The organism is Streptomyces showdoensis, assembly GCF_039535475.1.
Classification (GTDB): Bacteria; Actinomycetota; Actinomycetes; order Streptomycetales; family Streptomycetaceae; genus Streptomyces; species Streptomyces showdoensis.
This window is the reverse complement of the sequence record NZ_BAAAXG010000026.1, coordinates 115,344-230,686: the sequence shown is the minus strand read 5'-3', so window position 1 is coordinate 230,686 and position 115,343 is coordinate 115,344. Positions and strand designations below refer to the sequence as shown.

At 72.2% G+C, this 115,343-nt stretch carries 96 protein-coding genes and 1 pseudogene (2 of these 97 cut by a window edge); 59 read left to right on the top strand and 38 right to left on the bottom strand.

Annotation, left to right across the window (positions count from 1 at the left end; all coding sequences use genetic code 11):
* Positions 1 to 3,178 carry the 3' portion of a phosphorylase family protein gene (locus ABD981_RS13545; protein WP_345529280.1) on the top strand. The gene continues 149 nt to the left of window position 1, outside the view, so only the last 3,178 of its 3,327 coding nucleotides appear in the window; its start codon lies off the left edge, out of view; the stop codon is at positions 3,176 to 3,178.
* Positions 3,179 to 3,321: 143 nt separating this feature from the next.
* Here the strand turns inward: ABD981_RS13545 and ABD981_RS13540 are convergent, their stop codons facing one another.
* Both ABD981_RS13540 and sodN read right to left on the bottom strand, forming a co-directional pair.
* A complete protein-coding gene (locus ABD981_RS13540; protein WP_240495177.1) occupies positions 3,322 to 3,861 on the bottom strand; it encodes a hypothetical protein in 540 nt (179 codons plus the stop codon).
* A gap of 176 nt (positions 3,862 to 4,037) precedes the next feature.
* Positions 4,038 to 4,433 (bottom strand): superoxide dismutase, Ni, encoded by a 396-nt coding sequence (gene sodN / locus ABD981_RS13535; protein ID WP_046907284.1) that lies wholly within the window; start codon positions 4,431 to 4,433, stop codon positions 4,038 to 4,040.
* 142 nt (positions 4,434 to 4,575) lie between these two features.
* Here sodN and sodX point away from each other — a divergent pair, with 142 nt between their 5' ends.
* Positions 4,576 to 4,998: a nickel-type superoxide dismutase maturation protease gene (sodX, locus tag ABD981_RS13530; RefSeq protein ID WP_123954388.1), complete on the top strand. Its 423-nt coding sequence runs from the start codon at positions 4,576 to 4,578 to the stop codon at positions 4,996 to 4,998.
* On the opposite strand, the gene ABD981_RS13525 is transcribed toward sodX, so the two are convergent.
* Positions 4,902 to 5,531: a CGNR zinc finger domain-containing protein gene (locus ABD981_RS13525; protein WP_046907283.1), complete on the bottom strand. Its 630-nt coding sequence runs from the start codon at positions 5,529 to 5,531 to the stop codon at positions 4,902 to 4,904. The genes sodX and ABD981_RS13525 overlap by 97 nt on opposite strands.
* A 95-nt stretch (positions 5,532 to 5,626) precedes the next feature.
* Between ABD981_RS13525 and ABD981_RS13520 the strand changes: the two genes are divergently transcribed.
* Entirely contained in the window at positions 5,627 to 6,391 is a 765-nt protein-coding gene (locus tag ABD981_RS13520) for a class I SAM-dependent methyltransferase (RefSeq protein WP_046907282.1), read from the top strand.
* 400 nt (positions 6,392 to 6,791) lie between these two features.
* Here the strand turns inward: ABD981_RS13520 and ABD981_RS13515 are convergent, their stop codons facing one another.
* The 3 genes from ABD981_RS13515 to ABD981_RS13505 are packed head-to-tail and all read right to left on the bottom strand — an operon-like array spanning position 6,792 to position 9,501.
* Positions 6,792 to 7,559 (bottom strand): amino acid ABC transporter ATP-binding protein, encoded by a 768-nt coding sequence (locus tag ABD981_RS13515; RefSeq protein ID WP_046907281.1) that lies wholly within the window; start codon positions 7,557 to 7,559, stop codon positions 6,792 to 6,794.
* A complete protein-coding gene (locus ABD981_RS13510) occupies positions 7,556 to 8,506 on the bottom strand; it encodes an amino acid ABC transporter permease (RefSeq protein ID WP_046907280.1) in 951 nt (316 codons plus the stop codon). Before ABD981_RS13510 ends, ABD981_RS13515 begins: the two co-directional genes overlap by 4 nt.
* Before the next feature lie 29 nt (positions 8,507 to 8,535).
* Positions 8,536 to 9,501 (bottom strand): ABC transporter substrate-binding protein, encoded by a 966-nt coding sequence (locus tag ABD981_RS13505; protein ID WP_046907279.1) that lies wholly within the window; start codon positions 9,499 to 9,501, stop codon positions 8,536 to 8,538.
* Positions 9,502 to 10,037: 536 nt separating this feature from the next.
* Between ABD981_RS13505 and ABD981_RS13500 the strand changes: the two genes are divergently transcribed.
* The 3 genes from ABD981_RS13500 to ABD981_RS13490 all read left to right on the top strand — a co-directional run bounded on the left by ABD981_RS13500 (position 10,038) and on the right by ABD981_RS13490 (position 13,941).
* The gene (locus ABD981_RS13500; protein ID WP_046907278.1) at positions 10,038 to 11,249 is read left to right on the top strand and encodes an NAD(P)-dependent malic enzyme; all 1,212 of its coding nucleotides are present in this window, start codon (positions 10,038 to 10,040) and stop codon (positions 11,247 to 11,249) included.
* Between the two features lie 252 nt (positions 11,250 to 11,501).
* On the top strand, positions 11,502 to 12,467 hold the full coding sequence (locus ABD981_RS13495) for a zinc-binding dehydrogenase (protein ID WP_046907277.1): 966 nt from the start codon (positions 11,502 to 11,504) through the stop codon (positions 12,465 to 12,467).
* A gap of 49 nt (positions 12,468 to 12,516) precedes the next feature.
* On the top strand, positions 12,517 to 13,941 hold the full coding sequence (locus tag ABD981_RS13490; RefSeq protein WP_046907276.1) for a cellulase family glycosylhydrolase: 1,425 nt from the start codon (positions 12,517 to 12,519) through the stop codon (positions 13,939 to 13,941).
* Positions 13,942 to 14,032: 91 nt separating this feature from the next.
* On the opposite strand, the gene ABD981_RS13485 is transcribed toward ABD981_RS13490, so the two are convergent.
* Positions 14,033 to 15,064 carry a PadR family transcriptional regulator gene (locus tag ABD981_RS13485; RefSeq protein ID WP_046907275.1) on the bottom strand — a complete coding sequence of 344 codons (1,032 nt, stop codon included), beginning with the start codon at positions 15,062 to 15,064 and terminating at the stop codon, positions 14,033 to 14,035.
* Between the two features lies 1 nt (position 15,065).
* Entirely contained in the window at positions 15,066 to 15,941 is an 876-nt protein-coding gene (locus ABD981_RS13480; RefSeq protein ID WP_046907274.1) for a DUF4097 family beta strand repeat-containing protein, read from the bottom strand.
* A gap of 207 nt (positions 15,942 to 16,148) precedes the next feature.
* Here ABD981_RS13480 and ABD981_RS13475 point away from each other — a divergent pair, with 207 nt between their 5' ends.
* Complete coding sequence (locus ABD981_RS13475) at positions 16,149 to 16,970, top strand: hypothetical protein (RefSeq protein WP_046907273.1); 822 nt, start codon at positions 16,149 to 16,151, stop codon at positions 16,968 to 16,970.
* A 44-nt stretch (positions 16,971 to 17,014) separates the two neighbouring features.
* On the opposite strand, the gene ABD981_RS13470 is transcribed toward ABD981_RS13475, so the two are convergent.
* Positions 17,015 to 17,200: a DUF6104 family protein gene (locus tag ABD981_RS13470; RefSeq protein WP_046907272.1), complete on the bottom strand. Its 186-nt coding sequence runs from the start codon at positions 17,198 to 17,200 to the stop codon at positions 17,015 to 17,017.
* A 105-nt stretch (positions 17,201 to 17,305) separates the two neighbouring features.
* Between ABD981_RS13470 and ABD981_RS13465 the strand changes: the two genes are divergently transcribed.
* The 7 genes from ABD981_RS13465 (at position 17,306) to fxsT (ending at position 29,313) form a co-directional block, all read left to right on the top strand.
* Positions 17,306 to 17,848, top strand: coding sequence for a CU044_2847 family protein (locus ABD981_RS13465; protein WP_240495176.1), 543 nt, complete (start codon positions 17,306 to 17,308; stop codon positions 17,846 to 17,848).
* A complete protein-coding gene (locus ABD981_RS13460) occupies positions 17,845 to 19,980 on the top strand; it encodes a VMAP-C domain-containing protein (protein ID WP_046907271.1) in 2,136 nt (711 codons plus the stop codon). The genes ABD981_RS13465 and ABD981_RS13460 overlap by 4 nt, the downstream gene beginning before the upstream one ends.
* A 406-nt stretch (positions 19,981 to 20,386) precedes the next feature.
* The gene (locus ABD981_RS13455; RefSeq protein ID WP_046907270.1) at positions 20,387 to 21,403 is read left to right on the top strand and encodes an AAA family ATPase; all 1,017 of its coding nucleotides are present in this window, start codon (positions 20,387 to 20,389) and stop codon (positions 21,401 to 21,403) included.
* A 7-nt stretch (positions 21,404 to 21,410) separates the two neighbouring features.
* Positions 21,411 to 24,545, top strand: a complete 3,135-nt coding sequence (locus ABD981_RS13450) for an SAV_2336 N-terminal domain-related protein (protein ID WP_131723849.1) — start codon at positions 21,411 to 21,413, stop codon at positions 24,543 to 24,545.
* A gap of 159 nt (positions 24,546 to 24,704) precedes the next feature.
* The gene (locus ABD981_RS13445; protein WP_131723848.1) at positions 24,705 to 24,905 is read left to right on the top strand and encodes a hypothetical protein; all 201 of its coding nucleotides are present in this window, start codon (positions 24,705 to 24,707) and stop codon (positions 24,903 to 24,905) included.
* A 72-nt stretch (positions 24,906 to 24,977) separates the two neighbouring features.
* A complete protein-coding gene (locus tag ABD981_RS13440; RefSeq protein ID WP_046907268.1) occupies positions 24,978 to 26,255 on the top strand; it encodes an HEXXH motif domain-containing protein in 1,278 nt (425 codons plus the stop codon).
* 58 nt (positions 26,256 to 26,313) lie between these two features.
* On the top strand, positions 26,314 to 29,313 hold the full coding sequence (fxsT, locus tag ABD981_RS13435) for an FxSxx-COOH system tetratricopeptide repeat protein (protein WP_046907267.1): 3,000 nt from the start codon (positions 26,314 to 26,316) through the stop codon (positions 29,311 to 29,313).
* A gap of 103 nt (positions 29,314 to 29,416) precedes the next feature.
* Here the strand turns inward: fxsT and ABD981_RS13430 are convergent, their stop codons facing one another.
* The 6 genes from ABD981_RS13430 to ABD981_RS13405 all read right to left on the bottom strand — a co-directional run bounded on the left by ABD981_RS13430 (position 29,417) and on the right by ABD981_RS13405 (position 39,186).
* On the bottom strand, positions 29,417 to 33,208 hold the full coding sequence (locus ABD981_RS13430) for a multifunctional oxoglutarate decarboxylase/oxoglutarate dehydrogenase thiamine pyrophosphate-binding subunit/dihydrolipoyllysine-residue succinyltransferase subunit (protein ID WP_345529264.1): 3,792 nt from the start codon (positions 33,206 to 33,208) through the stop codon (positions 29,417 to 29,419).
* 304 nt (positions 33,209 to 33,512) lie between these two features.
* Complete coding sequence (locus tag ABD981_RS13425; protein ID WP_205628280.1) at positions 33,513 to 34,565, bottom strand: HAMP domain-containing sensor histidine kinase; 1,053 nt, start codon at positions 34,563 to 34,565, stop codon at positions 33,513 to 33,515.
* Positions 34,566 to 34,615: 50 nt separating this feature from the next.
* On the bottom strand, positions 34,616 to 35,350 hold the full coding sequence (locus ABD981_RS13420; RefSeq protein WP_046910908.1) for a response regulator transcription factor: 735 nt from the start codon (positions 35,348 to 35,350) through the stop codon (positions 34,616 to 34,618).
* Positions 35,351 to 35,410: 60 nt separating this feature from the next.
* A complete protein-coding gene (locus ABD981_RS13415) occupies positions 35,411 to 36,094 on the bottom strand; it encodes a spermidine synthase family protein (protein ID WP_205628279.1) in 684 nt (227 codons plus the stop codon).
* Positions 36,095 to 36,215: 121 nt separating this feature from the next.
* Positions 36,216 to 37,304 (bottom strand): 5'/3'-nucleotidase SurE, encoded by a 1,089-nt coding sequence (gene surE, locus ABD981_RS13410; protein ID WP_165591012.1) that lies wholly within the window; start codon positions 37,302 to 37,304, stop codon positions 36,216 to 36,218.
* Positions 37,305 to 37,440: 136 nt separating this feature from the next.
* Positions 37,441 to 39,186, bottom strand: a complete 1,746-nt coding sequence (locus ABD981_RS13405; RefSeq protein ID WP_046910905.1) for a glycoside hydrolase family 3 protein — start codon at positions 39,184 to 39,186, stop codon at positions 37,441 to 37,443.
* Positions 39,187 to 39,320: 134 nt separating this feature from the next.
* On the opposite strand from ABD981_RS13405, the gene ABD981_RS13400 reads away from it, so the two are divergent.
* Positions 39,321 to 39,953, top strand: coding sequence for a TetR/AcrR family transcriptional regulator (locus ABD981_RS13400; RefSeq protein WP_046910904.1), 633 nt, complete (start codon positions 39,321 to 39,323; stop codon positions 39,951 to 39,953).
* A 40-nt stretch (positions 39,954 to 39,993) separates the two neighbouring features.
* On the opposite strand, the gene ABD981_RS13395 is transcribed toward ABD981_RS13400, so the two are convergent.
* Both ABD981_RS13395 and ABD981_RS13390 read right to left on the bottom strand, forming a co-directional pair.
* Positions 39,994 to 40,476, bottom strand: coding sequence for a hypothetical protein (locus tag ABD981_RS13395; protein WP_046910903.1), 483 nt, complete (start codon positions 40,474 to 40,476; stop codon positions 39,994 to 39,996).
* 45 nt (positions 40,477 to 40,521) lie between these two features.
* The gene (locus ABD981_RS13390) at positions 40,522 to 41,157 is read right to left on the bottom strand and encodes a GNAT family N-acetyltransferase (RefSeq protein ID WP_046910902.1); all 636 of its coding nucleotides are present in this window, start codon (positions 41,155 to 41,157) and stop codon (positions 40,522 to 40,524) included.
* A gap of 130 nt (positions 41,158 to 41,287) precedes the next feature.
* Here ABD981_RS13390 and lon point away from each other — a divergent pair, with 130 nt between their 5' ends.
* Positions 41,288 to 43,714 carry an endopeptidase La gene (gene lon / locus ABD981_RS13385; RefSeq protein WP_046910901.1) on the top strand — a complete coding sequence of 809 codons (2,427 nt, stop codon included), beginning with the start codon at positions 41,288 to 41,290 and terminating at the stop codon, positions 43,712 to 43,714.
* Positions 43,715 to 43,803: 89 nt separating this feature from the next.
* Positions 43,804 to 44,385 (top strand): DUF4240 domain-containing protein, encoded by a 582-nt coding sequence (locus tag ABD981_RS13380; protein WP_046910900.1) that lies wholly within the window; start codon positions 43,804 to 43,806, stop codon positions 44,383 to 44,385.
* Between the two features lie 71 nt (positions 44,386 to 44,456).
* Here the strand turns inward: ABD981_RS13380 and ABD981_RS13375 are convergent, their stop codons facing one another.
* Entirely contained in the window at positions 44,457 to 45,344 is an 888-nt protein-coding gene (locus tag ABD981_RS13375; RefSeq protein ID WP_046910899.1) for a lytic polysaccharide monooxygenase auxiliary activity family 9 protein, read from the bottom strand.
* Positions 45,345 to 45,565: 221 nt separating this feature from the next.
* Positions 45,566 to 46,411 (bottom strand): lysozyme, encoded by an 846-nt coding sequence (locus ABD981_RS13370; RefSeq protein ID WP_046910897.1) that lies wholly within the window; start codon positions 46,409 to 46,411, stop codon positions 45,566 to 45,568.
* Between the two features lie 225 nt (positions 46,412 to 46,636).
* On the opposite strand from ABD981_RS13370, the gene ABD981_RS13365 reads away from it, so the two are divergent.
* The gene (locus ABD981_RS13365) at positions 46,637 to 47,119 is read left to right on the top strand and encodes a MarR family winged helix-turn-helix transcriptional regulator (protein WP_046910896.1); all 483 of its coding nucleotides are present in this window, start codon (positions 46,637 to 46,639) and stop codon (positions 47,117 to 47,119) included.
* Between the two features lie 4 nt (positions 47,120 to 47,123).
* Here ABD981_RS13365 and ABD981_RS13360 read toward each other — a convergent pair whose 3' ends face one another.
* Entirely contained in the window at positions 47,124 to 47,906 is a 783-nt protein-coding gene (locus ABD981_RS13360; RefSeq protein WP_046910915.1) for a protein phosphatase 2C domain-containing protein, read from the bottom strand.
* 385 nt (positions 47,907 to 48,291) lie between these two features.
* Between ABD981_RS13360 and ABD981_RS13355 the strand changes: the two genes are divergently transcribed.
* From ABD981_RS13355 to ABD981_RS13335, 5 genes are read left to right on the top strand one after another with little or no spacing between them, the layout of a single operon-like run.
* Complete coding sequence (locus ABD981_RS13355; protein ID WP_046910895.1) at positions 48,292 to 51,171, top strand: sensor histidine kinase; 2,880 nt, start codon at positions 48,292 to 48,294, stop codon at positions 51,169 to 51,171.
* Positions 51,168 to 51,650 carry a roadblock/LC7 domain-containing protein gene (locus ABD981_RS13350; protein ID WP_046910894.1) on the top strand — a complete coding sequence of 161 codons (483 nt, stop codon included), beginning with the start codon at positions 51,168 to 51,170 and terminating at the stop codon, positions 51,648 to 51,650. The genes ABD981_RS13355 and ABD981_RS13350 overlap by 4 nt, the downstream gene beginning before the upstream one ends.
* A complete protein-coding gene (locus ABD981_RS13345) occupies positions 51,647 to 52,069 on the top strand; it encodes a DUF742 domain-containing protein (protein WP_046910893.1) in 423 nt (140 codons plus the stop codon). Before ABD981_RS13350 ends, ABD981_RS13345 begins: the two co-directional genes overlap by 4 nt.
* A 22-nt stretch (positions 52,070 to 52,091) precedes the next feature.
* Positions 52,092 to 52,739 (top strand): GTP-binding protein, encoded by a 648-nt coding sequence (locus ABD981_RS13340; protein WP_046910914.1) that lies wholly within the window; start codon positions 52,092 to 52,094, stop codon positions 52,737 to 52,739.
* A 28-nt stretch (positions 52,740 to 52,767) separates the two neighbouring features.
* Positions 52,768 to 54,003 carry a styrene monooxygenase/indole monooxygenase family protein gene (locus tag ABD981_RS13335; protein ID WP_046910892.1) on the top strand — a complete coding sequence of 412 codons (1,236 nt, stop codon included), beginning with the start codon at positions 52,768 to 52,770 and terminating at the stop codon, positions 54,001 to 54,003.
* Here the strand turns inward: ABD981_RS13335 and ABD981_RS13330 are convergent.
* The 4 genes from ABD981_RS13330 to ABD981_RS13315 form a co-directional block, all read right to left on the bottom strand.
* The gene (locus ABD981_RS13330; RefSeq protein WP_123955031.1) at positions 53,976 to 55,382 is read right to left on the bottom strand and encodes a C40 family peptidase; all 1,407 of its coding nucleotides are present in this window, start codon (positions 55,380 to 55,382) and stop codon (positions 53,976 to 53,978) included. The genes ABD981_RS13335 and ABD981_RS13330 overlap by 28 nt on opposite strands.
* A 74-nt stretch (positions 55,383 to 55,456) precedes the next feature.
* Positions 55,457 to 55,744: a hypothetical protein gene (locus ABD981_RS13325; RefSeq protein ID WP_046910891.1), complete on the bottom strand. Its 288-nt coding sequence runs from the start codon at positions 55,742 to 55,744 to the stop codon at positions 55,457 to 55,459.
* A 25-nt stretch (positions 55,745 to 55,769) separates the two neighbouring features.
* On the bottom strand, positions 55,770 to 56,492 hold the full coding sequence (locus ABD981_RS13320; RefSeq protein ID WP_046910890.1) for a TetR/AcrR family transcriptional regulator: 723 nt from the start codon (positions 56,490 to 56,492) through the stop codon (positions 55,770 to 55,772).
* 80 nt (positions 56,493 to 56,572) lie between these two features.
* The gene (locus ABD981_RS13315; protein WP_046910889.1) at positions 56,573 to 57,508 is read right to left on the bottom strand and encodes an AurF N-oxygenase family protein; all 936 of its coding nucleotides are present in this window, start codon (positions 57,506 to 57,508) and stop codon (positions 56,573 to 56,575) included.
* A 111-nt stretch (positions 57,509 to 57,619) separates the two neighbouring features.
* Here ABD981_RS13315 and ABD981_RS13310 point away from each other — a divergent pair, with 111 nt between their 5' ends.
* Complete coding sequence (locus tag ABD981_RS13310; protein WP_046910888.1) at positions 57,620 to 58,729, top strand: ferritin-like domain-containing protein; 1,110 nt, start codon at positions 57,620 to 57,622, stop codon at positions 58,727 to 58,729.
* Positions 58,730 to 58,824: 95 nt separating this feature from the next.
* Here the strand turns inward: ABD981_RS13310 and ABD981_RS13305 are convergent, their stop codons facing one another.
* Positions 58,825 to 62,007 carry a DNRLRE domain-containing protein gene (locus tag ABD981_RS13305; RefSeq protein ID WP_240495423.1) on the bottom strand — a complete coding sequence of 1,061 codons (3,183 nt, stop codon included), beginning with the start codon at positions 62,005 to 62,007 and terminating at the stop codon, positions 58,825 to 58,827.
* 598 nt (positions 62,008 to 62,605) lie between these two features.
* Between ABD981_RS13305 and ABD981_RS13300 the strand changes: the two genes are divergently transcribed.
* Complete coding sequence (locus ABD981_RS13300) at positions 62,606 to 70,594, top strand: ricin-type beta-trefoil lectin domain protein (protein ID WP_240495422.1); 7,989 nt, start codon at positions 62,606 to 62,608, stop codon at positions 70,592 to 70,594.
* A gap of 105 nt (positions 70,595 to 70,699) precedes the next feature.
* Positions 70,700 to 71,263 carry a hypothetical protein gene (locus tag ABD981_RS13295; protein WP_046910886.1) on the top strand — a complete coding sequence of 188 codons (564 nt, stop codon included), beginning with the start codon at positions 70,700 to 70,702 and terminating at the stop codon, positions 71,261 to 71,263.
* 51 nt (positions 71,264 to 71,314) lie between these two features.
* On the opposite strand, the gene ABD981_RS13290 is transcribed toward ABD981_RS13295, so the two are convergent.
* The 8 genes from ABD981_RS13290 to ligD all read right to left on the bottom strand — a co-directional run bounded on the left by ABD981_RS13290 (position 71,315) and on the right by ligD (position 81,715).
* Entirely contained in the window at positions 71,315 to 72,793 is a 1,479-nt protein-coding gene (locus ABD981_RS13290) for a penicillin-binding transpeptidase domain-containing protein (protein ID WP_046910885.1), read from the bottom strand.
* On the bottom strand, positions 72,790 to 74,190 hold the full coding sequence (locus ABD981_RS13285; protein ID WP_046910884.1) for an FtsW/RodA/SpoVE family cell cycle protein: 1,401 nt from the start codon (positions 74,188 to 74,190) through the stop codon (positions 72,790 to 72,792). The genes ABD981_RS13290 and ABD981_RS13285 overlap by 4 nt, the downstream gene beginning before the upstream one ends.
* Positions 74,191 to 74,259: 69 nt before the next feature.
* The gene (locus ABD981_RS13280; RefSeq protein WP_046910883.1) at positions 74,260 to 75,621 is read right to left on the bottom strand and encodes a sensor histidine kinase; all 1,362 of its coding nucleotides are present in this window, start codon (positions 75,619 to 75,621) and stop codon (positions 74,260 to 74,262) included.
* A complete protein-coding gene (locus tag ABD981_RS13275; RefSeq protein ID WP_046910882.1) occupies positions 75,618 to 76,427 on the bottom strand; it encodes a hypothetical protein in 810 nt (269 codons plus the stop codon). Before ABD981_RS13275 ends, ABD981_RS13280 begins: the two co-directional genes overlap by 4 nt.
* Before the next feature lie 33 nt (positions 76,428 to 76,460).
* Positions 76,461 to 77,153: a class F sortase gene (locus ABD981_RS13270; RefSeq protein ID WP_240495421.1), complete on the bottom strand. Its 693-nt coding sequence runs from the start codon at positions 77,151 to 77,153 to the stop codon at positions 76,461 to 76,463.
* A 100-nt stretch (positions 77,154 to 77,253) separates the two neighbouring features.
* Positions 77,254 to 79,344: a hypothetical protein gene (locus ABD981_RS13265; RefSeq protein ID WP_046910881.1), complete on the bottom strand. Its 2,091-nt coding sequence runs from the start codon at positions 79,342 to 79,344 to the stop codon at positions 77,254 to 77,256.
* 56 nt (positions 79,345 to 79,400) lie between these two features.
* A complete protein-coding gene (locus ABD981_RS13260; RefSeq protein ID WP_345529244.1) occupies positions 79,401 to 80,834 on the bottom strand; it encodes an ATP-dependent DNA ligase in 1,434 nt (477 codons plus the stop codon).
* The gene (ligD, locus tag ABD981_RS13255; RefSeq protein ID WP_046912468.1) at positions 80,831 to 81,715 is read right to left on the bottom strand and encodes a non-homologous end-joining DNA ligase; all 885 of its coding nucleotides are present in this window, start codon (positions 81,713 to 81,715) and stop codon (positions 80,831 to 80,833) included. The genes ABD981_RS13260 and ligD overlap by 4 nt, the downstream gene beginning before the upstream one ends.
* A 96-nt stretch (positions 81,716 to 81,811) precedes the next feature.
* Here ligD and ku point away from each other — a divergent pair, with 96 nt between their 5' ends.
* From ku to ABD981_RS13195, 12 genes are all read left to right on the top strand, one after another.
* On the top strand, positions 81,812 to 83,005 hold the full coding sequence (gene ku, locus ABD981_RS13250; protein ID WP_046912471.1) for a non-homologous end joining protein Ku: 1,194 nt from the start codon (positions 81,812 to 81,814) through the stop codon (positions 83,003 to 83,005).
* Positions 83,006 to 83,449: 444 nt separating this feature from the next.
* Positions 83,450 to 84,184, top strand: a complete 735-nt coding sequence (locus ABD981_RS13245; protein ID WP_046912469.1) for a response regulator transcription factor — start codon at positions 83,450 to 83,452, stop codon at positions 84,182 to 84,184.
* A gap of 44 nt (positions 84,185 to 84,228) precedes the next feature.
* Positions 84,229 to 85,224, top strand: coding sequence for a hypothetical protein (locus tag ABD981_RS13240; protein ID WP_165591042.1), 996 nt, complete (start codon positions 84,229 to 84,231; stop codon positions 85,222 to 85,224).
* 337 nt (positions 85,225 to 85,561) lie between these two features.
* Entirely contained in the window at positions 85,562 to 86,239 is a 678-nt protein-coding gene (locus tag ABD981_RS13235) for a 4'-phosphopantetheinyl transferase family protein (RefSeq protein WP_046912463.1), read from the top strand.
* 287 nt (positions 86,240 to 86,526) lie between these two features.
* Positions 86,527 to 89,289 (top strand): non-ribosomal peptide synthetase, encoded by a 2,763-nt coding sequence (locus ABD981_RS13230; protein ID WP_046912462.1) that lies wholly within the window; start codon positions 86,527 to 86,529, stop codon positions 89,287 to 89,289.
* 25 nt (positions 89,290 to 89,314) lie between these two features.
* A complete protein-coding gene (locus tag ABD981_RS13225; protein WP_046912461.1) occupies positions 89,315 to 90,241 on the top strand; it encodes an NAD-dependent epimerase/dehydratase family protein in 927 nt (308 codons plus the stop codon).
* A 13-nt stretch (positions 90,242 to 90,254) separates the two neighbouring features.
* A complete protein-coding gene (locus ABD981_RS13220) occupies positions 90,255 to 90,659 on the top strand; it encodes a nuclear transport factor 2 family protein (protein ID WP_046912460.1) in 405 nt (134 codons plus the stop codon).
* Between the two features lie 15 nt (positions 90,660 to 90,674).
* Positions 90,675 to 91,682: a prephenate dehydratase gene (pheA, locus tag ABD981_RS13215; RefSeq protein ID WP_345529237.1), complete on the top strand. Its 1,008-nt coding sequence runs from the start codon at positions 90,675 to 90,677 to the stop codon at positions 91,680 to 91,682.
* A 106-nt stretch (positions 91,683 to 91,788) separates the two neighbouring features.
* Positions 91,789 to 92,469, top strand: a complete 681-nt coding sequence (locus tag ABD981_RS13210; protein WP_046909105.1) for an FMN-dependent NADH-azoreductase — start codon at positions 91,789 to 91,791, stop codon at positions 92,467 to 92,469.
* A gap of 45 nt (positions 92,470 to 92,514) precedes the next feature.
* Complete coding sequence (locus tag ABD981_RS13205) at positions 92,515 to 93,882, top strand: class II 3-deoxy-7-phosphoheptulonate synthase (RefSeq protein WP_046909106.1); 1,368 nt, start codon at positions 92,515 to 92,517, stop codon at positions 93,880 to 93,882.
* A 151-nt stretch (positions 93,883 to 94,033) separates the two neighbouring features.
* On the top strand, positions 94,034 to 94,387 hold the full coding sequence (locus ABD981_RS13200; protein WP_046909107.1) for a chorismate mutase: 354 nt from the start codon (positions 94,034 to 94,036) through the stop codon (positions 94,385 to 94,387).
* Between the two features lie 205 nt (positions 94,388 to 94,592).
* The gene (locus ABD981_RS13195) at positions 94,593 to 96,050 is read left to right on the top strand and encodes a multicopper oxidase domain-containing protein (protein WP_046909193.1); all 1,458 of its coding nucleotides are present in this window, start codon (positions 94,593 to 94,595) and stop codon (positions 96,048 to 96,050) included.
* 183 nt (positions 96,051 to 96,233) lie between these two features.
* Here ABD981_RS13195 and ABD981_RS13190 read toward each other — a convergent pair whose 3' ends face one another.
* Entirely contained in the window at positions 96,234 to 96,599 is a 366-nt protein-coding gene (locus ABD981_RS13190; protein ID WP_046909108.1) for a winged helix-turn-helix transcriptional regulator, read from the bottom strand.
* A 130-nt stretch (positions 96,600 to 96,729) separates the two neighbouring features.
* Here ABD981_RS13190 and ABD981_RS13185 point away from each other — a divergent pair, with 130 nt between their 5' ends.
* The 6 genes from ABD981_RS13185 (at position 96,730) to ABD981_RS13160 (ending at position 102,616) form a co-directional block, all read left to right on the top strand.
* Positions 96,730 to 97,197: a luciferase domain-containing protein gene (locus ABD981_RS13185; RefSeq protein WP_046909109.1), complete on the top strand. Its 468-nt coding sequence runs from the start codon at positions 96,730 to 96,732 to the stop codon at positions 97,195 to 97,197.
* 89 nt (positions 97,198 to 97,286) lie between these two features.
* On the top strand, positions 97,287 to 98,216 hold the full coding sequence (locus tag ABD981_RS13180; RefSeq protein ID WP_046909110.1) for an NADP-dependent oxidoreductase: 930 nt from the start codon (positions 97,287 to 97,289) through the stop codon (positions 98,214 to 98,216).
* A gap of 171 nt (positions 98,217 to 98,387) precedes the next feature.
* On the top strand, positions 98,388 to 99,428 hold the full coding sequence (locus ABD981_RS13175; RefSeq protein ID WP_046909111.1) for a methyltransferase: 1,041 nt from the start codon (positions 98,388 to 98,390) through the stop codon (positions 99,426 to 99,428).
* Positions 99,429 to 99,584: 156 nt separating this feature from the next.
* Complete coding sequence (locus ABD981_RS13170; RefSeq protein ID WP_046909112.1) at positions 99,585 to 99,935, top strand: DoxX family protein; 351 nt, start codon at positions 99,585 to 99,587, stop codon at positions 99,933 to 99,935.
* A 139-nt stretch (positions 99,936 to 100,074) separates the two neighbouring features.
* Entirely contained in the window at positions 100,075 to 100,731 is a 657-nt protein-coding gene (locus ABD981_RS13165) for a mycothiol-dependent nitroreductase Rv2466c family protein (RefSeq protein WP_046909113.1), read from the top strand.
* A gap of 274 nt (positions 100,732 to 101,005) precedes the next feature.
* Positions 101,006 to 102,616 carry a M4 family metallopeptidase gene (locus ABD981_RS13160; protein WP_046909114.1) on the top strand — a complete coding sequence of 537 codons (1,611 nt, stop codon included), beginning with the start codon at positions 101,006 to 101,008 and terminating at the stop codon, positions 102,614 to 102,616.
* A 71-nt stretch (positions 102,617 to 102,687) separates the two neighbouring features.
* Here ABD981_RS13160 and ABD981_RS13155 read toward each other — a convergent pair whose 3' ends face one another.
* On the bottom strand, positions 102,688 to 103,704 hold the full coding sequence (locus ABD981_RS13155; protein ID WP_345529230.1) for a DUF5954 family protein: 1,017 nt from the start codon (positions 103,702 to 103,704) through the stop codon (positions 102,688 to 102,690).
* A gap of 147 nt (positions 103,705 to 103,851) precedes the next feature.
* On the opposite strand from ABD981_RS13155, the gene ABD981_RS13150 reads away from it, so the two are divergent.
* The gene (locus tag ABD981_RS13150; protein WP_046909116.1) at positions 103,852 to 104,187 is read left to right on the top strand and encodes a hypothetical protein; all 336 of its coding nucleotides are present in this window, start codon (positions 103,852 to 103,854) and stop codon (positions 104,185 to 104,187) included.
* A 318-nt stretch (positions 104,188 to 104,505) separates the two neighbouring features.
* Here ABD981_RS13150 and ABD981_RS13145 read toward each other — a convergent pair whose 3' ends face one another.
* Positions 104,506 to 105,444, bottom strand: a complete 939-nt coding sequence (locus tag ABD981_RS13145) for an SRA domain-containing endonuclease (RefSeq protein ID WP_046909117.1) — start codon at positions 105,442 to 105,444, stop codon at positions 104,506 to 104,508.
* Positions 105,445 to 106,270: 826 nt separating this feature from the next.
* On the opposite strand from ABD981_RS13145, the gene ABD981_RS13140 reads away from it, so the two are divergent.
* Positions 106,271 to 106,723, top strand: a complete 453-nt coding sequence (locus ABD981_RS13140; protein WP_046909118.1) for a hypothetical protein — start codon at positions 106,271 to 106,273, stop codon at positions 106,721 to 106,723.
* 1,053 nt (positions 106,724 to 107,776) lie between these two features.
* Here ABD981_RS13140 and ABD981_RS13135 read toward each other — a convergent pair.
* Together ABD981_RS13135 and ABD981_RS13130 are read right to left on the bottom strand one after the other, a co-directional pair.
* Positions 107,777 to 108,526: pseudogene (locus ABD981_RS13135) on the bottom strand (protein phosphatase 2C domain-containing protein); the annotation flags it as partial.
* Positions 108,527 to 108,591: 65 nt separating this feature from the next.
* On the bottom strand, positions 108,592 to 109,437 hold the full coding sequence (locus ABD981_RS13130; RefSeq protein ID WP_123954683.1) for a sigma-70 family RNA polymerase sigma factor: 846 nt from the start codon (positions 109,435 to 109,437) through the stop codon (positions 108,592 to 108,594).
* A gap of 157 nt (positions 109,438 to 109,594) precedes the next feature.
* On the opposite strand from ABD981_RS13130, the gene ABD981_RS13125 reads away from it, so the two are divergent.
* The 13 genes from ABD981_RS13125 to repSA form a co-directional block, all read left to right on the top strand.
* Positions 109,595 to 109,924, top strand: coding sequence for an SCO3933 family regulatory protein (locus ABD981_RS13125; RefSeq protein WP_046909120.1), 330 nt, complete (start codon positions 109,595 to 109,597; stop codon positions 109,922 to 109,924).
* 2 nt (positions 109,925 to 109,926) lie between these two features.
* Positions 109,927 to 111,279: an FtsK/SpoIIIE domain-containing protein gene (locus ABD981_RS13120; protein WP_046909121.1), complete on the top strand. Its 1,353-nt coding sequence runs from the start codon at positions 109,927 to 109,929 to the stop codon at positions 111,277 to 111,279.
* An 85-nt stretch (positions 111,280 to 111,364) separates the two neighbouring features.
* Positions 111,365 to 111,556: a hypothetical protein gene (locus tag ABD981_RS13115; RefSeq protein WP_046909122.1), complete on the top strand. Its 192-nt coding sequence runs from the start codon at positions 111,365 to 111,367 to the stop codon at positions 111,554 to 111,556.
* 19 nt (positions 111,557 to 111,575) lie between these two features.
* Complete coding sequence (locus tag ABD981_RS13110; protein WP_046909123.1) at positions 111,576 to 112,283, top strand: DUF2637 domain-containing protein; 708 nt, start codon at positions 111,576 to 111,578, stop codon at positions 112,281 to 112,283.
* 20 nt (positions 112,284 to 112,303) lie between these two features.
* Entirely contained in the window at positions 112,304 to 112,495 is a 192-nt protein-coding gene (locus ABD981_RS13105; protein ID WP_046909124.1) for a mobile element transfer protein, read from the top strand.
* 19 nt (positions 112,496 to 112,514) lie between these two features.
* On the top strand, positions 112,515 to 112,670 hold the full coding sequence (locus tag ABD981_RS13100) for a hypothetical protein (RefSeq protein ID WP_165590964.1): 156 nt from the start codon (positions 112,515 to 112,517) through the stop codon (positions 112,668 to 112,670).
* An 11-nt stretch (positions 112,671 to 112,681) separates the two neighbouring features.
* On the top strand, positions 112,682 to 113,035 hold the full coding sequence (locus ABD981_RS13095; protein WP_046909125.1) for a hypothetical protein: 354 nt from the start codon (positions 112,682 to 112,684) through the stop codon (positions 113,033 to 113,035).
* Between the two features lies 1 nt (position 113,036).
* Positions 113,037 to 113,276 (top strand): hypothetical protein, encoded by a 240-nt coding sequence (locus ABD981_RS13090; protein ID WP_046909126.1) that lies wholly within the window; start codon positions 113,037 to 113,039, stop codon positions 113,274 to 113,276.
* Positions 113,277 to 113,281: 5 nt separating this feature from the next.
* The gene (locus ABD981_RS13085; protein WP_046909195.1) at positions 113,282 to 113,830 is read left to right on the top strand and encodes a GGDEF domain-containing protein; all 549 of its coding nucleotides are present in this window, start codon (positions 113,282 to 113,284) and stop codon (positions 113,828 to 113,830) included.
* Positions 113,831 to 113,876: 46 nt separating this feature from the next.
* On the top strand, positions 113,877 to 114,062 hold the full coding sequence (locus ABD981_RS13080) for a hypothetical protein (protein ID WP_046909127.1): 186 nt from the start codon (positions 113,877 to 113,879) through the stop codon (positions 114,060 to 114,062).
* A gap of 93 nt (positions 114,063 to 114,155) precedes the next feature.
* Positions 114,156 to 114,335, top strand: a complete 180-nt coding sequence (locus tag ABD981_RS13075) for a hypothetical protein (RefSeq protein ID WP_046909128.1) — start codon at positions 114,156 to 114,158, stop codon at positions 114,333 to 114,335.
* Between the two features lie 5 nt (positions 114,336 to 114,340).
* Positions 114,341 to 114,526: a hypothetical protein gene (locus ABD981_RS13070; protein ID WP_046909196.1), complete on the top strand. Its 186-nt coding sequence runs from the start codon at positions 114,341 to 114,343 to the stop codon at positions 114,524 to 114,526.
* 4 nt (positions 114,527 to 114,530) lie between these two features.
* Positions 114,531 to 115,343 carry the 5' portion of a replication initiator protein RepSA gene (gene repSA, locus ABD981_RS13065; protein ID WP_046909129.1) on the top strand. 591 nt of this gene lie beyond the right edge of the window, so only the first 813 of its 1,404 coding nucleotides appear in the window; the start codon lies at positions 114,531 to 114,533; the stop codon falls past the right edge of the window.

The window sequence follows — 115,343 nt, the reverse complement described above, 5'->3', positions numbered from 1 at the left end:
GGTGGAGATGGAGGCGGCCACCGTCGCCACGGTGGCGCACCAGCATCGGGTGCCGTACTGCCTGATCGCCAAGGGCGTCATGGATCACGCCGACAGCGACAAGGACGATCGGCACAAGCGGTTCGCGGCCCGCGCCTCGGCCGAGGTGTTGTACGCCTTGCTCGCCCGGTTACTGCCCCCTGCCGAAGCGGAAGGCACGGACCCCGTCCCGTCGATCGCGCCCTTCGTCCGGATCGACGATGCCGATGTCTACGGCGACGGCGACCCGGCGACCATCGCCTTGCAGCGTGACGAGTACGGCGCCGCCACGACCGCCCCGCTGCCCGAGTTGCACGAGGTCGTCGATCACCTGAGCACGCGCCGCATCGCCCGCGTCTCCGGAGAGTCGGGCACGGGGAAGACCACGCTGGCGGCCATGGTCGGACGGGACGCCGAGCGGGCGGACACGGCCTTCTACGTCGACCTGGCGAGTCTCAACACGCCGTTCAGCGCCACCGACACGACGTTGCTGCTCGACCGCCTCAGCACCCTCGACGAGCCGGGCAGACTGCTCATCGTCGACAACACACACCTCGATGCCCGTCTGGAACGGAACCTCGTCAATCACTGGCTGGCCACCTGCGGTCGCGGTTTCATGCTGCTGCTCTCCCGGCGCGACGAGCACGACAACCGCGTGCCGACCGTGAGGCTCACCGTCAGCGACAGGTCGCTGCTCGCCGTGTGGCGCCGGACGGATGCCTTCGCCCATGCCGCCCTGGCCCTGCCGTCGGGCGGCGCCCTCATGAGTTGGAAGGAGACGTTCCCCGACCTGGTGACGTTCGCGCTGGCGATGCGCGGAAGCATCGGCCGGCTGGCGGCCGGCGCCACCGCGCTCTCCCAGCAGGACGCCGTCGCCTTCATCCGGTCGCGGTATCTCACCGGTCGCAGCGCCGAAGAGGAAGAGAACCTGCGCCGCCTGGCCACGGCCGGACGGTACGAGTTCGGCCTGAGCGCCGGCTCGCTCGTCTCCAACGGCCTGTCGACGCTCGTCATGGAAGGTCTCGTCCACTCCCGCGAGCGCTACTACACCCTGGGGCATCCGGCGGTGGCGCGGCTGCTGCTGCGCGCGCTGGGCGTATCGACCGACTCCGCGGAGCTGAAGCAGATCGCGGTCACCGAGCCCTATGTCGCCTGCGGGATCGCCTCGCGACTCGTCCAGGCCGGACGCCGCACCGACGCCGTGCGGCTCCTCGCGCACCTGGTCGTGGACGGCGTCATCCGCGAGGACGTCCTCGCGGGGGCCAATCTGTCCAACCTGTCGCGGACGACCCGCCAGCTCGACTCCCTCGGTGTCGCGCGGCTCCCGGACATCGACCACCAGCTCTCCCTGGAGCAGGAACTCCTGGCCGCCAAGGTCCAGCAGTCTTCACCGCCGGAGGTCATGCACTTCCTGCAGTTCCTCAAGCTGCTCCCACGAACTGCCGCCTTCTTCAGCACCCTGCTCAAGCAGCCCGTGGTACGGCAGGAGTTCATCGCCTGGTCCTACGACGCGCCGGTCTGGTCCTTGCTGAACGTCGGGCTGGCCGCCCGCCAGTTCGACGACGAGCTGGGCAGGAGGCTGTTCGCCATCCTCTTCGACGTCCGGGCCGCCGACGTGGCGGAGGAAATGAGCCGGGCCAGCTCGTCCGACCTGGGCAGCTGCTTCCGGGCCGGCGAGATCGCGGAGCGGAGCGCCGAGTTCGTCGCCGTCATGGCGGAGCGGGTCGGCGCGTCGATCCCCGAGGTGGTGCGTCACTGCATGCGCCGGGGACCTGACGAGGTGATCCAGTACCACGCCTTCCTGCAGCGGAGGCGTCCGGAGCTGGCGACGGCGTTCCGGGACCGGCTCGCGAGCGCCGAAGCCTGGCCCGAACTCCGCGACGCGCTCGCCAACCGACACGTCGGGCACCTGGTTCGCCTGATGGCGTGGGCGGACACCCACGGGGAGGCCGAGCTGAGCGGGCGCCTGGAGGAGGTCATCGGCGACCGCCTGAGAGGCGACACGCTCGCCTGGGACCTGCCCCTGCTCACCGCGGACGAGTTCACCGCCCTCTTCTCGACGGTCGGCGACTCCCGGACGCTCGGAGGAGCGCTCCCGGCGGTGCGCCGGTGTCTGGGCGAGCACCTGGACGTCGTGGCTCGGAACACCCTCGCGCGCGGGCTGGAGCAGTACGTGCTCCTGTCCCACGTCCTCGCCTCCCACGCGGCGGAGCTGGCGCCGGACTTCCGTCGTCAGCTGCTGGGCGCCGAGCTCCGCGATCTCGCCGTGGCGCAGGAGCGGCGCGCGCCCGTGCACGTGGCCGAGTCCGTCCGCGGGTGGACCGAGCTCGAGCCCTCCGCCCTGGAGGAATTCCTCCGGGGCAGAGAGCGCACCGCGGCCTCCACCGACCGACGGGAGATCGTGCGCGACGACATCGGTGCGGCCTGTCGCACCTCGGACGCCCTCTTCGAGCTGCACGGCTTCGCCGGCAGCGAGGAATGCCGGGCCGCCCTGTCACCGGTCGGCCTCACCGCCCCGGCCGTCATCGGGCGGTACCTCGTCCTCGCCTCACGTCCGGCCTTCGCCGACCGGTCGGAGGTGCTCGCCGCGTTCGCCGGGCTGTCCCGGTATGAGCGTCACGTCGCGCTGGGCGGTGCGATCCGGATGGTCGGTGCCCGGCCAGCGGACGAAAGGGCGTTCTGGGGCGCGCTGCTCTCCTCCCCGGACGCCGTGCTCACGCCGCCGGTCCAGCGTTCGCTGCTCGCGGCGAGCGCGGGTCGCGCGCTCGCCATCGCGAGAGGACTGGGCGAGGACGAGCCCGGGGCGAAGGAATCCGTACCGCAGCTGTGCGCGACCATCGTCCGCGACTGGTACGGCGCGAGCGCGGTGAACCTGGCGACCCCGCACTTCGAGGGCATGCTGTACGCCTACGCGCGTGACCCGGGCAGCACGTCGCCACGGCTGCTGCCGTACCAGGCGGTCTCCATGGCGCACACGCTCCGAGCGATGGGCCGCCTGAACGCCGAGCTGGAGTCGAAGCTGGTCACGGCGCTGCGGCGCGAGGTCATGCAGAACACGAGCGCCCTCCACCGCCAACGCTTCGAGGCTTGGGCCGACTACTCCGACATCGCCGCGGCCACGCTGGCCCCAACGGGGCCGGGGGCTGGCACGACGGGCTGAGACGGCTCCGTTTTCCAGCTCCTGCACGTGCCCTTCGACGCGACCATCGACCGAGCCCGCACGCTGGTGGCCGACCACATCGCCCGGCACGGGGCGTACGGGATCACCTGCCGTGGCGGCGTCCTCGTCTGTCGCCGGTGATATCACTCCCGCGGCGGCCAGGGCCCGGCGAGCAGGTGGCCGGCCTCCTCGACGATCGAGTCCGCCAGGGGTTTCCGGTCGTCGCCGAGTCGGATCGCGGCCCAGTCGTTGTACGCCTCGGTCCTGTCGACCAGCGGCCTGAGCGTGTGAGGCCGGGCCAGGGCGCCCCACCCTTCGTACGTGATCAGGTCACCGCCGGCGCCGGGGGCCAGGCTGCCGTTCACGATCAGCTGGAGCCACCAGCGGACGAGCTCCCAGCGGGCCGCCTCCCAGGGGAGGTCGGTGATGTCGGCGGGGAGGGTCTGGAGGAGACCGAGTTCGGCCAGCACCTGGTCGAACAGGGTGTCGGCCTGCTCGTGCTCGGCGCGGAACAGGCCGGCCGAGAGGAAGACGCGGTGGTCGACCGCGAAGGTGAAGCCGAACCGCGCCTCGACCGCGTCGAGCTCCCGCTCGGTGAGCCCCGGCCCGATCTGTGTCCGGATCATGCCCTGGAGGGCCCGGGCGGCTTCCGGGGTCAGGTGTGGGGGTGAAGGCATGGTCATGCCCGTGAGCGTAGTGAGCGGCGGCCGGGGCCGGTGGGACGTAGCGGAAGGGCCGGCGCCTGAACGCAGACCGCACCCGTCCCCCAGGGGCGCCGTGTGCGGCGGCCTGCGGGGCGGGTGCGGCGAGGAGGACCCGGCGGTCACGGGGACCGCGGGCCGGAAGGGATGACCGGAGGTCAGGCCTTCTTCGTCTCCCAGAAGATGCGGTCGATCTCGGCGATGAGCTCCAGCGCCTTCTCGCCCGTCTTCGGGTCCGTCGAGGCCTTGGCCGCCGACAGGGCCTTCAGGGTGTCGTTGATGAGCGTGTGCAGCTCGGGGTACTTCTCGAAGTGCGGGGGCTTGAAGTAGTCGCTCCACAGCACCGACACGTGGTGCTTCGCGAGCTCCGCGCGCTGCTCCTTGATGACCGTGGCGCGGGCGCGGAAGTGCGGGTCCTCGTTGGCCTGGTACTTCTCCTGTACGGCCTTGACCGACTCGGCCTCGATGCGGGCCTGGGCCGGGTCGTACACGCCGCAGGGGAGGTCGCAGTGGGCGCTGACCTTCACCTTGGGGGCAAACAGGCGGGAGAGCATGCTGCTGTCCTTCCTCGTGATCGTCTTCTCAGGTGGGACATTACTCGGTGAGAAGCACGTTTTCGCGAGCGCCCCCTAGGGCTTAGGACAAAAGTCCAGGGGTGGTGTGGGACTCGTGGACGATCGGACCGGGAGGTAATCGATGGTGGGATCGGGGCGGGAGCCCGGGGCCCCGTTCGGGATCGCCGAGGTGACGGGGGTGTCGATGGTGCCCACCCTGCTCCACGGCGATCAGCTGTTCGTGCAGTACGGGGCGCGGTTGCGGCCCGGGAACGTGGCCGTGCTGCGGCATCCGCTGCAGCAGGATCTGCTGATCGTGAAGCGGCTGGTCGAGCGCCGGGACGGCGGGTGGTGGGTGCTGGGGGACAACCCGGACGCCGAGGGGGACAGCCGGGTCTTCGGCGTCGTACCGGCGCAGCTGGTGCTCGGGCGGGTGCGGGCGCGGTACCGGCCCGTCACCCCCGGGCGTCAGCGGTCGATCGGGGTGGTGCTCGCCTGGCTGGTCTCCGCGGTGCGGCCGGTCGGCTCGGCGCGCTCGGCCTCCAGGCGCTTGCGGGCGCGGTAGGCGGCCACGTTGGCGCGGGTGGCGCAGCGGTCGGAGCAGTAGCGGCGGGAGCGGTTGGTCGAGGTGTCGAGGTAGGCGTTGCGGCAGGGCGCGGCCTGGCACAGGCCGAGGCGGTCGGCGCCGAACTCGGTGAGGTGGAAGGCGAGGCCCATCGCCGCGATGGCGGCGTAGCCCGCGGTCGCGTTCGACGGGTGGTCGGCGAGGTGCATGTGCCACCGCGGCCGGCCGTCCTCGTCCAGGTAGTCGTGGCCGGAGATCTGGGGGCTGACCGGGAACTCCAGGAGGAGGGAGTTCAGCAGGTCCACGGCCTGGGTGTGGTCGCCCTCGTCGGCCGCCGTGAAGACCGCGCGCAGCCGGGCGCGCACGCCGCGGAAGCGGGTCACGTCGGTGTCCGTCACCCGCCGGGCCATCTGGGAGGCGGCGCCGAAGAGCTCCCGGACCGCCTCGACCGAGGTCAGGGAGTCCTTGGAGCGGGCCGGCTCCTCGGTGTTGACCAGGCGGACGGCGTAATCCGAGTAATAGGCCAGTTCCACTTGTAGTCCTTACTCCGGCGGTCTAGGGTCGATGCGGGGGAGCGTAAGTGACACGTTCACTTTGAGGGTATTACGTTGAGGATGAGGGTGGAGCGATGACGGACGCGGCGGTGACCGGAACCGACTGGGCGGCCTGGCAGCAGAGCTGGGACCGTCAGCAGGAGTGGTACATGCCGGACCGCGAGGAGCGGTTCCGCGTGATGCTCGACATGGTCGAGGCGCTCGTCGGGCCGGAGCCCCGCGTGCTCGACCTCGCCTGCGGTACGGGAAGTATTACGGACCGGCTGCTCCGTCGGTTCCCGAAGGCCACCAGCACGGGCGTCGACCTCGACCCCGCCCTGCTCGCCATCGCCGAGGGGTACTTCGCCGGCGACGAGCGGGTGGGCTTCGTGACCGCCGACCTCAAGGACCCCCGCTGGGCCGAGGCGCTGCCGTACGACTCGTACGACGCCGTCCTCACGGCCACCGCCCTCCACTGGCTGCACAGCGAGCCGCTGGCCGCGCTCTACGGGCAGCTGGCCGGGATCGTGCGGGAGGGCGGGGTGTTCATGAACGCCGACCACATGATCGACCAGGGCACCCCGCGCATCAACGCCGCCGAGCGGGCCCAGCGCCACGCGCGGATGGACGAGGCGAAGGCCGCGGGCGCGCTCGACTGGGCCGACTGGTGGGCCCTCGCCGCCGCGGACCCGGTCCTCGCCGGGCCCACCGCCCGCCGCTTCGAGATCTACGGCGAGCACGCCGACGGCGACATGCCCGCGCCTCGCTGGCACGCCGACACCCTGCGCGCCGCCGGCTTCGGCGAGGCCCGCACGGTCTGGGCCTCGCCGTCGGACACGATCGTGCTGGCGGTCAAGTAGGGAACCGGGTGGAACGGAAAAAGGGGGGCGAAGCCCTTCGCGGTAATGGCTCCCGACGGGCAGGCGTGTGTCTTCTGCGACACCACCCTCGAACCACCCGTCCGGACCGCCCGAATGGCTATCTCGCCGGCGGGGTGACCGGAACAACGAAGGGCCGTGCGGTCGTCTGCGGGAAGCGGTTCACATGAAACCCCCCCTTTCGTGCCCTGACCGGAGATTCGGCAGGACGGTCGCCGTGGACGTTATGGCGATGCCCCGGCCCGGTCCGGCGATTTCGCATTCCTTGAGGGTTTCCTGAGCTTCCCTGTAGAGGGGGCGTAAACGGGAACGGGACGGGCCGGGGCCCTGCCGCGAGAAACGGCGGGGCCCCAGCCCGATGGGTCGTTCCGGATGCCGTCGGTCAGAGGACCTTGGACAGGAACGCCTTCGTCCGGTCGTGCTGCGGGTTGGTCAGGACGTCCCTCGGGTTGCCCGACTCGACCACCACGCCGCCGTCCATGAAGACCAGCGAGTCGCCCACCTCGCGGGCGAAGCCCATCTCGTGCGTGACGACGATCATCGTCATGCCCGACTCGGCGAGGTCGCGCATGACGTCGAGGACGTCACCCACGAGCTCCGGGTCGAGCGCCGAGGTCGGCTCGTCGAAGAGCATCAGCTTCGGCTCCATCGCCAGCGCGCGCGCGATGGCGACGCGCTGCTGCTGGCCGCCGGAGAGCTGCGAGGGGTAGTTGCCCGTCTTGTCGCCGAGGCCGACGCGGTCGAGCAGGCGCTCGGCGCGCTCGCGCGCCACCGCCTTGGACTCGCCCTTCACCTGGATGGGCGCCTCCATGACGTTGGCCAGGGCCGTCATGTGGGGGAACAGGTTGAAGCGCTGGAAGACCATGCCGATGTCCCGGCGCTGGGCCGCGACCTCGCTGTCCTTCAGCTCGTAGAGCTTGTCGCCCTTCTGGCGGTAGCCCACCAGCTCGCCGTCGACCGAGAGCCGGCCGCCGTCGATGCGCTCCAGGTGGTTGATGCAGCGCAGGAAGGTCGACTTGCCGGAGCCGGACGGGCCGACCAGGCAGAAGACCTCGCCGTTCTGGACCTCCAGGTCGATGCCCCGGAGGATGTGTGCCGCGCCGTAGGACTTGTGGACGCCTTCGGCCTTGACCATGGGCTGACCGGTCATCGGGTCGCCTCCGGGGAACGCTTGAACGTGACGATGTTCTTCTTGACGCGCTGCCACGGGGTGGGCGGCAGGCTGCGCAGGGAGCCGCGGGCGAAACGACGCTCCAGGTAGTACTGCCCGACGCTGAACACGCTGGTCAGGGCCAGGTACCAGATGGAGGCCACGAACAGCATCTCCATCACGGCGCCGGCCGTGGTGCCGATGTTCGAGGAGGCGCGCAGGAGCTCGGTGTACTGCACGGCCGAGACCAGCGACGAGGTCTTCAGCATGTTGATGAACTCGTTGCCCGTCGGGGGCACGATGACGCGCATGGCCTGCGGCAGCACGACCCGCCACATGGTCTTCGTCTGGGACATGCCCAGCGCGTGGGAGGCCTCGGTCTGGCCCTCGTCGACCGACTGGATGCCGGCGCGGACGATCTCCGCCATGTACGCGCCCTCGTTGAGGCCGAGGCCGAGCAGGGCGACCATGAACGGCGTCATGACGTCCACGGTCTCGTTCTTGTAGATCGGCCCGAGGTTGATGTACTCGAAGATCAGCGACAGGTTGAACCAGACCAGCAGCTGCACGTACACCGGGGTGCCGCGGAAGAACCAGATGTACAGCCAGGCGACCGCGCCGGTGACCGGGTTCTTCGACAGGCGCATGACGGCGAAGAGGATGCCGAGCACCAGGCCGAGCGCCATCGAGGCGACGCTGATGATGATCGTGTTCTTCAGTCCGTCGAGGACGGAAGAGTCGAACAGCTTGTCCCACACCGTGTCCCAGATGATGTTGCCCTGGGAGAAGGCGTAGACGAGCCAGCCGAGGAGCGCTACCACCACGACGGCGCTGACCCAGCGGCCGTAGTGCCGTACGGGGATGGCCTTGATGGCCTCGTACGGCTTACCCGAGGGGCCGGGCCCGGCCGGAGCGGCGGCCGGGTCCTTGGAGATCTTGTCAGTCATGACGACTGCCCTTCAGTGGAGCGAGGAGGTCACTTGCCGGCGTTGATCGTGGCCTGCTTCACGGCGCTGTCCTCGACGTTCCACTTCTTCAGGGCGGCGGCGTAGGAGCCGTCCTTGATGCTCGCGTCGAGCGCTTCCTTGACGGCGTCGCGCAGCTGGGTCTTCTCCTTGGAGACGCCGATGCCGAAGAGGCCGACGTCGCTCTGGCTGCCGACGACCTCGAAGTCGTTGCCGCCGCCGGAGGTCTTCGCGATGTACGCGGCCACCGGGTAGTCGTTCAGGTCGGCGACGGCGCCGCCGGCCTTCACGCGGGTCTGCGCCTCGGCGTCGGTGTCGAAGGCCTGGATGGTCAGCTTCTTGTCACCGCACTTGGTGGCCTGGGCCTTGAAGGTGTCCTCGTAGATCGTGCCGCGCTGGACGGCGACGGTCTTGCCGCACAGGTCGTCGAGGGAGTTGATGCCCTGCGGGTTGCCCTTCTTGACGAGCAGGGAGACGCCGGAGGAGAAGTAGTCGACGAAGTCGATGCCCTTGCCGATCTTCTTCCCGTTGTCGTCCAGGCCCTCCTGGCGCTTCTTGTTGTCCGTCATCGCGGACATGATCAGGTCCTGGCGGCCGGTGTAGATCGAGGTGATCAGGCCGTCGAAGGTGCCCGAGGTGAACTCGAACCTCACACCGAGCTGCTTGCTGAGCGCGTCCGCGATGTCGGGGTCGATGCCGACGATCTTGCCGCCCTCGGTGAACTCCATCGGGGCGTACGAGGCGTCCGTGCCGACCTTGATGACGCCGGACTTCTGGATGTCGGCCGGGAGCTTCGAGAAGAGCGGGGCCTTGTTCGCACCGGCGGAGGAGGAGCCGCCGTCCTTGGTCGATCCGCTGTTGGTCTGGTCGCCACAGGCGGTCAGCAGCATGGAGCCGGCGACCGCGATGGCGGCGACCGCGGCAAGACGGGACGTGCGGGTCTTGGCGGTCGTACAGCGCGTGGAGCGTGCGGTCATGGTCGGGTTCCTCCGGCGTGTCGGGAGTTGCCAATAGGCCGCGCACGCACCTTCGAGTGCCGCGACCTCGTGTGATTACGGCATCTTGCCATTCGGACCACCTCATTCCGACGGCCATGGATGTCAAAATCGGGTAACGGGTCGCTTCTGATACCCGGTGGCCGGGCCCCCCTAGGCGGAACCTTCTGCGGGAAGTCGCTGTCCCTACCGAAAATTATCCCGCTGATCTCGACATTCGGACGATACGAAGGCCGCTATTCGGGTGGGGAATACATCTTTCCGGACATCGCGTGACGTGTCGTTCTCCGTCCGTGCCCGGTAGCGCTCGGTATGAGTCGCGTCACCGAGGAGGTATGGACTCGTCTCCGGACCCGTCCGTCCGGTAAGAAGGATCCTTACACCCCTCATCCGGGGCTCAGGGCGCGTTGTGCGGCGCGCCCGCGCGGCTGCCAGACACGGCGGCTGCGGGACCCACCCACCCCTCCTCATCCAGGAGCGGCCACCCTCAAATGAAGAAGACTTAAGGGGTCAACCCAATGGCAGCGGAGATCGTCAATCCTCGCAGCGACAGCGGTACCGAAGGGGCTCCCGGCGAGCCCTTCGATCCGGCCTTCGCGCTGCACCGCGGCGGCAAGATGGCCATCACGGCCACCGTGCCGCTGCGCGACAAGGACGACCTGTCCCTCGCGTACACGCCCGGCGTCGCCAAGGTGTGCACCGCGATCGCAGAGAACCCCGAGCTGGTCAACGACTACACCTGGAAGTCCCAGGTCGTCGCGGTCGTGACCGACGGCACGGCGGTGCTCGGACTCGGCGACATCGGCCCGGAGGCCTCGCTTCCGGTCATGGAGGGGAAGGCAATCCTCTTCAAGCAGTTCGGAGGCGTGGACGCGGTGCCGATCGCGCTCGCCACCACCGACACCGACGAGATCGTGGAGACCGTCGTCCGGCTCGCCCCCTCCTTCGGCGGCGTGAACCTGGAGGACATCTCGGCGCCCCGGTGCTTCGAGATCGAGCGCAGGCTCCAGGAGCGGCTGGACATCCCGGTCTTCCACGACGACCAGCACGGCACCGCCATCGTCACCCTCGCCGCCCTCCGCAACGCGGCGAAGCTGACCGGCCGGACCCTCGGCGAGCTGCGTGCGGTCATCTCGGGCGCGGGCGCGGCCGGTGTGGCCATCGCCAAGTTCCTGCTGGAGGCCGGCCTCGGCGACGTCTGCGTGACGGACCGCAAGGGCATCGTCAGCAGCGACCGCGGCGACCTCACCGACGTCAAGCGCGAGATCGCCGGGCTCACCAACAAGGCCGGTCTGACCGGCTCCCTGGAGGACGCGCTGGCCGGCGCGGACGTCTTCATCGGCGTCTCCGGCGGTACGGTCCCCGAGGCCGCGGTCGCGTCCATGGCGCCCGACGCCTTCGTGTTCGCCATGGCCAACCCGAACCCCGAGGTCCACCCGGACGTCGCGCACAAGTACGCGGCGGTCGTGGCCACCGGCCGTTCGGACTACCCGAACCAGATCAACAACGTCCTCGCGTTCCCGGGCATCTTCGCCGGCGCGCTCCAGGTCCGGGCCTCCCGGATCACCGAGGGCATGAAGATCGCCGCCGCGAACGCGATCGCGGACGTCGTGGGCGACGCGCTCGCCGCCGACTGCGTGATCCCGTCGCCGTTCGACGAGCGGGTCGCCCCCGCCGTCGCGGCCGCGGTGGCCGCCGCCGCCCGCGCGGAGGGCGTCGCCCGCCGCTGACGCGTCACGGCGCGTCCGCTGGTACCTGAAAGGGCCCCGTACGGGTGTACGGGGCCCTTTCGCGTGCGGCGGGGCCGCGGGCGCGCGGGTGGCGGGGGGGCCTTCGGGTGCGGCGAGGGGGGTGCGTGCGGCCCGCGGCCGGGGGCGTGCGCCGGCGTGGCGGGCACGCTCGTGCGGGAGCGGTGCCGAGGGACGCGCGTCACACCCGTGCGTGGTTCCGCGGGCTCCCCGTCGGCCCCTAGTGTCAGGCGCATGTTCGCCGCCTACGCTGCCCGAATCGACCGCGACCAGCCCCTGAACGGCCTCGAATTGGGGGAACGCCCCGAGCCCGAGGTGCGGCCCGGCTGGACCACCGTCACCGTCAAGGCCGCCTCGCTCAACCACCACGACCTGTGGTCGCTGCGCGGGGTGGGACTGCCCGAGGAGAAGCTGCCGATGATCCTCGGCTGCGACGCCGCCGGGATCGACGAGCACGGCAACGAGGTCGTCCTGCACTCCGTCATCGGCCAGACCGGCCACGGCGTCGGCCCGGACGAGCCCCGCTCGATCCTGACCGAGCGCTACCAGGGCACCTTCGCCGAGCGGGTGACCGTGCCCAGCTGGAACGTGCTGCCCAAGCCCAAGGAGCTGTCCTTCGAGGAGGCCGCCTGCCTCCCGACCGCCTGGCTCACCGCGTACCGCATGCTCTTCACCAACGCCGGGGTACGGCCCGGCGACTCGGTCCTCGTCCAGGGAGCGGGCGGTGGCGTCGCCACCGCCGCCATCGCGCTCGGCAAGGCGGCCGGCCTGCGGGTGTACGCGACCAGCCGGGACGAGGCCAAGCGCAAGCGGGCCGTCGAGCTCGGCGCCGTCGAGGCGTACGAGCCCGGGGCGCGGCTGCCCCGGCGGGTGGACGCGGTCATCGAGACGGTCGGCGCCGCCACCTGGTCGCACTCGGTCAAGTCGCTGCGTCCGGGCGGCACGCTCGTCATCTCCGGCGCCACCAGCGGCGACCGGCCCTCGCACGCCGAGCTGACCCGGATCTTCTTCCTGGAGCTGAAGGTGGTCGGCTCGACCATGGGCTCCAAGGACGAGCTGGAGGACCTGCTCTCCTTCTGCGCGGCCACCGGTCTGCGCCCGGTGATCGACGAGGTGCTGCCGCTGGACCGGGCCCGCGAGGGCTTCGAGAAGATGGCCTCGGGCGAACTCTTCGGAAAGATCGTGCTGACGACCTCTTGATGACTCACCGGTAGTGCTGATGGGATCTCCGGCACGCGAAACGTGAACAATGCTCACTTCCACGTGCCGGAGGTCCTCCTTGTTGCGTACCACCCTCGTGGCGACCGCCGTCGTCACCGCGCTCCTCGCCCCGACGGCCGCACAGGCCGCCCCGCCCTCCGAGAAGGGCGCCGGGACGGCCGGGGACGGGATCCCCGCCCTCACCGACTCCCGCGGCCGCGCCCTCACCCTGCGCGGCTGGAACCTGGCGGACAAGTCGCACAGCGGCGACCAGGCCCTGAGCGGCATCACCGAGCGCCACTTCCGCGACATGCGCGCCAAGGGCTTCAACTTCGCCCGCCTGCTGGTCTTCTGGGACGACCTGGAGCCGCGGCCCGGTCAGTACAGCCAGGCGTACCTGCGGAAGATCGACCGGGTCCTCGGCTGGGCGCGGAAGTACGACGTGAAGGTCGTCCTCGACGCCCACCAGGACGTCTTCGGGCCCGCGTTCGGCTCCCGTGGCATCCCCGCCTGGGCCACCAGGACCGACGGACTGCCCTTCACCCCGCACCCCGACGACTGGTTCTCCGAGTACTTCGAGCCCGCCGTGCAGCGCGCCTTCACCCATCTCTACGAGGACGCCGACCTGCGCCGCGCCCAGGCCCGGATGTGGGGGGTGCTGGCCGAGCGCTTCCGCGACCACCCGGCCGTCCTCGGCTACGACCCGATCAACGAGCCCATGGGCGAACTCCGGGAGGGCGAGGACCTGCCGACCGCCGCCCGCCGGATCGAGCGGGAGCAGCTGACCCCGATGTACAACCGGATCGCGGACGCGATCCGCGCGGTCGACCGCGACGGCTGGATCTTCGTCGAGCCCACCCCGATCGTGGGCGAGGGCGTGCCGACCGGGCTCGGGCGGATCGACGACCCGAAGATCGTCTACGCGCCGCACTTCTACAACGGCACCATGGAGGCGGGCGGCGACTACGACCCCTCCGCCCGCTGGATCGAGAACTACGAGCAGGCCGTCACCCTCTACCCCAAGCAGTACAAGGTCCCGGTGGTGGTGGGGGAGTGGGGCCCGCTCAACAACTCCCGGCCGAACATGAACCGCTTCTACCGCGAGGCCATGGCCTCGCTCGGCCGCTACAGCTCCGGCTGGGCGGGCTGGGAGTGGTGCTACGGCGGCGGCTACTGCGCGGTGGACGGCACCGGAGCCTTCCGCACGAACAAGGAGCTCACCGCCGAGCCGTACGCGGAGGCCGTCGCCGGCGCGGTCCGCTCCTCCTCGTACGACGCGGCCGCCGGCGTCTTCCGGCTCACCTACGACTCCCCGAGCCGGCACGGCTCCCGGATCACCGAGCTCTCCCTGCCCCCGGGCGCGTGGCAGGTCGCGGCCCGGGGGAGGGCGTTCGTGCTGCGCAAGGCCGAGGGCCGCGCCTGGGTGCTCGCCGCCCCCGGCGCCCGGGTGACGGTCACGGTCACCCGGGGCTGACGGGCGCCGGCGAGGGGCCGGCCCCGGGCGGGCGCGACCAGGGGCGGGGCTGGGGCGGCTCCGGGCCCGGGCCCGGGGCGGGCCCCGGGCGTCAGCTCCTCGTGCCGGGGCGCAGCAGGGCGGTGAGCTCCGTGGCCGCGCTCGCCAGGTGGCGGCGCGCCTCGGCCAGCTGCTCGCGGCGCACGCCGTGGTCGCGGGCCGCGTCGCGCACCTCGTCGCGGAAGCGGTCCAGGAGCCGGTCCAGCTCGCGGGCCGGCTCGCCCCCGGCCTCTATGTCCGCGGCCCAGTCGGCGACGGCGTGCGCCCGGCCGCCGGCCCGGCCCGGGGCGTACTCCGGGGTCAGGGCCTGGTCCCGGGCCGGGGTGTGCTCCGGCGCGAGGCGCTTCGAGGCCGGGGAGTCCTCCGGGCCCGGGGCTTCCGGCGCGGGCGCCGCCGTCCGGTCCGTGGAGCGGCCGGCGGTCCGGTCGTGGGACGCGCCCGTCACCAGGTCGCCGAGCTGGGCCGTGATGTCCGAGATGCCCTTCCAGACGTCCTTCGGCCACTCGCCGCGCGAGACCTGCTCCTGGACCTGCTCCTGCACCTGTTCCTGTACCTGGCGGGCGATCCGCTGGAACTCCTTGGCCTGGCGCTTGGCCGACTGCGCCTCCGCGCGGGCCTGGCGGGTCTGCTCCCGCCACTCCTGCCGGGCCCTGCGCAGCTCCTCCCTGGCGTCGGCGAAGGAGGAGGACTCCTTGGAGCGGGAGGCCGTCGCCGCCTCCCGCATCTCGCTGCGCAGCTTGCCCGCGGCGCCGCGGACGTCGTCGCGGATCTCGGCGGCCAGCTCGGAGACGGACTCGCGGATCTCCACCTCCAGGTCGGCCAGCTCACCGCCCCGGCCGGCCAGCTCGGCCCGGCCCGCGTCGGTGATCGAGTAGACCTTGCGGCCGCCCTCGGTGGCGTGCGTGACCAGGCCCTCGGCCTCCAGCTTGGCGAGCCGCGGGTAGACCGTGCCCGCCGAGGGCGCGTACAGGCCCTGGAACCGCTCCTCCAGGAGGCGGATCACCTCGTACCCGTGGCGGGGGGCCTCGTCGAGCAGCTTGAGCAGGTAGAGGCGGAGTCGACCGTGGGCGAAGACGGGCGGCATGTCAGAGGGCCTTTCCGGACGCGGAGGGGGTGGCGGTCCAGCCGTCGCCGTCGGGCTCGGGCTCGGGGCGGCGCAGCAGGGCGATGGAGCCGGAGACCGTGGTGGCCCGGACCGTGCCCCGGCCGGCGCCGAGGGTGCCGGTGATGGACTTGGCGCCCCACTGGCCGCCCACCCGCAGGTCCTCGAACGCGTTGGAGACGCCGCCGCTGGTGGTGCTGGCCTCGACCGTGGCGTCGGCCGGGTGCGGCAGCCGGATGGCGACCTCGCCGGAGACGCTGGTGAGGCGGATGTCGGCGGGCGGACCGTCCAGGCCCGCGGCCGGGTCCAGGTCGACGACCATGTCCCCGCTGACCGTATCGGCCTTCACCGCCGTGCCGGCGCCCTCGAACACGGTCACGTCCCCGGTCACCGAGTTGACCCGGAGCGAGCCCGTGACGGACTGGGCCTCCAGGTTGCCCGAGACGGTCTCGGCGCGGACCGGCCCCGAGAGCTTGACCAGGGTGGTGTCCCCGGTGACGCCGCGGACCTCCGTGCGCCCCCTGATGCCGGAGATCACGGCCTCGGCGCCGACCACCCCGACCTCGACGTCGGCCCCGGCGGGGACGGCGACCGAGACGACCGCACGGCGCCGGTGGCCCTTGGGGTCGAGCCACTTGAGGAGGCCCTTCCAGTGCAGGTCCTCGTAGCTCACGGTCAGGGTGGAGCCGTCCTGGCTCACGATGAGCGGGGGGCCCTCGATCTCGGAGATCTCCAGGCGGGCGGAACCCTCGTCGGTGCCCACGACGTTGACCGTGCCGTTGACGACGCGGATGCGGAGCCGGGTCACGGGGTCGGTCAGCGGGAGCTTCTGCGGTTCGGTGACGGACCACTCGGTCATGGTGCTGGCCTCCCGTGTGCGGACTGGCGGCTCCGGACGAGCCGCGAGACGACGCAACATATCGCGTCTCTCGATAGACACGATATATCGCGGTCGGGTCACGTCAACCCCGAATCACCCCTGACAGGGGTCGTCGGGGGACCCGAGGGCGGGGCAGGGGTGGGCATGTGGCGCGATACTTGGACAAATTGGCCTAGCGTAGGGGCCATGAACGCCACTTCGGGACCCCGCCCCGCCGGAGCGCTGCTGCTCTGCCGTGCCGAGCCCCCGGCGGTCCGCCCGCCGGCCCAGCTGCTGAGGGAGCGGCTGCTCCTCGCCCCCGCGGGACCCGAGTGGAGCGTCCTCGTACCGGAGGGCAAGCCCTGGCTCGACGACGGCGAGCCCGTCGAACGCGTCGTCACCGGCTGGGCCACCGCCCTCGCCGTCTCCGCCGCCACCTGGCCCGTCCTCGCCCTGTGGTGGGACGCGGAACGCGCCGGGATCACCCTCGCGGCCGGATTCCGGCGCACCGTCGGCTACACCTGGCTCGCCGACGGGACCCCCGTCGGCGAGGACGAGGCCATGCGCACCTTCGCCGCCCGCCTCGGCCTCGACCCGGTCCTCGACGTCCAGGCCCTCGAACCGCTCACCCGGCCCGACCCGGACGCCGACGCCGACACCCGGCTCGTCGGCATCACCGCCGTCCTCGCGCGCGTCGGACTCGCCCTGCCCACCGGCCTCGCCCCCGGCGAGAGCGCCGACCGGCTCCGCTCCGTCGCCCGCGTCCAGGGCGCGGAAGCCCTCGAATGGCACGGCTGGCGCGACGCCGTGCGCGCCGAGCTCGACGCCGTGGAGGGCGGCCGCCTCGGCCCGTACCTGCGCGGCCCGAAGGCCCGCCTCCTGGGCGCGGCCCAGCTCGCGGCCGGAGTGCCGCTGCTCGCCTGGGGGATCGGCCGCCGCAGCGGCGGCTGGACGACGGCCGGTGTGCTCCTGGTCGCCCACGGAGCCCTCGGGCTCGCCTACGACCGGCTGCGCGGCGACGCCGCCTGACCGGCGGGCCCGCCGACCGGTCCCTCATTCCTCGTCGGTCGGCGTCAGTCTTCGTCGTCGTCTTCGTCGTCGAGACGGGCCAGCCAGGTCGCGAGGCGCTCGACGGGCACCTCGAAGTCGGGGTTCAGGTCGACGAAGGTCCGCAGCTGCTCGGCGAGCCACTCGAAAGTGACCTCTTCCTCGCCTCGCCGCTTCTCCAGTTCCTCGATGCCACGGTCGGTGAAGTACATGCGATCAGAATAGGCCGTGCCCGGACGGCTCCATGGCGTCCCCTGTTCCTCCTCCGCACCACGCACTAGCCTTCTTCATCATCGTTTCGGGGAGCGGGGGCCGCTGTGACGCATGGAATCGCTCGCATTCGACTGGACGACGGGACGCCCGTCTGGGCCCGGATCAGCGCCGCGGAGGAACTGGACCGGGGCACCGGCTTCCAGGACACCGGCATCGGGAGCATCGGCGACCGGGTCGTGTCCATGGCGGGCGGCCTCACCGACGTGGTGCGCGGGGTGGTCGGCTCGCTGCGCGCGGGCATCGACCCGCAGTCGCCCGTCGAGGTCGCCGTCAGCTTCGGCATCGAACTCTCCGCGCAGGCGGGCAAGGTGATCGGGGTCCTCGCCGACGGCGGCGGCAAGGCCTCCGTCAACGTCTCCCTCACCTGGACCGAACCCGGCCCCGCGCCCGCCGGATCCGTGCCCCCGCCCGCCGCCTCCCCGGAGAACGCCTCGGGGAGCGTCCCAGGGGACTCTTCGGGGAACGCCTCGGGGAACGCTCCGGGGAACGCTCCGGAGAGCGGCCCGCGGACCGCCCCGCAACACGCTCCGCAACACGCCCCCGACACCGGCCCCCTGCGGCCCACGGCGGCCGATGGCGCGGCATGAGCTCCTTCGACGCTCTCGTGCGCCCCGCACTCGTACGCATCGCCGCTCCCGGTGGCGGGTATGACCCGCACGGCGACCCGTACTGGGGCACGGGCTTCTTCATCGCCCCCGGCTGGGTGCTGACCTGCGCCCACGTCGTGGCGAAAGGGGGGAGCGCGGTGTGGAGGGACGAGCCGGCCGTCGGCATCACCTGGGAGGGCGGCGAGACCACGGGCCGCGTCGTGCTGGCCAAGCCCCGCCCCGCCACGCCCGAAGAGGTCCCGGCCCGCTGGGACTTCCCCGACCTCGCCCTCGTCCACGTCCCCGACGCCCAGGCCGCCGCCTGCGTCCGGCTCAGTGAGCGCCCGCCCACCACCCCGACCCCGATCAGCCTGCACGGCTGGTCCCGGCAGACCGGCGAGGTCCGGATCCGGCACGCCGAGGGAGAGGCCCACGCCGTCGACGGCGGCGCCCTCCTGCTGCGCTGGAGCCTCCCCGTGGAAGGCGTCTCCGGGGGCCCCGTCGTCGACCTGCGCCGCGGCGCGGTCATCGGGGTCAACAAGGGCCGCGGCCGCGACGAGGGCGCCGCCGTTCCGCTCACCGCCCTGCGCGAGCTCCACGACGTGCCCGGCGGCGAGATCCTCCACGAGGTGCTGCGCGCCCACGACCGCCACCACCTCGCCCGTTTCCGCTCCCCGCGCGGGGGCCGCACCTGGACCGCCGCCCAGATGGAGCTGTGGCCCGCCACCGCGCGGGGCGTCAGCCCCGTCCGCCGCGCCCAGCTCTACGGCCGCTTCGCCGAACTCCCGCCGCCCACCGGCCCCGGCGAGGTCATGGCGCTCGTCGACGCGGTCAAGCGCCGGGTCCTGCACCCGGACTACCAGGCCGTCCTGGAGGCCGACGCCCGCACCTGGCGCGACGGCGTGGGCCTGCTGCACGAACTCCACGCCACCCAGCAGGAGAACCGGCCCGGCACCACCGACCTCGGGCTCGACGCCGTCCTCCTCTACGCCGCGCAGATCGTCCGGCACCTCACCGACCGGTACGGCTCCGGGCCGGGCATGGAGGGCCTCCAGCGGCTGGAGGACTGGATCGCCGACGAGTCCGGCGGCGCCCACGGGGCCGTCCAGGAGGAGATCGCCGGCCTCCTCGACCCCGAGGCGCCCCGGACGGGCGGCGCCGACGCGGACGACGCGACGCACACGGACCATGCGGGACCCACCGGTTCCACGGAGCCCGTCGGCCGCCCCGCGCGGGAGGCCGGGGCCCGTGCCGACGTGCGCATCGAGGTCGACGCCGTCCCGTGGTCCGTCCCGCAGCGCTACACCTGGCGCATGATGCTCCTCTTCGACGGGCACACGGTCAGCCCGCTGAGCGGCAAGGACGACGGGGTGACCCGCGACCACCTCCAGGACACCCTGCGCGCCCCGCTCGTGGACGCCCTCCGGCGCGGCGACAGCGGGGACCATCTGGCCGCCGTCGAAGTGGTGCTGCCGCGCGAGCTGTTCGACCTGCCGCTCGACACCTGGCGGCTCACGCCCGAGGAGGAGCACTTCGGCGAGCGCTCCCTCCCGCTCGGCCAGCGCCGGATCGTCGTCCTGAGGGACCGGCAGCGCAGCCACCACCCGCCCTCGCCCGAGTGGCGGCAGCGCTGGCGCGGCAGCGAGGGCGGGCCCCTGCGGGCCGTGCCGCTGCGCGCCGAGGTCCTCGCCGCGGGCAGCGAGGCACACGCCCCGCACGTCCGCAGGGAGAGCCGGATGGGGGCCTACGAGCGGCTCGGCGGGGTCGTCGACGGCAGCGTGCCCGTCTACTGCGGCCGGGTCGGCGGCGGCGACGGCCACCGCGCGATGGACGTGGCGCTCGCCGCCGGACACCCCATCGCCCTCTGGCGGCACGGAGCGCGCGACCACGGCGACTGCGCCGAGTTCCACACCAAGGTCGGCGAACTGCTGGCGAAGGCCGACTCCGCCGAGGGCCTGCACCAGCCGGTGCGCACCCTGCGGATGCGGGTCGCCGACGCGGAGGCCGACCCGGCCGAGCGGTCCGAGCACGCCTGGGCCGAGGACCTGGCCGTGCTCTACGACCCCCCGGACCGGCCGCCCTTCGACGATCTCCTCCAGGGGCCGCCGCTGCTCGGCGAGGGCGACCGGTGAGCGCCGCCGCGCTCCGGACGGGCCGGCGGGGCCTGACGCCCCCGATGGGCCTGACGGGCGTGACGGGCCGGATGGACCAGCCGGGCCTGACGCGTCTGACGGGCCGGACGGGCCGACGAGGTCTGACGGGCCGGACAGGCCGGAAGAGTCCCACAGGTCCCACGGGTCTGACGGGTCCCACAGGTCTGACGGGTCCCACAGGTCTGACGGATCTGAAGGGCCCGAAGGGCCGGACCCGGAACCCGGCGCACCGGAGCACGCGCCCCGCGCGCGGGATCTCACGCCCGCCCCCGCGCTCCGCCCCAACTCGCCCATCACCGGACTGGATTGAACGTCGGCAGACCAGCCGGTCGAACGGTACCTTCGAGGAGGCCGGCGACATCACCACTGCCAGGAGGAGTCAGGCGTGAACGATTGGCGGATCTACCGTGGTGCCGGCCATCCGCACGACGAGATACGGCGGCTGCCCGCCCCGCCGCCCTGGCGCGACTTCTCCGCCGGAGGCGCCGACGACACCCTGGCCGGCTCCGACCGGCGGCTCGGCGTGCGCCGCAGGCTGGTCCAGAACCACCACCCCCGGCCCGCCGAGACCGACGCCGTCAACGCCGCCCTCTACCTGCGCCGCCCGCTCCTGGTCACCGGCAACCCCGGCACCGGCAAGTCCACCCTCGCCCACGCCGTCGCCCACGAGCTCGGCCTCGGCCGGGTCCTGCGCTGGCCCATCGTCAGCCGCACCACCCTCCAGGACGGGCTCTACCGCTACGACGCCATCGGCCGCCTCCAGGACGTCCAGCTGGAGCGCGCCCGCGCCGACGCGGGGGACGCCGCCCCCGCCGCCGCGAGTCCGGCCGGCATCGGCTCGTACCTCCGGCTCGGCCCGCTCGGCACCGCGCTGCTCCCCTCCGAGCTGCCCCGCGTGCTGCTCATCGACGAGCTCGACAAGAGCGACCTCGACCTGCCCAACGACCTGCTGAACGCCCTGGAGGAGGGCGAGTTCGCCATCCCCGAGCTGGAGCGGCTCGCCGACCGCGAACCGGTCGTGGAGGTGCTCACCGACGACGGACGCAAGGTGCCCGTGTACGGCGGCCGGGTCCGCTGCACCACCTTCCCGTTCATCGTCCTCACCTCCAACGGCGAACGGGACTTCCCCGCCGCCCTGTTGCGCCGCTGCATCCGGCTGGAGCTCGAAGCCCCCGGCGAGGAGCAGCTCGGCGCCATGATCGAGGCCCACCTCGGCCCCGACGCCGCCGCGGCCGAACCCGGCCTCGTCGACCGCTTCCTCGACCGGGAGCCCGGCGAGGTCATCGCCACCGACCAGCTGCTCAACGCCCTCTACCTGACCCAGCACGCCCCCCGCACCGAGCGGGTGACCCGGGAACGCATCGCGGACATGCTCATGCAGCCGCTCGATCAGCCGAGGTGATGGCCGGATGCACCGGACGAGCCGGATGCACCTGGAAGAACTCACCCGCAGAATGCGGGCCGGCGGCCAGGACCCGACCGCCGAGGAGGTCGCGGACGCCGTCTGGCTCGCCCAGTGGCTGCCGCGGGCCGACCCGGAGGAGCGGCCGGAGGGCCGGCCGCCCGGCCCCGCGCTGCCCGGACACCCCGAGGACCATACGGATCAGGCCACCGGCGAGGACACCGCCACCGTCCCGCGGACACCACCCGTCCCCACCGACCCGCCGGCCCGCGCCACCGAGACCGTCGACCTGCGGATGCGCTACGACAGCACGGGCCGCGGCGGCACCGGCGGGGCCGCCGTGCGCTCCGGCGCCGCCCTCCCCGTCCGCGCCCCCGGGGCGAACGCGCTGCCCGGACTCCTCGGCCTGCAGAAGGCGCTGCGCCCGCTGCGCCACTACGCCGCCCTCTTCCCGACCCGGCCCGGCGAGGGACGGCTGGACGAGGACGCCACCGCCGAGCACAGCGCAGCCTCCGGCATCCTCACGCCGGTGCTCCGCCCCGCCGCGGGCCGGCGCCCCGACATCCAGCTCCTCATGGACACCGGCCCCGCCATGGTCGTGTGGACCCGGATGGTCGAGGAACTGCGCCAGGCCTGCCAGCAGTCCGGCGCCTTCCGGGACGTCCAGGTGCACCGCCTCCACGACACCGGCGAGGGCCCGCCGCTCGTCACCACCACCTCCGACCCCGACGGCCGGCCGCGGCTGCGCCCCGGAGACCAGCTGCACGACCCGACCGGCCGCCGCCTCACCCTCATCGTCAGCGACTGCGTGGGCCCCCTCTGGCAGCGCGGCGCCGCCCAGCGGCTCATCCACCAGTGGCCCCGCCAGTCCCCGCTCGCCCTCGTCCAGCCGCTGCCGCCCCGCCTCTGGTCCCGCACCGCCCTGCCCGTCGAACCAGGCACCCTGCTGCGCCCCGCCGCCCCCGGCGGGCAGCCGCGCTTCGAGCCCGACGAGGCCCCCTGGGAGCCGGTCGCCCCCGACCTGCGGGCCGTGCCCGTGCTCACCCCCACCCCCGAGGCCTTCGCCTCCTGGGCCCGGCTGCTCACCGGACACGGCGGCGGCCCGGTCCGCGGCTGGGCCGCCCGGATGGGCCCCGAGCCCGCGCGCCCCCCGGGCGCCGGCGCGGCCAGGACCGCCCGGCGCGGCGACGAGGAGCTCCTGCGCGCCTTCCGCGCGGGCGCCTCCCCGGGCGCGGTACGGCTCGCGGTCCACCTCGCCGCCGCCCCGCTCGCCCTGCCCGTGATGCAGCTCGTGCAGCGCGCCATGCTCCCCGACACCGGCCCCATGGAGCTGGCGGAGGTGCTGCTCAGCGGATTGCTGCGACGGCTGCCCGGGCCCACCCCGTACCCCTGCTTCAGCTACCCCCGGACCGTCCAGGAGCATCTGCTCGGCTCGCTCGACCGGGGCGCCGCCGCGCTCGTCCTGAAGCACGTCTCCGAGTTCGTCGAGCGCAACTTCGGCCAGGGCATGCGCAACTTCCCGGCCCTCGCCGCCGCCCGCCTCGCCGGACACGGCACCGAGGAGGAGCCGGCCGGCACCGTCGGACCGGGGGAGGAGGCCGAGGAACCGGCCGACGCCGGGACGGAGCTCTTCGCCCGCATCCCCGCGCGCGTGCTGCGCTTCTATCAGCCCGACCTCGTCACCCCCGACCCGCTCGTCCGCGCCCGCCGCCTGCTCGACCAGTGGCGCGCCCAGTCCGACCCCTCGCTGCTCGCCGCCGCCCGCGAGCTGGCCGAGGCCGCCCTGGGCGGCGAGGACCCGGCCGACCGGGCCGGCGCCTCCGAGGACACCGCCGGCGCCCTCCTCGTCCTCGGCCAGACGCTGTACGCGCAGGCCGGCACCCTCGCCGCACGGGACGCGGGACAGCGCCGGGAGCTGCTCACCCGGGCCGTGGCCGAGCTCGTACGGGCCGGAGAGCTGACCCCGCCCGGCGGTGCCCCCTGGGCGGAGGCCCGCCTCGAACAGGCCGCCGCCCACCACGCCCTGTGGCGGCACACGGGCGAGGCCGCCCACCTGGACGCGGCCCTCGCCGCGCTCGGCACGGAGCCGGGGGCCGCCCCGGACGCGACCGGCTGGCCGGACGGTCACCGCCCCGCCCTCCTCGTGCGCCGGGGACGGCTGCTGCTCGCCCGCGGCGACGGGACGGCCGCCGCGGCCGCGTTCACCGCCGCGCTGGCCCTCCAGGAGAGCGGCCCGGTCCTGCTCGACCTGGCCGACGCCCTCCACCTCGCCGCCTCGCCGCCCGGGGCGGTCGCCGACGCGCTCGACCGGGCCGAGCCGCTGCTGGGCGACTCCCTCGCGCTGCGGCTGCGCTGGACCACCGCCAGGGCCCGGCTGTACGAGGCCACCGGCGACGGCCCGGCCGCCGACCAGGCGTACGAACAGGCCACCCTGCTCACCCCCGCCGAGGGCGAACAGCGCGGCCGGCTCCTGATGACCTGGGGCGAGTCCCTGATGCGCCGCGCCGCCGCCGGGACCGGCACCGAACCCGTCGACCGGGCCGAGTCCGTGCTCCGCGAGGCCCTCACCTGCCTGCCCGCCGCCGATCCCGCCCGTTCCCGGGCGCGGGTCCTCATCGGCAGCGTGCTCGCCCTGCGCTTCGACCGCGCGGGCTTCCTGCCCGACCTGTACGAGAGCCGCCACCTCCTCGACCAGGCCGTCCGCGGCGCGCGCGAACCCGGCCCCCGCGCGGAGGTGTGGCTGCAACTGGGCTGGGTCCGGCTCCAGATGAGCGAGGCCTCCCGGGACGGCCAGCTCGCCGACGCGCTCACCGCCTACCAGCGCGCCGCCGAGGACGCCCGCACCGCCCGCGGCGAGGTCCCCGGCACGGTCACCGCGGCCCGCGCGCTGCACGCCCAGGGCGCCGTCCTCTACCTGATGGGCCGGACCGGCCGTGCCACCACCGTGCTGCGCTCCGCGGCCGGACAGTGGCGCCGGCTCGACGCCGCCCTGACACCCCTCGACTGGGCGGACGTGGAACGCACCAGGACCCTCCTCGCCGAGGTCGAGGCGAACCCGCGGCAGCGGCCCGACCGGCTCTCCCGGGCGGACCGGCGCCGGATCGCGCCGCCGTGGTGGGCGTGGAGCGGGACGGAGGGGTAGCCGGAGGGCCGGGGAGAGACGGCGGAAACGGAACGGCTTGATAACGGGGGCGTGAATGGGCGCAGTTGAGTCGAACGGGTTTCTGAGTTCTTGGCGTCGGGAAGAACCGCTGCGCCGCTACGACCGTGGGGGACAAGGGTCGGTGAGGAGGAGCAGAGGGTGTTGGAGCACACGCAGTGGCCGACGACCGGTGCCGGCCGGGAGGCCGGATCGCCGCCCGCACCCCCGCCCGACCTCGCCGCCGTCGACCTGCGTACCCTGCGGGTCCTCGACCATCCCGAGGTCGTGGCCGAGGCCGAGCGGGTCCTCGGCCGGCCCCTGGAGCTCGGGGAGTCCTGGGTCAGTGAGGGCAATCCCTGAAGCACCCCTCGCCGACCGGCGGTTTCCGGTCAGTTTCCGGCCCGGGCGGCCCCTCGCCGGAGAGGGCGCGCGGTGACGACCGCCCCCCTGACCGAAGCCGAGTTCGCCGAACTGGCCAGGACCGGGCCCGCCGTCGTCGGCATGTCCGCGCTCCACGCCGGTCTGCGCGGCCGCCGGCAGCTGCTGCTGAAGGCCCTGCTCATCCGGGTGCAGCGCGAGCGGGACCAGATCGACCCGGGCGCGGTACGCGGCTTCGACGACGCCTGGCGGCTGCTCGAACGGGCCGAGCGGGCCCACCCCGTGGTGGTCCGCGACGTGCTCGACTATCCGACCACCGGCGCCTGGCTGGCCGCCGCCCTCGGGGCCGCCACGGGCGCGGAGCTGGGCCGGCGGCTGGGCCGCTTCGAGTCCATCGCCGTCACCGCCGCACTGCGGGCCGGCTGCGCCCTCGACCTCCGGGTCCTCGCGCCGCAGGGCGTCCTCTCCCTGGCCGGCGTCGGCCGCTTCCGCATCGGCGCCGAACGGGCCCGGATCCGGTCCCGCGCCCGGGTGGCCTGGATCGCCCCCGACGGCGCCCGGACCGCGCACGGCGCGCTCCTCCTCGCCCACCCCGGCACCGGACGGCTCGCCGGGCTCGGCCCCACCTGGAGCGGTCTGCGCGTGCTGCCCGGTGCCACCGCGCTGCTCGACGACCTCGACCCGTACCGGGTGCCGCCCGGCGGGATCGGCGCTCCGCCGCGTACCGCCACCGACCGGGCCGTCACCGACGCCCAGGCCTGGACGCGCCACTGGCGCGGCGCCCAGCAGCTGCTCGTCCGCGTCGACCCGGTCCGCGCGGCCGAGGTCCGTCGGACCGTCCGGGCGGTCGTCCCGCTCAGCGCCGGCGGCCCGCCCGCGGTGCCGATGAGCGCCACGCTGCGGGCGGCTCCCGGCGCCGTCCTCGCCTCGATGCCCACGAGCGCGCGGACGATGGCCGAGACCCTCGTCCACGAGATCCACCACAGCAAACTGGCCGCCCTGCACGAGCTCGTACCGCTGCACCGGTCCGGCCGGGCGGCCGTGCACCGGGTGGGCTGGCGCTCGGACCCGCGGCCCGTCGCCGGGGTCCTGCAAGGGGCTTACGCCCATCTCGCCCTCACCGACCTGTGGTGGCGCGCGGTGGAGTCCGACGGCGCTCCGAGGGCGTGGCGGGCGCGCGCGGGACAGCGGTTCGAGCGCTTCCACGTTCAGGTGGGCGGAGCCTTGGAGATCCTGCTTGAATCCGATGAACTGACCATCGCGGGGCGGGAGTTCGTGAACCAAATGCGGAGGCATCATGCGAGCCTCGGCGGAGTCCGAAGATCTCTTTGATAACACGGTGTAGCAGAATGCCGACAGACCGTGGCACGGGAGCGGATAGGGAGACGCGATGACGGAACAAGGGCGGACGGGCGCCGCGACGGCGCCGGAACATGTCCTGGTGGTCTTTCCGGGCTATCACCGCCCCTGGGCCGCCTGGATCGCACAGCGACTCGACCTCCAGGGCATCCGGAACACCCTGCAACGCTGGGACCCGCCCCGCGAGGTCCCCCTGGAGGACTCCCTCGGCGACTTGCTGCTCGCCCGGGGCCAGGTCCTCCTCGTCCTCAACGACTGGTTCTTCGAACTCGGCCCGCGCCCCGCCGGCGAATGGAACGACGTCCTGCGCGGCTTCGTGGCCGGCCACGCCGACCGCTTCGCCGCCGTCAACCTCACCAACCGGCCACTGCTGCCCGCCACCGCCGTCCTCGAACCCGTCAGCCTGTGGGGCATCGGCGAGGAGGAGGCCGAGGCCCGGCTGCTCAGCAGGCTCGGCATCGAGCCGCGCCGCTCCGCCTCCCGCCGCGTGCAGCACGGCTCCCTGGTCCGCTACCCCGACACGCCCCCCGAGATCTGGGGCGACGTCCCCCGCCGGAATCCGCGGTTCACCGGCCGGGACGACCTCCTCACCGAGCTCCAGCAGCGGCTCATGGACGCCGAGCGCGGCAACGCCGCCTGCACGCTCCTCGGCATGTCCGGAATCGGCAAGACCCAGATCGCCGCCGAGTACGCCCACCGCTTCAGCCCCGACTACGACGTCGTCTGGTGGGTCAGCTCGGACGACCGCAACGTCCAGCGCGACCGCTTCGGCGAACTCTCCGCCGTCCTCGGCCTCCCCGCCGGATCCGAACCCGGCGAACGCATCCGCGCCGTCCGCGAGGCCCTGCGCCGCGGCGACCCGCACGGCAAGTGGCTCGTCGTCTTCGACGGCTGGGACGACACCAAGGACGCCGAGGTCCTGCTGCCGCACGGCCCCGGCCACGTCCTCGTCACCTCGCGCAACCGCGGCTGGGGCGAGTACACCGACATCCTCCAGGTGCCCAGCTTCGACCGGGCCGAGTCCACCGGCTACCTGATGCGCCGCGCCCCGCACGTCACCGCCCCCGAGGCCGACGAGGTGGCCGCCGAGTTCGGCGACGTGCCCCTGCCGCTCGTCCAGGCCGCCGCCTGGCTCGGCGAGTCCCGCATGGAGGTCCCCGAGTACCTGCGGATGGTCCGTGAGGGCCGGCTGTCCACCGTCGACGAGCCCGCCGCCGTCGACGGCTTCCCGCACGCCTCCCTCACCTCCTGGTCGATACTGATCAACCGGCTCCGACGCTCCCAGCCGCAGGCCGTCGAGATCCTCAGCCTGTGCGCCTCCTTCGCCCCCGGCCGCATCCCCCTCGGCATCGTCCGCGCCTACCCGCAGGCCGAACTTCCCGAGGACCTGCGCTGGATGACCACGGACCTGCCCTCCTGGAGCCGGGCCCTCGACACCCTGGTCAACTTCTCCGTCCTCACCCGCGACGCGCGCGGACCCGCCAACGAGCTCGGCCCGCACCAGGAGTCGGTGCACATGCACCGGCTCGTCCACGACATCGTGTCCCGGCTCACCGACGGCCCGCACCGGGCCGCCCACCGCAAGGCCATCCGCACGCTGCTCGCCGAGGCCGACCCCGGCAACCCGATGGACAGCCGCCACTGGCCCCGCTACGCCGAACTCCTGCCCCACCTGGAGCCCTCCGGCGCCCTCGAAAGCCACAACCCGCGCGTCCAGACCGCCGTCCTCAACTGCCTGCGCTACTGCTACCGCAGCGGCGAGTACACGGCCGGCGCCCGGCTCGCCGAGAAGATCCGGGCCTGCTGGAGCGCGTTCATGCCGCCGCTCGCCCAGCCCATGCTCGACCTGACCACCCAGGAGGGCAACGTCCTGCGCTCCAGCGGCCGGTTCCGCGAGGCGCACCAGCTGGACCACGCCCTGCGGGAACGGCTCACCCAGGACGCCCCCGTCAACGAGCTCGGCGTCATGCTCTGCGGCGGCGCCATCGCCAGCGACCTGCGCCACCTCGGCCAGTACGGCGAGGCGGAGACCCTCCAGCGCGAAGTCCTGGACGAGTCCAGGAGGCTGCTCGGCGACACCGAGTTCGTCACCCTCGTCGCCCGCTTCAACCTCGGCCTCGGGCTGCGGCTCCTCGGGCGCTACCAGGAGGCGTACGACCTCGACGTCGAGACCCTCGCCACCCGCGAGACCGTCCTGCGCCCCCGCCACGCCAACACCCTCAACTCCGGCATCGCCCTCGCCCAGGACCTGCGTCTGCTCGGCCGCTACCGGGACGCCCTGGCCCGCCAGGAGTCCAACCTGAAGATGCACGTCCAGGTCCTCGGGCCGCTGCACCCGCAGACGCTCAAGGCCCGCGCGCAGCTGACCCTGTGCCGGCGCCGGGAGGGCGGCTTCCAGCGGGACATCGGCGCCATGATGGCCACCGCCCTCGACCAGCTGGAACAGGTCCACGGCCGGGGCCACTACGTCACGCTCGCGTTCATCAACGACTACGGCAGCTTCCTGCGCGAGCACGGCGACCTCGCCCAGGCCAGGGACCTCATCAACGAGGCCGAGGCCGGCTACCGCTCGCTCCTCGGCCCGGCCCATCCCTTCGCCACCGGCATGCTGTCCAGCACGGGGCTGGTCATGCAGGCGGCCGGCGAGCGGGCCGACGCGCTCGCGATGCTGGAGGCGTCCCTCGCCGGGCTGACCGCCTCCCTCGGCCCCGACCACCCGTGGGTCCTCGGCTGCGCCCTCAACGCCGGCGCGGCCCGCAACTTCAACGGCCGGGTCGCCGACGCCGCCGAGCTCAGCCGCGACGCCCTGCGCCGGGCCCGGCACACCCTCGGCGGCGAGCATCCGCTCACCCTGTCCTGCCAGATCGCGCTCGCCACCGACCTGCGCGGCCTGCGCGAGACCGAGGAGGCCGGGAAGCTGGAGGAGGACGCCCTGCTGACCCTCACCCGCACCCTCGGCGCCCAGCACCCGCACACCCTGTCGGCCCGTCAGCGGATCCGCCCGTACTGGGACTTCGAGGCCTTCCTCTGAGTCCGTGCGGGGGCTCCCGCGCGAGCCCGTGAGCGGTCGCGGACACGCCGGAGGCCCGGCACCCCGAGGGGGTGCCGGGCCTCCGTGGTGCTCGGGCTCCGACTCAGGCGTCGAAGACCTCCGAGACCAGCTGCGCCTGCTCGGCCTGGTGGCGCTTGGCCGAGCCGACCGCCGGGGACGAGGAGTGCGGGCGGGAGATCCGGCGCAGGCGCTCGCCCGCCGGGATGTCCGCGCCGACCGCCAGGTCCAGGTGGTCGATCAGGTTGAGCGCGATGAACGGCCAGGCACCCTGGTTCGCCGGCTCCTCCTGGGCCCAGATGTACTTCGCCGCGTTCGGGTACTTGGCGATCTCGGCCTGGAGCTCGGCACCCGGCAGCGGGTACAGGCGCTCGAGGCGGATGATCGCGGTCTCCGTGTCGCCGCGCTTCTGACGCTCGGCCTCCAGGTCGTAGTAGACCTTGCCCGCGCAGAAGACGACCTTGCGGACGTCCGCCGGGTTGACCGTCTCGTCGCCGATCACCGGGCGGAAGCCGCCGGTGGTGAACTCCTCGACCTTCGACGCCGCGGCCTTCAGACGCAGCATCGACTTCGGGGTGAAGACGATGAGCGGCTTGTGGTGCGGGTTGTGCACCTGCCAGCGCAGGAGGTGGAAGTAGTTCGACGGCAGCGTCGGCATGGCGACCGTCATGTTGTCCTGGGCGCACATCTGGAGGAAGCGCTCCGGGCGCGCGGACGAGTGGTCCGGGCCCTGGCCCTCGTAGCCGTGCGGCAGGAGCAGCGTGACGCCGGAGGTCTGGCCCCACTTCTGCTCGGCCGAGGAGATGAACTCGTCGACGACGGTCTGCGCGCCGTTGACGAAGTCACCGAACTGGGCCTCCCAGATGACCAGGGAGTCCGGGCGCTCCAGCGAGTAGCCGTACTCGAAGCCCATCGCCGCGTACTCGCTGAGCAGCGAGTCGTAGACGTTGTAGTGGGCCTGGTCCTCGGCCAGGTAGAGCAGCGGGGTGTAGTCCTCGCCGGTCTCCTGGTCCACGAGGACCGCGTGGCGCTGGCCGAAGGTGCCGCGGCGGGAGTCCTGGCCCGACAGGCGGACCGGGGTGCCCTCCATCAGCAGCGAGCCGATGGCGAGGGTCTCGCCGAAGCCCCAGTCGATGGTGCCGTCGTCGATCGAGGCGGCACGGCGCTGCATCTGCGGGAGCAGACGCGGGTGGACCGTGATCCGCTCCGGGATGTTGACCTGCGACTCGGCGATCCGCTTCACGACCTCCGCGGAGACCGCCGTGGTGACGGCGACCGGGAACTCGGGACGCGCGTCCGGGACCTGCGGGGAGGCCGGGGCGGCGGTGGCCTCGCGGACCTCCGCGAAGACCTTCTCCAGCTGGCCCTGGAAGTCCTGGAGCGCCTGCTCCGCCTCTTCCAGGGTGATGTCGCCGCGACCGATCAGGGACTCGGTGTAGAGCTTGCGCACCGAGCGCTTCTTGTCGATCAGGGTGTACATCTGCGGGTTCGTGAACTGCGGGTTGTCGCCCTCGTTGTGACCGCGGCGGCGGTAGCAGATGAGGTCGATCACGACGTCCTTGTTGAACGTCTGGCGGAACTCGAAGGCGAGCCGCGCGACGCGGACCACGGCCTCCGGGTCGTCGCCGTTCACGTGGAAGATCGGCGCCTCGATCATGCGGGCCACGTCGGTGGCGTACATGGAGGAGCGGGACGACTCGGGAGCCGCCGTGAAGCCGACCTGGTTGTTGATGACGATGTGGACCGTGCCGCCGGTGCGGTAGCCGCGCAGCTGCGACATGTTCAGCGTCTCGGCCACGACGCCCTGGCCGGCGAAGGCCGCGTCGCCGTGCAGGGCGACCGGCAGGACGGTGAAGTCCGTGCCGCCCTTGTTGATGACGTCCTGCTTGGCGCGGACGACACCCTCCACGACCGGGTCGACCGCCTCCAGGTGGGAGGGGTTGGCGACGAGCGAGACCTTGATCTGCTCGCCGTCCAGGCCGGTGAAGGTGCCCTGGGCGCCCAGGTGGTACTTGACGTCGCCGGAGCCGTGCATCGACTTCGGGTCGAGGTTGCCCTCGAACTCGCGGAAGATCTGCGCGTACGACTTGCCGACGATGTTGGCGAGGACGTTCAGGCGGCCGCGGTGGGCCATGCCGATGACGACCTCGTCGAGGCGCGACTCCGCGGCGGAGTCGATGACCGCGTCGAGCAGCGGGATGACGGACTCGCCGCCCTCCAGGGAGAAGCGCTTCTGGCCGACGTACTTCGTCTGCAGGAAGGTCTCGAAGGCCTCGGCCGAGTTCAGGCGGCGCAGGATGCGCAGCTGCTCCTCGCGCTCCACGCGGGCGTGCGGGCGCTCCACGCGGTCCTGGATCCACTTGCGCTGCTTCGGGTCCTGGATGTGCATGAACTCGATGCCGGTGGTGCGGCAGTACGAGTCGCGGAGCACGCCGAGGATGTCGCGGAGCTTCATCATCGACTTGCCGGCGAAGCCGCCGACCGCGAACTCGCGCTCCAGGTCCCACAGGGTGAGGCCGTGCTCGGTGATGTCCAGGTCGGGGTGCTTGCGCTGCTTGTACTCCAGCGGGTCGGTGTCGGCCATGACGTGGCCGCGGACCCGGTAGGAGTGGATCAGCTCGAAGACGCGCGCGGCCTTGGTGACGTCGTCGTCGTGCGAGGCGTCGATGTCCTTGAGCCAGCGGACCGGCTCGTAGGGGATGCGCAGCGACTTGAAGACGTCGTCGTAGAAGCCGTCCTCGCCGAGGAGGAGGTTGGCGACGATCCGCAGGAACTCGCCGGAGGCGGCGCCCTGGATGACCCGGTGGTCGTAGGTCGAGGTCAGGGTCATGACCTTCGAGATGCCCAGCTTGTTCAGGGTGTCCTGGGAGGTGCCCTGGAACTCGGCCGGGTAGTCCATCGAGCCGACGCCCATGATGACCGACTGTCCGGGCATCAGACGCGGGACGGAGTGGACGGTGCCGAGGCCGCCGGGGTTGGTCAGCGAGACCGTGACGCCGGTGAAGTCCTCCATCGTCAGCTTGCCGACGCGGGCGCGCTTGACGATGTCCTCGTAGGCCTGCCAGAACTCGAAGAAGTTCAGGGTCTCGGCCTTCTTGATGCCGGCGACGACGAGCTGGCGGTCGCCGTTCGGCTTCACCAGGTCGATCGCGAGGCCGAAGTTCACGTGCTCCGGCTTGACCAGGGTCGGCTTGCCGTCCTTCTCCGCGAAGGAGTGGTTCATCGCCGGCATGGCCTTGATGGCCTGCACCATCGCGTAGCCGATGAGGTGGGTGAAGGAGATCTTCCCGCCCCGGGCGCGCTTCAGGTGGTTGTTGATGACGATGCGGTTGTCGAAGAGCAGCTTCACCGGGACGGCGCGGACGGACGTGGCCGTCGGCATCTCCAGCGAGGCGTTCATGTTCTTCGCGACCGCGGCGGCCGGACCGCGCAGGGTGACCAGCTCGGGGCCGGCGGGGGCCTCGGTGGCCTCCTTGGCCTTGACCGGGGCCGGAGCCGCGGCGGCCGGCTTCGCGGGAGCCGCGGCCGGGGCGACGGGCGCCGCGGCGGGCTTCGCGGGAGCCGGGGCCGGGGCCGGCACCGTGGCGGCCGGAGCGGCGGCAGGCGCGGCCTGTGCGGGGCCCGTCTGCGGCGTCACGGGCGCGCTGGAGGCGCTCGGCGTGGTGGCGGCCGGGGCGGCGGGGGCCTCCGCGGCGCCGGGCTTGTAGTCGGCGAAGAAGTCCCACCAGGCACGATCGACCGAATTCGGGTCCTGGAGGTACTGCTGGTAGATCTCGTCGACGAGCCACTCATTGGCACCGAAGGCGGCGGCAGGAGACTTTCCCTGCCCGCTTTGGTCGGTCGGGGAGCTCGGGGTACTGGGGGACTGAGACGACACGGCGGCAACCGCCCTCTTCCGCTTCACAAGGTGATGGACAGCGGAAATAAAGGCTACGCCTCCCTGGCCGGGAGGTGCAGGCCGGGCACTCCAACGTCGCGCAAGTCACACTTGACGGGGTGTTTCAGTGCCATGAATGGCGGGAAACAAGCGTGGTTCTGCCCTCGTACGGGTAGGGGAAAGCGCGGGTGCGGCCCCCCTGGGGGCGCATCCCTGACCTGTTCCTGACCACGTCACGCGCGTCTCTCGTACGAGTGCTCGTACGGGTACACGCAGAACGCCTGCTTCCGGTTCGAACCCTACGTCAATCTCGCGCCGGAAGGCTGCCCGGAAGGGTGAGCCTGATGCGGCATCCCCGTGACGATTCGGCCACCCCGATGTGGCCACCGTGCAGATCCACCGCCCAGCGGGCGATCGCGAGGCCCAGCCCCGTGCCGCCGTCGCTGCCGGGGCCCTGCTGGGCGCGGACCGCGCCCCGGTTGAAGCGCTCGAAGACCTTGTGCCGCTCCGCCTCCGGAATGCCCGGGCCCTCGTCCTCGACCTCCACCTCCAGGGAGTCCGGGAACGGCCCGCGCCGGGCCCGTACGGTCACCCGGCCGTGCGGCGGCGAGTGCTTCACCGCGTTGTCGATCAGGTTCGCCATCACCTGGTGCAGCCGCTCGGCGTCCGCGTGCGCGGTCAGCTCCGGCGGCGACACGTCCAGGTGCAGGTGCACGTCCGTCCGGTTGTGGAGCCCCGAGCTGGTGGTCAGGCCGCGCTGGGAGGCCGCCAGGTTCGCCTCCCGCAGCACCCCGGAAAGGTAGGGCCAGACCTCGAAACGGCGCGTCCTGAGCTTCACGACACCGTTGTCGAGCCGTGACAGGTCGAGCAGCGTCTCCACCAGCCGGCCGAGCCGCTCGGTCTGCTTCAGGGCCGTCCGCATCGTCTCCGGATCGGCCTCGGAGACCCCGTCCACCACGTTCTCCAGCACCGCGCGGAGTGCGGCGATGGGCGTGCGCAGCTCGTGCGAGACGTTCGCCACCAGCTCCTTGCGGTGCCGCTCCACCGCCTCCAGGTCGTCCGCCATGCGGTTGATCGTCAGGGCGAGGTCGCCCAGCTCGTCCCGGCGGTCCGCGCCGCGCACCCGGCGGCTGAAGTCGCCGCGGGAGATCGACCCGGCCACCGTGTTCATCTCGTCCAGCGGCGCGGTCAGCGACTGCGCCACGAACTGGGTGATCAGCAGGGTCGCGATCATCGCGAAGATCGTGATGTAGCGGAACTCCGTCGAGGTGCGGATCGCGACCAGCGCCAGGCACGAGGTCAGCAGCACGGCCCCGACCACCAGGGCGCCCAGCTTGGTCTTGATCGAGATCACTATCCGGTGCCGCTCCCGCCGCGGGCGGTGGCCGGCGTCCCGCCGCGGCCGGTTCACGGCGCCGGGGTCTCCAGCGCGTAGCCGACCCCGTGGACCGTGCGGATGCGCTCGGCGCCGATCTTCCGGCGCAGCGCCTTGATGTGGCTGTCCACGGTCCGGGTGCCGGAGGCGTCCGCCCAGTCCCACACCTCCGCCAGCAGCTGCTCGCGGGAGAGCACCGCGCGGGGCGTGTTCGCCAGGCAGACCAGCAGGTCGAACTCGGTCGGCGTCAGGTGCACGTCCTCGGCCCTGACCCGGACCCGGCGCTGCGCGTGGTCGATCTCCAGCTCGCCCAGCCGCAGGATGCCGCTGCGCGGGGTGACCGCCGCCAGCGCGGCGCGCTCCACCCGGCGCAGCAGGACGTGCACCCGGGCGGCCAGCTCGCGCATCGAGAACGGCTTCGTCATGTAGTCGTCGGCGCCGACGCCGAGGCCGACCAGCATGTCCGTCTCGTCGTCACGGGCCGTGAGCATCAGGACCGGGACGGGGCGCTGGGCCTGGACCCGGCGGCAGACCTCCAGGCCGTCGAAGCCGGGCAGCATCACGTCGAGGACCATCAGGTCCGGCTGCCAGGCCTCCGCCGCGTCCACCGCTGCGGGGCCGTCGGTCGCCGTCTGCACCAGGAAGCCCTCGGCGCGCAGCCGCGCCGAGATGGCCTCCACGATGGTGGCGTCGTCCTCGACGACAAGGACCCGCCGCTGGGCCCCCGGAGTCGCCGCACCCTGGTGAGTGGTGTGTGTCTGCTCCATTGCCCCGCCTCGCGTCGCCGATGTCGGTGCAGCAGCCTAGAGGTACCGGCGGCGTCCCGGCTACGCAGGCCGGACGGCGAGGTGGACCGCGTCGGGGACGCCCCGGGCAACCGGGATCTCTTCGGTCCGTACCCCGCTGAATCCGGCATTCCGCAACGACTCTTCGAAATCGGCGGACGGCCGGGCGGACCACACGGCGAGGATCCCGCCGGGTGCCAGACGGTCCTTGCAGACCGCCAACCCCTGGGCCGAGTACAGGGATTCGTTGTCCTCGGTGACCGTCCAGTCGGGGCCGTTGTCGATGTCCAGGCAGAGGGCGTCGTACGTGTCCGGGGTGGTGCGGAGGTACGCCAGGAGGTCCGTGTGCAGGATCACGGTGCGCTCGTCCCCGAGCGCCCGGCCCGAGATCGCCGCCAGCGGGCCCGCGCGGTGCCAGTCGATGACCGCCTCCTCGCGTTCCGCGACCGCGATCCGGCGCCAGCGGGGGTCGGCGGCGGCGTGCGCGAGCGAGAAGCCGACGCCCAGGCCGCCGATGAGGACGGCCGGGCCCGAGTCGCGCGCCGCTTCCGGGAGCGCCGCCATCGCCGCGTCGACCAGGAGCCGCTCCGAGCGTCCGTCGGACGTGTCCATCAGGAAGGTGCCGTTGGCGATGATCTCGTAGACGTCGTCGTCCTGCGCCGTGGAGCGTCTGCGCAGGACCACCTCCCCGTACGGGCCCTCGCGGCGGTCGACGGTGACGGGGATGGTCGTCAAGGTGCGCTCCGTTCTCGTCCGTTCTCGTCCGGCACTCGGCCCGGCCGTCCGCAGCCGGCGGCGGGGGCCGGGCCGAACACCTTACGGAGTACGGGGTTGGGGCGCCTTCTCTTTACGGGCGCGGCGCGTCGTGCTCGACGTACTGTTCGATCCGCTTCAGCGTGCGGCGCGCCTCGACGGGGGTGCCGTACGTGCGGTCCCAGGTGATCGGGGCGACCGTGACGTGGCCCTTGTCGAGCAGCCAGGTCGAGTCGGCGTCCTTCCGGCCCTCCGCGCACTCGCCCTCGCCGGTGCCGTCGAACGGGCACAGCCCCAGCGCGATGTCGAAGGAGTCGCTCGTGCCGCGCTGCTCGAAGGCGTGGTAGACCACCGCGCCGTCGCCGACCCGCGTCCACACCGCGGGCCGGGCCCGCTGTCCGGTGCTCACGTCCGGGTAGTCGACCTTGAGCGCGAACTCCGGGGTGAGCAGGGAGCGCGCCCTGAGGCCCGCGACGAGCCGGGCGCCGAACTCGGCGTGGGCGCGGTAGTTCTCGCGCGGGAAGAACGTGTTGCTCTCGTCGCCCGAGGAGGAGAAGGCGAGGGCCGGGACGCCCTGGTCGACGGCCGCGACCGCGGCGCCGACCGTGCCCGAGTCGTTGACGCTCGCGGAGACGTTCGGGCCCGAGTTGATGCCGGTGAGGACCAGGTCGGGGGCCTCCTTCCAGCCCACCTTCGCTCTCAGCCCGCCGCGCAGGGCGAGCTTCACCGTGTCGGCGGGGGTGGCGCTCGGGGTGTCCTTGCCGCAGGGGCCCGCGGCCAGGCACACGCCGAAGACGGCGCCCTGGGAGGGGGCGGCCGAGCAGTCGTCCTCGTAGCCCGCCGGCAGGGCGGTGCGGCGCTGGGCGGTGACCACCCCGCCGTTGGTGACGGCCGTGCCCTTGCCCGACTGGACCTGCCAGGGGGCCATCACGACGACGTCCGCACCGGCGGCGCACATCGCGCGGCGCAGCTCGTAGAGGCCGAGGCCGTCGGAGTTGCTCGCCTTGGCGGCCTGCATCGAGTCGTCGTTGGAGATCAGGACGCGGAGGCCGGCGAGGGGCTTGGCGGCGGGGCCGGGATGGGCGGGCGTCACCGCGTAGGCCGTGGCTCCCGCGGCCAGGAGCGTGGCCGCCGCGGTGGTGAGGGCGAGGTAGGTGCGCATCAGGATGTCCCTTCCTGTCATGTGCATGGCATGTGGCGGGTACAAGGCGATCCGGGGCCCTGCCCCCCACGGGAGGGCCCCGGATCGGGCGCGGGGCGGCGTCAGGAGCCCCGCGGTCTGTGGGTGTGCTGCGGTGGATCGGTGGGGTGGGTGCGGCTCAGAGCTCCAGGCCGTGGCCGTACGGGAAGACCGGGTCCGCCGTGTCGTTCGGGACGTCCGGACGCGAGGCCTCCACCGCCGCCATGGAGCGCGGCAGCTCGAAGGGGAGCCGGCCCTCCGGCTTCGCCCGGCCGAAGGCCACGTCCAGCAGGGCCTCGTCGCTCGCCCCGTAGTCGGCGATCAGGGCCGCCGCGTGCTCCGCGATCTCCGGGAGGACGGCCGGGCGCTCCAGGTTCACGCACACCAGGGTGGGGGTGGTGTCGAGGAGGGCCAGGATGCGGGTCAGCTCGGGTTCGGGGAAGGCGAGCGAGCCCGAGTGGAAGAACGATTCGAACTTGTTCGGGCGCTCCTCGTACGGGGTGCGCAGGCGCAGGACCGCCAGGTCCGCCTCCGCGGGGGTGGCCACCACCTCGCCGTAGGCCGCCGCCGTGACCGGGTCCACGTTCTCCACGTATAGCTTCGGCCGGTTCCCGACGGGGAGCGGGCCGGCGGTGAGGACCGTCAGGGAGCGGCGCTGGGCGGCGGCGCCGAGCGCGGCGAAGTCGGCCCGGCCGACGGTCTCCGCGGCCTCGTCGGGGTCGACGTACCGGCGCTCGTCGAAGAGGCCGAGGACGAACTTCTCGTGCAGCAGGCGGCGTACGGAGGCGTCCACGCGGGATTCGGCCACGCGGCCCGAGCGCACCAGCTCCACGATCACCTCGGGGCACTCCTCGCCGCCGAACTGGTCCGCGCCCGCGTCCAGGGCCTTCGCCGCGCGCTCGGCCACGCTCAGGTGCTCCACGCCCCAGGCCCGGGCGCCGTGCGGCTCGCCGAAGATCTCGCTGTCGTTGAGCAGGCCCCAGTCGGTGCAGACGATGCCGGTGAAGCCGAGCTCCTCGCGCAGGAGGCCCTGGATGACGCCCCGGTTGAAGCCGAAGCCCACCTCTTCCCAGTCGGTGCCGACGGGCTGGCCGTAGTACGGCATCATCTGCGAGCAGCCGGCGGCGATGGCGGCCTTGAAGGGCTCCAGGTGCAGGTCGCGCAGGCCGCCCGGGTAGACCTGCTCCTTGCCGTGCGCGAAGTGCGGGTCCTCGCCGTCCTTCTGCGGGCCGCCGCCCGGGAAGTGCTTGACCATCGCCGCGACCGAGTCCGGGCCCAGCTCCTCGCCCTGGAGGCCGAGGACGTAGGCGCGGACGAGTTCGCCGGTGAGGGCCGCGTCGGAGCCGAAGGTGCCGGACTGGCGGGACCAGCGGGGCTCGGTGGCGAGGTCGATCTGCGGGTGGAGCGCCGTGCGGAAGCCGACCGAGAGGTACTCGCGGCGCACGGTGTCGGCGAAGCGGAAGACCAGCTCCGGGTCGCGGACGGCGGCGAGGCCGAGGGCCTCGGGCCAGGCGGAGAAGGCGCCGGAGTTGAAGGACGCGCCGATGTTGTCGGTGAAGGCGTGCCGGGGGTCCGTGGAGAGCGAGACCGGGATGCCGAGGCGCGTGGCGGCGGCCATCTCCTGGATCGCGTTGTGCCACAGGGCCATCTCGCGGGCGCCGTGGGTGCCGAGCAGGTTGAAGTGGGTGAGCCCGCGGCCCTCGATGAGCTCCGGGGTGGTGAACGGCAGCATCGAGCCGTCGGTCTCGGTCACCGGGGTGCCGTCCGGATTCATCATCAGCATGGAGTGGAAGAGCTGTCCGGCCTTCTCCTCCAGGGTCATGCGGGAGAGGAGGTCCTCGACGCGCTCGGCGACCGGGCGGGTGGGGTCCTGGTAGGGGTGCATGTCCGTACCTGCTCTGACGTCTCTGATCGGACCGTCAGGCTAAGCGCCAAAACCGAGTACCTACTAGGTTTGTGTGATGTGGCGTGGGTCACAGGGCGGGTGGGGTGCGTCCGGGGCTTCGTTAGGGTGTGGCCATGCCGGAGAGCGAGGGGCGAGCGGCCCGTAGAAGTGCAGGTCGGGGCAGTTACGCGGTCGGTGACGCGCGGCGCCGGAAGATCCTGGACACCGCCGTCGAGCACTTCGGCCGGTGGGGCTTCCACGCCTCCTCGCTGGCCCGGATCGCCAACGACTGCGGCATCACCCAGGGCGGGCTGCTCCACCACTTCCGCAGCAAGGAGGACCTGCTGCTCTCCGTGCTCGCGCAGAGCGAGGAGCACGACGTCGAGCGGCTCTTCAGCGAGGAGCCCGCGTCCTACGCCGGGTACCTCGACACCCTGGTGGCGCTGATCGAGGACAACACCCGGCGGCCCGGCATCGTGCGGATGTTCAACGTGCTGGTCGGCGAGTCCGGCAACCTCGGACACCCCGCCCACGAGTACTTCAAGGAGCGGTACGCCCGCATCCTCCGCCACACCGTCGACCTCCTGGAGCGCGCCGTCGAGCGCGGCGAGCTGCGGACGGGCATCGACTGCGAGGCCGTCGGCAGGGAGCAGCTCGCCGTCATGGACGGGCTCCAGATCCAGTGGGCCCTCGACCCCGGGGCGCTGGACATGCCGGGGCGGGTGCGGGACTTCCTGCGCCGCCAGTACGAGGAGATCCGGGCCTGAGGGTTCCCCGGCGGGCCCGGCACGAGCCGAAAGGCGCGGCCTAGCGCCCCGTCGGCGGGCCGCCCTCGGGGAGGGCCTTGAAGACGCGGTCCAGGGCCGGCGGGCGTTCGCCGTCGCCCGCGATCACCAGCCGGTGGGCGTGCGTGACGGCGTACGTGAACCCGTCGGCGATCGGGCTCCCGCTCGGCCGGGCCGGGACCTTCGCGTAGGCCGGGTCCTCCAGCGCGGCGCGCAGCTCGGCGACCTCGGCGGGGGTCATCCGCCCGCTCTTCGGGGCCTCGGTTCCGGTGCGGGTGGTGTACGTGCCGTCGTAGTGCACGACCAGCTTGTTCGAGACGCCGGCGAAGCCGCCGTTGACCACCACCTCGACCAGGACCTCCTGGGGGGCGGGCTCCCGGGTGCCGGCGGTCGGTGACGCGGTCGCCGGGGCGTCGGCGGGGGTCGCGGGGGCCTGGCCGCAGCCCGTCACGGTCACCACCGCGGCCAGCAGGGCCGCGGCCCCGTACCTCTTTCCGCTCTGCATGCAGCGAGCATGCCCCCTCTCCCGGTGCCGTGCAGCCGGAACGGCTCAAGCCGCGCGCACGATGCCGGTCAGCGGCCCCCGGTAGTACCAGTCGAGCGAGTCGTACAGGGCCATCCCGTCGGTGGTCGCCGCCAGGACGCCGGTCTCCGCGCCCGCCTGCGCGGCCGCCGCCTCCAGGGTGCGCATGACGTTGGCGCCGAGGCCGCGGCGGCGGTGGGCGGGGTCCGTCTCGATCTGGTCGGCGACGGCCGTCTCCCCGGTCGGCGCGATCTGCCCGCGGGCGGCGAGGGTGCCGTCCGGGGCGAGGATCCGGACCCGGATCACGCCCTCGTCGGTCTCCGTCGTCCGGGCGTAGCCGTCCGGGGGCGCGGGGCGGGCCGCCGGGTCCAGCTTCTTGGTCATCATGAACCCCGGGTCGTCGGGGATCGTCCAGCCCTCCGTGATCCACGGCGCCACCTCCTCGGGCGTCGCCATCACCTTGAGCCACGCGTACGGCTCGGTGATCGCGGCGCACAGCCTGCCCACGGAGGCCGCGTCCGGGTGTGGCAGCACGTGCCGGAAGGGGTGCCGGGGGAGGCCCACGTGGATCCGGTAGCCCCAGGGTTCGACGACGGCGGGCGGGGTGCCGCGGGAGACGGTCCAGCCGGCCACCCAGGCAGAAGTAATGGATGCAGTGTTCATGGGGGTATTACAGCCGCTGCGCAGAGAGCGTGCGGGGGTGATCGCTCAGAGCGAACGCGCGGCGGGGAACATTCCTCGGCTCACGTGCATTGAGTCCACATAGCTCAACTTGACTGCCGAAGGGGAGATCATGGCTTCTGAGTCCATGGCGTCCGTGCCGCTCACTCTGCCTGTGCTGCCGCTCGACGACGAGGTCGTGCTGCCCGGAATGGTGGTGCCGCTGGACCTGTCCGACAACGACGTCCGGGCCGCCGTCGAGGCCGCCCAGGCCGCCGCACGCGGTGGCACGGGCAAGCCGCGGGTGCTGCTCGTGCCCCGGGTGGACGGCACCTACGCCGGGACCGGTGTGCTCGGCACGGTCGAGCAGGTCGGGCGGCTGTCCGACGGCGACCCCGGCGCGCTCATCCGCGGCCGCGGCCGGGTCCGCATCGGCGCCGGCACGACCGGGCCCGGCGGGGCCCTGTGGGTCGAGGGAACCGCCGTCGAGGAGACCCTGCCCGATCCGCTGCCCGGCTCCGTGACCGAACTGGTCAAGGAGTACAAGGCGCTGGCCACCAGCTGGCTCAAGAAGCGCGGCGCCTGGCAGGTCGTCGACCGCGTCCAGCAGATCGACGGCGTCGGCGCCCTCGCCGACAACTCCGGCTACTCGCCCTTCCTCACCGTCGAGCAGAAGGTCGCGCTCCTGGAGACCGCCGACCCGGTCGCCCGCCTGAAGCTGGCCACCGCGCAGCTGCGCGAGCACCTGGCCGAGCAGGACGTCGCCGAGACCATCGCCAAGGACGTCCAGGAGGGCGTCGACAGGCAGCAGCGCGAGTTCCTGCTGCGCCGCCAGCTCGAAGCCGTGCGCAAGGAGCTGCGCGAGCTCAACGGCGAGACCGCCGGGAACGGGAACGGGGCCGACGAGTCCGACGACTACCGGGCGCGCGTGGAGGCCGCCGAGCTGCCGGAGAAGGTGCGGGAGGCCGCCCTCAAGGAGGTCGAGAAGCTGGAGCGCTCCAGCGACCAGTCGCCCGAGGGTTCCTGGATCAGGACCTGGCTCGACACGGTCCTCGAACTGCCGTGGAACGAGCGGACGGAGGACGCGTACGACATCCAGGGCGCCAAGGCCGTCCTCGACGCCGAGCACGCCGGCCTGGAGGACGTGAAGGAGCGGATCACCGAGTACCTGGCGGTGCGCAAGCGGCGCGCCGAGCGCGGGCTCGGCGTGGTCGGCGGGCGACGCGGCGGTGCCGTGCTCGCGCTCGTCGGGCCGCCCGGCGTCGGCAAGACCTCGCTCGGCGAGTCCGTCGCCCACGCGATGGGGCGCACGTTCGTGCGGGTCGCCCTCGGCGGCGTGCGCGACGAGGCCGAGATCCGCGGCCACCGGCGCACGTACGTGGGCGCCCTGCCAGGCCGGGTGGTCCGCGCCATCAAGGAGGCCGGGTCCATGAACCCGGTGGTCCTGCTCGACGAGATCGACAAGGTCGGATCCGACTACCGGGGCGACCCGGCGGCGGCCCTCCTCGAAGTCCTCGACCCCGCGCAGAACCACACCTTCCGGGACCACTACCTGGAGGTCGAACTCGACCTGTCGGACGTGGTGTTCCTGGCCACCGCCAACGTCCTCGAAGCCATCCCCGAGGCGCTGCTCGACCGCATGGAGCTCGTCCGGCTCGACGGCTACACCGAGGACGAGAAGGTCGTCATCGCCCGCGACCACCTGCTGCCCCGGCAGCTGGAGAAGGCCGGCCTGGAGCCGGGCGAGGTCGTGCTGGAGGAGGCGGCGCTGCGCAGGCTCGCCGGCGAGTACACCCGGGAGGCGGGCGTCCGCACCCTGGAGCGGTCCATCGCGCGGCTGCTGCGCAAGGTGGCCGCCCAGCACGAACTGGGCGACCGGGAGCTGCCGTTCACCGTCGGCCCGGACGAGCTGCGCGGCCTCATCGGGCGCCCGCACCACGTGCCCGAGTCGGCCCAGGACCCGGCCGAGCGCCGGACCTCGGTGCCCGGGGTCGCGACCGGTCTCGCCGTGACCGGCGCGGGCGGCGACGTGCTCTTCGTCGAGGCCTCGCTCGCCGACCCGGAGACGGGCGCGGCCGGGCTCACCCTCACCGGCCAGCTGGGCGACGTGATGAAGGAGTCCGCGCAGATCGCGCTCTCCTTCCTCCGCTCGCACGGCGCGGAGCTGGAGCTGCCCGTCACCGGTCTCAAGGACCGCGGCGTGCACATCCACTTCCCGGCGGGCGCGGTCCCGAAGGACGGTCCGAGCGCGGGCATCACGATGACCACCGCCCTCGCCTCGCTCCTGTCGGGCCGGCTGGTCCGCACGGACGTCGCGATGACCGGCGAGGTGTCCCTGACCGGCCGGGTGCTCCCGATCGGCGGCCTGAAGCAGAAGCTCCTCGCCGCGCACCGGGCGGGCATCACGACGGTCGTGATCCCCAAGCGGAACGAGGCCGACCTGGACGACGTCCCGGCCGAGATCCTGGAGAAGCTGGAGGTCCACCCGGTGACGGACGTCCGGCAGGTCCTGGAGATCGCCCTCGCCCCGGCCCAGGTCGCGGTGGGCGCGGCGGCCTGACGCCCGGACCCGCGGTACGCCGGTGGGGCGCACTCCCAAGGGGAGGGCGCCCCACCGGCGTTGTCAGTGGCGGCTGCGATGCGGCGGGCATGGACGAGAAGGCCTTCTGGGCGCTGATGGGGGAGCTGCGGCACCGGCCGGGGTCGCGGGACGACCGGCTGCAGTGGCTGCGGGGGGAGCTGGCGCGGGGGCCGGCGCAGGAGTGCGTGGCGTTCCAGGTGGAGCTGGAGGCGGCCTGCGACCGGTCCTACCGGGCCGACCTGTGGTCGGCGGCCGAGCGGATCCTGGGCGGCCGGTGCTCCGACGACGGCTTCCACTACTTCCGGCTGTGGCTGGTGGGTCTGGGGCGCGAGGTGTTCGAGGAGGCCCTCGTGTCGCCCGACGGACTGGCCGGGGTGCCCGAGGTGCTCCGGCTCGCGGGGCGGAGCCGGGATTCCTGGTGCGAGGCGGAGGAGTGGCCCGACCTGGAGGCGCTGGACTACGTGGCGGCGGACGCCTACGAGGACCTGACGGGGGTGGCCGACGAGGGGGAGGCCTTCTTCGACGCGCTCGACGCCGCCCAGGGCGAGGAGGCCCCGGACCCGGAGGCGCCGCCGCGGGAGGAGCCCCTGGACGAGGCGGGGATGCCCCGGCTCGCCGCCCTCTTCCCGGCCCGGGCCGGGCGGGGGTAGCTCCCGCCCGGCGCGCACGCCGGCCGGGAGCGGTGCGGCGGCGCGCCGGGCGGGACCTCCGGGGGCGGTGCTCAGGACTCGTTGCGGCGCCGCGCCAGCAGGATGCTGCCCGCGCCGAAGGCGGCGAGCGCGCCGGCGCCCGCGAGGGCGAGCGGAAGCGGCGAGGCGGGGGTCTCGGCGGTCTCGGCGGAGAGGGCGGGGGGCTGCTCGTCGCCGCCGTGGCCCTTGTGGCTCACGGTGGAGAGCTGGGCGCCCGCGGCGAGCTCGGCCTCGGTCGGGACCTCGGCCTTCGCGGCGACGGCGGCGGCGCCACCGGTGCCGAAGGTGACGTCCGAGCAGCTGTAGAAGGCCTCGGGGCTGTCGTTGCGCTGCCACACCATGTAGACGATGTGGCGGCCGGAGCGCGCGGGGAGGGTGCCGTTGAAGGCGTAGTAGCCGTCGGTGGCCGTGCGGGTGGTGTTGTAGACGGCGACCGGGGTGGTGTCGAGGTCGGACCACTTCAGCGGCTGGGTGGGGTCGAAGGCCGGCTTGGTGATGTACATCGTCATCGTGCCGGAGTGCGCCGCCGTGGCACGGATCTTGAAGCCGAAGGCGCCGGGGGCGACGGCGGTGGCCGGCCAGTCGGTGCGGGCCCAGTCCAGGGCGCGGTACTTCGCGCGGTTGGCCGAGCAGAGCTTGCCGTCCGGGATCAGCGCCTTGTGCTGCCCGTCGGCGTTGGCGATGTTGACCTCGTTCCAGTCGTAGAGCGGCTGGGTGCCGGAGTCGGCGACGAGGTCCTTGCACACCTGCGACTTGGGGGCCTCGGGGCCCTCGGCGTAACAGGCGGCGATCCTGCTGACCGGGTTGAACACGGCACCGTGGGCGCTCGCGGCGCCGGGCGTGAGGGGGACGAGCACGGCGGCGGTCAGTGCGGTCGCGGCGGCGGCGCGGCGGGAGCGGGAGGTCGTGATGCGGGGCATGGCGGAGCTCTCTCTCGTGCGTGGGGGAGTACGGGACGAGCAACGTGCGCACGGTGCGGGCGAGTTGCGGCTCGCCCGCGGCTCCCCGAGGGTCGCATTGGTCCATACCAATGGGCAAGGGGTGCGTCCGAGAAAGCCGGGACGCGGGGGTGTGCGCACGAAGGGGGCGGGCCTCCCGGGTGCGCCGCCGCACACCCGGGAGGCCCGCCGCGCCGCACCGGTCAGCCGTTCGCGAGCGCCTGCACCCGCGAGTAGTCCCCGTTGAAGTGGTTGTGGTCGCCGACCGTGGGGCCGGACGAGGTGTACTGCCACATCGTGTAGTAGCCCCAGCCGGCCGGCAGGGTGCCGACCTCCGCGGCGTACCGCGCGATCCACAGCGGGTTGGTCGAGGCGAAGCCGCCGTAGTTGCCGGTGCACTGGGTCCACCAGCTCGTCGCCGTGTAGATCACCGCGTCCCGGCCGGTGCGGTACTTGTACCGGTCGAGGAAGTCCTTGATCCAGGCGACCATCCCGGCCTGCGTCTTGCCGTAGCAGGTCGCGCCGTACGGGTTCCACTCGATGTCCAGCGCGCCCGGCAGCGTCCTGCCGTCCCCGGACCAGCCGCCGCCGTTGTTCACGAAGTAGTCGGCCTGGGCCGCGCCCGACGTCGTGTCGGGCGTCGCGAAGTGGTACGTGCCGCGGATCATGCCCACGTTGTACGAGCCGTTGTACTGCTGGGTGAACGAGGTGTTCTTGTAGTACGTGCCCTCCGTCGCCTTCACGTAGGCCCACTTCACCCCGCTGTTCCACAGGGTCGACCAGGCCACGTTGCCGTTGTGGCTGGACACGTCCACGCCCTCGGTCTGGACGGCCTGGACCGCGAGGCCGGCGGGCTCGGCGCCCCGGCCGTCGTGCGCGGCCACGCCCATGCCCATGTACGCGGAGCCGCGGGCGGGTGTCTGCCGGGCGCCGCCCGGGTCCTGGGCGGCGGCGGGGGTGGCGAGGGCGCCGAGGGCGAGGGGGAGGAGGAGGGCCAGGGCCGCGAGGGCGGCGCCGGCCGGGGACGTCCCGGATCTGTGCACACGCATTGCGTGCCTCCGAAAGGCTCGGTGGGGGGAGCGATGTCCACCTGTCCTGTAGTGGACATGTCAGCGATGGCGCTTGGGTGAGACGCTACGCACGTAGACCCGCCCGGCGGAAGAGGGGCCGACTGCTGCCGTTGGTCTACGCCTGCGAAATACTGGAGGAGCTGCGGCGATGGCCGCGGCCGGAAATAACTTTCAGCGAGCGGAAAGCGCGTGAGGGGTGCTGACGTGCACGGAAGCGGTACGGGGAGTGAATCCGCACCCAAGGGCGGGAGTGGTGTGGACCAGGAGTTCCTCGCCCTGGAGCGCGAACTGGCGGTCTTCCTGCGCCGCGCCCGGGCCCAGTCCGGCGAGATGGCCCGCGAAGTGCACCCCGAACTGGAGCCCGCCGCCTACGGCCTCTTCGTGCGGCTCGACGACGCGGGGCCGCAGCGCGCCACCGATCTGGCCGGCTACTTCGGCGTCGGCAAGGCCACGATGAGCCGTCAGCTGCGCGCCCTCGAACAGCTCGGGCTGGTCGCCCGCGACCCCGACCCCGCCGACGGCCGCGCCTCGCTGGTCCGGCTGACGGACGAGGGCCAGGGCCGCTTCCGGCGGGTGCGGGACGCGCGGCGCGAACGGTACGTCCGCAAGCTGGCCGACTGGGACCGTTCCGAGGTCGCCGAACTGGCCCGGCTGCTGCACCACTTCAACGTGCGATCGGAGGGGTGACCCCCTACAGCTCCGCGTACACCGCCGTCGCGTCGTCGTGCAGCTTCCAGCGGTGCACCCCGCCCGCCTCCGCGTCGGCGCCCTCCAGCGCCCGGACCCGCTGGAGCAGGCCGTGCGCCCCCTCCTTCGCGAGCACCCCGAAGCAGTCCGCCCAGTCGCCCTCCCCGAACAGCTGCACCCAGCGGGTCGCCCCGTCCGTGAGCGCCGCCAGGGCCCGCACCCGCGCGCGGGGCGTCGTGCCCGTCACCGCCCGCGCGGCCACGGCCGGATCGGCGGCGGCGGTGAAGAAGCCGCCCTCCCGGTTGCGCAGCCGGTCGGTCGCCTCCAGGGAGCGCAGCACCTCCTCCGGGACGTGGTCCAGCCGGTCGTCGAGCACCGCGCGTACCGACCCGTCGGCGGCCTGGAGGAGCAGGGCCGCGTCCGACAGGACGAGGTGCTCCACCGTCGCCCCGTCCCAGCGCGCCATGGCCACCGTCGCCTGCGGAGTCCGCACGTGAGAAAGGTCACAGGTGTTCCGGTGGGCGTCCGCGGTGCGCCGGATTGCGAGGGCGAGGATCTCGGACAGCGTCAGATCGGGGCGCGAAGCGGACAGTTCCGTCAAAGCGCCGCCGAGTCGGGCGGTGAACCAGGGCACCGTGTGCACACAACCGTCGTCGCCCGCCGGGGGCGTCACCCCGTCGAGGACCACGACCGTGCCGCCCGCCCCCGAGGCGGGCAGGGCTGCGGCCGCCCAGTCCTCATTGGGGCGTTCGGGGCTGCCGGGCAGGGTGACCGCTTCGGTGCGCATGATCCCCAGTCTGCCCCGGGCGGGCCCGGCCTGCATCACTCCTTCACAGCGCCTCCAGACGGCCGAATCAGGCCTGTACCAAAGGACCGTGACGGGCCCCGGAGCCCGGAACCGCAAGCTCCGGGGAGCTGCGGGCGGGCATCCTGCCAAAGCCCGCGCGGAAGATCCAACCGGGGGTAAGCCCGGCGCCCCGGCGGCCACCGGGAGGAGTTGTTTGCCAACTCATGAGTGTTGTTCACTCGTTCGGGTGGCGGAGCGGCCGATGCGAGTCCCCTGACCAGAACCGCTGAAATGGTCGGAAGACACACACCAGGGGTGGGGGCTCTTACATGTGACCGGTCGTCACCTCTGCTTCATGGGCGGACGATCAAGAATGCGAGCACCGGTGCAGAAGAAGCGGCCTCGGAGCAACAACGGCGCGCGGAGCCAGACCCCCGGTGACCCGCAGCACCCCGGCCTGCCCGCGCACGGCGCCGACAGCGCCCCCCAGGCCCCCGCCGGCCGCCCCAAGCGGGTCCGCGGCCGTCTCGTCGCCGGTGTCGCCCTGGTCGGCGTCACCGTCCTCGCCGCCGGCGCCCCCGCGATCCTCGCCGCCTCCGGCGACCTCGACGACACCGTCGGCCTGGTCGCGCTCGCCGAACTCGACCGCCAGGCCGTCACCCTCGCCCACTCCCTCTCCGACGAGCGCGACGAGGTCGTCGCGTACATCGCCGCGGGACGCGACGAGCAGGGCGGCGACAGCGCCTCCAAGCGCCAGGTCACCAGCGCCCGGTCCACCCGGGTCGACCGCCAGATCGACGAGATCCGCCCGGCCGCCCCCGAGGACCTCCGCCGCGAGCTCGCCGGACTGCCCGCGATCCGCCGCACCGCCCTCACCGGCAAGGGCTCCGCGCTCGACGCGCACCGGGCGTACACCGAGGTCATCGCCAAGCTCCAGGCCCTCGCCGACCGGCTCGCCGAGGGCACCCCCGCGCGCGCCGCCGAGGCCGTCCGGGCCCCCGCCGCCCTCGGCCGCGCCACCGAACATGCCTCCGCCGAGCGCGGCCTGCTGCTCGCCGCGCTCGCCGTCCCCCGGCCCGAGTCCACCGGCGGCACCCACTACGACCCCGCCACCGGCACCTACGTCGCCGACGAGGCGGAGGGCGCCGCCGAGGCCGACCGGGCCAGGTCCGCGCTGACCCTCGCCGCCCAGCAGGCCAGGGTCCGCGAACTCGCCGCCCTCGCCGACTTCGACCAGGCCGCCACCACCCCCGCGCGCGACTCCCTCGCCGCCACCGTCACCGGCCCCGACGTCAAGAACGCCGAGCGCTACCTGGCCCGGCTCACCGACCGGCCCGAGCTCTCCGAGTCCGAACTCAACACCGACCCGGCCAAGCTGGACGCCGCGCTCTCCGCCCGCATCGAGCAGATGCGCGGCGTCGAGTCCGCCCTCGCCGCGGAGCGCGCCGAACGCTTCACCGCGCTCCGCGACGACGACGTCACCGCGCTCGAAGTGCGCATCGCCTTCCTCGGCGGCTGCCTGCTCGTCGCCGTCGGCATCTCCACCTACGTGGCCCGCACCCTCACCCGGCCGCTCGCCGTGCTGCGCATCGGCGCCGCCCGGCTCGCCGCCGCCCCCGAGCCGCACGCCGAGGAGCCGATCCGCTTCACCGGCCGCAACGACGAGTTCGCCCAGGTCGTCCGCTCCCTCAACACCCTCCAGGGCAAGCTGACCGCGCTCGCCGCCCGCGCCGAGCGGCTCGACGCCGAGCGCGCCGACCAGGCCGGCGCCCGCGAGGCCGTCGCCGCCGAACTGGCCGCCCAGCGGGCCGAGCTCCAGGGCCACAGCGCCCGGCTCACCGCCGAGCTCGAAAAGCTCCGGCAGACCGTCCAGCACACCTTCGTCAACCTCTCGCTGCGCAGCCTCGGGCTGGTCGACCGCCAGCTCGGCGTGATCGAGAAGCTGGAGGAGCGCGAGCAGGACCCGGACCGCCTCGCCACCCTCTTCAAGCTCGACCACATGGCGACCGTCATGCGCCGCCACAGCGAGAACCTCCTGGTCCTCGCCGGCCACGAGCACCACCACGGGCACCCCGGCCCGGTGCCGCTCGTCGACGTGCTGCGGGCCGCCGTCAGCGAGATCGAGCGCTACGAGCGGGTCAGCATCCAGGCGCTGCCGCCGCACGCGCAGGTCGCCGGCTTCGCCGCGGACGACCTGAGCCACCTGGTCGCCGAGCTCCTGGAGAACGCCACCTCCTTCTCGCCGCCCGACTCCCAGGTCCAGCTCTCCGGCTGGCTCCTGGAGTCCGGCGAGGTCATGCTCTCCGTCCAGGACGGCGGCATCGGCATCGCGCCCGACCGGCTCGCCGAGCTCAACGCCCGGCTCGCCGACCCCGCGATCGCCGACGGCGAGGGCGAGGGGCTCGGCATCCGGGTCGCCGCGCTGCTCGCCGCCCGCCACGGCGTACGGGTCGAGCTGCGCGAGCAGAAGCCCGGCGGCGTCGCGGCCGTCGTGGTCCTCCCGCTTCCGCTGCTCCCCACCACCCCGCCGGCCGCCGTGCCCCCGCCGGTCCCGGTCCCGGGCGACGCGCCCGTGCTCACGCTCCCCGGCTCGGTCGCCGAGGCCAACTCCAACACGCTGCCCTCCCGCCACCGCGACCCCCTGGTGGAGGCCGCGGAACGCGCGATCGCGGCGGCCGCGGAAGAAGGCACCCTCGTCGCCGGTACGCCCCTGCCGGAGCGGCAGCCGGAGCCGACGCAGTCCCCGGCGCCCGAGCCGGAGGCCACGCAGGCCCCCGCGCCCGAGCCCGTACCGGCGTACGAGCCGGAGCCGACGCCCGAGCCCGCCGCCGCGCCCGCGTACGAGCCGGAGCCCGAGCCCGCCCCCCACGACGCCCTCCCCGCCCCGACTCCCGTGGAGTCCGTCTCCGAGACCACGCTCCAGGTCAGGCTCCCGGACCCCCCGCCGGAGCCCGACGCGCACGAGCGGGCCGTCGAGGAGCCGGAGAGCCTGCCGGACGAGGCCGGGCCGCGGCCCGGGCGGTGGGAGCGGGTCACGGACAAGGGGCTGCCCAAGCGGACGCCGCGGATCGTGCGGCAGGCCGGCGGCGCCACCCCGCCGATACGCACCCGCGGCGTCGACGCGGAGGCCCTGCGCCGCCGGCTCGGCGGCTTCCAGCGGGGCGCCGAGCACGGCCGCCGCGACGTGGCCGCCGAGATCGAGGCCGCACAGACAGCACGTACCGAGGAGAACACGGGGGACACAGTCGAGGAGGCACGCAGTTGACTGCGACCGGAACATTCGGGCTGAGCAGCGAGGCCCGCAATCTGCAATGGCTGTTGGGCAACCTCGTCGAGGAGGTGCCGGGGGTCCGCTCCGTCGCCGTCGTCTCCTCCGACGGGCTGCTCCTGCTCTCGTCCGACCCGGAGGTGCAGAGCGCGGCCGCCGAGGCCGACCGGCCCGAGGGGCCGCGGGGCTCCACCGCCGACCTGGCCACCATCGTCTCCGGCATCGGCAGCCTCACCGTGGGTGCCGCCCGGCTGATGGACGGCGGCGGGGTGAAGCAGACGATGGTCGCCATGGAGGAGGGCAGCGTCTTCGTCATGTCGATCAGCGACGGCTCGCTGCTCGGCGTGCACGCCACCCCCGACTGCGACATGAGCGTCATCGCGTACCACATGGCGCTCTTCGTCGGCCGCGCCGGACACGTGCTCACCCCCGAGCTCCGCAGCGAACTGGCCAAGTCGATGGAGAGCTACCAGTGACGTCAGCCTCCTCGGCCCACCACCCGCACCGGCTGCCCATACGCGGCGAGGGGCGGCGCCCCGCGCGCGTCCGCCCCTACTCGCTCACCGGCGGCCGCACCCGCTTCGCCCACGTCCTCCTCGTCGAGACCTTCGTGGCCGCGCTGGAGGCGGCGCCGGAGCGCAAGGTCCTGACCGACGGGGGGCGCGCCGCGCGCGGGCTCATGCCGGAGATGCGGGCCATCGTCGAGGTCTGCCGCCGGATGCGCACGGTGGCGGAGATCTCGGCGCTCCTGAAGATGCCGTTGGGAGTCGTCCGGGTGCTGCTCAGCGACCTGGCCGACCAGGGAAAGATCCGCGTGTACGGGACGGGGCACGGCACCGACCGGCCCGACCGCGCGCTCCTCGAAAGGGTGCTGAGTGGACTCCGCCGTCTCTGAAACGCCGCCCGTCGTCGGCGGCATCCCCGCCCAGCCCGCGGGCGGCTCCACCGCCCCGCCCGCCGCCCGGCCCGAACCGGACCCCGAAGAGGGCGCCCAGGACTGGCAGCTGGACCACACCCGCGCCCCGATCGCGACCAAGGTCGTCGTCGCGGGCGGCTTCGGCGTCGGCAAGACCACCTTCGTCCGCGCGGTCTCCGAGATCACCCCGCTGCAGACCGAGGCCCTGATGACCCGGGCGAGCGAGGACACCGACGACCTCACCGCCACCCCCGACAAGCTCACGACCACCGTGGCGATGGACTTCGGGCGGATCACCCTCGACGACGACCTGGTGCTGTACGTCTTCGGCACGCCGGGGCAGCAGCGCTTCTGGTTCATGTGGGACGACCTGGTGCGCGGCGCGATCGGCGCCATCGTGATGGCCGACACGCGGCGGCTGACCGACTGCTTCCCCGCGCTGGACTACTTCGAGAGCTGTGGCCTGCCGTACATCGTGGCCGTCAACCACTTCGAGGGCACCGAGTCGTTCGAGGTGGACGACGTCCGCGAGGCGCTGACCGTGCCGGCCCACGTGCCGGTCGTGATCATGGACGCGCGCAAGCGGTACAGCGTGGTCGAGACCCTGCTCGCGATGGTCGCCCACGCGCTCGAAGCCACCCCCGAATAACCCCCGAGTTCCCCAAGGTCGGTCGCACATGCGGAAGATACTCATAGTCGGGGCCGGCCAGTCCGGCCTCCAGCTCGCCCTCGGTCTGCAGTCCCGGGGCTACGAAGTCACCCTGATGTCCAACCGCACCGCGGACGAGATCCGGTCCGGCCGGGTCATGTCCACGCAGTGCATGTTCGACACCGCGCTCCAGCACGAGCGCGACCTCGGCATCAACTTCTGGGAGCCCCAGGCCCCGCGGATCGAGGGCGTCGGCGTCTCCGTCGCCGCGCCCGACGGCGGCCGCGCCATCGACTGGGTCGGCAAGCTCCGCGGCTACGCCCAGTCCGTCGACCAGCGCGTGAAGATGGCCGGCTGGATGGAGACCTTCGCCCAGCGCGGCGGCCAGCTCGTCATCCACGGCGCCGCCGTCGGCGACCTCGACTACTTCGCCCGCAGCTACGACCTGGTGCTGGTCTCGGCCGGCAAGGGCGAGCTGGTCTCCATGTTCGGCCGGGACGCCGCGCGCTCCCCGTACGCCGAGCCGCAGCGCGCCCTCGCCGTCAGCTACGTCCACGGGCTCGGCCCGCGGCCCGAGCACCCCGACTTCGACGCGGTGCGGTGCAACGTGGTGCCGGGCGTCGGCGAGCTGTTCGTCATGCCGACCCTCACCACCTCCGGCCGCGCCGACATCCTCTTCTGGGAGGGCGTCCCAGGCGGCCCGCTCGACGTCTTCCAGGGCGTCAAGGACCCCTCCGAGCACCTGGCCCTCACGCTGGAGCTGATGGAGAGGTTCACGCCCTGGGAGTACGCGCGGGTTATCAAGGTCGAACTGACCGACGCCGGCGGCACCCTGGCAGGCCGCTACGCCCCGACCGTCCGCAACCCCGTCGGGCGGCTCCCGGGCGGCGGGCTGGTCCTCGGCGTCGCCGACGTGGTCGTCGCCAACGACCCGATCACCGGCCAGGGCTCCAACTCCGCCTCCAAGTGCGCCGCCGCGTACCTCGCCTCGATCGTCGAGCACGGCGACGGCGCCTTCGACGAGGCCTGGATGCGGGCCACCTTCGAGCGCTACTGGCGGACCGCCCAGCACGTCACCAAGTGGACCAACGCGATGCTCGCGCCGCCGCCGGAGCACGTCCTGAACCTGCTCGGCGCCGCGGGCGGGCTCCAGCCGGTCGCCGACCGCTTCGCGAACGGCTTCGACGACCCGGCCGACTTCGAGGAGTTCTTCTTCGACCCCGAGAAGACCTCCGCCTACCTGGCCTCGGTCGCCGGGGCCTGACCCCCGCCGGACCGTCCTTCCCCGCGGGACCGCTGGTCCCCGCCGGACGGTCCGTCCCCGCCGTACCCCTCGTCCGCGCCGTCCGTGGCTCCCGCCGGGAGCTCGGGCGGCGCGTACGTCGTCAGGGCCGGGGTGTCGGGATCGGGGCGCACGGCGCCGAGGAGCGGGTTGGCGGCGAGCGGGGAGACCTTGATCCGGGCGCCGGGGCGCGGGGCGTGCACCACGAGGCCGTCGCCGAGGTAGAGGGCGACGTGGGTGGCCTCGGGGAAGTAGACGACCAGGTCGCCCGGGCGCAGCCGGGAGAGCGGGACGCGGGGGAGGGTCTGCCACTGCTCCTGGCTGGTCCGGGGGAGCTCGCGGCCCGCGCTCGCCCAGGCCCGCTGGGTGAGCCCCGAGCAGTCGTACGTGTCGGGGCCCTCGGCGCCCCACTCGTACGGCTTCCCGATCTGCGCCACCGCGAAGCGCAGCGCCTCGGCGCCCGCCCGCGACGGGGAGCGGGGGCCGTCGAGGACGCCGGAGCCGAGGAGTTCGGCCTGGGCTCCGGCGGTCTGGGTGCGTTCCAGGGCGCCGAGCCGGGCGAGCTCCTCGGGGGAGAGGGCGGCCAGCAGCCCCTCCACCTCGCGGAGCCGCTCCTGCACCTCGTCGCGGTGGGTCCGCTGCCGGGCGGCCAGGGAGCGGCGCCGGTCCAGCGCCTTGCGGGAGGCCGCCGCCAGGTCCGCGGCGCGCTTCTCGGCCCCCTGGAGCCGCGCGACGGTCCCGGCGCGGTCCCGGGCGGCCCGGGCGAACAGGTGGTTCTGGTCCAGGGCGTGCTGGGGGTCGCGGGCGAGCAGCAGCCGCAGGTACGGGGAGAGTTCGGAGCGCCCCTGGTACTGCTCCCGGGCCAGCCGTCCGGCCTCGTCCCTGCCCCGGGCCAGCTCGGCCCGGGCGGCGGCGAGGCGGGCGTCCACCTGCCGGGTGTCGGCGGTCTGCCGCTTGAGCGTCTCCTCGCCGGCGTTGAAGGCCTCGGTGGCCCGCTCGGTCTGCCGGTAGAGGCTCTGCAGCCGCGCGAGGAGGGAGCCGAGGGACTCGGGGCCGGCGGCGGGGGCGAGGGCCGATCCGGGGGTCTCGGGGGTCTCGGGGGTCCCGGAGGGCTCTCCCGCGGCGGCCTCCGGCGTCTCCGGTGCCGCGGGCGGGGTCGGGGGCGGGGTCGTCGGCGTCTCCCGTGACTCCGGCGTCTCCCGTGGCTCCGACGTCTCCGGTGGCTCCGAACTCCCCGGCGCCGGTGGCTCGGCGGCCCTCGCCGGGTGGCCGGTCACCCCCGGCACGCCCGTCAGGGCCGTCAGGACCGTCAGGGCCGCGAGTCCCCCCGTGCAGACCGTGCGCAGCAGCCGTACCGACACGTCACCACCTCCATCGGGATGATGGCGCGGGGATCAGTGTGATGATCGGAGCGGCGTGGGGGTGTTCCCGGGGCTCACTCGTTCGGCGCAGCCGGGTTCCGGGGCTTCGACCACGGCCACCGGATCTCGCGGCGCTCCCGGCCCTCGGGGGCGTACGCGTAGACCCAGCCCTGCTGCAGCCCGAGCCGCTTGCTGTGGCCGGCCGGCTCGCGGCGGTACGCGTACACGGTGGCGGGGCGGCCCTCGTGGGCCGGGACCGGGACCTCGTACCACTTCGGGGGGTGCCCGGTCGGGCCGAGCAGGACGGGCAGCACCCGGCCGTCGAGGGGGCCGCCGCGGAAGGGGGTGTTCTCGCTCTTCACCCCACCAGTGTCGCCCCCGCCGCGCTCAGAGCAGGTGCGCGGCCTCGCTGACCACCGGGATGACGTTCCGCGCCAGGGTGCCGACCGGCCCCGCCGGGGTCTCCCGGGCGAGCAGCCGGGCCACCACCTTCGCCGTCTCCGGGTCGCTCGCGGCGGTCGCGGCGAGCAGGGCGACCAGATGGTCCACCAGCCAGTCCCGCAGCTCCCCGGGGGTCGGTCGCTTCCCCTCGTCGACCCAGATCAGGGAGGCCGCCTCGACCGCCGCGATCCAGGTCCGCACCATCATCCCGAGCCGCGGCCCGGGCCGGTCCACGCCCAGGTGGAAGAGGATCTGCTCGGCCGCCGCGCGCCGGACCTCGTCGACGATGGCGGAGGTCCGGGAGGTCTCGGCGACGCTGCCGCCGCGCAGCAGCGCGGCGAACCCGGCGTCGTGCCCGTCGACGAAGGCCAGGTAGCGGTCCAGGACCCGGGCGAGCCGCTCGGTCGGCGGCCCGTCCGGCGGCTCGGCGAAGCAGTGCTCCAGGGCGTCGGCCGAGGAGCGCAGGGCCGCCTCGTACAGCTGCTGCTTGCCGCCCGGGAAGTAGCGGTAGACGAGCGGGCGCGAGACGCCCGCGGCCTCGGCGACGTCGTCGAGCGAGACGTCCTCGGGGGCCCGGTGGGCGAAGAGCGTCTGGGCGGCGTCGAGCAGCTGGTGCTTCCGTTCCTCGACGCTCAGGCGGCGGTACGCGGGCGAGGCGTGACTCGTCATGCCCGCAGCGTAACGCCGCCCGGAGCGGCCCCGGGCGGGTCCGGACGGATCGGGGCAGCTCAGCGAGGGCGGCCGGGCGTTCAGGCGAGCAGCCCGGAGGACTTCCAGAGCCGGCGGCCCGCGCCGCGCAGCACGCCGATGTCGTCCAGGAAGTCGGTCAGGCGCTTGGCCCCGGACTGCATCACCTCGCGCCGGTGGCCGCTCGCCCTCACCTGGGCGACGGCCTCGCGGCGGTCCAGGCCGACGTTGTCGTACACCTTCGGGTTCACGAAGCAGGTGGAGAAGACCCGGGCGGCCTCGCCGCAGCTGAGGCGGGTGAACTCCTGCTCCCAGCGCGGGGCCGTCGCCATCTGCCGGCGCAGCTCCTCCCGTGCGTACCGCACGTGCCGGGCCTCCTCGACGACGTGGATCCGGGTGACGCCGCGGACCAGCGGCTGGACCCGCTCGTCGGGGAAGGTGAGGCGCTGCATCCAGTCCAGGATCTCCTCGCCGAGGAGGGTCGCGGCGAAGGAGCCGGGGGTGGTGGAGACGGTCTTCAGGACCCGGCCGAGGTTGTGGTAGACCCGCGGCACCGGGTACTCGGGCGAGCCGCCGCGGGTGATCAGCCGCGCGAACATCATCGAGTGCCGGCACTCGTCGGCGATCTCGGTGAGGGCGTAGCGGACGTGCTTGCTGGTCAGCGACTTGTCGTAGATGTGCCGGACGAGCAGCTGCATGAGGATGATCTCGAACCAGATCCCGAGCGAGGCGAGCGAGGCGGCCTCGTGCCGGGAGAGCTCGATGCGCTGGTCCTCGGACATCTTCCGCCACAGCGGGGTGTCGTAGAGGGAGAGCAGCTCCGGCGGCCAGAACCACTTCCCGTCCTCGAAGGGGGCGTCCCAGTCGAGCTCGGTCTCGGGGTCGAAGGAGTGCTTGAGGGAGGACTCCAGCAGCCGCTCGGCGACCTGTTCACGGTCGCGCAGCGGGCCGAGGGCGTCACGCAGGAGGGCGAAGTCGGGCTCGGTGAGACTGGCCATGCAACGTATAAGACTCCTCGTCAGTAACGTCGTCAATCCCTCACGCACGACTTGTTGACCCTGCGTCTACCAACGTGTGAGCCTGCTGGGAACCGTAGGAAGGAGCCGTCAGTGTCGACGCACGACCTCTATGCGCAGGCCCCCGGGGAGCCCGTCTGGCAGGTGCCCGCGACCGGCGCCGCGCGCTTCAACTGGGATTATGACGACGGGCGCGACCGCCTCCTGGCCCTCTACCAGAAGGGCAAGGACAAGCAGTGGGACGGCGCCACGCGCATCGACTGGGACCTGGAGGTCGACCCGTACGACCCCCTCGGCACCCCGGACGAGGCGATGTCCCTCTACGGCACCCGGCACTGGGCCAAGCTCACCGAGAAGGACAAGGGCGAGCTGCGCCGGCACTACTCCTCCTGGCAGTTCAGCCAGTTCCTGCACGGCGAGCAGGGCGCGATGATCTGCGCCGCCCGGATCGTCGAGTCCGTGCCCGACATGGACGCCAAGTTCTACTCGGCCACCCAGACCATGGACGAGGCCCGGCACGCCGAGATCTACTCCCGCTTCCTGCACGAGAAGATCGGGATGCTCTACCCGATCAACGACAACCTGCAGAGCCTGCTCGGCGACACCCTGCGCGACTCCCGCTGGGACATGCCCTACCTCGGCATGCAGGTCCTCATCGAGGGCCTCGCGCTCGCCGCCTTCGGCATGATCCGCGACACCACCGACAAGCCGCTGCCCAAGCAGATCCTCGCGTACGTGATGCAGGACGAGGCCCGCCACGTCGCCTTCGGCCGGATGGCACTCCGCGACTACTACCGCCAGCTCACGGACGCCGAGCTGCGCGAGCGCGAGGAGTTCGTCATCGAGGGCTGCTACCTGATGCGGGACCGGCTGCGCGGCGTCGAGGTCCTGGAGAACTTCGGCATCCCGAAGAAGGAGGCGGAGGCCCTCAGCGAGCAGAGCGACTTCCTGCGCCTCTTCCGCAAGCTGCTGTTCAGCCGGATCGTCCCGTGCGTCAAGGACATCGGCCTGTGGGGCGAGCGCCTCCAGAAGGCCTACCTCGACATGGGCGTCTTCGACCTCGGCGACTCCAACCTCGACCTGCTGATGACCCAGGACGAGGAGATCGCCGAGGCCCTGGACCGCGAGCGCTTCGCGGCGGAGGAGCGGGAGCGGGTCGAGGAGGTCGCGACGGCGATCGCGGAGGGCGGGGCCTCCGCGTAGGGCGGGGTCTCCGCGTAGGGCGGGGCCCGGGAAAGGGGTGAGCCCCCGGCGCCTTGGGGCGCCGGGGGCTCGGTGTGGTGCGGGGTGGCCGGGGATCAGCCGAACGCCCTGATGGTCCGCCAGTCGACCGCCAGGACCGTCCTGACCGGTGCGTTGGTGTTGGTGGTGGACGGGTAGTACAGCTTGATGTTGCCGGTGTCGCCGAAGCGGGCCCAGATGTCCGGGACCCCGTCCTTGTTGACGTCGGGGAGGCCGATGGCCGTGGTCACGTTGGCCTCGGTCCAGTTGGTGCCGAAGGCGACGTCGCCGTTGAGCGAGTTGGCCGCCACCTTGATCGACTCCAGGTCGACGCTGCCGGTCACCGGACCGGGCTTGCCGTGCCGGGCGTACATGTTGCCGTTGTCCAGGTTGCGCCAGAGCAGGTCGGGCGTGCCGTCCTTGTTCATGTCCGCGATGTTGACGATGTCACGGCGGGCCCAGGCGGTGCCCTCCATGAGCGTGGCGGTCTGGAAGGTGGCCCCGGTGTAACCCGAGAGGATCCAGAACGCGTTGCCGGCGCGCAGGGCGATGTCCGGGTTCTTGTCGCCGGTCACGTCGCCGATCGCCTTCATCTGCGTCCAGGTGCTCGGCGCGGGCGCGTTGGAAGGCAGCCGGATCTTGATCCGCTGGTCCACGTTGAAGCTGCCGTAGCCGTCGCCCGGGTAGAGCCAGAACTGCTTGTCCGGGGTGACCGCGAACAGGTCGGTCGAGCCGTCGCCGGGGTAGACGTCGTTGTAGTGCGCGATGAGCGAGGCGTTGCCGGCGGCGTCGATCCAGTGGTTCGGCGGATCGGTCTTCTTGCCCGCCGTGACGTAGGACGCGGACAGGCAGCTGTAGAGCTCACCGCCGGTGCCCGGGACCGCGGGGTCGGCGGGAGCGCCGACGCAGTTCTTCAGCTTGCCGTCCGGGTAGAGCACGAGCAGGTCGGCGACCCCGTCACCGCCGGTGTCCATCGGACCGTCGGCCGTGTCGCGCGGCGGCAGGTAGAAGGAGTAGTCGCCGCGCAGGCTCTGGTTGCCGTTGGCGTCGTACGCGAACACGTTGATCTGGATCGGGCCCGCGTGCGGCGGGGCGACGTCCTTCAGCGTGACCTTGCCGTTGACCGGCGGCGGGGTGTCCTTGTAGCCCTGGCCCTCGAAGCCGTACGAGAAGCGCGTCGCGCCCGCGGCGGTGAAGGTGAAGTCGCCGGGCTTGCCGAAGTTCACCTTCGCCCAGGTCTTGCCGTCCGGGGTCGCCTCGTCGAACACCGTGCTGGTGATGTCCGGCTGCGGCGGCGCGGTCGGGTCGACGGTGAGCCGGCAGGGGTAGGAGCCGTCCGGGAAGAACGACGAGGTGGAACCCGCGTCGGGGTACGTCGAGTCCTCGGAGCGCACGTCCCAGAGGAACGTCGTGTTGGCGGTGATGTCCTTCAGGAGCGGATCCGTGGCCGGGATGATCACCTGTGCCCAGCCGTTGGCGTCCGGAGTCGCCAGCGGGCGGTCCACGGCGGAGCCGCCGTCCTTCCAGAACCGGAAGCGCAGCTTGGAGAGGTTGCCGTCGGCGTCGGCGCCCTTTGCCTTCAGGGTGATGTTGGTCCGGCCGATGAGCACGCCGGTGCCCGAGCTGCCCGTCACGCACGCGCCGCCGGGGGCGGAGGTGCCGGAGGTCGGCTGCGTCGGCGCGCGGTTGAACTCACCGGTCAGCGTCGCGCCGGTGGCGGCGAACTTGCGCCAGGTCTGGGTGTCGGACTCGCTGGTGGCGCGCATGCCGAAGGTGATGTTCGACCAGCCCTTGTCGGCGGCCTCCTGGGCGGCCGAGGTGACGGTGAACGACTCGTACTCGTCCGGGCAGGAGCTGGACCAGCCGTGCGCGAAGGACTTCTTGTGCAGCACCTTCGCCCAGCTCGGCTGTGCGTTCCAGGTGGTGCCCGACGAGATGCCGCCGGTCAGCCAGAACTCCATCTGCCGTTCGGTGCAGGACCAGGAGTGGTTGTTCTTCACCTTGAAGTACGCCCAGTCGAACTTGGCGTACTTGTAGGTGGTGGAGAACCTCATCTGCCAGAAGGAGCGGGCCAGACCGCCGGTGTCGCTCTCGTAGCCGACGCGGGCGTCGGAGGTGCCGGACGAGAAGTTCGTACCGTTCCAGAAGCTGGAGCTCGGGTACTTCTTGTACGCAACGGTCCAGTTGAGGAAGCCGGTGTTGAGCGGCGGGTCGATGAAGACCGGGTACGCGGTGTCCGCGTCGCTCAGCAGCTTGGTCTCGGCCACCTTCAGGCCGACGGCCAGCTCGCCGGTGCCGTCGCCGTCGAGCACGACCGGCAGCTGGGCCGACTTCGCGCCGGGCTCGATGCCGGTGAGGCCCGACAGCTTCAGCACGTCGGCCGGGGTGGCGACGGCGGTGCGCGGCGCGGCGCCCGGCTTGTCGGCGTCCCGCCCGGCGGAGTCCCAGGCGAACGGGGTGGGGACGGAGCCGATCTCCTGGCCGGACCTGTCCAGCACCTGGATCACGTTCGCCGCGGTGTTCTGCCGGAAGACGGCGGTCTTCGAGCTCATCCCGAACTTCACCGTCGACAGCGCCTGGTTCTTCGCGGCCTCGCGGTTCTTCACGATGAGGACCTGACCGAAGCCCCCCTCCGCGCGGGCCACGAGCAGCAGGTCGACGCCCGGGAAGACCTCGGGGTAGAGCGCGCGCGGGCCGTCGAGGACGGGCTCGGGAAGCGCGGTCGGCCAGGTGTACGTGACGGTGTGGCCGCCCAGTTCGACCTCGGCGAGCGGAGTGCCGTTCGACGTGCCCTCGGCCAGCGGGAGCCGGCTGAAGGAGCGGTCGGCGCGGGCGGCCTTGCCGCCGCCGGAGCCGCTGGAGAACCGGACCGGGACGACGGCGTTGGCCGGGCTGACGTTCAGCGGCCCGGCGGCCTTCGTGCGGTGCAGCGTGGTGTCGATCGGCGCCCAGTTGCCCTCGGCGTTCTTCGCCCGCTGCGGCAGGGCGTCGATCTGGGTGAGCATCTTGCCGTTGGGCTGTGCCCAGATGAGCTGGGTCTCGGTGGTCGCCGTTTCGACGAGCACCTTCTTGCCCGTCCGCTTCGCTTCGGCCACCGCGGTGGCCTCGTCTCGCGGACCCACCGACGCGTTGCGCGCTTCGGTGGAGGTCTGGGAACCCGGGGCGGTCGGGCCGTTCGGCTGCCACCAGGGCAGCAGCGCGGCGGTGAGTGCGGCCAGGACGAGGCCGAGAGTGAGGCTCAGCCGCGTGCGCGTGCGCACGAATGGGCTGAGAAGGCGAGGCGGCGCGGGCACGGCGGTCTACTCCCGTGGGAACCAGAGGATTTCGGACAGCACAGACAGCCCCGCGGTCTAGACCGCGGGGCACAGGCGCGCACACGATCACACGGCAATCAGGAGACGTCCATATCTGAGAGTTTTATGAAGATGTTATGAGTGAGCGTGTGAGAATCAGATGGGACGTCAAGATGGCCGGATTGTGCCCTTTTGGTGGAGTGTTAGGTTCCGAATGCCGGAACCCTCCTGATCCCTCATGAAGATCGTATGTGCGGTGCTCTGTTTGCGAGTGCACCGTGGTGAAGATCACTTCGCACGATTGCGGACGCGATCACCGATCTTGTATCCAGCGTCGTGCATGACGGAGAGTGCGCACGCACGCGCCTGATCCGGGCGCGTGCTCTTTGGTGTTTCCGCACCTCATCCGTTGTCTTGTTCGTCTGGGTGGGAGTCGACGCGTATGCGTGCTTCAGGTCCGCTGTCATGGCTGGGGCGACATCGCCTCGCCCTGACAGAGTCACAACGACGACGCCGTCGGCTCAGCCGCACGGCTGTCGTCCTATTGTTGTCATCGACATTGACGGTGACCAGCCTGGGCTCGCAGGCCCTGGCCGTCCCCGGGGACGGGATGAGCCGCGAGGAGACGACCGCAGAGGTCGACCTCCCGGACATCCCCGAGAGCACCACCCTGGCCGACGACGTCGCGGCCCAGAAGATCCTGAGCACCGCTCAGGCTCAGAAGGTCGAACCGTACGTGCCGCAGGCGGTCGACCCCTGGGCGGCCGACGCCGGAAAGGCCGACCCCTCCAAGGTCGAGGCGGGCAAGACCGTCCAGGTCACCAACACCGCCACCTCGGCCCTGCTGCCGGTCGGCGTCGGCGTCCCGGTCGGACAGGACCCCGCCACCATCGCGGGTGACTGGCAGGTCGCGATCAAGTCGACCACCACGTCCGAGGAGTCCGGCGTCCCCGGCATGGTCATGGAGATCGTGCCCCCGGCCACCGCCGACCCCACCGCACAGGTGCTCCTCGACGTCGACACCAGCGGCTTCAAGGACCGCTACGGCCAGCTCGCCGCCGAGCGCTTCGGCCTGATGCTGCTGCCGAGCTGTGTCCTCGACTCCCCGGACACCGGCGACTGCGCCCCCGACGAGGGCGTCGAGACCATGGCCGGCAAGGACGAGCAGGGCCACGGCGTCGAGCGGCTGCGCAGCGTCGTCAAGGACGTGCCGACCGCGCAGGCCGGACTGAAGCCGACCGCTAAGAAGGGCTCCGCGACCCGGCAGATCCTGTCGGGAACCGTTCCGGTCGCGAACCTGCTCCCGGACGCGGGTGCCGCGTCGGGCGTCTCCGGCGCCTCCGCGCGCAAGGCGTCCCTGCCGGCCGCGGACGGCCTCCAGGTCGTCGACGCCTCCGGCCGCCAGGTCGTCGGCGCGATGGACACCGGCTCCTCGGCGTCTGGTGACTTCACGGCCTCGCCGCTGCTGTCGGCCGGTTCGTGGGCGGCGGGTTCCTCCAACGGTGCCTTCACCTACGCGTACCAGGTGCAGACCCCGGAGACCGCCGGCGGCCTGATGCCGAAGGTGAACCTGTCGTACAACTCGCAGTCCGTCGACGGGCGCACCTCCTCGACGAACAACCAGGCCTCCTGGATCGGCGACGGCTGGGACTACAACCCGGGCTCCATCAGCCGGAACTACACCAACTGCCGCCAGGACTCCAAGAAGGCCGGGGCCAACAACAAGGACCACAAGACCGCGGACCTGTGCTGGGGCTCCAACAACGCCACCCTCTCGCTCGGCGGCATGACCACCGAGCTCGTCTGGGACGCGGCCAAGAGCAAGTGGTTCACCGCCAACGGCGACGGCTCCACGATCCAGCAGGTCACCGGTGAGGACACCGACAACAAGGCCCGCAACAACGAGTACTGGATCGTCACCACCAAGGACGGCACCAAGTACCACTTCGGCCTGAACCGCCTCCCGGGCTGGTCGAACCACGGTGCCGACCCCGACGACCCGACCACCGACTCCGTCCTCACGGTGCCCGTCTACGGCAACCACCCGGACGAGCCCTGCTACGCGGGCCCGACGAAGGAGGACTGGAAGAAGTCGTCCTGCACCCAGGGCTGGCAGTGGAACCTCGACTACGTCGAGGACATCCACGGCAACGCGATGTCCTTCTGGTGGAAGAAGGAGCAGAACTACTACGCGAAGAACTTCTACTTCAAGGGTCCGGTCAAGTACGACCGCGGCGGCTACCTGTCGCACATCTACTACGGCCAGCGCAAGGACAGCATCTTCACCGCCACGGCCCCGGCGCGCATCGGGTTCTCGGTCGAAGAGCGGTGCTTCAAAGAGGGCACGCTGACCTGCACGGACGACAACTTCGCGTCGCCCGACCCGGGTAAGTACCGCATCTGGTACGACACCCCGGCCGACCTGCGCTGCCAGGCCGTCACCTCCACGTACAAGCGGAAGTGCTGGAACGCCGGTCCGACCTTCTGGACCACCAAGCGCCTGGACAAGATCACCACGTCCGCGCAGCGCCTGACCACCACCGCCTCGCGCCAGGTCGTCGACGAGTACCAGCTCAAGCAGAGCTTCCCGGTCCTCAGGACGGGCGCCAACACGGCCCTGTGGCTGGAGTCGATCCAGCGCACCGGTTACGGCCGCAAGGGCACGACCGACGCCAAGGTGGAGCTGAACCCGGTCCGCTTCGAGTACAACGCCGACGACATGCCCAACCGCGTCCTGCGCGGCGGCAGCGAGGCCACCGACCCGCGGCCCGGCTTCTCCCGGCTGCGCGTCGCCCGCGTCGTCAACGAGTACGGCGGCGAGACGGTCGTCGAGTACAAGGACCGCACGGGCCAGTGCCTCTCTGGTACCGGCCTGCCGGCCAAGACCGACACGGCCGCGCTGAAGTCCAACACGCGCCTGTGCTACCCGTCGTACTGGCACCCGGACTCCGAAGTCGAGGACATCGACTGGTTCAACAAGTACGTGGTCGACTCGATCGAGGAGCTGCCGAACGTCGCCGGCTCGTTCTCGACCACGACGGCGTACGACTACAAGAACGCCGGCTGGAAGCTGGCCGAGGCCGAGTTCACGAAGAAGTCCACCCGGACCTATTCGCAGTTCGCGGGCTTCGAGCAGACCACCGTCATCACCGGTGAGCGCAAGGCCGCCTCCGACAGCGGCGAGGGCTCCACCCCCGGCGAGGACACCCCCGGCCAGGGCGGTCCGGGCGCCGAGGCGCCCAAGACCAAGGCCGTCACCCGCTTCTACCGCGGCATGGGCGACAACGTCGCCATGACGGACATCCACGGCAACCCGATCAAGACGGCCGACGGCAGGCAGGTCTACGACCGCGACGCGTTCGCGGGCCGCATCGCCGAGGAACTCTCCTACACCAACGCGACGGACGCCGACACCAACTGGCTGACCCGCAGCATCACCATCCCCGAGGCGACCGAGCTGGCCAGCCGCGACCGCGGCGACGGCCTGACCCCGCTGAAGGCCTGGCGGGTCACGGAGCCGGAGGAGGTCGCGTACACGAAGTCGTCCGGCACGGGCGACGACAAGCGCACGCTGCGCACGGTGCGGACGAACACCACGTACGAGTCGACGTACGGTCTGCCGACGCTGGTGGAGTCGCTGGGCGACGACACCCAGGCGGGTGACGAGTCCTGCACCAAGATGGAGTACCTGCACGACACGACCAGGAACCTGATCGGTCTGTCGAAGCAGGTCCTCGCCTCCCCGACGACGTGCGCCAAGGCCGACTGGACCAACCTCGGCACGCTCAGCGGCGGAGCGCGCACGGCCTACGACAACACCGCCTACGGCACCGCTCTCGGCGCCACCGGCCGCGGTCTGGCGACCGAGTCCTGGTCGCTGAACGGCAAGGGCACAGGCTTCCAGTCGAGCGGCACCACGGTCTTCGACGCCGTCGGGCGGGTCACCAAGATGATCGACCCGGACCGCAAGGAATCACTGATCACCTATGACCCGCCCACGGGGCAGGTCTTCAAGATCACCGAGACGAATCCGCTGGGCCACGCCCAGGTCAAGGAGGTCGAGCCGGGCCGTGCGGTCACGCTGAAGGTGACCGACGCCAACGGCTACGTGAGCGAGTCGATCTACGATCCGCTGGGCCGGCTGAAGGAGGCGTGGTCCCCGGGCCGCACTCCGGGCTCCGGGGTTCCGGACTTCCGTGCCGACTACGTGATCCCGCAGGAGACGACGGACCCCGACGACCCGGACGGCAAGAAGATCCGCAAGCCTCCTTACGTCGCCACGTATGCGCGTGGCTACGAGGACCGGATCGAGAAGTCCGTCAGCATCTACGACGGCCTCGGCCGTGAGCGCCAGTCGCAGGAGCAGGCGGACGGCGGCGGCCGGCTGATCACCGACACGCTGTACGACAGTGCCGGTGAGGTCTACCAGACCAACAACGCCTACCTGAACCCGGACGAGCCGGACGGCGAGCTGTTCACGCCGCTCGCCGACACCACGGTTCCGAACATCACCCGGTACACGTACGACGGCCTCGGCCGTGTGACCGAGGAGATGCCGGTCCTCAAGGTGAAGGCCCCGGGTACCACCGAGGCCATCTCCCAGGAGGTCCCGGAAAAGGCGGTCCGGTACGAGTACGGTCCGGACTGGTCCAAGGTGATTCAGCCGCAGGGCACCTCGACCTACCAGGTCTTCACCGACGCCATCGGACGCACCGTCCGCACCGACACCATCAACCCGGCTGCTCCGGGCGGCCGCACGTCGACCCGCTACGAGTACGACCCGCGCGGCCAGCTCGCCAAGGCGACCTCGTCGACCGACCCGGCCCACCCGTGGTCGTGGACGTACGACAAGCGCGGCCGGGTGGAGACGGCGACCGACCCCGACACCGGCACCACGGTGACCACGTACGACGACCGCGACCGTCCGGTGACCATCGCCAACGCCCGCGGCACCGTGTGGAACAGCTACGACGAGCTGTCCCGCCCGAAGCAGCAGCGTGAGACGGACGCCAACGGCAAGGTCCTGTCCGACTTCACCTACGACACGGTTCCCGGCGGCAAGGGCCTGCCGGCCACCGCCACCCGTTACACGGACGGTCTCGCTTACGTCCAGAAGATCAACGGGTACTCCAAGGAGTACCAGCCGACCTCGACGACCCTCTCGCTGCCGGACTCGATCGTCAGCACTTGGGGTCTGCAGAAGGACTACACCTACGGCTACACCTACTCCGACAACGGCATGCTGGACGAGGCGACCCTGCCCAAGGCCGGCAAGTTCGACGCGGAGAAGCTCGTCGTCCGGTACAACCAGGACGGCAAGCCGGTAGCCCTCTCCGGCAAGGACTGGTACGGCACGGAGACGGTCTATTCCCCGTACGGCCAGGTCATGCGCTCCACGCTGGGCGCGCAGCCGTACCGGGTGTGGGCGCAGAACTCGTACGACGAGTCCACCGGTGAACTGACCAAGCAGGAGACCTACCGCGAGAAGGCCGACCCGTCGGTCGTCAGCGGCAACCTGGTGTCGAGCCGTTCCTACTCCTACGACGCCTCCGGCAACGTCACGGGCATCCGTGAGGGAGCCACCGGGATCGAGGAGAACCAGTGCTTCACGTATGACCCGCTGGGTCAGCTGAAGGAGGCCTGGACCTCCAAGGACCAGACCGCCTGCACCGCACCGAAGAAGGCCGACGGCAGCCTCAACGTCGCCGCCGGCGCCGACGGCTCGGGCTACTGGCAGCAGTACGAGTACGACCTGATGGGCAACCGGAAGAAGCTCGTCGAGAAGGACCTGTCGGGCAACACCGCCAAGGACGCGACGACCGACTACGCGTACGGCAAGGCGGACGGCGCTCAGCCGCACACGCTCACCAAGGTGTCGAAGACCTACACCACCCCCGCGGGTGCGCAGGTCAAGGCCGAGGCCGAGCGGCTGTACGAGCTGACCGGCGAGACCAAGCAGGTCACCTCGCTCCAGAACGGCGACAAGCAGACGCTGTCCTGGACGTACGACGGCCAGATCGACCGGATCACCGGCGCGGGCGCCGGAGGCCAGACCCCTTACGTGGGCCTGGCCGACAAGTGCCTCGACCTCAAGAGCGGCCTCGGAGCAGCCGCGCAGCCGGTCCAGCTCTACACCTGCAACACCACCGTCGCCCAGAACTGGAAGTTCGTGCCGACCCCGGCCCTCGTGGGCGGGACGCAGCCGGACCCCAACCGGGGCACCATGACGGTGTACGGCGACTGGTGCCTCCAGCCCGCCGCCAACACGGCCGGCTCGGCGGTCCAGATCCAGAAGTGCAACGGCTCCGCCGCGCAGGAGCTGAAGCGCAACACCGCGGGACAGCTGATCCACCCCGCGTCGAACAACCTGTGCCTCGCGGTCCAGGGCGCCAATTCCACGAACGGCACGCCGATCGTGCTGGCCGCCTGTGACAGCACGTCCTCGGCCCAGCTGTGGGGGGCGCAGAACGACACCCGCCACATCTACGGCCCCGGCGGCGACCGTCTGCTGACCATCAAGGGCAAGACGGCCACGCTGTACCTCGGTGACACCGAGGTCACCATCCAGCCGGGCGGTGTGCTGCTGAACAGCCAGCGCACCTACTCGACCCCCGGCGGCCAGGTCATGCGCTACGCCGCCGGAACGGCGGGCGACCAACTGGTCGCCATGACCAGTGACCACCAGGGTTCGACGTACGCCGAGGTCGCCATGAGCGGCACGATGGCGGTGCGGATCCGCAAGCAGGACCCGTTCGGCAACCAGCGGGGCGCCGGTACGGTCGGAGCCAACCAGCAGAGCCACACCGGCTTCCTGGGCAAGGTCCGGGACGACGCCTCCGGCTACACGCCGCTGGGTGCCCGTCTCTACGATCCGGTGGTCGGACGGTTCCTGTCCGCCGACCCGATGATGGACCTGAACGACCCGCAGCAGTCCAACGGGTACGTCTACGCCCACAACAACCCGGTGACGTTCGACGACCCGACCGGTCTCGCGATCACCCTGAACGCATCCGAGCGGGCCGCGGCCCTCGCGGGCGCCGGTCTGTCGGCGGCGCAGGTCGCCCAGGCGCAGGCGATGCAGGGCAAGTCCCTCACCTCGGTGATCCTCGCGGTCGCGTGGGAGACGCTGAAGGACTTCATCGGCATCAACGACGCCATGGCCTGCTTCGGCGGTGACATGTGGTCCTGCGCGAGCATCATCATCGACGCGATCCCGTGGACGAAGCTCGGCAAGATCCCGTCGGTGATCAAGGCGGTCAACCGCACCATCGACGCCATCAAGGCGTTCAAGGTCGCCAAGCGGGCCGCCGAGGCCGTCCTGAAGGCGGCCAAGGCCGCCGAGGCGGCAGCCTTGAAGGCCAAGAAGCTGGCCATCGAGAAGGCCAAGAAGGAGGCAGCGCAACGGGCGAAGAAAAAGGCGGCCGAAGCAGCCAGACGCAAGGCCGATGCCGCCGCGGCAGCGAAGCGGAAGACCGGTAACCCGGCCCACAAGCAGTCGCAGGCGAAGGCCGCGCCGAAGTCCTCCTCCCAGCCCAGGCCCAAGAGCGGGGGCGGCGGCAAGGTCAGCACCAGCAAGCCCGGCGGTTCCTCCGGCGGTTCCTCGCGGAACAGCGGCGGCTCCAGCGGCGGCGGCGGCTCCGGCAAGGCGGGCTGCAACAGCTTCGTGCCCGGCACGAGGGTGCTGATGGCCGACGGCTCCACCAAGCCGATCGAGAAGGTCAGGACCGGCGACAAGGTCCTCGCGACCGACCCGGAGACCGGCGAGACCCGAGTCGAGACGGTCACCGCCGAGATCAAGGGTCAGGGCCTCAAGCACCTGGTCACGGTCACCATCGACACCGATGGTGCCGCCGGCGAGCGGACGGCCCTGTTCACGGCGACCGACGGCCACCCCGTGTGGGTGCCCGAGCTGCGGCGCTGGATCAAGGCAACCGACCTGAAGCCGGGGCAGTGGCTGCGGACCAGCTCTGGTACGTACGTCCAGGTCACGTCTGTACAGCGGTCGATCGCTCCGGCGGCGACCGTGCACAATCTCACCGTCAGCGAGATCCACACGTACTACGTGCTCGCGGGTGCGACCTCGCTCCTCGTCCACAACGACTCCTGCCCGACGGCAGGAGAGTCGGGTGGTTCGGGTGGTGGTGGCGACCAGGAGAACTGGGCGCCGGACCACTACTCGGACGCGGAGATCGAGGCCCGTCAGACGGACATGAACGACCTCGGCAACTTCTTCGACGTTCCGCCGGAGACGCATCAGCTGGTCGCCGACTTCCGTGCGAACCCGAACATGCCGGCGCGTCACGGCAGCGCTCCCGACGGACTCGACCACTTCACCGGACGGGATCTCAACCCCCGGCAGCGGGCCCAGTGGGCCTCGTGGATCGGACAGGGCCCGACGGGTGGAGCGTTGATCTACTGGAACAGGCAGCCGGGAAGTCAGATCCGGATCATGGTCCATCCGACGACAGGGCAGATCGCCTGGTTCCCCCTGACGAGGGGGGGCGTCCACAACTACGGCTCGCCACGCCTCTACAGCGGTCTCTGGGGCAGGTAGTAGATTAGAGAAATCGCAGTGCGCGGCATCCCACGAGGGGTGTCGCGCACTGCTACGTCCACCCTCGGTGGACGTGTCCGAAGGTCTTCCGGAAAGGTTTGTGCAATGGACCACGCTGGGCGACTCGCCCCTGCCGGACTGGTCTTCCTGGAACTGCTGGACCTGAAACTCCCTCTCGTCCCGCCGGCACTGGCCAACCTCGCCACCGGATATCAGCAGCGTGCCGGGCAGTGTTCCGTCGCGACCGTCGAACGCACCGAACCGGATTTCCTCACCAAGGCGAACGACAGCTGGTTCGAGCTGTGCCGAGCGGGTGGGCTGATCGGGGACGACGGCGAATTCCTGGTCGCCGTCCCGCTCGACGAGGACGGGCGGGACCTGTGGTGGGCACGGGTTCGGCTGGCCGAATCCTGGGATCTGGTGGGCGAGGGTTCCGTCACCGCTCTGGGTCTCGGTTTCGGCTCACCGGAGTTCACCACGCTCTCGGTGAAGGGAGACGTCGCCGCTTTCTGCGCCTCGCACGAGCTGGCCGTGATCACCGTGGTGGCGGCCGGATTCTCCAGCCTCCCGGACCTCCGGAAGCACGCGGAATGGGTGGCGAGCCAGCAGAGGATCTCGGAGCAAGAGAAGGCGGCCGCCGGACGATGGCTCGAAGCCTCCGGCGACTGAGCGAGGGCCGCCGTCACCACCATGGTGGTGACGGCGGCCCTTCTCGTCCCCCTACCGCCCCCGCCCCTCCGCCTCCAGCCGCAGCCCCTCCTCCATCACCGCGCGCGCGATCGGGGCCGCGTTCCCGCCGCCGCTGATGTCGGTTCGGCTGGCCTCCGCGTCCTCCACCACCACCGCCACCGCGACGGCCGGCTGGGCCGAGTCGGTGGCCTGGGCCCAGGCGATGAACCAGGCGTAGGGGGTGCCGGTGTTGCCGAGGCCGTGCTGGGCGGTGCCGGTCTTGCCGCCGACGCGGGCGCCGGGGATGGCCGCGTTGGTGCCGGTGCCCTCCTCCACCGCGCGGACCATCAGGTTCTGGAGCTGGTTCGCGGTCGAGGGGCGCATGGCCTGGCGGTAGCTGCGGCGGCCGGTGGTGTCGACGGTGGTGCCGCCCGCGGTGGTGGTGCGGTCGACCAGGTGGGGGTAGGCGATCTCGCCGTTGTTGGCGACCGCCGCGGCGACCATCGCCATCTGGAGGGGGGTCGCCGCCGTGTCGAACTGGCCGATGGAGGAGAGGGCCAGCTGGTCGTCGCTCATGTCGGTGTCGAAGTTCGACTTCGCCACCCAGGACGGGATCCGGAGGCCCGTGTCGTCGAAGCCGAACTTCTCGACCGCCGTCACCATGTCCGTGAGGCCCACCTTCACTCCGAGGCCGGCCATCACCGTGTTGCAGGACCACTGGATCGCGTACGCCAGGGAGGCGTCGGCGCAGCCGGTGGCCTCGTTGGGGAGGACCTGGCGGGTGCCGGGGAGGACGAACGGGTCGGGGGTGTCGGTGGGCGCGTCGACGTCGGTGACCACGCCCGCGTCCAGGGCCGCCGCCGCCGTGACGATCTTGAAGGTGGAGCCGGGCGGGTAGGTCTGGCGGATCGCGCGGTTCAGCATCGGCTGGTCGGGCGAGGTGTTGAGCCGCTTCCAGCTCTCGGCCACCGCGGGGCCCGTGCCGGACAGGACGCCGGGCTCGTACGAGGGGGAGGAGACCAGCGCGAGGATGCGGCCGCTCGCCGGTTCGATCGCCGCGACCGCGCCCCGCCTGCCGTCCAGGCCGCGGTAGGCCGCCTCCTGCATCCGGGCCCGGATCGTGGTGACCACGTCGCCGCCGGGCTGCCGGCCGCGGCTGACGTCGTTCCACAGCGGGAGCGGCGCGAGCATCGGGTCGGTGCCGGAGAGGAGGGAGTCCTCCGCGCTCTCCAGGAGGGTGGTGCCGTAGGTCTGGGAGGCGTAGCCGGTCACCGGTGCGTACAACGGGCCCTGGGTGTACGTGCGTTCGTAGCGCAGCTGCTGTCCGCTGTCGCGGGAGCCGGTGACCGGGTGCCCGTCCACGGTGATCTCGCCGCGCGGCTCGCCCCAGCGGGTGATCGCGATCCGGCGGTTGGCCGGGTTCTCGTCGTACGCGTCGGCCTCGAAGACCATGACCCGGGCCGCGTTGACGAGCAGGGCGACGAGGAGGACCAGGCAGAGGGCCGCCGCGCGGCGGATGTAGCGGATCATCTTTCGTCCTCCGTGATCGGGGCGATCACCCCGCCGTCCGCCATGTCCGGGCGCGGGGTCCGGGCCGAGTCGGAGACCCGGACCAGGAGGGCCACGATGATCCAGTTGGTGACGACCGAGGAGCCGCCCTGGGCGAGGAACGGCATCGCCATGCCGGTGAGCGGGATCAGGCCCATCACCCCGCCGGCGATGACGAAGACCTGGAGGGCCAGGATCGAGGCGAGGCCGATGGCGAGGAGCCGGCCGAAGGGGTCGCGCAGGGCGAGGCCGGCGCGGTAGCCGCGGGCGACGAGCAGGGCGTACAGGAGGAACAGGGCGGTCAGGCCGACCAGGCCCAGCTCCTCGCCGGCGGTGGCCAGGATGAAGTCCGACTTGGCCGCGAAGCCGATGAGGACGGAGTGGCCGAGGCCGAGGCCCGCGCCGAGCATCCCGCCCGCCGCGAAGGCGAACAGGGACTGGGCGAGCTGGCCCGGACCGTCCCCGGCGCGGATCGAGGCGAAGGGGTCGAGCCAGTCCTGGACCCTGCTGTGGACGTGCGGTTCGAGGGAGCCGACCAGGAAGGCGCCCGCCGCGGCGAGGACGAGGCCGACCGCGATCCAGCCGGTGCGGCCGGTCGCCACGTACAGCATGATCACGAACAGGCCGAAGAAGAGCAGCGAGGTGCCCAGGTCGCGTTCCAGGACCAGGACCCCGACGCTGAGCAGCCAGATCGCGACGATCGGGCCGAGGACGCGGCCGGTGGGGAACTGGAGCCGCCAGACCGTGCGGCCGGTGTAGGCCAGCGCGTTGCGGTTGGCGGCGAGGTACGCGGCGAAGAAGACGGCGAGCAGGATCTTGGCGAACTCCCCGGGCTGGAAGGAGAGTCCGCCGACGCGGATCCAGATCTTGGCCCCGTTCACGGCGGGGAAGAAGATCGGCAGGATCATCAGGCCGAGGGCCGTGGCCACCGAGAGGTACGCGTAGCGCTGGAGCAGCCGGTGGTCGCGGAGGAGCAGCACGACCACGATGAACAGGCCGACGCCGAGGGTCGACCACACCAGCTGGGTGGGGGCCGCCCGGTCGCCGGGGGTCTCCAGGTCGAGCCGGTAGATGAGGACCAGGCCGAGTCCGTTGAGCAGCACGGCGATCGGCAGCAGCAGCGGGTCGGCGTAGGGGGCGCGCCACCGGACCGCGAGGTGCGCGAGCAGGGCGAGCAGGCCGAGCCCGGCGCCGTACCGGGCGGCGTCCGGCGGCACGGCGCCGCTGCGGGCGAGGCCGACCTCGGCGTAGCCGTAGACGCAGATGAGGACGGCGCAGACGAGGAGGGAGAGTTCCACGCCGCGGCGCTTGGGGATGCGCAGCCCCGGCGGGGGAGCGTCCCGCGCGTCCTTCGTGTTCGTCGGCGGCGGTGCGGTCATGGTCCGCAACGTAGCAAGCAGTAAGCCTTATGTCCCTTTTGTGTGACGGTGTGCCGTCGGGGGCGTGCGTCAGCTTCCCGCGCTTCCCGCGGCCCGGCCGTCCGTCTCGCCGCGCGCCCCGCCGTCCGTCTCGCCGCGCGCCCCGTCGACCGCCCCGTCGTCCGCTTCGCCGTCCGGGTCCGCGAACCGCACGTACTCCGGGAGGGCCAGCCGGGCCACCGCCCCGCCGTCCGGCGCGTTGGCGAACACCAGCTCGGCGCCGATCACCTCGGCCTGGCCCACCGCGATGGTCAGCCCGAGCCCGTGGCCCTTGCCACCGCTCTCCGTGCGGAACCGCTGCGGGCCCGCGGCCAGCAGGTACTCCGGATAACCCTCGCCGTGGTCCCGCACCGTCACGACCGGCCCGTCCACGCTCAGCACCACCGGCGGCAGCCCGTGCCGGTGGGCGTTGGCGACCAGGTTGCCGAGCACCCGCTCCAGCCGCCGCTTGTCCGTCTCCACCGTGGCGTCCCGGGTGATCCGCACCTCCGTCGCGGTGCCGGAGGCGCGCACCACCCGCTCGGCCAGCGGGCCGAGGTCGTGCACCGCGAGGTCGACCGTCTCGGTGCCCGCGTCGAGCCGCGAGATCTCCAGCAGGTCCTCCGTGAGTCCGCGCATGGCCTGCACCCGGTCCCGCACCAGCTCGGACGGCCGCCCCTCGGGCAGCAGTTCGGCCGCGGCGGACAGGCCGGTCAGCGGGGTGCGCAGCTCGTGCGCCACGTCGGCGGTGAAGCGCTGCTCGGTCTGGAGCTTGCGCTGGAGCGAGGAGGCCATCGTGTCCAGGGCTCCGGAGACCGTCGCCACCTCGTCCTGGGGGCGTGAAGGGTCCTCGGTACGGGGGTCGTTGACGCGGGCGTCGAGGTCGCCGGCGCTGATCCGCCGGGCCACCTGCGCGGTCAGGTGCAGCCGCCGGGTGATCCGGGTGACGGCGAAGGCGCCGACGAGCAGGGTGGCGCCGATGGCGAGCACCGAGGAGCCGAGGATCGAGCGGTCGAGACCGTCGATGGTGGCGGCGCTGGAGGTGTAGTCGACCCGGACGGCGAGGGCCTTGCCGTCCGCCGGGCCCGCCGCCCACATCGTCGGCCGGCCCTGGTACTCGGTGACCATGGTGCCCCGGTCGCCGCGGGCCGCGAGCGCCCGCAGCGAGCCGGGCAGTCCCTCCGGGTCGACCCCGGCGAAGCGGGGGAGCGGCTCGCCCGACTCGTACAGCCTGCTCACCTCGTCGAGCCTGCCGAGCGCCTTGTCCCGGGAGTCCTTCACCGTCTGGCCCGCCACCGACACGTGGACGAGCACGCCGAGCAGCGCGGCCAGCGCGCAGCACATGACGGTGATGAAGACCGCGGCCTTCCAGGTGAGGGTCGCGGTCCAGGCGGGCAGGCGGGGACGTCTCACTGGCTCACCTCGGGCGGGGCCGCGTCGGGCTGCCCGGCGCCGGGCGCGGCGGGCGGCGGCGTGGCAGGGGCCGGGGTGGTGCTGGGGCTGACGAAGGCGGGCGCCGGGACGACCGAGGCCCCCGGCCCCGGCGGCTTGACCCGGACGATCTCGTCCCGCGCGGGCAGCATCGTGCGCTGCTGCTCGTCCCAGGACCAGGCGGTCCGGTACTCGTAGCCCGGGATGCCGGCCGAGCTGACCCGCATGATCAGGTCCCGGCCGGCCAGCTCGACGCTGACCACCTGGTCGACGGTGGACATGATCCTGGTCAGCCCGCCGTTCTCGGCGAGGTAGACCCGCACGCCCAGCTGCTGGTCGGGCATCCGGATGCCCACGATCAGCTCGTCGCGGCCGTTGCCGGTGAGGTCGCGGTAGTACGGGGCGAGGACCGGGCAGGCCTTGCGGTCGGTGGTGCAGGCGCCGATCGCCCGGACGGTCTCCTCGTACAGCCCGTCCGCGCCGCTGCGGGCGCCGCCGTGGGCGCGGACCTCGGCCTGGACGACCGCCACCGCGTCGACCGAGTGGACGTCGTTGTCGGGGACGTCGATGCCGGGGACCCGCTCGGTGTCGGACTCGCCGTAGTCGATCGGCGGATTGGTCGCCGGCGGCAGGTCGGGCCAGAGCCGGACCGGCCCCACGGCCTCGGGGGTGGGCCCGGCGCTCTTCAGGGCGCCCTGGTTGCCGCAGCCGGCCAGGGCGAGCGCGCCGAGGAGCACCGCGGCCAGGACGGCCGCGGCGCCGGTGAGCCGTACCGCGCGCGCTCCCACTCGGTTCCTTCTGTCCTTCTGTGCTTCCGCGTCTCACTTCACCAGGTCGGCGAAGAGGATGATGTTGTCCGTCCGGTGACCGTCCCGGACCGGGCCTCCGCAGGTGATGAGGCGGAGCTCGGGGCGGTCGGTCTTCCCATAGACCTTATTCGTAGGGAAGTCCTTTTTGTCTACCTGCTGTATCTCGCGGACCGCGAACCGGGCCGTCGTGCCGTCCGCCCGCCCCACCTCGATCGGGTCGCCCGTCTTGATCCTCGCCACGTCCCGCAGCAGCGCCGGACCCCGGGCCGTGTCGTAGTGCGCCACCAGGACGGCGGCCCCGCGCTCGCCCGGTGTCACGCTCCCTGTGTACCAGCCGGGCCGATCCGCCTGCTCGGCGGAGGGCACCTGGAGCTCCCGGTCCGGGTCCAGGCCGAGGCGCAGTACGGGCCCGGCGTCCACGCCGGCCGCCGGGACCACCAGCCGGACCGGCTCGGATGCCGCCATCGGGGGCGCGGCCCGGCGGTCCGCGGGGGCCGCGGACGCGTGCGGCATCCGCACGTCCGGCGCCAGGGCCGCCGCCCCCTGGCCCGCGCAGCCCACGACCGCGCCGCCCGCCACGGTCAGGGCGAGCGCGCTCCCGGCGAGGAGCCGGTGGCGGCGGCCGGGGGCCGCGGCACCGGGCGTGCGGGAGGGGGTGGGGCGGGGTGCGGGGCGGGGTGCGGGGCGGCGGGGCGTGCGGCGCATGACGGGTTCCGATCCGGGAGGGACTGCTGACCGAATCTGAACCTAAATGTCCTTATTTACGATGACGTAACGATCGGCCATAGGCAGCGCCGCGAAGCTGTCACATCCGGTGGCGTTCCATCCGCGCGAGCGCCGCCCGGCAGAGCGTGAGCAGCTTCTCGTCGTCGTGCACGTCGTGCGAGCCCGCACCGTCCTCGCGGGCGTTGTGACGGTGTCTTCGGGCCAGCTCGGTACGGATGGCGAACTCCGCCTCCGCCGCCGCCGGGCCCATCTCCGCCAGGCACTCGGCCACCGTCACCCGCGTGTGCCGGTTCTCGTCCCAGGCCGCGAGCAGCACCGGAAGCACCGTCGCCGCGTCCCCCGACACCCGCCACAGGGCCGCCGCCGACCGCACCCGCACCCACAGGTCCCGCGCCCCGAGCCCCGCCCGCAGCGCCGGCGCCGCCGCGGCCGCCGCCGGACCGATCGCCCCGAGCGCCCGCGCCGCCGCGCACCACTCCGCGCCCGACGCACCCGGCCGCAGCCAGCCCTCCAGGGCCTCCAGCGCCTCCTCGGGCGAACCGTCCAGCGCCCACACGGCCTGCGCCGCCATCGACGACACCGCCGCCGACTCCGAGCCGAGCAGCGCCCGCGCGTCCTCCAGCGCCTCCCGGGCCGCGGGCCCGAACGCCGCCAGGGTCCGCAGGCACGCCTCCCGCACCCAGTCCCGCCGGTTCGGCGGCGCCCCGCGCAGCACCCGGAGCACCTCCGGCAGCGCCTGGACGCCCCGGACCGCGCCCAGCGCGCACAGCAGCGGCGCCGCCCGGTCGTACAGCAGCTCGTCCAGCTCGACCTCCGCGAGCCTGCGCCGCAGCGCCGGGGCGAGCGGCAGCGCCGCCGGGCCCAGCGCCTTCACCGCGTACAGCAGCTCGCGCCGCACTTCGCCCTCCTCCAGGGCGCGGGCCAGCAGCGGGATCGCCCGCGCGTCCCCGCAGCGGGCCAGCGCCAGCAGCGCCCCGCCCCGCCCGGCCCGGGCCCCGGGACCCGGCAGGCCCAGCGGCCCCTGCGGGGCGGCGGCGAGCCGGGCCGCCAGCGCGTCCGCCGAGGGGCCCGCCAGCTCGAAGAGGCGCTCCAGGAAGGAGCCGGCGGCCTCGCGCAGCCGCGGCTCCGGATCGCTCAGCTGCGCGCCGACGAGCCGGACCACCTCCTCGTACCGCCCGCGCCACACCCGTATCAAGGAGCCGCACAGCCAGATCGCGTCCGAGCGCTGCCCCCAGTCGGGGCTGCGCAGCTGGGCCAGGATCAGAGCGATGCGGTCGTCGACCCGGTCGTCGAGGGCCGTGTGCAGGGTGCGCAGCAGCTCCTCGGTCCACGGCGTCGGGCGGCCCGCCGAGTGCTCCTCCAGGAGCTCGCGGACCTGCCCGATGAGGGTCGGGGTGGCCGCCCGCGGGGTCTCCCCGGCCGGCTCGCCCGGCGCGGTCCGCACCTCGTCGAGGAGGACGGTGACCCGCTCCACCACGTCGCCCGGGATCTCGGCGGGCGCGATCCGGGCCAGCTGGGCGAGGGCCGCCAGCCGCAGCCCGGGCGCCTGGGCCGCGCGGGAGAGCCAGGCGAGCCAGTCCGCGGTCTCGGCGCGCAGCGACTCGTGCCGCAGCGCGAGCCGCCCGACCGCGGCGACCAGGGCGAGGCGCACCTCGGTGTCCCGCTCCACGGTGAGCCGCTCGCGCAGCAGGCCGAGCACCCGGACGGGGTCGGGGTGCAGCGAGGCGAGCGCGCACGGCGCCGCGATCCGCACCTCGGGGTCCGGGTCGCAGACCAGGCCGAGGAAGACGTCGGCGCCGGCCGCGATGGCGGCGGCCGCCATCGCGTAGTTCGCCGCCGGTATGAACTCCTCGTCGTCAACGTCGAGTTCGGCCAGCTCCTCGTCGTCGCCGAGGTCGATGCCGCCGATGCTGGTCAGCAACTCCACGATGCAGCCCCGGTCCTGGACCTCGGGGTCGGCGACGAGTTCGAGGAGGAAGGGGATGCAGGCGAGCGTCGAGTCGTACACGTCGCCCTGGTGGTGCACCGCCCCGTACATGCCGTCGAGCGCGTTCTCCCGCTCCGCGGGATCGGCGGAGGCGAGTCCGCGCAGCAGCTCCGGCACGTCGTCCGCCGGGCCGTACGCGTGCCCCAGCGAGGCCCAGTCGACCTCCTCGATCCCCGTCAGCATGCCAGGCCGCCTTCCCCGTGAGCGCTGTACCAGGCAGCAAGTGTGCACCAACGGGCTCAGAACGAGGGCCCGCCTGACGGACGCTCTCGGCGAACCCCCGCGCGGCCGCTCGCTTTGCGCCATCCACCGCTCCGCCCGTCGCCCCGCCGGACCCCCGCGGGACCCCTCCCGGACCCCCTCAGGACCCCCACGGAGCCCCCGCACCCGGTCCATACCACTCCCCGCGGACGGCCGACCGGCCCGGTTCCGCACCGGGTGGGCCGTCGGGCGGCCGCGGCGGCGTTGCGTGAGTTTGTCCTGAACGGAGCGCCGGGGGAGGAGAGCGGGACGGGCGGAGGAATCAGCCAGGGGGCTCGTTCGCGGCGGGGCCGCTGCGGGGGCCGGTGCGCGGGGCGGCGTGGGGGGGCGGCACGGGGGGCGGTGGGAGGGGCGGTGTCCGGGCGGCCGTCGGGCTCCCCGTCTCGTCCGTCGCCTTCGACCCGCTGGTCCTCCCCGGCCCGCTCCCCGGCCTGCTCCCCGGCCTGCTCCTCGGCCTGCTCCTCGGCCTGCTCCTCGGCCTGCTCCTCGGCCTGCTCCTCGGCCTGCTCCTCGGCCCGCTCCCCGTCCCGTACCCGGACGAAGCGCGCGGTGTCCTGGCGGCCCGACGGTACGCGCAGCTCGACGGGCAGGTGCTCGGTCAGCGGCCGTACGGTCCCGTGCTCCGGGTCGGCCATCGGCCCCGCGAGGAGCCCCGTCGTCAGCCGGGCGACCTCGCGGGCCTGCGGCGCGGTCAGCCGCGGGCTCGTGCGCAGGGTGCGCCCGTCGGGCAGCCGGACCAGCACCGCGTGCGGGCGGTCCGGCGGGCCGAAGACGCCGACGAGGGCGGCGTCCCGGGTGTCCGCGTACCGCACCTTCCGCCAGGACCAGGTGCCGCCCGGCCGGTACGCCGAGTCCCAGGCCTTCGCGACGATCCCCTCGACCCCCGCCTCCCGCAGTGTCCCGAACCACTCCCGCGCGGTGCCCTCGTCCTCCGTGGCGAGCACCCGCTGGAGCGGCGGACCGGTCCCGGCGAGGGCCGCGCCGAGCAGCTCCCAGCGCTCCCGCAGCGGCCGGGCCCGCAGGTCGTGGCCGGGGAGGGCGAGCAGGTCGAAGGCGATGTACGAGACGGGGACGCCGGCCCGCTCGCGCTCCCGGTGCGGGCGGAGCAGGTCGGTGAAGCTCAGCCGCCCCTCGCGGTACGCGCAGAGCTCGCCGTCCAGGACGATCCCCGGCGGCAGCCGCTCGCCCAGGTACGCGGCGACGGCCGGGAACTCGGGGGAGAGGTCGCGGCGGGCCCGGGACTGGAGGAAGACCCGGCCCCCGTCGAGGACGAAGGCGAGCGCGCGGAAGCCGTCCAGCTTGAGGGAGTACTGCAGGCCGCCCGGGACGCTGCCCTGCGCGGGGATCTCGTCGGCGGACCGCGGCCGCATCACGTCGACGGGCGGCCGGAGCACGACGCCGGGGCCGTTCACGGCAGTGCTCCCGCCACCGCCGGGTCGAAGAGCGGGGCGAGCAGCTCCCCGTACCGCTCCAGGCGCGGGGCGATGTCGTCGAGGAGCAGGACCAGCCGGTCCGGAGAGGCGCAGGCCTCGACCTCCGCCCAGGTGACCGGCGCCGACACGGCGGGGAGCGGGCGGGCCCGCAGGGTGTAGGGGGTGGCGGTGGTCTTCGCGGCGGCGTTCTGGCTGTGGTCGACGAAGACCTTCCCCCGGCGCAGCGCCTTGGCCATCCGGTGGACCACCAGCCCGGGGAGCTCCGCCTCCGCCTCGACGGCGAGCCGGCGGGCGTACGCGGAGACCCGCTCGGACGGGGTCGGTTCCAGCGGGACGAGCAGGTGCAGCCCCTTCGCGCCGGAGGTCTTCGGGTAGGCCGTGAGGCCGTCGGCCGCGAGCCGTTCCCGCAGGTGGCGGGCGACCAGACAGCACTCGACCACGCTCGCGGGCGGCCCCGGGTCGAGGTCGAGGACCAGCCGGTCGGCGACGGCCGGGGCGCCCGCCCGCCACTGGGGGGTGTGGAACTCGACGACCAGGTTGGCCGCCCACATCAGCGAGGCCAGGTCCTGGACCATCACCTGCCGGGCCCGCGGGTCCTCGGAGCGGGGGACGGGGGCGGTCTTCACCCAGGCGGGGGTGCCGGGCGGCGGGTTCTTGGTGAAGAAGAGCTGGCCGTCGGGGCCGTCCGGGTAGCGCAGGAAGGAGACCGGGCGGTCGCGCAGATGGGGCAGGATCGCGGCCCCGACGGTGGCGTAGTAGTGCAGCAGCTCGCCCTTGGTGGTGCCGGTGGCGGGGTGGAGGACCTTGTCCAGGTTGCTGAGCGCCAGCCGCCGCCCCTCCACCTCTGTGATGGGCGTCATACGATGAGAATCCCATGATTCCCGATGTAACGGGATGAACGGCATCAACCTCACTGATCTCGCTCACCGCACCAAACGGCACGAAAGGCGATGAACGTGCGATCCATCTGGAACGGCGCCATATCCTTCGGGCTGGTCAGCATCCCGATCAAGCTGGTGAACGCGACCGAGAGCCGGTCGGTCTCCTTCCGCCAGATCCACACCGAGGACGGCGGCCGCATCCGCTACCGCAAGGTGTGCGAGCTCGACGGGGAGGAGGTCTCCCCGGCGGAGATCGGCAAGGCGTACGAGGACGCCGACGGGTCCATGATCCCGATCACCGACGAGGACCTGGCCGCCCTGCCGCTCCCGACGGCGAAGACCATCGAGATCGTCGCCTTCGTCCCGGCCGGGGAGATCGACCCGCTCCAGATGGACGCCGCGTACTACCTCTCCGCGAACGGGGTGCCCGCCGCCAAGCCGTACACCCTGCTCCGCGAGGCGCTGAAGCGCAGCGACAAGGTGGCGGTGGCCAAGTACGCGCTGCGCGGGCGGGAGCGGCTCGGCATGCTGCGGGTGGTGGACGACGTGATCGCCATGCACGGGCTGCTGTGGCCCGACGAGATCCGGGCCCCGGAGGGCGTGGCCCCCGAGACCCCGGTCACCGTGCGGGAGGCCGAACTCGACCTGGCGGACGCCCTGATGGCCACCCTGGGCGAGGTCGACATCACCGGCCTGCACGACGACTACCGGGAGGCCGTCGAGGAGATGATCGCCGCGAAGGCCGAGGGCGGCGCGGGCCTGGCGCCCGCCGAGCCCGAGGCGGCCGGCGGCGGTCAGGTCATCGACCTGATGGCGGCCCTGGAGAGCAGCGTCCGCGCGGCGAAGGAGGCCCGGGGCGAACCGGCCGCGGAGGCGGCCACGGAGGCGGCCACGGAGGCGGTCGCCGAGGTGACCGAGCTCAAGCCGCGCAAGAAGGCGGCGCGGGCGCCCGCCAGCCCCAAGGAGACGGGCGCGAAGAAGTCCACGGCCCGGACGGCGGCGAAGAGGACGGCGGCGGCCCCGGCCCGCAAGTCGACGGCCAAGACGGCCAGGACGGCCAGGACGGCGGGTGCGGCCGGGGCGGCTTCCGGCGGGGCCGCGGCGAAGAGTACGGCGAAGGGCGCGGCGAAGAGTACGGCGAAGGGCGCGGTCAAGAGCACCGCGAAGACGGCCGCGAAGACCGCCGCGAGCGGGGCCGCGACGAAGAAGCGGACCGCCAAGGCGGCGCAGCCGGCGAAGAAGGCGGCCCCGCGCAAGCGCTCCGCGTGACGCAAGGCGTGTCGGTTCGTCGGCCGGTCGGCCGGGTTGGCCGGAAGTGACCCCAGACACACCCCGAATGGGGGCACGGGTAAAGAATTCGTCATGATGCCCCGAGGGCGTCTCGATATGTGGTCGAGGGGCTGCGCGTACACCTCTGTGGGTAGCGCACACGTGTGTTCCTGACTGTTTTCGGTCGCGAAGCGGGGTGGCCGGGGGCCGCCCCGACCTGCTGACGGCCAGGCCAGGGTGCGGCGGCCGTGTCCGGAATGATTCGGCCGCCACGGGTCGTACATGGGGCCCGTGTATCCTCGGGGATCAAAAAAGGTCCGGAAAATGTAACCGGAATTCAATGTTCCCCTTTACTTCGCAGACACAGCCCGTTTACGGCGTCGATCTTTGACAAAGCGAAGCGGTGGTTTTTAGACTCGTTGGACAACAGTCTAGGGGGAGACGATGAGTCAGCGTACGCAGGAAAAACCGAAACCTCTCATACCCGACGTTTATATCGACCGGGATTCCGTCGGCTGCGACAGCTGGCGGATCCTCGTGGTGGAGAGCGAGCTCCGGTACGCGGAGTCGCTCGTGACGGGGCTGCGCCGGCACGGCCACCAGGTGTCGACGGTCGAGACCGGCGGCGCCGCGCTCCAGGTCTACACCTCGGCCGACCTGGTCCTGATCGATCTCGAACTGCCCGATCTCGACGGCCTTGAGGTGTGTCGGGCGATTCGCGCCGCCGGTGACACCCCGATCATCGCGGTCACCGCCCGCGGCTCCGAACTCGACCGGGTCCTCGGCCTCCAGGCCGGCGCCGACGACTACATGGTCAAGCCGTACGGATTCCGCGAACTCATGGCCCGCATGCAGGCCGTCATGCGCCGGTCCAGGCCCCGGCCGCGCGCCGTCGACGTCATCGACCAGGGGCCGCTGCGTATTGACGCCGGTGCCCGCCAGGTCAGCCTCGACGGAAAGCAGATCGACGTCACCCGAAAAGAGTTCGACGTCCTTTATCTGCTCGCCTCGAATCCCGGAAACGTCGTCCCCCGTAAAAGGCTCATGCAGCAGATATGGGGGGATTCCTGGTCCCGCAGAACCGTGGACACCCATGTGAGCAGCCTCCGCAACAAGCTCGGCTGTCGGGACTGGATCGTCACCATTCGCGGTGTCGGTTTCAAGCTCGGCAAAGTGTAATCGGCAGCGTCGGCGCACGGCTTCGGAACACGGAGAAACGGAAAATGGCTCACCCGGCGACGCACCTGCCCCCGCGGGCCGTGTGCGTGGGCGAGGACTGCAGGCGGAGCGCCGTCGACGGCGGCGGCAAACGACGGGCACGGCCGGACCTCCGGCTCTGCCCCCCATGTCTGGGCCGGCTGGTCGCGGTCCTCGAGGAACTTCCCGGCCTCTACGCCGAGTGCGAGCGGGTGCTCGGCGGCGCCGGACCGGCGCGCGGCACCGGCGAAAGGCGCGGCACCGGCGGCAGACCCGCCGGGATCCCGCTCAACGGCCCGGCGGCCGAGGTGCGTTCGGCGATCGTCGCCACCCTCGGCTCCTGGAGCGGACTCGTCGCCGACGAGCGGGGCTTCCCCGCCCCCCGGCGCACCCCCGCGCACCTGGCGGCCTTCCTGCTGCGCAGCGCCGAGTGGCTGGCCGCCCACCCGGCCGTCGCGGACGCCACCCGCGAGCTGGAGCGGCTGGTCGGCGCCGCCCGGCGGGTGGCCCGCGAGCCCGTCCGGCACCTCCCGGTCGGTCCGTGCGTCGAGCCCGGCTGCGCGGGCCGGCTCGCGGTGGTCTCCGGCACCCGGCGGATCCTGTGCGACGCGGACCCGGCCCACCAGTGGGCGGGCCACGAGTGGACCCGGCTGCGCCGCGCGATGCCGGGCCAGCGGGTGCCCGCGCAGCGCGGGCCCGCCCAGTGCGCGGCGGCCGCGGTGCCGTCGGTGCCCCCGGCACCGGCCGCGGTCCCGCCGACGGCCACCTCCGCCGCGGCGTCCGTACCCGCGTCCGTACCCGCGTCCGTGCCTGCGGCGCCGTCCCCGCCCCCGCCCGTCGAACGCTGGCTCACCGCACGGGACATCGCGGACCTGTGGGGCGCGCCGACCGGGACGGTGTACCGGCTCGCCAGCGAGCAGCGGTGGCGCAGACGGAACCGCTACGGCCGCACGTACTACGCGGAGAGCGACGTCCACGGCAGCCTCAGCGGCCGGCGGCCCCGCACCCCCGCGATGAAATGACCCCCCCCGGGGCCCGGGCCCGCCGCCACGCCCGCCCGCCGCCCCGCCCCGCCCCGCCGCGGCCACCCCCGCGGTCCTGCCCCGACACCCGACGCCCCGCCCCCCGGCACCCGTCCGGACGGCGGGGCGTCGCCGTTCCCTCCGTACCCGTGTCCCACCCGTACCCGCGTCCCCCGTCCCACCCGTACCCGCGTCCCCCGTCCCACCCGTACCCGCGTCCCCCGTCCCACCCGTACCCGCGTCCCCCGTCCCACCCGTACCCGCGTCCCCCGTCCCACCCGTGTCCCCCGTACTCCCGTCCCCCCCGTACCCTCCGAGCCCGAGGAGACCCCGCCCGATGCAGGCCGAAGCCTGGTTCCTGGAGGTGGACGCCACCGTGTCCGCCGACGCCCTCGACACCACCGCCCTCGACGCCCACGAGCGCCACCGCGCCGCGTCCTTCCTCCGGGCCTCCGACCGCACCCTGTACACGGTGGCCCACCTCGCGCTCCGCACCCTCCTCGCGCGGTCGCTCGGCGAGCGCCCCGAGGAGCTGGTCTTCGGGCGCGAGCCCTGCCCCTGCTGCGGCGCCGCGCACGGGCGCCCGGTGCTCGCCGTCCCCGAACCGCCGCTGCACTTCTCCCTGTCGCACACCGAGGGCCTGGTCCTCGTCGCCCTCGCCCCCGTTCCCGTCGGCGCCGACGCCCAGCGCCGCCCCGCGCCCGAGGCCGTGCCCGGACTGCTGGCCGCCCTCCACCCAGGCGAACGCGCCGCGGTCGCCGCCGAGCCCGGCGCCGCGGCGCGGGCCGCCGCCTTCGGCCGGCTCTGGGCGCGCAAGGAGGCGTACCTCAAGGGACTCGGCACCGGGCTCGGCCGCGACACCACCCTGGACGACCTCGGCACCGACCCGGCCGGCTGGACCGTGGACGACCTGCCCTGCGGCCCCCGCCACCACGCCGCCGTCGCCCTGCGCGCGCCCCGCTCCGTCAGCGGCCCCCCGCTGCCCCACCACGTGCCGTCCCTGACCGAGCTCTGAGAGAACCCGCGCACCCCTACCGGGATTTGAGAAACCCGACAGAGCTCTGACACAAGCCCCATTGAACGCCGCCGCCCGTCCGAAGAAGCTGGACGTCAAGGTCGGTGCGCTGTCTTCACCGCGCGGCCCGCCCGGCCGGAACCACCTCCCCCCGGCCGCCCCCACGCCGTCTCCGTCGCCGTCGTGCTGCCCATCCCGCAGCCGGCGGCGGCCGTGTTCCGGCACCTGTCGCGCCCCCTCCACGGGGCACCGCACCGCACACCGCACACCAGAGAGAGGACATCGCCATGACCGTGGCCATCCCATCGACCCGGACCGTCGCGGACCTGCTGCTCCAGGCCGCGGAGGCACACCCCGGCTCCGGAGTCCTCTACCACGAGGGCGACGCCGGTGCCGCGGCCGCGCACCTCCAGCCGTACCCGGAGCTGGTGCACGAGGCCCGCCGGGTCCTCACCGGGCTGCGCGCCCGCGGGCTCGCCCCGCAGGACAAGGTCGTCCTGCTCCTGGAGCGCCCGCAGGAGTTCCTCACCGCCTTCTGGGCCTGCCTCCTCGGCGGCTACGTGCCCGTGCCGATGGCCCCGCTCGGCGGCGACCCGGAGCGCTGGGCCGCCCAGCTCGGCCACGTCCACACCCTGCTCGACGGGCCGCTGGTCGTCACCAACGACAGCCTGGCCGCCGAGCTGCCCCGCGTCGACGGCCTCGCCGTCACCGCCCTGGACACGCTGTACGGCGCCGATCCGGCCGACCTGCTGCACGAGGCGGCCCCCGAGGACACCGCGCTGCTCGTCCTCACCTCCGGCTCCACCGGCAACTCCAAGGCCGTCCGGCTCACCCACGCCAACCTGATCGCCTCCATGGCGGGCAAGAACACCGCCCACCGCATCGGCTCCGAGGACACCTCGCTCAACTGGGTCTCCTTCGACCACGTCGCCGCGCTCCTGGAGTGCCACCTGCTGCCGCTCTCCGTCGGCGCCACCCAGCTGCACGTCGAGGCGGCCGTCGTCCTCGGCGAACCGCTCGACTTCCTGCGGCTGATCTCCCGCTACGGCGTCACCATGACCTTCACCCCGAACTTCCTGCTCGGGCTGCTCAACGCCTCGGCCGACCGGCTCGACGAGCACGGCCCCGTCGACCTGTCGAAGCTGCGGCACATCATCAGCGGCGGCGAGGCCGTGGTCCGCACCACCGGCGAGGCCTTCCTGGCCCACTTCGCCCCGTACGGACTGGCCGGCGACACCCTGTGGCCCGCGTTCGGCATGACCGAGACCTGCGCCGGCTCCATCTACTCGCGCGAGTTCCCCGCCTCCGACCAGGGGCAGGAGTTCGCCAACCTCGGCCGCCCGGTCGACGGCCTGCGGATCCGCGTCGCCGACGAGCGGGACCGGCCGCTGGGCGAGGGCGAGACCGGCGAGCTCCAGCTCCTCGGCCCGATGATCACGCCCGGCTACCACAACAACGAGCAGGCCACGAAGGACGCCTTCACCGCCGACGGCTGGTTCCGCAGCGGCGACCTGGGCCGGATCGACGACGGGCGGCTCACCCTCGTCGGCCGCAGCAAGGACAGCATCATCGTCAACGGCGTCAACTACTTCAGCCACGACATCGAGACCCTGCTCCAGGAGCTCGACGACGTCGCCCGCTCCTACGTCGCCGCCTTCCCCACCCGGGCCCCCGGCTCCGACACCGAGCAGCTCGTCGTCGCCTTCCACCCCGAGGTCGAGGAGGGCGACGAACTCGCCCTCTACCGCGTCCTGTCCGCGGTCCGGGCCAGCGTCGTCATGCACTGGGGCTTCCGCCCCTCGCTGATCCTCCCGCTGCCGAAGGAGGCCTTCCCGAAGACCAGCCTCGGCAAGATCCAGCGCCCGCTCATGCGCAAGCGGCTCGAAGCCGGGGCGTACGCGGAGACCGCCGACGCCGTCGCCGACCTGATCCTGCGCCGCCTCGGCGGCTACACCGCGCCCGAGGGCGAGACCGAGACGGTCCTCGCCGGGATCTACGCGGAGATGTTCGACACCGACCCGGCCAAGCTGAGCGCCACCGCCAACTTCTTCGACCTCGGCGGCACCTCGCTCGACATCCTGCGGCTGCGCAGCCTGGTCGCCCGCCGCCTCGGCGCGAACGACCTCCAGATCATCACCGTCCTGATGGCCCCGACCGTCCGCGCGCTGGCCGCCCGGCTCGCCGAGGACGCGGCCGGCGGAGCGGCGGAACGCCCGTACGACCCGATCGTGCCCATGCAGGTGGTCGGCGACAAGACGCCGCTGTTCTGCGTCCACCCCGGCGTCGGCGAGGTCCTCGTCTTCGTCAACCTCGCCAAGTACTTCGTCGGCGACCGGCCCTTCTACGCGCTGCGCGCCCGCGGCTTCAACCCCGGCGAGAAGCCCTTCGAGAGCTTCGAGGAGATGGTGAGCACCTACGTCGCCGCCATCCGCGAGAAGCAGCCGCACGGCCCGTACGCCGTGGCCGGCTACTCGTACGGCGGCGCCGTCGCCTTCGAGATCGCCAAGGTGCTGGAGGCCGAGGGCGAGCGGGTCGACTTCATCGGCAGCTTCAACCTGCCCCCGCACATCAAGTACCGCATGGACGAGCTGGACTTCGTCGAGACCGCCGCCAACCTGGCCTTCTTCCTCGCCCTCATCGACAAGAAGCAGTCGCTGGAGCTGCCCAAGCAGCTGGGCCACCTGTCGAAGGAGGAGCAGCTGGCCTACTTCATCGAGCACGCGCCGCAGGCCCGGCTCGCCGAACTCGACCTGGACCTGGCCAAGTTCACCGCCTGGGCCGAACTCGCCGACGGCCTCACCGACCTCGGCCGCAGCTACGCGCCCTCCGGGCGCGTCCGCGGCATGTCCGTCTTCTACGCGATACCGCTGCGCGGCACCAAGGAGGACTGGCTCAACAACGAGCTGAGCCGCTGGAAGGAGCACGCCGACGACGTCACCTTCATCGACGTCCCCGGCGAGCACTACACGCTGATGGGCCCGCAGCACGTGGCCGGCTTCCAGTCGATCCTCCGCAAGGAGCTCGACCGGGCGCTCGGCGACGGCAAGTAAGCACGAAACGAAGGGGATTGCACACATGAACGGCAAGAAGATCCTGGTCACCGGCGGCACGGGCCAGGTGGCCGGACCGGTCGCCAAGGCGCTCGCCCAGGACAACGAGGTCTGGGCGCTCGGGCGCTTCGGCGCCCCCGGCTCGGAGGAGGCGCTGCGCGAGCACGGCATCACCACCTTCCGCTGGGACATGGACGACACGGGCGAGGACGCCCTCAAGGGCCTGCCCGAGGACTTCACCCATGTCATCCACTCCGCCGTGAACCGCGGCGAGGACGGCGACTTCAACCGGGCGATCGAGGTCAACACCGTGGCCGCCGGCCGCCTGATGACCCACTGTCGCACCGCGGAGGCGTTCCTGTACGTCTCCACCGGCGCCCTCTACAAGCGCCAGACCCTCGACCACGCCTACCACGAGGACGACCCGGTCGACGGCGTCGCCGACTGGCTGCCCGCCTACCCCGTGGTCAAGATCGCCACCGAGGGCGCGGTCCGCGCGTACGCGGCGACCCTCGGCCTGCCCACGATCATCGCCCGCCTCAACATCGCGTACGGACCCGGCGGCTACGGCGGCGTCCCGATGCTCTACTTCAAGCGGATGCTCGCCGGCGAGCCCATCCCGGTCCCGGTCGAGGGCCAGAACTGGTGCTCCCTGCTCTACACCGACGACCTCGTCGAGCAGGTCCCCCACCTGTGGAACGCGGCGACCGTGCCCGCCACCCTCACCAACTGGGGCGGCGACGAGTCCGTCGGCATCACCGACTGCGTCCGCTACCTGGAGGAGCTCACCGGCGTCGAGGCCAAGCTGGTGCCGAGCGAGGTCACCCGCGAGACCTACCAGTTCGACCCGACCCTGCGGAAGCGCCTCACCGGCCCCTGCAAGGTCGACTGGCGCGAGGGCATCCGCCGCACCGTCGAGTCCATGTATCCCGAGTACGCGAAGCAGCGCTGAGGAGCGGCGAGCGATGACCACGACCACCAGCAACCTGGACCTGATCCACGCCGCCTACGCGGCCTTCCGCGACCGTGACGTCGACGCCCTCGTCGCCACCATGGCCGAGGACATGGAGTGGATCCACCCCGAGGGCATGCACGCCTACGGCCTCGGCGGCACCAAGCACGGCCACGCCGGCGTCCGCGCCTTCCTGGCCCACGTCCCCACCGTCCTGGGCGGGATGCGGCTCCAGCCCCTGGAGTTCCTCGACCACGGCGACCGGGTCGTCGTCTTCGGCGTCCGCGACGTCACCTCCCGCCGCGGCCACACCGAGACGCTGCAGTTCGTCCACTCCTGGACGTTCCGCGACGGCAAGGCCGTCCGCATGGAGGACATCTTCGACACCGTCGCCTTCCACCGCGTGATCGAGAGCTGACGGGCGCCCTCGGCCATGACATCCGCCACCGCGTACGCCTACCTGGGTCCCGAGGGCACCTTCACCGAGGCGGCGCTGCGCAGACTCCCCGCGTACGCCGCCCACGGCGAGGAACTGCCCCGGCGCCCGTACCCCAGTGTCCCCGCGGCCCTGGACGCGGTCCGCCGCGGCGACTGCGCGACGGCCGTGGTCCCGCTGGAGAACTCGGTGAAGGGCGTCGTGCCCGCCACCATGGACCAGCTGGCCGAGTCCGGGCTGCACATCACCGGCGAGGTCGAACTCCCGGTGACCTTCGCCCTGATGGCGCCGGCCGGCACGGACCTCGGCGACGTACGGGAGGTGTACAGCCACCCGCACGCCCTCGCGCAGTGCGCCGGGTGGCTGGACGAGCACCTCCCGGGCGCCCGGGCCGTACCGGCCGACTCCACGGCGGCCGCCGCGCGCGAGGTGGCGCGGCGGCCGGGCGGCGGGGCGGCGGCCGTCGCCGCCCCGCCGGCCGCCGAGCGCTACGGCCTGCGGGTCCTGGCCGCCGGCCTCGGCCGCCGCGGCGGAGCGGTCACCCGCTTCGTCGCGGTCTCCCCGGCCTGGTTCCCGCCCGCCCGCACCGACCGGGACCGCACCTCCCTGGTCGTCACCACCGAGGACGGCGGCCCCGCCCGGCTCGCCGCGGTCCTCGGCCTCTTCACCGACCGCGACATCGAGGTGAGCCGCGTCCACGCCTGGCCCACCGGCGAACGCCTGGGCAGCTACCGCTACTTCGTCGACGTGGACGGCCACGTCGAGAACCCGGCGGTGCGCCGGGTCCTGTCGCACCTCCCCGGAGCCGGCGCCTCGGCCCGCTTCCTGGGCAGCTACCCGAGGTGGACGGCCGTCCCGCCCCGCTCCGTCGTGGGCATGCGTTCCGCCCCCGCCCCCGCCGTCGTGCCGAGTCGCTCCGCCGGGGCGGAACGGCTCGGCACGACGGAACGGCGCCTCCGCGGGCGCCTCCGCTCCGACCACCCCGCGCCGAGCACCCGCACCTAGGCCGCGACTTCCGGATCAGGCCGGGCCCGATCCGGAGTCACGCCCCGGAGGCGCCGCGCTGGTACGGGGAGCCCGCCGAACCCGACCCCCCCCAGGAGAGGTCCCCATGCCCACCCTGCTCCACATCGACACCAGCGCCCGCCTCGGCTCCACCACCCGCCGCGTCACCGCGGAGTTCGCCGCGTCCTGGCGCGCCGCCAACGAGGGCGGCACCCACCTCTACCGCGACCTGGGCGCCGCCCCCGTCCCGCACGTCGACGGCGACCAGATCGCCGTGACCCAGCGGATCGAGGCGGCCGGCGTCCGCGACCTCGACGAGGCCCGGGACGCGGCGCGCACGGCGGGGGAGAAGGCGAGCTGGGCCACCACCTGGGAGCTGGTCGACGAGGTGCTCGCCGCCGACACGATCGTCCTCGGCCTGCCCATGCACAACTTCTCGCTGCCCTCCACGTTCAAGGCCTGGCTGGACCGGGTGGTCATCCCGCCGCTGGTCGTCGACCCGGAGACCGGCACCGGCCCGCTGGCCGGCCGGCAGGTCGTCGTGGTCACGGCCCGCGGCGGCGCGTACGGCCCGGGCACGCCGCGCCAGGCGTACGACTTCCAGGAGCCGTACCTGAGGGCGGCCCTCGGCATGGTCGCCCTCGCCGACGACCTGACCTTCCTGCACGCGGAGATGACGAAGTCCGGGCACGTGGCCCGGCTGGCCGGCTTCCAGCGGCTGGCGGCCGAGTCGCTGAAGGAGGCGCTGGAGGGCGCCCGCAAGCACGCCCAGCGCGTCCACCTCTGATGTCCGCACACCCCCACCCTTCCTTCCTCTCCGAGAGGTTCCGTCATGGAGACCCTGAAGCCCGAGACCCCTGAATTCGAACTGGTGAACACATGGGCCGGCCTCCCCGCCGCCCAGCAGCCCGAGTACCCCGACCCCGCCACCCTCCACCGCGTCACCCGCGAGCTCGCCTCCGCCCCGCCGCTCGTCTTCTCCGGCGAGTGCGACCGGCTCAAGGACCGGCTGGCCGCCGTCGCGCGCGGGGAGGCCCTGCTCCTCCAGGGCGGCGACTGCGCCGAGACCTTCGACCGGGTGTCGGCCGAGACCGTGCACAGCAAGCTCAACACCCTGATGCAGATGTCCGCCGTCCTCACCTACGCGGCCGCGATGCCCGTCGTGAAGGTCGGCCGCATCGCCGGCCAGTACGCCAAACCGCGCTCCCAGCCCACCGAGACCCGCGACGGCCTCACCCTCCCCACCTACCGCGGCGACGCCGTCAACGGCCTCGCCTTCACCGCCGAGGCCCGGGTCCCCGACCCGGAGCGGCTGCTGCGGATGTACCAGGCCTCCTCCAACACCCTCAACCTCGTCCGGGCGTTCACCGCCGGCGGCTACGCGGCGCTCGGCCAGGTCCACGAGTGGAACCGCGACTTCATCGCCGGCTCGCCGCTGCGCGAGCAGTACGAGGCCATCGCGAACGGCATCGACCGGGCGCTCAAGTTCATGGAGGCCACCGGCGCCAGCCCGCGCGCCTTCGACGACTCCGAGTTCTACGTCTCGCACGAGGGCCTGCTGCTGGACTACGAGGCCCCGCTCACCCGCCACGACCCCGACACCGGCCGGCTCTACGCCACCTCCGGGCACATGCTCTGGATCGGCGAGCGCACCCGCGACCTGGACGGCGCCCACGTCGAGTACTTCTCCCGGGTCGCCAACCCCATCGGCGTCAAGCTGGGCCCGAGCACCACCGCCGACACGGCGCTGCGGCTCATCGACCGGCTCGACCCCGACCGCGAGGCCGGCCGGCTCACCTTCGTCGTACGGCTCGGCGTCGGCACGGTGCACGAGGTGCTGCCCGAACTGGTCGAGAAGGTCACCGCCTCCGGCGCCCGGGTCGCCTGGGTCTGCGACCCGATGCACGGCAACACCGTCGGCGCGCCCTCCGGCCACAAGACCCGGCACTTCGACGACATCCTCGGCGAGGTGCGCGCCTTCTTCGAGGTCCACGGAGCCCTCGGCACCCACGCGGGCGGCATCCACGTCGAGCTGACCGGCGACGACGTCACCGAGTGCGTCGGCGGCGGCCACGACCTGGGCTTCCCCGACCTCTTCGACCGGTACGAGTCGGCCTGCGACCCGCGGCTCAACCGCAGCCAGTCGCTCGACCTGGCCTTCCTGGTCGCGGAGTTCCTGCACGGCGAGGAGACCGCATGACGGCCCGCGTGACGCCCGGCGCGGGGCCCGCTGCCTTCGTGAGGGAGGCAGCGGGCCCCGGGACCGCGGCGCACGCGGACGGGCTCCGCCGGACCGGACGGACCCGCCCCGCCCGACGGGCCCACCGGCTCAGCCCCGAGAAGGAGGAAGCATGAGCACCGCACGCGCCGAGCTCGGCCGGATCCGCGACAGCATCGACAACATCGACGCCGCCGTGGTGCACCTGCTCGCCGAGCGTTTCACCCACACCCGCCGGGTCGGCGAGCTGAAGGCCCGGCACGGCCTGCCGCCGGCCGACCCCGGGCGCGAGGCCCGGCAGATCGCCCGGCTGCGGAGCATCGCCGAGTCGGCACGGCTGGATCCGGAGTTCGCCGAGAAGTTCCTCAACTTCGTCGTGGCGGAAGTCATCCGGCACCACGAGTCGATCGCGCGACATGCGGCGGAACATCGAATTCCGGCCGTCCGTGAGGAGAGCGTTCCCGAGCCCGTCCTAGCGGAATATTGACATTCGCTTGGCGAAAACCGGCACAGCGTGCGCATGACCTGGGAAAGTGCGCACACACCTGAATCCCCTTCCGTTGTGACGAGCTTTCCGGCCAACGGAGAATCAAGGCCATGATCCGGCCCGATTCTCCGTGGCCGGCCTTTCTCCTCTCTCGTTCACGACGGACACCCGGCGTCTTCTTTCCGGGATCACCATGGGGGATTTCGTGATCAGTCGCAGAAACATGCTCAAGGCGGGCGTGGCCACCGGCGCGGTCGGCGCCGCGGGGCTGCTGATTCCGGCCACGGGCGGCTCCGCCCAGGCGTCCGACCTCGACCCGGTGAACATCCCCAAGTTCACCCAGCGCATGCCCCTCGCCCCGACGCTCGCCCCGTACTCCTCCACGGGCACCGCGGAGTACTACGCGATGACGATGAAGGAGGCGGACGTGGAGATCATCCCCGGCCGCCTCACCCGGGTCCGCACCTTCAACGGCAGCTTCCCGGGCCCGGTCATCCGCGCCAAGTCGGGCGTGCGGGCCGTGGTGCAGCAGACGAACAACCTCTCCGTCGCCACCTCCGTCCACCTGCACGGCGCGCACGTGCCGGAGGACAGCGACGGCGGCCCGATGGACCTCATCGCGCCCGGCGGCGGCACCAAGACGTACACGTACCCGAACCAGCAGCCGCACGCGAACCTCTGGTTCCACGACCACGCGCACCACCAGGAGTCCGAGAACGTCTTCCTCGGCCTCAGCGGCACCTACCTGCTCACCGACGACGTCGAGCAGGGCAACGTCCTGCCGAAGGGCGCGTACGACATACCGATCCAGCTGCGCGACGCCCGCTTCAACGACCAGGGCCAGCTCGTCTACGCCATGGACGACTTCCTCAACCGGAACGTCATCCTCGCCAACGGCAAGGCCTGGCCGTACTTCGAGGTGGCCCGCAAGCTGTACCGCTTCCGGATCTTCAACACCGCGAACATGCGGTACTTCAACCTCAGCCTGACCGGCAACCAGCCGTTCACGCTGATCGGCACCGACGGCGGACTGCTGCCCCGGCCGCAGGAGGTCACCAGTGTGATGCTCTCCCCGGGCGAGCGCGTCGACATCATGATCGACTTCTACGAGTACCCGCTGGGCACCACGCTGGAGCTCAAGAACGCGCCCGACGCCATGCCGGGCGGCCCCGCGGACGCGATCACCAAGGTGCTCCAGTTCCGCGTCACCGGCACGGGCAAGGAGTTCGGCACCATCCCGTACGACCTGCGCACCCTGCCGGCCCTCCCGCCGGCCACGGTGAACCGTTCCATCACGCTCAGCATGGACGAGAACGGCATGGCGTCGGACCTGGGCTACATCAACGGCCTGGTCTACGACATGAACCGGGTCGACACCCAGATCGCCTACGGCAGCACGGAGATCTGGACCGTCACCAACGCCAACAAGATCATCCCGCACAACTTCCACATCCACCTGGTGCAGTTCAGGGTGCTGGAGCGCAACGGGGTGCCGGTGACCTCGGGGCCGGAGGTCGGGCTCAAGGACACGGTCAACCTGAACCCGGGGGAGACGGTCAAGATCCAGGCCACGTTCACCGGTTACCGGGGCACGTACCTCTACCACTGCCACATCTTCGACCACGCGGCGATGGGCATGATGGCCACCATGAAGATCGTCTGACCGGTCGCGCGGCCGGGGCCGGGGCCGGGGGCCGTCGGGACGCGTGCGGGGCGACGGGGCGGCACCCGCCGCCCCGTACGCGCGTCGGCCCCGGCCCGTACACGCGCGTCAGCCGCGTACTGGCGTCAGCCGCGTGCGGGCGTCAGTCCCCCTGCACGCGTCAGTCGCCCCGTACCGTCCGTCTCACTCCGCGTCGAAGGTCCGGCGCGACATGCTGATGTACTCGCGGTGCTGCTCGGACCACTTGATCAGCGAGCCCACCTCCGTGGACAGGGTGTGCCCGACCGGCGTCAGCTCGTAGTCGACGCGCGGCGGCGTGCTGGGCGTGACCGTCCTGATCACCAGGCCGTCGCGCTCCAGGCTGCGCAGCGTGAGCGTCAGCATGCGCTGGGAGATCCCGTCGATCGAACGGCGGAGCTCCGAATAGCGCCGGGGGCCGTCCCCCAGGATCGCCATGATCAGAACGCTCCATTTGTCGCCGACCCGGTCCAGCACATCACGCAGCTGACAGATGGCCAGACCCTCGCTGACCTGGTCAGGAACATTCATGTGCGTTGCGATCTTTGAAGTGCCGTCTTCTGCCACCCCTGCAGCATCGCCCAGAATTCTTGTGGAAACAAGAAGTAACCAGCGCACTGTTTGTGCGCGGCTTTGCCGCGCCCCGCACCGGAGGAAAACCATGGCCGTCGATCTGAGCGTTCTGCCCCCGCGCAAGGGGCCCCGTCCCGAGACGACCGGCCGGGAGATTCCGCACGACCAGCTCGAGGACTTCTCCCCGCCGGAGATCCGTGACGCCCTGGTGGAGCGCGCCCAGCGACTGCCGGGCGTCTTCACCAGCCCGAGCCTGGTCTCCGAGCCCGGCTCGCTCGCCCTGCGGCTGAACCGGAGCAACCGGCCCTTCCTGGCCTTCCTGCACCCGTCGGTCGACGAGTTCGGGCACATCCACCGGTCGGGGTTCATGCACCTCGCGGTGCCGGTCGAGGCCCTGCCGGCGCTCACCGAGCTCGGCTGGATCGAGCCGCACCCCATCACCCGGCGCGCGGAGTTCCCGGACAGCATCGTGATGCTCTACGCGCCGCGCGACGAGGACGAGCTGGAGGTCGCGTTCACCGTGCTGCAGGCCTCGTACGAGCAGGCCGTGGCCTGACGGAGGCCCCGCGAGCCCCCCGGCCCCGCCCGGCCGCTCCCTTCCACGGATCCATCGTTCTTCCGCTCAGTGAGAAAGAGGAAACACCCATGCGTGCAGTGACCATCGAGGAATTCGGCGCCGCCCCCACCGTCACCGAGGTGGACAAGCCGGTCCCCGGCCCCGGCGAGATCCTGGTCAAGGTCAGTCACTCCTCCCTCAACGGCTTCGACGGCGCCGTCATCTACGGCTTCCTCAAGGACGTCCTGGAGCACAAGTTCCCGGTGACCCTCGGCAAGGACTTCGCCGGCACGGTCGAGGCCGTCGGCGAGGGCGTCGGCCGCGCCGCCGGCCAGCGGGTCTTCGGCGTCGTGATGAAGCCGGTCGTCCAGGACGGCGCCCTCGCCGAGTACGTGGTGGTGGGCGAGGGCTACGGCATCGCCGCCGCCCCCGAGGGCCTGGAGTCCGCCCACGCCGGCGCGCTCGGCCTGGCCGGCTCGGCCGCCGTCGGCGTGGTCGACGCGCTCGCCCCGCAGCAGGGCGAGACGGTGCTGGTCATCGGCGCGACCGGCGGCGTCGGCGCGTACGCGGTGCAGCTCGCCGCCAAGACCGGCGCGACCGTCATCGCGACCGCCAAGCCGGGCGCGGAGACCGAGTTCGTGAAGGGCCTCGGCGCCACCCACGTCGTCGACCACACCGCCGACCTGGCCGCCCAGGTCCACGCGCTCTCCCCGGGCGGGGTGCACGCCGCGGCCCACCTGGCCGGCGACCCGGGGGCCGCCGTCGCGCTGGTCGCCGCGGGCGGCCGCCTCGCCTCCACGCTGGGCTTCGGCCCCGAGGCCGCCACCGAGCTCGACATCACCGTCACCTCCGTGATGGCCAACCCCGACCCGGCCACCCTGGAGCGCCTCGCCGACGCGGTCGTCTCCGGCGCCCTGACGGTGCCGATCGCCGAGACGTACGGCCTGGACGCGGTCGGCCAGGGCTTCGCCGCCTTCGGCGCGGGCACGGTCGGCAAGATCGGCGTCTCCGTCGCCTGACACCCGCACCACGGGCGTGCGGGGTGGCCGGGTCCGCGGGACCCGGTCACCCCGCACGGCGGACCCGCCCCGGCCCGTACCGCCGCCCCACCCGCACGCACGCACGCCCTACAGCAAGGCACTACCTCCGCCCGTACGACGACACGCAGCCAGAGCCCCGGAGACTTCCCCATGGACGCACCCACCAGCGCCGCCACCGAGCAGCGAGAGCCCGACTTCGGCCGGATGTTCGAGATGGTCACCAGTTTCTGGGTGGCCCGCGCCGTGCACGCCGGCACCGTGCTCGGGCTGCCCGACCACGTCGCCGCGCGGCCCCGGACCTCCGCCGAGCTCGCCACCGTCACCGGCACCGACCCGCGCTCCCTGCACCGCCTGCTGCGCGCGCTCGCCGGCGTCGGCGTCCTGAGCGTCGACGAGGAGGGCCGCTACACGACCACGGCCCTCGGCGACACCCTGCGCACCGACGTGCCCGGCTCCCTCGCCTCCTTCGTCCAGTTGGAGCTCGGCGCCGCGCACCACGGCACCTGGGGCCTGCTGGCCGACTCGGTACGCACCGGACAGCCGGTCTTCGAGGCCGCGTCGGGTCACCCGATCTGGGAGTACTTCGAGCGCACGCCGGAGCTGGCCGACCACCTCGGCAAGGCCATGACCGGACTGACCGCGATGGTCGCGGACGCGGTCCTGGAAGTCTTCGACTTCTCCTCGTACGGAACGGTCGTCGACGTCGGCGGCGGCGAGGGCGGCTTCCTGAGCGCGATCCTCGGCGCCCACCCGGGGACCTCGGGCATCGTGTTCGACCTGCCGCACGTGGTGGCCAACGGCCGCGCCCGGATCGCCGACGCGGGCCTCGCGGACCGCTGCGAACTGGTCGGCGGCAGCTTCTTCGAGAAGGTCCCCGAGGGCGGCGACCTCTACACGATGAAGTGGGTCCTGCACGACTGGAACGACGAATCCAGCATCGAGATCCTCAAGTCCGTGCGGCGCGTGATGCCGGCCGACGGACGGCTCCTGGTGGTGGACACGGTCGTCCCGGAGGGCGGCGGCTTCTCGCCGAGCAAGATCATCGACCTCAACATGATGGTGCTCAGCGGCGGTCAGGAGCGCACGGCGGAGGAGTTCCGCACCCTCCTCGACGCGGCGGGCTTCACGCTCACGCGGATCCTGCCGACGGCGTCGCCGAGCAGCGTGATCGAGGCGATCCCGACCCGCTGAACGCACGCGGGGCGAGGCCTCGACCCGTACCCGTACGGCGTCACCACGACCTCTCCGCCCACCCCGCCCGCACCCTGTTCCTCACCCGCACCCTGATCCCCATCCCCACCCTGATCCCCAACCCCAACCCCAACCTCATCCGTTCAAGGAGCAACCGTGTTCATCGCATACGTCGTCCTGGCGATCCTGGTCTCGCTGGTCCTCCTCGGATCGGCGCGCGGCAAGCTGGTGCGCGACGAGAAGATCGTCGCCGGCATGCAGAAGGTCAACGTCCCGGACAGCTGGCTGCCCCGGCTCGCCACGCTGGAGATCCTGGGCGCGATCGGCCTGATCGCGGGCATCTGGGTCCGCCCCCTGGGCATCGCGGCCGGTGTGGGCGTCGTCCTCTACTTCCTCGGCGCGATCGTCACGCACATCCGCGCCAAGGACGGCAAGGGCGCCCCGGTCCCCGCGGTCCTCGCGCTGCTCGCCGCCGCGCCGGTCCTCCTCGGCCTCGCCGCCAACTGAGCGCCCGCGGGCTTCGCCCGGCAACTCCCCACTCCCGTAAGCCAGTAGCCCTGTATCCCTGTAACCCTGTAAGCCCGTAGTGCCGTAAGCCCGCAGTGCCGTGACCCCGCAATCCCGCACCGCCGCAAGGAGGAGTCCCATGACCGCCGCCACCGAGACCCCGACCCCGGTCGACTTCTGGTTCGACCCGCTGTGCCCGTGGACCTGGCTCACCTCGCGCTGGCTGGTGGAGGTGGAGCGGCAGGGCCTCGTCGAGATCCGCTGGAATGTCATGAGCCTGGCAATTCTCAACCAGGACCGGATCGACCAGATCCCTGAGCAGTTCCGGGAGCTGCTGGGCCCGAAGGGCTGGCGCCCGGTGCGCGCGCTGGTCGCGGTCAAGGACAAGTTCGGCAACGAGGCGGCCGGGCGGCTCTTCGCCGAGCTGGGCGCCCGCTTCCACCCCGGCGGGCAGGGCCCCGAGCTCGACGTGATCCGCGAGGCGCTGGAGGCGGCGGGGCTCCCGGACGGGGCGGCGGCCGAGCTCATCGCGTACGCGGAGAACGACACGTACGACGGTGAGGTCCGCGAGTCCCACGAGGCGGGCCAGGCGGCGGTGGGCGAGGAGGCCGGCAGCCCGGTCCTCGCGGTGCCGGGCCCCGAGGGGGAGCCGCTGGGCTTCTTCGGCCCGGTCATCTCGCGGGTGCCGCGGGGGGAGGCGGCCGCGCGGCTGTGGGAGGCGACGCGACTGGCGGCGTCGGTGCCCGGCTTCGCGGAGTTCAAGCGGGCGAGGGTGTCGGGCCCGGTCTTCGACTGAGCCCCCGCCCGCCCCCGCGGCAGCCCTGCACCACCCTGCGCGACCCCGCACCACCCCAGCACCCCCCAGCACCACCCCCGTACCACCCCCGTATCGCCCCTGTACGACCCTCAGGGCGGTCAGCTCCCCGCATACCGGACGGAGTTGGCCGCCCTTCGGACAACTGATGGTCAAATTCTTGTTGCGCACCTGTCATTAACGCTCGTTCGCTGGCACGCTCGCTGCTCGCACCACCCCCCACACCCCCCCCACGCTTCACAGCGAAGGAGCACGCGTGACCCGCCAGCAGTCCTCGCACCGCCGTACCACCGTCCGCGCCGCCGCCCTGATCGCCTCGGCCGCCATGGTCGTCGTCGGAGTCCAGTCCGGCTCCGCCAGCGCCGATGCCCAGCGCGAGGCCGGGGCGACCGCCCTCGTCCTCAGCACCTCGCAGCGCGCGGCCGCGATCCACGAGGCCCAGGCGGACGCCGCGGGCACCGCCGAGTCCATCGGCCTCTCCGCCCAGGAGAAGCTGGTCGCCCGCGACGTCGTCAAGGACGCGGACGGCACCGTCCACACCCGCTACGAGCGCACGTACGCGGGCATCCCGGTCCTCGGCGGCGACCTCGTCGTGCACCAGAAGAAGAACGGCGCCCGCTCCACCACCAAGGCGACGCAGGCCTCGATAGCCGTGGCCGACACGGCCCCGGCGCTGTCCGCCGCGGTGGCCGGCAAGTCGGCCGTGGCGTCCTCGGGCGCGAAGTCGGCGGCGGCCTCCTCGGCCCGCAAGGTGATCTGGGCCGCGAGCGGCAAGCCGGTCCTGGCGTGGGAGACCGTGGTCACGGGCACCCAGGCCGACGGCACGCCGAGCCGCCGCCACGTCGTCACCGACGCGACCAGCGGCAAGGAGCTGTTCGCGTACGAGTCCATCGAGACGGGCGTCGGCAACACCGAGTACAGCGGCCAGGTCACCCTGGGCACCGCCCCCTCGTACTCCCTCAACGACACGGCCCGCGGCGGTCACAAGACGTACGACCTGGCCGGCGGCACGTCCGGCACGGGCACGCTCTTCACCAACTCCACGGACGTGTGGGGCAACGGCCTGGCGACCAACCGCGAGACGGCCGCCGCCGACGCCCACTACGGCGCGGCCGTGACGTGGGACTTCTACAAGAACGAGCTGGGCCGCAACGGCATCCGCGGCGACGGCGTCGCGGCGTACTCGCGGGTCCACTACGGCAACGCGTACGTCAACGCGTTCTGGGACGACTCGTGCTTCTGCATGACGTACGGCGACGGCACCGGCAACACCCACCCGCTGACCTCGCTTGACGTGGCGGGCCACGAGATGTCCCACGGCCTGACCTCCTCCACGGCGAACCTGCGCTACAGCGGCGAGTCCGGCGGCCTGAACGAGGCGACGTCCGACATCCTCGGCACGTCGGTGGAGTTCTACGCGGCGAACGGGTCGGACGTCGGCGACTACCTCATCGGCGAGAAGATCGACATCAACGGCAACGGCACCCCGCTGCGCTACATGGACAAGCCCAGCAAGGACGGCAAGTCCGCGGACTACTGGTCGAAGTCGGTCGGGCGCCTGAACGTGCACTACTCGTCGGGCCCGGCGAACCACTTCTTCTACCTGCTCTCCGAGGGCAGCGGGACGAAGACGATCAACGGGGTGACCTACAACTCCCCGACGTACGACAGCTCCACCCTCACGGGCATCGGCCGCCAGAAGGCCTACAAGATCTGGTACAAGGCCCTGTCCACCTACATGACCTCGTCCACCGGCTACTCGGGCGCGCGTACGGCCACCCTCTCGGCGGCCTCGGACCTGTACGGGTCCGGCAGCGCGGAGTACAACGCGGTGGCGGCGGCGTGGAAGGCGATCAACGTCAAGTAGCGCCGGGCGCCGGGGAGGGCCGCGCGGCATCCGGACCGCCGAACGGCCCTCCTCCGTTCTCCCCGAGGCGATCACTCGCCGTGGTGCACCTCTCCGGTCATGGCGTCCATGGAGGGGTGCATCTTCATGGGCCCGTAGTCGTCCACGTCCGAAGGCCGGGGCTTCTCGGGCCCGTCCGGGCCGAAGCGGACGATGCGCTCGACCCGGCAGATCCGGAAGAGCCGGTCGTCGACCTTGAGCTCGTCGGCGCGGCCGGCGGCCCGGTACTTCTCGGCGATGCGCGCGTACCGCTCCCGCTTGGTCTCGCCATACTTGTGGAGCAGCGGCCAGATCCGGACCAGCGCGTCGTAGAGGAACCAGCGGGCGTCGTGCGGGGTCGGCATCAGCGCCCCCTCGGGCCGCCAGGTGTCGCCGGTCCGCTCGACGACGCCGAAGGTCACGGGCATGAGCGCGATCTCGGGATGCCGGACGACCGCCCGCCGGGAGTCCTCGCGGACGGCGGCGGGGTAGCGCTTCCCTGCGTACTCGAAGCTCCGCAGCCCGAGCCGCAGCGCCTCGGACATGAGCCCGCGCTCCCGGAACGGATCGAGGACGAACCCGACGTCCGGCGAATCGGCCGGCTGCCGGTCGTCCCAGTACCGTTCGAGCGGCTCGACATCGGTGGGCCGCGGCGGCTCCAGCCCGTCGGGCCCGCTCCGCGCGAGCTCGTCGCCCCGCACGATCCGGTACCGCTCGTCGAGCACCTCCACCTCGTCGACGGCCTCCCGCTCCAGGACGGCAACCGCGGCGAGCAACTCCCGCCGCACCCCGGGATCGTCGGTGTCGTCCTTGGCCCGGAACCACAGCTTGGAGTTCAGACCGTCCCGCGAGATCTGCGGCATCCCGTCCTGCAACGGCGTCACCATCCGCCAGACCCCGTCCGCCTTCCGCTGCACGGCCACCCCGAACAGGGCACCGCGCACGGCGAGCGACGGATACCGCAGGGACGCCTGCACGGCATCGGCCTCGCTTACCCAGGCGACGGGATCCCCACTGATCACGAGATCCCGCTTCATCCGCTCCAGTCGTAGCTTCCAGTCATCACTCATGCGCGCATTGTGGCGCCGGGGGAGGGGGGCCCGGCCAGGCTTCCAAAAGAACGACCGGCGCAGTTGGGTTGCCCGGGGGGCGCTCACCCCACCCACCCCGGCCCCCGACACCACAACACGCCGCCCGCTCCGGCGCATACTCCGGACATGGACCTGTCCGACGAAGGCGCGGAGCTCGACAACCGGTGGGCGGAGGCGGCCACCAACGTGTGCGGCGTGGTCCGCAACCACCGCGACGCATCGACCGTGGCCGCCCGGTTCGTCCGAGCGGGCTGGAGCTCCTCGTCGTCGTCCTGGTCCGGCTATGAGGTGGAGACCAGTTGGTGCCGGCTGGAGATCGAGCCGGTCGACGGCACGGACCTCTTGCTCAACGGCTTCGTCGACCCCGCCCGCCTCGACGACCTGAGCCGCCTCCTCGGCGCCCCGCACGCACTCGAACTCCACGCCGAGGACGGCACCCTGCTCCACGAACTCACCGGCTGACACCGGCGCGACACCCACCCGCGCATACAACAAGACCCCGCACTCAGCGTTTCCGCTGACCACGGGGTCTGTCTGGCACTTCCTGCGAAGTGCCCCCGGCAGGATTCGAACCTGCGCACACGGCTCCGGAGGGCGCGTGCGCGGACCACATCCCCGCAGGTCAGAGAGGAGCTGGCAGGTTTACGCGCGGAACTGGTCCACAGGCAGGCCGCGAGAGTCGTCTGTCGGGTCCTGTCGGAGAGTCTGGCCCCTTGCCTGCGCCGCAGGACGGGATCTTAGAGGCCTGATAAGGGGAGGCACCTAGTCACGCTGGGGAGGTTAAGGGAGAAGTCCGGGACTCGTGCACTTGAAGCTCTTACGTTCAGGCCAGATGGCGGCGCACCCTTGAGTCGCGAGGAGGGATGCCAAGTCCGCACGAGGCTCTGATGGCAGCAGCACGGCCCGGCTAGCAGGAGTGACGAACCTGCTGTAGTCGGCAAGTTGCCCAATGGCCATTCTGAGGTTCTCCCGAGTCACGCTCCCCTTGGCTTCAACAAGGAGCTCCAGATCCTCAACATAGAGATCAGTCAGCAAGGGACGCGTTTCTCCCGGAGGGAGAATGCGGTGGCGGCAAATGTGATGCCCCTTTGATCGCATGTAGTCGCTGAACTGGAGCACCAACTTAGCCTCACGGCGTTCCGCCTCGTACGGCTCGCGACTTGGTTCGACGAACGATCTTTCGGTTTCGTGCTGCTCGACATCGATGCGGGCGACCACGTCCGACTGGCTCCGCAGTAGTCGCCCCACCTTGGTGCCGGGTTCTTGAGGGGGTGTGTCGATCGGCTGTAGCCGGAAGACTATGACCTTGCGCAGCGGGCCACCGCCTGTTTCAGGGGCATCGGCCTCGTACCAACCGCTGACTTGGAACTGGCCGAGGTAGACGACGCTTCCTCTGGCGCCCTGGAAAACGCGCAGTGCCCGGCCTTCAGTGCGGTGGTTGAGGATGCTGGCGTTACCCGAGAGCATCCGCTGATCCCCGTACTGCCCTTCGCCGCTGTAGTGGAAGAGCCCGTCAGGCATCCACCCGTCGTAGTAGCCGTGCTTCTCGCCGGCGATTGGGTCGGTGAAGATCAACACGTTTGGCGTCTTCGCAGAGGGGCCGATGCCGCCCTGTGTCCTGCCTCCGTACTGCGCATGCAGCTTTTTGCGCTCGATCGAGTCCCCAGGGTTGAGGCTCCACTCGGTGGCTGCGGGTGTCTCAGGTGCCACTCCCAGCATGCGTGCCTCCTTGCGCTTAATCGATCTACTAGGACAGGTCGTAGGGTACGCTACCGTCCGGTGTCCGAATCGGATGCCAGAAAACAGCATCCGATTCGGACCAGGAGATGGATCTTCAGCGCTGTCGCCAGGTGAGTTTCGGAGTAGCGGAAGGCGAGCGCCTTGGCAACTCGTTCGATAGGCGGAATCGGGCCAACTTGCCGCAATCGGATCCGGGCGGAGGGCTTGCCGGAGGGTTACGAGAGGAGTGATGTGATCGCTACATTGAGCGATCCGTGGCTGGGGTCTGGTGGGTCTTTGGTGCGAGTGGCCTCGCTGCGTGATCGATCGTTATCAAACTGCAACCTTGGCGAGTTGCGATTGGTTGGCTCGAAGGTGGTAGCCAGTAAGGCGGGCATGCGAGATGCTTGGGCGTAGGGGAGAAATGGCCTTCGGCAGGAAGCGTCGCCGTGAGCTGATCAATGACGATCAGGTGCTCTCGCAGTACGGCAGCAACAAGCGTCCGGTGGGGGGGTCCCGCCTTTCGCTCCCGACCTCGGGACGGTATCGACAGAGGGGGGATCTCGTTGATTCGCGGCTCTGTAGCAGCCAGTGACGCTCACGGCATCGTCGGACTGCAGGCACCGCGTGCCGGTGATGGAGTGAGGCGGACATCCGCGGGAATACTTCGTGTAGCTGGGTTCACTGTTGAGCACGACCCCACGCAAGCGAACCCTGACCACGTCCGGGTGATGCTTCCTCGCGGTGAGTGGACAGATCAGCATGCGAAGCAGTTCGATGGGTGCTTCACTGAGGGTCCGGAGTGGCACGGAGAGGAGGAGTCAACGTGACTGAGCGTATCGAGTTGGAGCTGGGAGCGAGGCCGTGGGCGCCTTCTCGGGCAATGCGCATGGTTCACGAGCTCAACTTCTACGACATGCCCACTGAGGGGATCCTCAAGAAGCGATTCCGGCCGGCCTACTACTTCTTCGCCTGTGTTGACGGTGTAGCTACGGAGTACAACCTCTGGGTGTACACCCGCATCAGCAGGGCGGAGGCGCAGCGCCTGAAGAGGCTGAGGTCGGATGATCTTCGGCGCTTCGAAGCGCGGTTGCTCGTCGATCGAAAGCTGACTGTCGCGGTTGCGAATGAGGATCAAGGGATCCTGCATCGAGCGTTGGTAACAGTCAGCGATCCTCTGCGGGTCGAAGAGTCGAAGATTGCCTCCCAAGCGTGGCAGACCGTTCAAGAGGACATTAAGGCGGAGGCCGGCGCGATCGCCCGCATGGCCTACTGCTAGAGCTTGGTGACGGCGGACGCTCGCTGGCTTGGCTTCAGAATTCTGGTAAAGCACGTTCCGCGGCGCCCCACCTGTAGGTGGGGCGCTGGCGTATGGCCCGTTTCGGTGTCCCTAGCCGGCGCTGGACCCACTATCTGTAGCTACGAAAACTCCAACTCTCATCCCGTCTGCCGTCGGCCCACACACCGTGGAGCAGGCGCGGTGCCGGGCGTCCAGGTGGAGCGCGCCACTGTACGAACGACCTGGACGCCCGGTGCCGTGTCTGCTCGGCTCTGCCTGGGCCGACGGCAGACGGGATGGGAGTTCCCCCACCGCCACACCCCACCGGCCGGCACCCGCGTACGGCGCCCCTGCCATCCCGGAGCCGGAGCGCCCCCGCCGGAGGCATCCCTCTTTGACGGTCACCCGTCTCCCTCCAGCCCATCCTTCTGTTGCCTGCGCCCTCGCGATGGGCGGGCATCCCGCATGGCCGGTACGTGTGATCGCTTGCTGATGGCTCGGACGCTTACCTGCTCGGCGTGGTCTCGTCCCGGCCGTGAAGGAGGGCTGCTCCTGGTGCCGGTTGTCGGGGGTGGGGTGTTGTGCTCGGTCCGGCGCATGTTCTTGCGGGTCAAAGCGTGAAGCGGATCACCCCGTGGCAACTTGAGGTGGCGCGGGGCCGGGGCGGGGGCGGAGCGGGCCGCAGGCAGGAGCGCAGGCCCCAGTCCCGAGTCCGCGCCGGCCCGCTGTGCGGGCCGGTGGGGTGTGATTCGTAGCGAGCGGCTGGGACAGCCGACTGGCCTGCGCGCCGGATGCCCGTAGGGCAAGAGCCCCCGCCTCCGGCCACCGTGTACGGGGGGCTGGGTCCGTGCAGGGCGGTCGTGGAGGTTGATCGCGAACGGGGCGGGAGCGTCGGATGCCGCGGGCGGTGGTGCGGCACTACGTGGCCCGGAAGCTGTGGGGTCTGGCCCCCGGCATCTGTCGGGCGCGAGGAAGCGCAACGAGGCTCCTCCCCCCTTCCCGCCCGGAAGGGCGGGCCTTGATGAGGTAGAGAAACCTGTAACAGCTCCCTCTCTAGGGGTGGATGTACGCGATCGTCGCGTCGTCGTGCTGCTTGCTTCGGGGCCATCGACTGAGGGTGGGATCGGACTGCTCCGCCTTGCGGACTTCCCGGATCGCGTGGCCGGGGCTGCTGCGGGTGAGTAGATCCAGAAGACCTTGCCAGTCGGTCTCGTGGAACGTGGTCACGAGCCGCGCCGCACCGTCGGTCAACAGTGCTGCTCGTTGGACGTTGCCAGCGCGCTCGACGCCGGTGAGGGCCTGGCGTGCTGCTATCGGGTCCGCTGCTGCCACCCAGTACCCGCCTGGCGTGTTCCGGAGACCGCGTTCTTCCCTGACGAGGGCCTGATGGGCCTTCTTTCGCTCCTCCGACTCCGGAACCGTCGCTGAGAGAGCTCCGCGGGCTCGCAATGCCACTTGCGCGAGGCGGTCATCCGTTACGGCCGTGACCACCCCGCCCTTCTCCATGAGGACCGTGCAGTCCCCCAACACGAGCCAGTCGAAAAGGTCGCCCCGCACCCGCGCCGCTGCAACTGTCGCGGACGGCGAGAGCGGATCGTCGATAGCGCAGGTGTCCCGATGGGCGTCCGCCGTGGACTTGATCGCCGCGGCAAGGCAGTCGGCAAGGGGGAGCTCCTGCCGGGTCGCCTCGGCGTGGAAGCGGGCACCCAGGTGCTTCACGTACCAGGTGACTCCGTGCTTGCACCCCGACTCCATGCCGGGAGCCATGCCGGCGCCGTCCAGGACCACGACAACGGCTGGGCTGGATAGTACGAAGTCCTCGTTGGGCGCGTGGGGGACGTGCGGCGCTGGCCTGGCGGACCTGCACGCTAGGGCGCTTCGTGAAGCAGGATGCCGCTCAAGGCCCGGCTGCTGGTGATCGTCTTGGCGCCCGGCTCATAGTCGGCGGTGATCACCGTGGAGAACGGCTTTGTGCCGGCCTGCTTGTAGACGTCGGCCATGTTCTCGGCGAGGAAGTGGGCCACTCCTAGTGAGCCGACCGCGTGGATACCCGCGATCAGGAGGAAGGTGCCCTGGCCATCGGGGCGGGGGAGCCTGCCGAGATAGGCGATGTCCGTAGGCGCGGGGTCGTCGGGGTCGTCGCTGGGCGAGGTGTGGACGGTACCGCTGTCCCGTTCGATCAGGGCCCAACGCCCGTCGGGCAGGGTCTCGAAGGACAACCTCGGGTCCCGCGCCAGGGCTTCGGCGGTCACTGGTGACGTCTTGGGGCCGCAGACGACGATGAGGTCGTCGTGGTTGAGGTCGATCTCGCCCGTGGTCGGGATATAGCCCAGGTCCCCTTCGAGCTGGAGCTGATGCGCCAGCGCCAGTAGCTTCTGGCCCGTGGAGCTGTCTTCGAGCGCCACGTAGTCCCGCTCGCCCGGCCGCATCGGAACGAGCACCTGCACATGCTCCGTGCCGAGGAACGCCCGCTCCGGCGGCGGACCGGCGTCCTTGAGCTGGGCAACGCGAGCCCGGCTCACGCCCATCAACTTCGCCACGTCCGCCATTGAATGTCCGTGGTCGCGGAGCCAAGCGATGCTCTCCTTGCGCATGCGCGACGTCTCGACAACGGCCGCTTGGAGATCCCCCATCAGCTCCACGGCTGCCTTCACGCGCAGTGCGTGATCTTGCATGGCGGCGACGCGCCGCACTTCGTCAATCACCTCGAACACCTCGCGGAACCGGACGGGGGAGTGTCTTCATACCCAACATGCTAAGGGGGGGTTGACACATCGCACCAGTCGCGTGCATCTTGGGGTGGTAACCCCCCCTTAACGGAGTGGGATTCGACGCTCGGGCTGTTAAGCCCCCCTTACCGGGAGAGTGGACATGCCGTCCTTCAAGATCGATCTTTCGACCGCCGTGGTGTTCGTGGCGACCGCGCCGACGCCGAAGCTGGTGAGCAAGCAGACCGGTGAGAGGGCCGTGGACCGGGAGACCGGTGCGGGGCTGTCCACGGTGGGTCTGCTGATCTCGGACGAGGGGGAGGGCAACTTGTACCAGGTGACCGTCCCGGAGACGGGTCTCCCGGAGGGCCTGACGCCGGGCACCGCGGTGTCGGTGATCGGGCTCAAGGCCAGGGACTGGGAGAACACGTTCAACGGCCAGACCCGCCACGGCATCTCGTTCCGCGCCGTCGCCCTTACGGCCGGGGTCTGACCGTGACGGACCTGTCGACGTTATGGGAGGTCGGCCTCCCTCTGGCTGGTGCGGGCGGTGGGCTCGGGGTCGCGAAGGTTCGCGCTCCCCGCGTCTACTGGTCGCTGGTCGGACTGCCGGTCGCTCGGGTGCGGTTCGCGATGACGTACCGCTCGACGATGGACGTGTGCGGGCTGACGGTGCAGCCGTCCCGCCTGCGGGCGTTCATGGTCCGCACGGTCGCCCGACGCGGTGACGTGCAGCCGGTGCCGCCGAAGGTCCGCCGGGTGCGGGGCTCGTCGACTGGGATGCGGGTCACTCTCCGTCTCCCCGCTGGTCTGGAGCCCGCCGACGTGATGGCCTCCTCGGAGCGGCTGCGGCACGCCTGGGGCGTCCACTCCGTGAACGTGGTGGAGACCAAGCCCGGGTACGTCGAGCTGCGGATGACCGGCTACGACGTGCTGCGGCGGGTGAAGATGCCGCGCCGGAAGCGCTCCTTGGGGCCGTTGACGGTCCCGGTCGCGCTGCGGGAGGACGGCACCGCGTTCGTCCGGGACTACCTGAAGGTCCCGCACGCGCTGACGCTCGGCGCCAATCAGTCGGGCAAGTCCATGTATCAGCGCAACTTGATCGCCGGGCTCGCCCGCCTCGATGTCGCGCTCGTCGGGATTGACTGCAAGCGCGGTGTCGAGCAGCGCGGGTACGCGCCTCGGCTCTCCGCCTTCGCGATCACGCCCGATGAAGCGTCCGGCGTTCTGGATGCTCTCGTGGGGGAGATGGAAGAGCGCTTCGACCTGCTCAGCGAGCATGGTGCCGCTGACATCTGGGCCCTGCCCGAGAAGGTCCGCCCGGTGCCGATTGTGCTCCTGGTCGATGAGGTGGCGGAGCTGTTCCTCGTCACGGGGAAGAAGGACGAAGAGCGCCGGGACCGGATGGTCACGCAGATGATCCGGCTCGGGCAGATGGCCCGCGCGGCCGGAATCTTCCTGGAGATCTGCGGGCAGCGCTTCGGCTCCGACCTCGGCAAGGGCGCCACCACCCTGCGCGCCCAGCTCACGGGCCGTGTCGTGCACCGGGTCAACGACAAGCAGACCGCCGACATGGGCTTGGGCGACATCGCCCCGGACGCGGTGGTCGCGGTGACGACGATCCCGCCCGACAAGCCCGGCGTCGCGGTCGCCGGTGACTCCTCCGGCGGCTGGTCCCGCATCCGCACCCCCGAACTGACCGCGACCGAGGCTGCCGCGATCTGCACCGAGTACGCGCACCTCACCCCGGCTCTCCCGGCCCTTGCGCCGTACCGGCCGGTCATCCCCGCTCAGGCCCCGCCGGTGGAGTCCATTCCGCTGGTGAAGCCGGTCCCGGCAACGGACTAGCGGAGCTCTCTTCCTCCTCGGTCGGCGTGACCGTCTCACGCCAGGTCCCCACCCGACCCATGCCCGAAACCGAAGGGAACCGCCCGTGAGCACTACCAAGAAACCCCCGGCCCCGCGCCGCCGCACGACCAAGGCCGCGTCCGCCCCGCCGTCCTGCGGCACCTGCGCCGGCACGGGGGAGACCACGACTGCCGTCCGGGTCGGGCGCAAGCGGCGGGAGATCGGCGCCACTCAGACCGCGCTGTGCCCGGACTGCTTCGGCACCGGCACCGCCTGACCCGAAAGGAGGCGGACCGGTGTCCCGCACCCTCCGCTTCGACGCCGTCCTCATTCAGGCCGTCATCGCCGGGGCCCTGTCCTTCGCCCACCTGCACGATCTGGCTGCGGCGGCCGGACAGGACGGCTGGAAGGCGTGGGCCTACCCCGTCAGCGTCGACCTGCTCCTCGTCGCCGCCTGGCGCCGGATGCGGACCAACTCCGGCAACGGCGAAGCCTGGCTGTGGTTCGCCATCGCTCTGACCGCATCCCTCGGCGCCAACATCGCCACCGCCGGACTCCTCGACATGAACAACGTCCCGGCCTGGCTGCGCATCCTCGTCGCCGGATGGCCCGCCCTCGCCTTCCTCGGCGGCACCCTCCTCGCCCACGCACACACCCCCGAACCCAAGCACGAACCCACCCCGGCCGTCGAGGACGTACCGCTCTCCGGGCCGCCGGTCGTGGACCTTGCCGTCGAGCGGGTTCACGAACCTGCCCCCGAACTCCCGCCGGCCGAACCCGAGCCGGAAGAAGTGAAGCCGGATGAGGAGGCGCATTACCTCCCGGCGAAGCCCGCTCCCGTGGCGCCCGCGGTGACTGTTCCGCCCGCACTGCTCGACCACGCCCGGAAGATCGCGGACACCCACCAGGAACAGACCGGCGCCCCGATCGACGCAGCCACCCTGCGCGCTCGCCTTGGAGTCCCGGCCCCGCTGGCCGACGCGATCACCGTCCAACTCGCCTAACCCGAAAGGAGATTGACCTCGTGCGCCCGAACCGCTTCTACAACGTCATCCGCATCGGACCGGTGCAGGTCGGCACCCACCGCGACCGCCTGGGCCGGACCAAGCACACCGCCGTGTGCACCGCCCCCGGCTGCGACTTCGCCACCGCCCCGTACGCCAGCCGCGCGGCGGCCGAACTCGCCGCCCGCACCCACCGCTGCAACCCCCGCTGATTCGAAGGAGCACCTTCTCGTGGACGTTCCGCTCTGGCTCGCCCTGATCGTCGTCGGCGCCCTCGGCATCAAGCTCATCCGCCCGCCCTGGTGGCTCGTCGCCGTGATCCTCCTCGGCGGCTACCTCCTCGCCGACAGCATGATCGCCCCGCTCATCGACCCGATCAACAAGTAGGGAGAACCGCCATGCTCCGACCCCGCATCCCGGTCAACCCGCTCCCGACCGGCATCGTCACCCCGCTCATCCACCCCACGCCCGCCCCCACCGCGGACATCGAGCTGCACCACACCTCCGAGCTCATGGACTGCGGCCACAACCACAGCCACAGTCAGGCTCCGGCCCCGGTCACCCCGGCCCGGTCCACGGTCCAGCTCACCCCCGGCAGCGCGCTCGCCCTCGTGGCCGGCGGCGGTGCCGTGGTCCTGGTCGTCGGCGCCGTCCTCGTCTCCATGCTCCTCGCGGTCGCCATCACCGCCACCTCGGTCGCCGTGTGCGCCGTCGTCCTCCGCTCCCTGCTCAACCAGGAAAGGAACCGCTGACATGGGCCTCTTCAGCCGCAAGACCAACGACACCCCGGCCAACCCGCAGATGGCCGAGCTGGGCCGCGAGTTCGCCATCGCCCGCCGCCACGGCGACCGCAAGACCATGCGCCGCATCGGCTGCGAGTACACCAACACCGCCTCCACCGACGCCGACGCCGCCTCGTTCCAGCAGGGCCAGAACGCCTACGACTCCATCCCGCCCATCAAGCCCGCCCGGAACCGCCGGAAGAGCCGGTGACCGCCATGGACACGTACACGATCGCCGCGGCGGGCTTACCGGCCCTCGGCTGGGCCCTGCACGGCGGACTGCTCCTGCGCCGCCTGGCCACCGCCCGCCGCGACCCTCTGACCGGCCTGCACACCCGCGCCGGATTCACCGCCCGCGCCGACCACCTGATCACCCGGCACGCCAACGCCCTGGTGATCCTGGTCGACCTGGACGACTTCAAGGCCATCAACGACACCCACGGCCACGCCGCCGGGGACGTTGTGCTCACCGCGACCGCCCACCGCCTCGCGGACTGGTGCGGACGCCACGGGACCGCCGCCCGCCTCGGCGGAGACGAGTTCGCCGCCATCGTCACCGACCCCGTCCGCACCGCCGGCCTCGGCGCCCTCCGGGACGCCCTCGACGCCCCGGTCACGCACGACGGGCACACCCTTCGGTTCTCGGCCTCGGTCGGCCACTGCCACCGCGAACAGTTGACGCTCCCGGTCCTCACCGACGCTCTGTCCGCCGCCGACGCGTCGATGTACGCGGTCAAGGGCCACGGCAGGCGCAACACACGCTAAGTGGCCTTGGCCACCCCTCCGTCCAGCCACCAGAAAGGTCTCTGACATGGGCTTCTTCAGCAAGCGCCCCGAGATCAACCACGCCGAGCAGGACCGGCAGCTCCAGCGCGACAAGCGCGACGCCGGACGGCGCTTGAACGAGATCCGCGACCGGATCGACACCGGCAGCGCCACCCGCGAGGACAAGCGCATCTTCAACGCCACGCGCAAGCGCGGCGGTCGCATCAAGTAACGCCCTCCGGGGCGGCCTCGGTCGCCAAACTTCCGCCGCCCCGGACGGCTCCACCCATTCCAGATCCAACGGACCCGAAAGGGAGAGCTCATCATGCACCAGACCACCCAGGCCCCGCGTATCTGCCGCGACTGCGACGGCTTCGCCACCGCCACCATCACCACCGGCCTGCGCACCGCCGACGGCACCCGCGACACCATCCCGGTCCACTGCCGCACCTGCCGCGGCGCCGGCCACACCACCCCTGCCGCCCTCGCCCGCGCCGGGAAGTGACCGTCGTGGCCAACCTCGCTCCCACGCAGAGCGCGCCCGGGCTGCACATCAGCAAGCCCTCTCCGTCCGAACCCGCCACCGCCTCCGCCGTCTGCCACTGCGGCGCGACCGCCTCCGCCACGGGGGACGCACAGGTCGGTGCCCTGGTCGCCGGATGGAACGCCAACCACGGCCCCGCCCACGAGGAGTAAGCACGTGATCGACTCCGCCACCCTGGCGGCGGGCCTGGACCCGGCCACCCTGAGCGATCTGCTCCGGGTCGCCGGGTCCCCCGGCTTCGACCGCCTCACCGAACAGATCCGCCGCACCGGCGGATGCGCCGCCCCCATCCGCCTATCGGGCGGCACCAAGCTCCTCGACCCCGCCACGAAGACCGTGCTCCACGCCTACACGACCGACGCCGAGCCGGGCGGCGTCCTGCGCGTCGCCTGCGGTAACCGCCGGGCTTCCCGCTGCCCGGCCTGCGCCTGGACCTACGCCGGTGACACCTACCACCTGATCCGTGCCGGACTCCTCGGCGCCCCCGACAAGGGCACCCCCGACACAATCCGCGACCACCCCCGCGTGTTCGCCACCCTCACCGCCCCCTCCTTCGGCCCGGTCCACAACCGCCCCGGCAACCGGTCCTGCCGCTGCGGCACCCGCCACCCCGAAGACGCCCCCGAACTCGGCACCCCGCTCAATCCCGCCGCGTACGACTACGCGGACGCGGTGCTGTGGAACAACCACGCCTCCGAGCTGTGGCGCTACTTCACGATCTACCTGCGCCGCGAAATCGCCGCCCGCGCCGGCCTCACCCAGAAGGCCGCCCGCGAACAGTCCCGCGTCTCCTTCGGCAAGGTCGCCGAGTACCAGAAGCGCGGAGCCGTCCACTTCCACGCCGTCATCCGCTTCGACGGACCCGAAGGCCCCGACACCCCGCCCCCGGCCTGGGCCACCCTCAGCCTCCTCACCGACGCCATCCACGCCGCCGCCAGCCGCGTCCGCGTCGTCGTCCCCGCCGCCCCC

Excerpts from the sequence above, each read along its gene's own strand:
- ABD981_RS13540 (WP_240495177.1), bottom strand. The coding sequence starts at position 3,861 with ATGACCATGCCTTCACCCCCACACCTGACCCCGGAAGCCGCCCGGGCC.
- sodN (WP_046907284.1), bottom strand. The coding sequence starts at position 4,433 with ATGCTCTCCCGCCTGTTTGCCCCCAAGGTGAAGGTCAGCGCCCACTGC.
- sodX (WP_123954388.1), top strand. The coding sequence starts at position 4,576 with ATGGTGGGATCGGGGCGGGAGCCCGGGGCCCCGTTCGGGATCGCCGAG.
- ABD981_RS13520 (WP_046907282.1), top strand. The coding sequence starts at position 5,627 with ATGACGGACGCGGCGGTGACCGGAACCGACTGGGCGGCCTGGCAGCAG.
- ABD981_RS13515 (WP_046907281.1), bottom strand. The coding sequence starts at position 7,559 with ATGACCGGTCAGCCCATGGTCAAGGCCGAAGGCGTCCACAAGTCCTAC.
- ABD981_RS13510 (WP_046907280.1), bottom strand. The coding sequence starts at position 8,506 with ATGACTGACAAGATCTCCAAGGACCCGGCCGCCGCTCCGGCCGGGCCC.
- ABD981_RS13505 (WP_046907279.1), bottom strand. The coding sequence starts at position 9,501 with ATGACCGCACGCTCCACGCGCTGTACGACCGCCAAGACCCGCACGTCC.
- ABD981_RS13500 (WP_046907278.1), top strand. The coding sequence starts at position 10,038 with ATGGCAGCGGAGATCGTCAATCCTCGCAGCGACAGCGGTACCGAAGGG.
- ABD981_RS13495 (WP_046907277.1), top strand. The coding sequence starts at position 11,502 with ATGTTCGCCGCCTACGCTGCCCGAATCGACCGCGACCAGCCCCTGAAC.
- ABD981_RS13490 (WP_046907276.1), top strand. The coding sequence starts at position 12,517 with ATGCTCACTTCCACGTGCCGGAGGTCCTCCTTGTTGCGTACCACCCTC.
- ABD981_RS13485 (WP_046907275.1), bottom strand. The coding sequence starts at position 15,064 with ATGCCGCCCGTCTTCGCCCACGGTCGACTCCGCCTCTACCTGCTCAAG.
- ABD981_RS13480 (WP_046907274.1), bottom strand. The coding sequence starts at position 15,941 with ATGACCGAGTGGTCCGTCACCGAACCGCAGAAGCTCCCGCTGACCGAC.
- ABD981_RS13475 (WP_046907273.1), top strand. The coding sequence starts at position 16,149 with ATGAACGCCACTTCGGGACCCCGCCCCGCCGGAGCGCTGCTGCTCTGC.
- ABD981_RS13470 (WP_046907272.1), bottom strand. The coding sequence starts at position 17,200 with ATGTACTTCACCGACCGTGGCATCGAGGAACTGGAGAAGCGGCGAGGC.
- ABD981_RS13460 (WP_046907271.1), top strand. The coding sequence starts at position 17,845 with ATGAGCTCCTTCGACGCTCTCGTGCGCCCCGCACTCGTACGCATCGCC.
- ABD981_RS13450 (WP_131723849.1), top strand. The coding sequence starts at position 21,411 with ATGCACCGGACGAGCCGGATGCACCTGGAAGAACTCACCCGCAGAATG.
- fxsT (WP_046907267.1), top strand. The coding sequence starts at position 26,314 with ATGACGGAACAAGGGCGGACGGGCGCCGCGACGGCGCCGGAACATGTC.
- ABD981_RS13420 (WP_046910908.1), bottom strand. The coding sequence starts at position 35,350 with ATGGAGCAGACACACACCACTCACCAGGGTGCGGCGACTCCGGGGGCC.
- surE (WP_165591012.1), bottom strand. The coding sequence starts at position 37,304 with ATGACAGGAAGGGACATCCTGATGCGCACCTACCTCGCCCTCACCACC.
- ABD981_RS13405 (WP_046910905.1), bottom strand. The coding sequence starts at position 39,186 with ATGCACCCCTACCAGGACCCCACCCGCCCGGTCGCCGAGCGCGTCGAG.
- ABD981_RS13400 (WP_046910904.1), top strand. The coding sequence starts at position 39,321 with ATGCCGGAGAGCGAGGGGCGAGCGGCCCGTAGAAGTGCAGGTCGGGGC.
- ABD981_RS13395 (WP_046910903.1), bottom strand. The coding sequence starts at position 40,476 with ATGCAGAGCGGAAAGAGGTACGGGGCCGCGGCCCTGCTGGCCGCGGTG.
- ABD981_RS13390 (WP_046910902.1), bottom strand. The coding sequence starts at position 41,157 with ATGAACACTGCATCCATTACTTCTGCCTGGGTGGCCGGCTGGACCGTC.
- lon (WP_046910901.1), top strand. The coding sequence starts at position 41,288 with ATGGCTTCTGAGTCCATGGCGTCCGTGCCGCTCACTCTGCCTGTGCTG.
- ABD981_RS13380 (WP_046910900.1), top strand. The coding sequence starts at position 43,804 with ATGGACGAGAAGGCCTTCTGGGCGCTGATGGGGGAGCTGCGGCACCGG.
- ABD981_RS13375 (WP_046910899.1), bottom strand. The coding sequence starts at position 45,344 with ATGCCCCGCATCACGACCTCCCGCTCCCGCCGCGCCGCCGCCGCGACC.
- ABD981_RS13370 (WP_046910897.1), bottom strand. The coding sequence starts at position 46,411 with ATGCGTGTGCACAGATCCGGGACGTCCCCGGCCGGCGCCGCCCTCGCG.
- ABD981_RS13360 (WP_046910915.1), bottom strand. The coding sequence starts at position 47,906 with ATGCGCACCGAAGCGGTCACCCTGCCCGGCAGCCCCGAACGCCCCAAT.
- ABD981_RS13335 (WP_046910892.1), top strand. The coding sequence starts at position 52,768 with ATGCGGAAGATACTCATAGTCGGGGCCGGCCAGTCCGGCCTCCAGCTC.
- ABD981_RS13320 (WP_046910890.1), bottom strand. The coding sequence starts at position 56,492 with ATGACGAGTCACGCCTCGCCCGCGTACCGCCGCCTGAGCGTCGAGGAA.
- ABD981_RS13315 (WP_046910889.1), bottom strand. The coding sequence starts at position 57,508 with ATGGCCAGTCTCACCGAGCCCGACTTCGCCCTCCTGCGTGACGCCCTC.
- ABD981_RS13295 (WP_046910886.1), top strand. The coding sequence starts at position 70,700 with ATGGACCACGCTGGGCGACTCGCCCCTGCCGGACTGGTCTTCCTGGAA.
- ABD981_RS13290 (WP_046910885.1), bottom strand. The coding sequence starts at position 72,793 with ATGATCCGCTACATCCGCCGCGCGGCGGCCCTCTGCCTGGTCCTCCTC.
- ABD981_RS13285 (WP_046910884.1), bottom strand. The coding sequence starts at position 74,190 with ATGACCGCACCGCCGCCGACGAACACGAAGGACGCGCGGGACGCTCCC.
- ABD981_RS13270 (WP_240495421.1), bottom strand. The coding sequence starts at position 77,153 with ATGCGCCGCACGCCCCGCCGCCCCGCACCCCGCCCCGCACCCCGCCCC.
- ABD981_RS13265 (WP_046910881.1), bottom strand. The coding sequence starts at position 79,344 with ATGCTGACGGGGATCGAGGAGGTCGACTGGGCCTCGCTGGGGCACGCG.
- ligD (WP_046912468.1), bottom strand. The coding sequence starts at position 81,715 with ATGACGCCCATCACAGAGGTGGAGGGGCGGCGGCTGGCGCTCAGCAAC.
- ABD981_RS13245 (WP_046912469.1), top strand. The coding sequence starts at position 83,450 with ATGAGTCAGCGTACGCAGGAAAAACCGAAACCTCTCATACCCGACGTT.
- ABD981_RS13240 (WP_165591042.1), top strand. The coding sequence starts at position 84,229 with ATGGCTCACCCGGCGACGCACCTGCCCCCGCGGGCCGTGTGCGTGGGC.
- ABD981_RS13235 (WP_046912463.1), top strand. The coding sequence starts at position 85,562 with ATGCAGGCCGAAGCCTGGTTCCTGGAGGTGGACGCCACCGTGTCCGCC.
- ABD981_RS13230 (WP_046912462.1), top strand. The coding sequence starts at position 86,527 with ATGACCGTGGCCATCCCATCGACCCGGACCGTCGCGGACCTGCTGCTC.
- ABD981_RS13225 (WP_046912461.1), top strand. The coding sequence starts at position 89,315 with ATGAACGGCAAGAAGATCCTGGTCACCGGCGGCACGGGCCAGGTGGCC.
- ABD981_RS13220 (WP_046912460.1), top strand. The coding sequence starts at position 90,255 with ATGACCACGACCACCAGCAACCTGGACCTGATCCACGCCGCCTACGCG.
- pheA (WP_345529237.1), top strand. The coding sequence starts at position 90,675 with ATGACATCCGCCACCGCGTACGCCTACCTGGGTCCCGAGGGCACCTTC.
- ABD981_RS13210 (WP_046909105.1), top strand. The coding sequence starts at position 91,789 with ATGCCCACCCTGCTCCACATCGACACCAGCGCCCGCCTCGGCTCCACC.
- ABD981_RS13205 (WP_046909106.1), top strand. The coding sequence starts at position 92,515 with ATGGAGACCCTGAAGCCCGAGACCCCTGAATTCGAACTGGTGAACACA.
- ABD981_RS13200 (WP_046909107.1), top strand. The coding sequence starts at position 94,034 with ATGAGCACCGCACGCGCCGAGCTCGGCCGGATCCGCGACAGCATCGAC.
- ABD981_RS13190 (WP_046909108.1), bottom strand. The coding sequence starts at position 96,599 with ATGAATGTTCCTGACCAGGTCAGCGAGGGTCTGGCCATCTGTCAGCTG.
- ABD981_RS13185 (WP_046909109.1), top strand. The coding sequence starts at position 96,730 with ATGGCCGTCGATCTGAGCGTTCTGCCCCCGCGCAAGGGGCCCCGTCCC.
- ABD981_RS13180 (WP_046909110.1), top strand. The coding sequence starts at position 97,287 with ATGCGTGCAGTGACCATCGAGGAATTCGGCGCCGCCCCCACCGTCACC.
- ABD981_RS13175 (WP_046909111.1), top strand. The coding sequence starts at position 98,388 with ATGGACGCACCCACCAGCGCCGCCACCGAGCAGCGAGAGCCCGACTTC.
- ABD981_RS13165 (WP_046909113.1), top strand. The coding sequence starts at position 100,075 with ATGACCGCCGCCACCGAGACCCCGACCCCGGTCGACTTCTGGTTCGAC.
- ABD981_RS13155 (WP_345529230.1), bottom strand. The coding sequence starts at position 103,704 with ATGAGTGATGACTGGAAGCTACGACTGGAGCGGATGAAGCGGGATCTC.
- ABD981_RS13150 (WP_046909116.1), top strand. The coding sequence starts at position 103,852 with ATGGACCTGTCCGACGAAGGCGCGGAGCTCGACAACCGGTGGGCGGAG.
- ABD981_RS13145 (WP_046909117.1), bottom strand. The coding sequence starts at position 105,444 with ATGCTGGGAGTGGCACCTGAGACACCCGCAGCCACCGAGTGGAGCCTC.
- ABD981_RS13125 (WP_046909120.1), top strand. The coding sequence starts at position 109,595 with ATGCCGTCCTTCAAGATCGATCTTTCGACCGCCGTGGTGTTCGTGGCG.
- ABD981_RS13095 (WP_046909125.1), top strand. The coding sequence starts at position 112,682 with ATGCTCCGACCCCGCATCCCGGTCAACCCGCTCCCGACCGGCATCGTC.
- ABD981_RS13090 (WP_046909126.1), top strand. The coding sequence starts at position 113,037 with ATGGGCCTCTTCAGCCGCAAGACCAACGACACCCCGGCCAACCCGCAG.
- ABD981_RS13085 (WP_046909195.1), top strand. The coding sequence starts at position 113,282 with ATGGACACGTACACGATCGCCGCGGCGGGCTTACCGGCCCTCGGCTGG.
- ABD981_RS13080 (WP_046909127.1), top strand. The coding sequence starts at position 113,877 with ATGGGCTTCTTCAGCAAGCGCCCCGAGATCAACCACGCCGAGCAGGAC.
- ABD981_RS13075 (WP_046909128.1), top strand. The coding sequence starts at position 114,156 with ATGCACCAGACCACCCAGGCCCCGCGTATCTGCCGCGACTGCGACGGC.